Annotated in this window: 123 protein-coding genes, 7 tRNA genes and 3 pseudogenes (2 of these 133 running past the window's edge); 52 read left to right on the forward strand and 81 right to left on the reverse strand. The window is 32.9% G+C overall.

Annotation, left to right across the window (positions count from 1 at the left end):
- On the forward strand, positions 1–1,899 hold the 3' portion of the coding sequence (locus AB0A59_RS14560) for a valine--tRNA ligase (protein ID WP_458744934.1). The gene continues 474 nt to the left of window position 1, outside the view; the window shows 1,899 of its 2,373 coding nt (coding positions 475–2,373); its start codon lies beyond the left edge, outside the window; it ends in the stop codon at positions 1,897–1,899.
- A gap of 39 nt (positions 1,900–1,938) precedes the next feature.
- Here the strand turns inward: AB0A59_RS14560 and AB0A59_RS14565 are convergent, their stop codons facing one another.
- The gene (locus AB0A59_RS14565) at positions 1,939–2,307 is read right to left on the reverse strand and encodes a DUF6659 family protein (RefSeq protein WP_458744936.1); all 369 of its coding nucleotides are present in this window, start codon (positions 2,305–2,307) and stop codon (positions 1,939–1,941) included.
- Between the two features lie 261 nt (positions 2,308–2,568).
- A complete protein-coding gene (locus tag AB0A59_RS14570; protein WP_458744937.1) occupies positions 2,569–4,608 on the reverse strand; it encodes a discoidin domain-containing protein in 2,040 nt (679 codons plus the stop codon).
- A gap of 317 nt (positions 4,609–4,925) precedes the next feature.
- Here AB0A59_RS14570 and AB0A59_RS14575 point away from each other — a divergent pair, with 317 nt between their 5' ends.
- Positions 4,926–5,849, forward strand: coding sequence for a hypothetical protein (locus AB0A59_RS14575; RefSeq protein ID WP_458744938.1), 924 nt, complete (start codon positions 4,926–4,928; stop codon positions 5,847–5,849).
- Between the two features lie 52 nt (positions 5,850–5,901).
- On the opposite strand, the gene AB0A59_RS14580 is transcribed toward AB0A59_RS14575, so the two are convergent.
- Positions 5,902–6,372: a RidA family protein gene (locus AB0A59_RS14580; RefSeq protein ID WP_458744940.1), complete on the reverse strand. Its 471-nt coding sequence runs from the start codon at positions 6,370–6,372 to the stop codon at positions 5,902–5,904.
- Between the two features lie 85 nt (positions 6,373–6,457).
- On the opposite strand from AB0A59_RS14580, the gene AB0A59_RS14585 reads away from it, so the two are divergent.
- The 3 genes from AB0A59_RS14585 to AB0A59_RS14595 all read left to right on the forward strand — a co-directional run bounded on the left by AB0A59_RS14585 (position 6,458) and on the right by AB0A59_RS14595 (position 10,481).
- Positions 6,458–7,246 carry a plastocyanin/azurin family copper-binding protein gene (locus AB0A59_RS14585; protein ID WP_458744942.1) on the forward strand — a complete coding sequence of 263 codons (789 nt, stop codon included), beginning with the start codon at positions 6,458–6,460 and terminating at the stop codon, positions 7,244–7,246.
- Between the two features lie 331 nt (positions 7,247–7,577).
- On the forward strand, positions 7,578–9,689 hold the full coding sequence (locus AB0A59_RS14590) for a thioredoxin domain-containing protein (protein WP_458744944.1): 2,112 nt from the start codon (positions 7,578–7,580) through the stop codon (positions 9,687–9,689).
- 21 nt (positions 9,690–9,710) lie between these two features.
- Positions 9,711–10,481, forward strand: a complete 771-nt coding sequence (locus AB0A59_RS14595) for a hypothetical protein (protein ID WP_458744946.1) — start codon at positions 9,711–9,713, stop codon at positions 10,479–10,481.
- A 7-nt stretch (positions 10,482–10,488) separates the two neighbouring features.
- On the opposite strand, the gene AB0A59_RS14600 is transcribed toward AB0A59_RS14595, so the two are convergent.
- Positions 10,489–10,797, reverse strand: a complete 309-nt coding sequence (locus AB0A59_RS14600) for a hypothetical protein (protein WP_196817289.1) — start codon at positions 10,795–10,797, stop codon at positions 10,489–10,491.
- 119 nt (positions 10,798–10,916) lie between these two features.
- Here AB0A59_RS14600 and AB0A59_RS14605 point away from each other — a divergent pair, with 119 nt between their 5' ends.
- The gene (locus tag AB0A59_RS14605) at positions 10,917–11,291 is read left to right on the forward strand and encodes a DUF6659 family protein (RefSeq protein ID WP_458744948.1); all 375 of its coding nucleotides are present in this window, start codon (positions 10,917–10,919) and stop codon (positions 11,289–11,291) included.
- A gap of 65 nt (positions 11,292–11,356) precedes the next feature.
- Here AB0A59_RS14605 and AB0A59_RS14610 read toward each other — a convergent pair whose 3' ends face one another.
- From AB0A59_RS14610 to thpR, 4 genes are all read right to left on the reverse strand, one after another.
- Positions 11,357–11,803, reverse strand: coding sequence for a hypothetical protein (locus AB0A59_RS14610; protein WP_458744950.1), 447 nt, complete (start codon positions 11,801–11,803; stop codon positions 11,357–11,359).
- 57 nt (positions 11,804–11,860) lie between these two features.
- The gene (locus AB0A59_RS14615) at positions 11,861–12,523 is read right to left on the reverse strand and encodes a hypothetical protein (RefSeq protein ID WP_458744951.1); all 663 of its coding nucleotides are present in this window, start codon (positions 12,521–12,523) and stop codon (positions 11,861–11,863) included.
- Positions 12,524–12,602: 79 nt separating this feature from the next.
- Positions 12,603–14,003: a CCA tRNA nucleotidyltransferase gene (cca, locus tag AB0A59_RS14620; protein ID WP_458744953.1), complete on the reverse strand. Its 1,401-nt coding sequence runs from the start codon at positions 14,001–14,003 to the stop codon at positions 12,603–12,605.
- A gap of 5 nt (positions 14,004–14,008) precedes the next feature.
- On the reverse strand, positions 14,009–14,590 hold the full coding sequence (thpR, locus tag AB0A59_RS14625; RefSeq protein ID WP_458744955.1) for an RNA 2',3'-cyclic phosphodiesterase: 582 nt from the start codon (positions 14,588–14,590) through the stop codon (positions 14,009–14,011).
- Positions 14,591–14,684: 94 nt separating this feature from the next.
- Here thpR and AB0A59_RS14630 point away from each other — a divergent pair, with 94 nt between their 5' ends.
- Positions 14,685–15,284, forward strand: a complete 600-nt coding sequence (locus tag AB0A59_RS14630) for a nucleoside monophosphate kinase (protein WP_458744957.1) — start codon at positions 14,685–14,687, stop codon at positions 15,282–15,284.
- On the forward strand, positions 15,241–15,678 hold the full coding sequence (locus AB0A59_RS14635; RefSeq protein WP_458744958.1) for an RNA-binding domain-containing protein: 438 nt from the start codon (positions 15,241–15,243) through the stop codon (positions 15,676–15,678). Before AB0A59_RS14630 ends, AB0A59_RS14635 begins: the two co-directional genes overlap by 44 nt.
- 16 nt (positions 15,679–15,694) lie before the next feature.
- Here the strand turns inward: AB0A59_RS14635 and AB0A59_RS14640 are convergent, their stop codons facing one another.
- The gene (locus tag AB0A59_RS14640; protein WP_458744959.1) at positions 15,695–16,564 is read right to left on the reverse strand and encodes a sulfurtransferase; all 870 of its coding nucleotides are present in this window, start codon (positions 16,562–16,564) and stop codon (positions 15,695–15,697) included.
- Entirely contained in the window at positions 16,561–18,393 is a 1,833-nt protein-coding gene (locus tag AB0A59_RS14645; protein WP_458747622.1) for a nitrite/sulfite reductase, read from the reverse strand. The genes AB0A59_RS14640 and AB0A59_RS14645 overlap by 4 nt, the downstream gene beginning before the upstream one ends.
- 153 nt (positions 18,394–18,546) lie before the next feature.
- On the opposite strand from AB0A59_RS14645, the gene AB0A59_RS14650 reads away from it, so the two are divergent.
- Positions 18,547–18,673 (forward strand) — tRNA-Trp (locus AB0A59_RS14650).
- Positions 18,674–18,874: 201 nt separating this feature from the next.
- Here the strand turns inward: AB0A59_RS14650 and AB0A59_RS14655 are convergent.
- Both AB0A59_RS14655 and AB0A59_RS14660 read right to left on the reverse strand, forming a co-directional pair.
- Positions 18,875–19,162 (reverse strand): hypothetical protein, encoded by a 288-nt coding sequence (locus AB0A59_RS14655; RefSeq protein WP_458744961.1) that lies wholly within the window; start codon positions 19,160–19,162, stop codon positions 18,875–18,877.
- A gap of 373 nt (positions 19,163–19,535) precedes the next feature.
- Positions 19,536–20,135 (reverse strand): hypothetical protein, encoded by a 600-nt coding sequence (locus AB0A59_RS14660; RefSeq protein WP_458744963.1) that lies wholly within the window; start codon positions 20,133–20,135, stop codon positions 19,536–19,538.
- 109 nt (positions 20,136–20,244) lie between these two features.
- Here AB0A59_RS14660 and AB0A59_RS14665 point away from each other — a divergent pair, with 109 nt between their 5' ends.
- The gene (locus tag AB0A59_RS14665) at positions 20,245–20,652 is read left to right on the forward strand and encodes a VOC family protein (RefSeq protein ID WP_458744965.1); all 408 of its coding nucleotides are present in this window, start codon (positions 20,245–20,247) and stop codon (positions 20,650–20,652) included.
- Positions 20,653–20,768: 116 nt separating this feature from the next.
- On the opposite strand, the gene AB0A59_RS14670 is transcribed toward AB0A59_RS14665, so the two are convergent.
- From AB0A59_RS14670 to map, 4 genes are all read right to left on the reverse strand, one after another.
- Positions 20,769–20,972 carry an FAD-linked oxidase C-terminal domain-containing protein gene (locus AB0A59_RS14670; protein WP_458747623.1) on the reverse strand — a complete coding sequence of 68 codons (204 nt, stop codon included), beginning with the start codon at positions 20,970–20,972 and terminating at the stop codon, positions 20,769–20,771.
- Positions 20,906–21,088 (reverse strand): hypothetical protein, encoded by a 183-nt coding sequence (locus AB0A59_RS14675; protein WP_458744967.1) that lies wholly within the window; start codon positions 21,086–21,088, stop codon positions 20,906–20,908. The genes AB0A59_RS14670 and AB0A59_RS14675 overlap by 67 nt, the downstream gene beginning before the upstream one ends.
- Entirely contained in the window at positions 21,081–21,419 is a 339-nt protein-coding gene (locus AB0A59_RS14680; RefSeq protein ID WP_458744969.1) for an FAD-binding oxidoreductase, read from the reverse strand. Before AB0A59_RS14680 ends, AB0A59_RS14675 begins: the two co-directional genes overlap by 8 nt.
- Positions 21,420–21,491: 72 nt before the next feature.
- The gene (gene map, locus AB0A59_RS14685) at positions 21,492–22,415 is read right to left on the reverse strand and encodes a type II methionyl aminopeptidase (RefSeq protein WP_458744971.1); all 924 of its coding nucleotides are present in this window, start codon (positions 22,413–22,415) and stop codon (positions 21,492–21,494) included.
- Between the two features lie 103 nt (positions 22,416–22,518).
- Here map and AB0A59_RS14690 point away from each other — a divergent pair.
- A tRNA-Pro gene (locus AB0A59_RS14690) sits at positions 22,519–22,592 on the forward strand.
- Positions 22,593–22,627: 35 nt separating this feature from the next.
- Here AB0A59_RS14690 and AB0A59_RS14695 read toward each other — a convergent pair.
- The 6 genes from AB0A59_RS14695 to AB0A59_RS14720 form a co-directional block, all read right to left on the reverse strand.
- On the reverse strand, positions 22,628–23,032 hold the full coding sequence (locus tag AB0A59_RS14695; RefSeq protein WP_134483782.1) for a 30S ribosomal protein S11: 405 nt from the start codon (positions 23,030–23,032) through the stop codon (positions 22,628–22,630).
- Between the two features lie 39 nt (positions 23,033–23,071).
- Entirely contained in the window at positions 23,072–24,025 is a 954-nt protein-coding gene (gene thiL, locus AB0A59_RS14700; protein WP_458744973.1) for a thiamine-phosphate kinase, read from the reverse strand.
- A 49-nt stretch (positions 24,026–24,074) separates the two neighbouring features.
- The gene (locus AB0A59_RS14705) at positions 24,075–25,307 is read right to left on the reverse strand and encodes a phosphomannomutase (protein ID WP_458744975.1); all 1,233 of its coding nucleotides are present in this window, start codon (positions 25,305–25,307) and stop codon (positions 24,075–24,077) included.
- A 153-nt stretch (positions 25,308–25,460) separates the two neighbouring features.
- Positions 25,461–25,871, reverse strand: a complete 411-nt coding sequence (locus tag AB0A59_RS14710) for a transcriptional regulator (protein ID WP_458744977.1) — start codon at positions 25,869–25,871, stop codon at positions 25,461–25,463.
- A 75-nt stretch (positions 25,872–25,946) separates the two neighbouring features.
- A complete protein-coding gene (locus AB0A59_RS14715) occupies positions 25,947–26,240 on the reverse strand; it encodes a 4Fe-4S dicluster domain-containing protein (protein WP_144731125.1) in 294 nt (97 codons plus the stop codon).
- A gap of 101 nt (positions 26,241–26,341) precedes the next feature.
- On the reverse strand, positions 26,342–26,563 hold the full coding sequence (locus AB0A59_RS14720) for a hypothetical protein (protein WP_458744979.1): 222 nt from the start codon (positions 26,561–26,563) through the stop codon (positions 26,342–26,344).
- A gap of 128 nt (positions 26,564–26,691) precedes the next feature.
- Here AB0A59_RS14720 and AB0A59_RS14725 point away from each other — a divergent pair, with 128 nt between their 5' ends.
- From AB0A59_RS14725 to AB0A59_RS14740, 4 genes are all read left to right on the forward strand, one after another.
- Positions 26,692–27,519, forward strand: a complete 828-nt coding sequence (locus tag AB0A59_RS14725; protein ID WP_458744981.1) for a class I SAM-dependent methyltransferase — start codon at positions 26,692–26,694, stop codon at positions 27,517–27,519.
- Complete coding sequence (locus tag AB0A59_RS14730; protein ID WP_458744983.1) at positions 27,519–28,331, forward strand: class I SAM-dependent methyltransferase; 813 nt, start codon at positions 27,519–27,521, stop codon at positions 28,329–28,331. Before AB0A59_RS14725 ends, AB0A59_RS14730 begins: the two co-directional genes overlap by 1 nt.
- A gap of 44 nt (positions 28,332–28,375) precedes the next feature.
- Positions 28,376–29,638, forward strand: a complete 1,263-nt coding sequence (locus AB0A59_RS14735) for an MBL fold metallo-hydrolase (RefSeq protein ID WP_458744985.1) — start codon at positions 28,376–28,378, stop codon at positions 29,636–29,638.
- Between the two features lie 61 nt (positions 29,639–29,699).
- On the forward strand, positions 29,700–30,581 hold the full coding sequence (locus AB0A59_RS14740) for a DNA glycosylase (RefSeq protein ID WP_458744987.1): 882 nt from the start codon (positions 29,700–29,702) through the stop codon (positions 30,579–30,581).
- Positions 30,582–30,595: 14 nt separating this feature from the next.
- On the opposite strand, the gene AB0A59_RS14745 is transcribed toward AB0A59_RS14740, so the two are convergent.
- The 4 genes from AB0A59_RS14745 to hisI all read right to left on the reverse strand — a co-directional run bounded on the left by AB0A59_RS14745 (position 30,596) and on the right by hisI (position 34,432).
- Positions 30,596–31,336, reverse strand: coding sequence for a hypothetical protein (locus tag AB0A59_RS14745; RefSeq protein ID WP_458744989.1), 741 nt, complete (start codon positions 31,334–31,336; stop codon positions 30,596–30,598).
- Positions 31,337–31,413: 77 nt separating this feature from the next.
- The gene (locus AB0A59_RS14750) at positions 31,414–32,757 is read right to left on the reverse strand and encodes a ThiF family adenylyltransferase (RefSeq protein ID WP_458744990.1); all 1,344 of its coding nucleotides are present in this window, start codon (positions 32,755–32,757) and stop codon (positions 31,414–31,416) included.
- A 42-nt stretch (positions 32,758–32,799) separates the two neighbouring features.
- Positions 32,800–34,026 carry a threonine synthase gene (gene thrC, locus AB0A59_RS14755; RefSeq protein WP_458744992.1) on the reverse strand — a complete coding sequence of 409 codons (1,227 nt, stop codon included), beginning with the start codon at positions 34,024–34,026 and terminating at the stop codon, positions 32,800–32,802.
- A 79-nt stretch (positions 34,027–34,105) separates the two neighbouring features.
- Positions 34,106–34,432, reverse strand: a complete 327-nt coding sequence (gene hisI / locus AB0A59_RS14760) for a phosphoribosyl-AMP cyclohydrolase (RefSeq protein WP_458744994.1) — start codon at positions 34,430–34,432, stop codon at positions 34,106–34,108.
- A 125-nt stretch (positions 34,433–34,557) separates the two neighbouring features.
- On the opposite strand from hisI, the gene AB0A59_RS14765 reads away from it, so the two are divergent.
- Entirely contained in the window at positions 34,558–35,937 is a 1,380-nt protein-coding gene (locus AB0A59_RS14765; RefSeq protein WP_458744996.1) for a TiaS agmantine-binding domain-containing protein, read from the forward strand.
- Here AB0A59_RS14765 and AB0A59_RS14770 read toward each other — a convergent pair.
- The 11 genes from AB0A59_RS14770 to AB0A59_RS14820 form a co-directional block, all read right to left on the reverse strand.
- Positions 35,919–36,035, reverse strand: a tRNA-Met gene (locus AB0A59_RS14770). The two genes, AB0A59_RS14765 and AB0A59_RS14770, sit on opposite strands and share 19 nt — an antisense overlap.
- Before the next feature lie 429 nt (positions 36,036–36,464).
- Positions 36,465–36,583: transfer RNA gene (locus AB0A59_RS14775), tRNA-Leu, on the reverse strand.
- Positions 36,584–36,634: 51 nt separating this feature from the next.
- The gene (locus AB0A59_RS14780; RefSeq protein WP_458744998.1) at positions 36,635–37,561 is read right to left on the reverse strand and encodes an ABC transporter ATP-binding protein; all 927 of its coding nucleotides are present in this window, start codon (positions 37,559–37,561) and stop codon (positions 36,635–36,637) included.
- Positions 37,562–37,605: 44 nt separating this feature from the next.
- The gene (locus tag AB0A59_RS14785) at positions 37,606–37,878 is read right to left on the reverse strand and encodes a DnaJ C-terminal domain-containing protein (RefSeq protein ID WP_458745000.1); all 273 of its coding nucleotides are present in this window, start codon (positions 37,876–37,878) and stop codon (positions 37,606–37,608) included.
- 22 nt (positions 37,879–37,900) lie between these two features.
- The gene (locus AB0A59_RS14790; RefSeq protein WP_458745001.1) at positions 37,901–38,737 is read right to left on the reverse strand and encodes a DnaJ domain-containing protein; all 837 of its coding nucleotides are present in this window, start codon (positions 38,735–38,737) and stop codon (positions 37,901–37,903) included.
- A gap of 41 nt (positions 38,738–38,778) precedes the next feature.
- On the reverse strand, positions 38,779–40,680 hold the full coding sequence (gene dnaK / locus AB0A59_RS14795; RefSeq protein WP_458745003.1) for a molecular chaperone DnaK: 1,902 nt from the start codon (positions 40,678–40,680) through the stop codon (positions 38,779–38,781).
- Complete coding sequence (locus AB0A59_RS14800) at positions 40,681–41,334, reverse strand: nucleotide exchange factor GrpE (RefSeq protein WP_458745005.1); 654 nt, start codon at positions 41,332–41,334, stop codon at positions 40,681–40,683.
- A gap of 126 nt (positions 41,335–41,460) precedes the next feature.
- A complete protein-coding gene (locus AB0A59_RS14805; protein WP_144731169.1) occupies positions 41,461–41,892 on the reverse strand; it encodes a translation initiation factor IF-2 in 432 nt (143 codons plus the stop codon).
- An 80-nt stretch (positions 41,893–41,972) separates the two neighbouring features.
- On the reverse strand, positions 41,973–42,587 hold the full coding sequence (locus AB0A59_RS14810; RefSeq protein ID WP_458745007.1) for a hypothetical protein: 615 nt from the start codon (positions 42,585–42,587) through the stop codon (positions 41,973–41,975).
- A gap of 75 nt (positions 42,588–42,662) precedes the next feature.
- Positions 42,663–44,756 (reverse strand): minichromosome maintenance protein MCM, encoded by a 2,094-nt coding sequence (locus tag AB0A59_RS14815; RefSeq protein ID WP_458747624.1) that lies wholly within the window; start codon positions 44,754–44,756, stop codon positions 42,663–42,665.
- Positions 44,757–44,781: 25 nt separating this feature from the next.
- Positions 44,782–45,363 (reverse strand): hypothetical protein, encoded by a 582-nt coding sequence (locus AB0A59_RS14820; protein WP_458745009.1) that lies wholly within the window; start codon positions 45,361–45,363, stop codon positions 44,782–44,784.
- Positions 45,364–45,471: 108 nt separating this feature from the next.
- On the opposite strand from AB0A59_RS14820, the gene AB0A59_RS14825 reads away from it, so the two are divergent.
- The gene (locus AB0A59_RS14825) at positions 45,472–46,491 is read left to right on the forward strand and encodes a replication factor C small subunit (RefSeq protein WP_458745011.1); all 1,020 of its coding nucleotides are present in this window, start codon (positions 45,472–45,474) and stop codon (positions 46,489–46,491) included.
- On the opposite strand, the gene AB0A59_RS14830 is transcribed toward AB0A59_RS14825, so the two are convergent.
- From AB0A59_RS14830 to AB0A59_RS14855, 6 genes are all read right to left on the reverse strand, one after another.
- Entirely contained in the window at positions 46,488–46,760 is a 273-nt protein-coding gene (locus tag AB0A59_RS14830; protein ID WP_415310744.1) for a hypothetical protein, read from the reverse strand. The two genes, AB0A59_RS14825 and AB0A59_RS14830, sit on opposite strands and share 4 nt — an antisense overlap.
- Positions 46,761–46,849: 89 nt before the next feature.
- Positions 46,850–47,662, reverse strand: coding sequence for a 7-carboxy-7-deazaguanine synthase QueE (locus AB0A59_RS14835; protein ID WP_458745013.1), 813 nt, complete (start codon positions 47,660–47,662; stop codon positions 46,850–46,852).
- Positions 47,649–48,380 (reverse strand): 7-cyano-7-deazaguanine synthase, encoded by a 732-nt coding sequence (locus tag AB0A59_RS14840; protein ID WP_458745015.1) that lies wholly within the window; start codon positions 48,378–48,380, stop codon positions 47,649–47,651. The genes AB0A59_RS14835 and AB0A59_RS14840 overlap by 14 nt, the downstream gene beginning before the upstream one ends.
- Before the next feature lie 22 nt (positions 48,381–48,402).
- Positions 48,403–48,810 carry a hypothetical protein gene (locus AB0A59_RS14845; protein ID WP_458745016.1) on the reverse strand — a complete coding sequence of 136 codons (408 nt, stop codon included), beginning with the start codon at positions 48,808–48,810 and terminating at the stop codon, positions 48,403–48,405.
- Between the two features lie 389 nt (positions 48,811–49,199).
- Entirely contained in the window at positions 49,200–49,601 is a 402-nt protein-coding gene (locus AB0A59_RS14850) for a zinc ribbon domain-containing protein (RefSeq protein WP_458745018.1), read from the reverse strand.
- 29 nt (positions 49,602–49,630) lie between these two features.
- The gene (locus tag AB0A59_RS14855; protein WP_458745020.1) at positions 49,631–50,263 is read right to left on the reverse strand and encodes a hypothetical protein; all 633 of its coding nucleotides are present in this window, start codon (positions 50,261–50,263) and stop codon (positions 49,631–49,633) included.
- 125 nt (positions 50,264–50,388) lie between these two features.
- Between AB0A59_RS14855 and AB0A59_RS14860 the strand changes: the two genes are divergently transcribed.
- Both AB0A59_RS14860 and AB0A59_RS14865 read left to right on the forward strand, forming a co-directional pair.
- Positions 50,389–51,717 (forward strand): cytosine permease, encoded by a 1,329-nt coding sequence (locus tag AB0A59_RS14860; protein ID WP_458745022.1) that lies wholly within the window; start codon positions 50,389–50,391, stop codon positions 51,715–51,717.
- A 14-nt stretch (positions 51,718–51,731) separates the two neighbouring features.
- Positions 51,732–52,982 (forward strand): NAD(P)/FAD-dependent oxidoreductase, encoded by a 1,251-nt coding sequence (locus tag AB0A59_RS14865; RefSeq protein WP_458745024.1) that lies wholly within the window; start codon positions 51,732–51,734, stop codon positions 52,980–52,982.
- A gap of 105 nt (positions 52,983–53,087) precedes the next feature.
- Here the strand turns inward: AB0A59_RS14865 and AB0A59_RS14870 are convergent, their stop codons facing one another.
- The 16 genes and pseudogenes from AB0A59_RS14870 to AB0A59_RS14945 form a co-directional block, all read right to left on the reverse strand.
- Positions 53,088–53,987 (reverse strand): metal ABC transporter permease, encoded by a 900-nt coding sequence (locus AB0A59_RS14870; protein ID WP_458745026.1) that lies wholly within the window; start codon positions 53,985–53,987, stop codon positions 53,088–53,090.
- Positions 53,988–53,997: 10 nt separating this feature from the next.
- Positions 53,998–54,741: a metal ABC transporter ATP-binding protein gene (locus AB0A59_RS14875; RefSeq protein ID WP_458745028.1), complete on the reverse strand. Its 744-nt coding sequence runs from the start codon at positions 54,739–54,741 to the stop codon at positions 53,998–54,000.
- A gap of 45 nt (positions 54,742–54,786) precedes the next feature.
- Positions 54,787–55,815 (reverse strand): metal ABC transporter substrate-binding protein, encoded by a 1,029-nt coding sequence (locus AB0A59_RS14880; RefSeq protein WP_458745030.1) that lies wholly within the window; start codon positions 55,813–55,815, stop codon positions 54,787–54,789.
- A gap of 93 nt (positions 55,816–55,908) precedes the next feature.
- Positions 55,909–56,844 (reverse strand): urease accessory protein UreD, encoded by a 936-nt coding sequence (locus AB0A59_RS14885; protein WP_458745031.1) that lies wholly within the window; start codon positions 56,842–56,844, stop codon positions 55,909–55,911.
- A gap of 15 nt (positions 56,845–56,859) precedes the next feature.
- A complete protein-coding gene (gene ureG, locus AB0A59_RS14890) occupies positions 56,860–57,516 on the reverse strand; it encodes an urease accessory protein UreG (RefSeq protein ID WP_458745033.1) in 657 nt (218 codons plus the stop codon).
- Positions 57,517–57,535: 19 nt separating this feature from the next.
- Complete coding sequence (locus AB0A59_RS14895; RefSeq protein WP_458745035.1) at positions 57,536–58,258, reverse strand: urease accessory protein UreF; 723 nt, start codon at positions 58,256–58,258, stop codon at positions 57,536–57,538.
- Positions 58,248–58,799: an urease accessory protein UreE gene (locus tag AB0A59_RS14900; RefSeq protein WP_458745037.1), complete on the reverse strand. Its 552-nt coding sequence runs from the start codon at positions 58,797–58,799 to the stop codon at positions 58,248–58,250. Before AB0A59_RS14900 ends, AB0A59_RS14895 begins: the two co-directional genes overlap by 11 nt.
- A 120-nt stretch (positions 58,800–58,919) precedes the next feature.
- A complete protein-coding gene (locus AB0A59_RS14905) occupies positions 58,920–59,333 on the reverse strand; it encodes a hypothetical protein (protein WP_458745039.1) in 414 nt (137 codons plus the stop codon).
- 6 nt (positions 59,334–59,339) lie between these two features.
- On the reverse strand, positions 59,340–60,899 hold the full coding sequence (locus AB0A59_RS14910; protein WP_458745041.1) for a TCP-1/cpn60 chaperonin family protein: 1,560 nt from the start codon (positions 60,897–60,899) through the stop codon (positions 59,340–59,342).
- Between the two features lie 113 nt (positions 60,900–61,012).
- Positions 61,013–62,740, reverse strand: coding sequence for an urease subunit alpha (gene ureC / locus AB0A59_RS14915; RefSeq protein ID WP_458745043.1), 1,728 nt, complete (start codon positions 62,738–62,740; stop codon positions 61,013–61,015).
- A gap of 12 nt (positions 62,741–62,752) precedes the next feature.
- Positions 62,753–63,127 (reverse strand): urease subunit beta, encoded by a 375-nt coding sequence (locus AB0A59_RS14920; RefSeq protein ID WP_458745045.1) that lies wholly within the window; start codon positions 63,125–63,127, stop codon positions 62,753–62,755.
- Positions 63,128–63,191: 64 nt separating this feature from the next.
- Positions 63,192–63,494 carry an urease subunit gamma gene (locus AB0A59_RS14925; RefSeq protein ID WP_196817341.1) on the reverse strand — a complete coding sequence of 101 codons (303 nt, stop codon included), beginning with the start codon at positions 63,492–63,494 and terminating at the stop codon, positions 63,192–63,194.
- A gap of 114 nt (positions 63,495–63,608) precedes the next feature.
- A complete protein-coding gene (locus AB0A59_RS14930) occupies positions 63,609–64,211 on the reverse strand; it encodes a hypothetical protein (protein WP_458745047.1) in 603 nt (200 codons plus the stop codon).
- A 185-nt stretch (positions 64,212–64,396) separates the two neighbouring features.
- On the reverse strand, positions 64,397–64,630 hold the full coding sequence (locus AB0A59_RS14935) for an urea transporter (RefSeq protein ID WP_458745049.1): 234 nt from the start codon (positions 64,628–64,630) through the stop codon (positions 64,397–64,399).
- A gap of 223 nt (positions 64,631–64,853) precedes the next feature.
- Positions 64,854–65,534, reverse strand: a pseudogene (locus tag AB0A59_RS14940) (urea transporter); the annotation flags it as partial.
- A gap of 87 nt (positions 65,535–65,621) precedes the next feature.
- The gene (locus tag AB0A59_RS14945) at positions 65,622–67,901 is read right to left on the reverse strand and encodes a sodium:solute symporter family transporter (protein ID WP_458745051.1); all 2,280 of its coding nucleotides are present in this window, start codon (positions 67,899–67,901) and stop codon (positions 65,622–65,624) included.
- A 206-nt stretch (positions 67,902–68,107) separates the two neighbouring features.
- On the opposite strand from AB0A59_RS14945, the gene AB0A59_RS14950 reads away from it, so the two are divergent.
- Positions 68,108–68,647, forward strand: coding sequence for an Lrp/AsnC family transcriptional regulator (locus AB0A59_RS14950; protein WP_458745053.1), 540 nt, complete (start codon positions 68,108–68,110; stop codon positions 68,645–68,647).
- Between the two features lie 30 nt (positions 68,648–68,677).
- Here AB0A59_RS14950 and AB0A59_RS14955 read toward each other — a convergent pair whose 3' ends face one another.
- Positions 68,678–69,574, reverse strand: coding sequence for a ParB/RepB/Spo0J family partition protein (locus tag AB0A59_RS14955; protein ID WP_458745055.1), 897 nt, complete (start codon positions 69,572–69,574; stop codon positions 68,678–68,680).
- Positions 69,575–69,835: 261 nt separating this feature from the next.
- Between AB0A59_RS14955 and AB0A59_RS14960 the strand changes: the two genes are divergently transcribed.
- Positions 69,836–70,294, forward strand: coding sequence for a universal stress protein (locus AB0A59_RS14960; RefSeq protein WP_458745056.1), 459 nt, complete (start codon positions 69,836–69,838; stop codon positions 70,292–70,294).
- Between the two features lie 142 nt (positions 70,295–70,436).
- On the opposite strand, the gene AB0A59_RS14965 is transcribed toward AB0A59_RS14960, so the two are convergent.
- Together AB0A59_RS14965 and AB0A59_RS14970 are read right to left on the reverse strand one after the other, a co-directional pair.
- Positions 70,437–70,961, reverse strand: coding sequence for a hypothetical protein (locus tag AB0A59_RS14965; RefSeq protein WP_458745058.1), 525 nt, complete (start codon positions 70,959–70,961; stop codon positions 70,437–70,439).
- A gap of 254 nt (positions 70,962–71,215) precedes the next feature.
- Positions 71,216–71,374 (reverse strand): hypothetical protein, encoded by a 159-nt coding sequence (locus AB0A59_RS14970; RefSeq protein WP_458745060.1) that lies wholly within the window; start codon positions 71,372–71,374, stop codon positions 71,216–71,218.
- 304 nt (positions 71,375–71,678) lie between these two features.
- Between AB0A59_RS14970 and AB0A59_RS14975 the strand changes: the two are divergent.
- From AB0A59_RS14975 to AB0A59_RS14990, 4 genes and pseudogenes are all read left to right on the forward strand, one after another.
- Positions 71,679–71,888 (forward strand): annotated as a pseudogene (locus AB0A59_RS14975) (aquaporin); the annotation flags it as partial.
- A 340-nt stretch (positions 71,889–72,228) separates the two neighbouring features.
- Entirely contained in the window at positions 72,229–72,642 is a 414-nt protein-coding gene (locus tag AB0A59_RS14980; protein ID WP_458745062.1) for an ATP cone domain-containing protein, read from the forward strand.
- 110 nt (positions 72,643–72,752) lie between these two features.
- Positions 72,753–73,079: an antibiotic biosynthesis monooxygenase gene (locus AB0A59_RS14985; protein ID WP_458745064.1), complete on the forward strand. Its 327-nt coding sequence runs from the start codon at positions 72,753–72,755 to the stop codon at positions 73,077–73,079.
- 486 nt (positions 73,080–73,565) lie between these two features.
- Positions 73,566–74,624 (forward strand): LLM class flavin-dependent oxidoreductase, encoded by a 1,059-nt coding sequence (locus tag AB0A59_RS14990; RefSeq protein ID WP_458745066.1) that lies wholly within the window; start codon positions 73,566–73,568, stop codon positions 74,622–74,624.
- Positions 74,625–74,954: 330 nt separating this feature from the next.
- On the opposite strand, the gene AB0A59_RS14995 is transcribed toward AB0A59_RS14990, so the two are convergent.
- Positions 74,955–75,045 (reverse strand) — tRNA-Pro (locus tag AB0A59_RS14995).
- Positions 75,046–75,137: 92 nt separating this feature from the next.
- Between AB0A59_RS14995 and ahbA the strand changes: the two genes are divergently transcribed.
- Complete coding sequence (gene ahbA / locus AB0A59_RS15000) at positions 75,138–76,151, forward strand: siroheme decarboxylase subunit alpha (protein ID WP_458745068.1); 1,014 nt, start codon at positions 75,138–75,140, stop codon at positions 76,149–76,151.
- A gap of 32 nt (positions 76,152–76,183) precedes the next feature.
- Here ahbA and AB0A59_RS15005 read toward each other — a convergent pair whose 3' ends face one another.
- From AB0A59_RS15005 to AB0A59_RS15030, 6 genes are all read right to left on the reverse strand, one after another.
- Positions 76,184–77,176 (reverse strand): aldo/keto reductase, encoded by a 993-nt coding sequence (locus AB0A59_RS15005; RefSeq protein WP_458745070.1) that lies wholly within the window; start codon positions 77,174–77,176, stop codon positions 76,184–76,186.
- Positions 77,176–78,003 (reverse strand): DUF1802 family protein, encoded by an 828-nt coding sequence (locus AB0A59_RS15010; RefSeq protein WP_458745072.1) that lies wholly within the window; start codon positions 78,001–78,003, stop codon positions 77,176–77,178. The genes AB0A59_RS15005 and AB0A59_RS15010 overlap by 1 nt, the downstream gene beginning before the upstream one ends.
- A 79-nt stretch (positions 78,004–78,082) precedes the next feature.
- Positions 78,083–78,916 (reverse strand): chlorite dismutase family protein, encoded by an 834-nt coding sequence (locus AB0A59_RS15015; protein WP_458745074.1) that lies wholly within the window; start codon positions 78,914–78,916, stop codon positions 78,083–78,085.
- 1,061 nt (positions 78,917–79,977) lie between these two features.
- Positions 79,978–80,769, reverse strand: coding sequence for a Fe-S cluster assembly ATPase SufC (gene sufC, locus AB0A59_RS15020; RefSeq protein WP_458745076.1), 792 nt, complete (start codon positions 80,767–80,769; stop codon positions 79,978–79,980).
- 168 nt (positions 80,770–80,937) lie between these two features.
- The gene (locus AB0A59_RS15025; RefSeq protein ID WP_458745078.1) at positions 80,938–81,450 is read right to left on the reverse strand and encodes a cupredoxin domain-containing protein; all 513 of its coding nucleotides are present in this window, start codon (positions 81,448–81,450) and stop codon (positions 80,938–80,940) included.
- Between the two features lie 427 nt (positions 81,451–81,877).
- Positions 81,878–82,498, reverse strand: a complete 621-nt coding sequence (locus AB0A59_RS15030; RefSeq protein ID WP_458745079.1) for a DNA replication complex subunit Gins51 — start codon at positions 82,496–82,498, stop codon at positions 81,878–81,880.
- A 132-nt stretch (positions 82,499–82,630) separates the two neighbouring features.
- Between AB0A59_RS15030 and glnA the strand changes: the two are divergent.
- The 7 genes and pseudogenes from glnA (at position 82,631) to AB0A59_RS15065 (ending at position 86,625) form a co-directional block, all read left to right on the forward strand.
- Positions 82,631–84,038 (forward strand): annotated as a pseudogene (gene glnA, locus AB0A59_RS15035) (type I glutamate--ammonia ligase).
- 89 nt (positions 84,039–84,127) lie between these two features.
- A tRNA-Val gene (locus tag AB0A59_RS15040) sits at positions 84,128–84,202 on the forward strand.
- Between the two features lie 335 nt (positions 84,203–84,537).
- A complete protein-coding gene (locus AB0A59_RS15045; protein ID WP_458745081.1) occupies positions 84,538–84,813 on the forward strand; it encodes a hypothetical protein in 276 nt (91 codons plus the stop codon).
- 169 nt (positions 84,814–84,982) lie between these two features.
- A complete protein-coding gene (locus tag AB0A59_RS15050; protein WP_458745083.1) occupies positions 84,983–85,408 on the forward strand; it encodes a hypothetical protein in 426 nt (141 codons plus the stop codon).
- 326 nt (positions 85,409–85,734) lie between these two features.
- Positions 85,735–85,950 carry a fluoride efflux transporter FluC gene (locus tag AB0A59_RS15055; RefSeq protein WP_458745085.1) on the forward strand — a complete coding sequence of 72 codons (216 nt, stop codon included), beginning with the start codon at positions 85,735–85,737 and terminating at the stop codon, positions 85,948–85,950.
- Positions 85,951–85,978: 28 nt separating this feature from the next.
- A complete protein-coding gene (locus tag AB0A59_RS15060; RefSeq protein WP_458745087.1) occupies positions 85,979–86,278 on the forward strand; it encodes a DUF190 domain-containing protein in 300 nt (99 codons plus the stop codon).
- Between the two features lie 224 nt (positions 86,279–86,502).
- A complete protein-coding gene (locus AB0A59_RS15065) occupies positions 86,503–86,625 on the forward strand; it encodes a hypothetical protein (RefSeq protein WP_458745089.1) in 123 nt (40 codons plus the stop codon).
- Between the two features lie 49 nt (positions 86,626–86,674).
- Here AB0A59_RS15065 and AB0A59_RS15070 read toward each other — a convergent pair whose 3' ends face one another.
- On the reverse strand, positions 86,675–87,679 hold the full coding sequence (locus AB0A59_RS15070; protein ID WP_458745091.1) for an extracellular solute-binding protein: 1,005 nt from the start codon (positions 87,677–87,679) through the stop codon (positions 86,675–86,677).
- Between the two features lie 493 nt (positions 87,680–88,172).
- Here AB0A59_RS15070 and AB0A59_RS15075 point away from each other — a divergent pair, with 493 nt between their 5' ends.
- The 5 genes from AB0A59_RS15075 (at position 88,173) to AB0A59_RS15095 (ending at position 93,454) form a co-directional block, all read left to right on the forward strand.
- On the forward strand, positions 88,173–88,418 hold the full coding sequence (locus tag AB0A59_RS15075) for a winged helix-turn-helix transcriptional regulator (RefSeq protein ID WP_458745093.1): 246 nt from the start codon (positions 88,173–88,175) through the stop codon (positions 88,416–88,418).
- 349 nt (positions 88,419–88,767) lie between these two features.
- Entirely contained in the window at positions 88,768–90,426 is a 1,659-nt protein-coding gene (locus tag AB0A59_RS15080; protein WP_458745094.1) for a PQQ-dependent sugar dehydrogenase, read from the forward strand.
- Between the two features lie 212 nt (positions 90,427–90,638).
- The gene (locus tag AB0A59_RS15085; RefSeq protein ID WP_458745096.1) at positions 90,639–91,832 is read left to right on the forward strand and encodes a hypothetical protein; all 1,194 of its coding nucleotides are present in this window, start codon (positions 90,639–90,641) and stop codon (positions 91,830–91,832) included.
- Positions 91,833–92,140: 308 nt separating this feature from the next.
- A complete protein-coding gene (locus AB0A59_RS15090) occupies positions 92,141–92,428 on the forward strand; it encodes a hypothetical protein (RefSeq protein ID WP_458745098.1) in 288 nt (95 codons plus the stop codon).
- Positions 92,429–92,716: 288 nt separating this feature from the next.
- Positions 92,717–93,454: a VIT1/CCC1 transporter family protein gene (locus tag AB0A59_RS15095; RefSeq protein WP_458745099.1), complete on the forward strand. Its 738-nt coding sequence runs from the start codon at positions 92,717–92,719 to the stop codon at positions 93,452–93,454.
- 43 nt (positions 93,455–93,497) lie between these two features.
- On the opposite strand, the gene AB0A59_RS15100 is transcribed toward AB0A59_RS15095, so the two are convergent.
- A complete protein-coding gene (locus AB0A59_RS15100) occupies positions 93,498–95,636 on the reverse strand; it encodes a DEAD/DEAH box helicase (RefSeq protein ID WP_458745101.1) in 2,139 nt (712 codons plus the stop codon).
- A gap of 289 nt (positions 95,637–95,925) precedes the next feature.
- Between AB0A59_RS15100 and AB0A59_RS15105 the strand changes: the two genes are divergently transcribed.
- The 4 genes from AB0A59_RS15105 (at position 95,926) to AB0A59_RS15120 (ending at position 99,167) form a co-directional block, all read left to right on the forward strand.
- Positions 95,926–96,885, forward strand: a complete 960-nt coding sequence (locus AB0A59_RS15105) for a metal ABC transporter solute-binding protein, Zn/Mn family (RefSeq protein ID WP_458745102.1) — start codon at positions 95,926–95,928, stop codon at positions 96,883–96,885.
- Positions 96,886–96,927: 42 nt separating this feature from the next.
- Entirely contained in the window at positions 96,928–97,767 is an 840-nt protein-coding gene (locus AB0A59_RS15110; RefSeq protein WP_458745104.1) for a metal ABC transporter permease, read from the forward strand.
- Between the two features lie 71 nt (positions 97,768–97,838).
- Positions 97,839–98,705: a hypothetical protein gene (locus AB0A59_RS15115; protein WP_458745106.1), complete on the forward strand. Its 867-nt coding sequence runs from the start codon at positions 97,839–97,841 to the stop codon at positions 98,703–98,705.
- Between the two features lie 78 nt (positions 98,706–98,783).
- The gene (locus AB0A59_RS15120; protein WP_458745107.1) at positions 98,784–99,167 is read left to right on the forward strand and encodes a CopG family ribbon-helix-helix protein; all 384 of its coding nucleotides are present in this window, start codon (positions 98,784–98,786) and stop codon (positions 99,165–99,167) included.
- A 22-nt stretch (positions 99,168–99,189) separates the two neighbouring features.
- On the opposite strand, the gene AB0A59_RS15125 is transcribed toward AB0A59_RS15120, so the two are convergent.
- Positions 99,190–99,263, reverse strand: a tRNA-Thr gene (locus AB0A59_RS15125).
- An 84-nt stretch (positions 99,264–99,347) separates the two neighbouring features.
- Between AB0A59_RS15125 and AB0A59_RS15130 the strand changes: the two genes are divergently transcribed.
- Entirely contained in the window at positions 99,348–99,668 is a 321-nt protein-coding gene (locus AB0A59_RS15130; protein ID WP_458745109.1) for a hypothetical protein, read from the forward strand.
- 59 nt (positions 99,669–99,727) lie between these two features.
- Complete coding sequence (locus tag AB0A59_RS15135; RefSeq protein WP_458745111.1) at positions 99,728–99,955, forward strand: LSM domain-containing protein; 228 nt, start codon at positions 99,728–99,730, stop codon at positions 99,953–99,955.
- Between the two features lie 67 nt (positions 99,956–100,022).
- Here the strand turns inward: AB0A59_RS15135 and AB0A59_RS15140 are convergent, their stop codons facing one another.
- Positions 100,023–101,204 carry a hypothetical protein gene (locus tag AB0A59_RS15140; protein ID WP_458745113.1) on the reverse strand — a complete coding sequence of 394 codons (1,182 nt, stop codon included), beginning with the start codon at positions 101,202–101,204 and terminating at the stop codon, positions 100,023–100,025.
- A 293-nt stretch (positions 101,205–101,497) separates the two neighbouring features.
- Between AB0A59_RS15140 and AB0A59_RS15145 the strand changes: the two genes are divergently transcribed.
- The 3 genes from AB0A59_RS15145 (at position 101,498) to AB0A59_RS15155 (ending at position 104,244) form a co-directional block, all read left to right on the forward strand.
- Positions 101,498–102,508: an MraY family glycosyltransferase gene (locus AB0A59_RS15145; protein ID WP_458745115.1), complete on the forward strand. Its 1,011-nt coding sequence runs from the start codon at positions 101,498–101,500 to the stop codon at positions 102,506–102,508.
- Between the two features lie 16 nt (positions 102,509–102,524).
- Positions 102,525–102,779 (forward strand): hypothetical protein, encoded by a 255-nt coding sequence (locus AB0A59_RS15150; protein WP_458745116.1) that lies wholly within the window; start codon positions 102,525–102,527, stop codon positions 102,777–102,779.
- Between the two features lie 388 nt (positions 102,780–103,167).
- Positions 103,168–104,244 (forward strand): PhoU domain-containing protein, encoded by a 1,077-nt coding sequence (locus AB0A59_RS15155; RefSeq protein WP_458745118.1) that lies wholly within the window; start codon positions 103,168–103,170, stop codon positions 104,242–104,244.
- Between the two features lie 228 nt (positions 104,245–104,472).
- On the opposite strand, the gene AB0A59_RS15160 is transcribed toward AB0A59_RS15155, so the two are convergent.
- Positions 104,473–104,811, reverse strand: coding sequence for a P-II family nitrogen regulator (locus AB0A59_RS15160; RefSeq protein WP_458745120.1), 339 nt, complete (start codon positions 104,809–104,811; stop codon positions 104,473–104,475).
- A 268-nt stretch (positions 104,812–105,079) separates the two neighbouring features.
- Here AB0A59_RS15160 and AB0A59_RS15165 point away from each other — a divergent pair, with 268 nt between their 5' ends.
- A complete protein-coding gene (locus AB0A59_RS15165) occupies positions 105,080–105,343 on the forward strand; it encodes a winged helix-turn-helix domain-containing protein (protein WP_458745124.1) in 264 nt (87 codons plus the stop codon).
- A gap of 89 nt (positions 105,344–105,432) precedes the next feature.
- Here the strand turns inward: AB0A59_RS15165 and AB0A59_RS15170 are convergent, their stop codons facing one another.
- Positions 105,433–105,861: a universal stress protein gene (locus AB0A59_RS15170; protein ID WP_458745126.1), complete on the reverse strand. Its 429-nt coding sequence runs from the start codon at positions 105,859–105,861 to the stop codon at positions 105,433–105,435.
- Positions 105,862–105,979: 118 nt separating this feature from the next.
- A complete protein-coding gene (locus AB0A59_RS15175) occupies positions 105,980–106,255 on the reverse strand; it encodes a winged helix-turn-helix domain-containing protein (RefSeq protein WP_458745128.1) in 276 nt (91 codons plus the stop codon).
- A gap of 395 nt (positions 106,256–106,650) precedes the next feature.
- Here AB0A59_RS15175 and AB0A59_RS15180 point away from each other — a divergent pair, with 395 nt between their 5' ends.
- Complete coding sequence (locus AB0A59_RS15180) at positions 106,651–106,947, forward strand: hypothetical protein (RefSeq protein ID WP_458745129.1); 297 nt, start codon at positions 106,651–106,653, stop codon at positions 106,945–106,947.
- A gap of 5 nt (positions 106,948–106,952) precedes the next feature.
- Here the strand turns inward: AB0A59_RS15180 and AB0A59_RS15185 are convergent, their stop codons facing one another.
- A complete protein-coding gene (locus tag AB0A59_RS15185) occupies positions 106,953–107,207 on the reverse strand; it encodes a winged helix-turn-helix domain-containing protein (RefSeq protein ID WP_196817417.1) in 255 nt (84 codons plus the stop codon).
- 104 nt (positions 107,208–107,311) lie between these two features.
- On the reverse strand, positions 107,312–108,529 hold the full coding sequence (locus AB0A59_RS15190; protein ID WP_458745131.1) for a Cdc6/Cdc18 family protein: 1,218 nt from the start codon (positions 108,527–108,529) through the stop codon (positions 107,312–107,314).
- A 520-nt stretch (positions 108,530–109,049) separates the two neighbouring features.
- Here AB0A59_RS15190 and AB0A59_RS15195 point away from each other — a divergent pair.
- The gene (locus AB0A59_RS15195; protein ID WP_458745132.1) at positions 109,050–109,442 is read left to right on the forward strand and encodes a hypothetical protein; all 393 of its coding nucleotides are present in this window, start codon (positions 109,050–109,052) and stop codon (positions 109,440–109,442) included.
- 78 nt (positions 109,443–109,520) lie between these two features.
- Here AB0A59_RS15195 and AB0A59_RS15200 read toward each other — a convergent pair whose 3' ends face one another.
- Positions 109,521–110,243: a hypothetical protein gene (locus AB0A59_RS15200; RefSeq protein ID WP_458745133.1), complete on the reverse strand. Its 723-nt coding sequence runs from the start codon at positions 110,241–110,243 to the stop codon at positions 109,521–109,523.
- 80 nt (positions 110,244–110,323) lie between these two features.
- Positions 110,324–110,689 carry a hypothetical protein gene (locus AB0A59_RS15205; RefSeq protein WP_458745134.1) on the reverse strand — a complete coding sequence of 122 codons (366 nt, stop codon included), beginning with the start codon at positions 110,687–110,689 and terminating at the stop codon, positions 110,324–110,326.
- 89 nt (positions 110,690–110,778) lie between these two features.
- On the opposite strand from AB0A59_RS15205, the gene AB0A59_RS15210 reads away from it, so the two are divergent.
- Complete coding sequence (locus AB0A59_RS15210) at positions 110,779–111,522, forward strand: phosphoglycerol geranylgeranyltransferase (protein ID WP_458747625.1); 744 nt, start codon at positions 110,779–110,781, stop codon at positions 111,520–111,522.
- Positions 111,523–111,542: 20 nt separating this feature from the next.
- A complete protein-coding gene (polC, locus tag AB0A59_RS15215) occupies positions 111,543–115,160 on the forward strand; it encodes a DNA polymerase II large subunit (RefSeq protein ID WP_458745136.1) in 3,618 nt (1,205 codons plus the stop codon).
- A 22-nt stretch (positions 115,161–115,182) separates the two neighbouring features.
- Here polC and AB0A59_RS15220 read toward each other — a convergent pair whose 3' ends face one another.
- Positions 115,183–115,343, reverse strand: the end of a protein-coding gene (locus tag AB0A59_RS15220) for a DNA-directed DNA polymerase II small subunit (protein WP_458745138.1). 1,453 nt of this gene lie beyond the right edge of the window; only the last 161 of its 1,614 coding nucleotides appear in the window; its start codon lies beyond the right edge, outside the window; its stop codon occupies positions 115,183–115,185.

A 115,343-nucleotide genomic window follows, 5' to 3' on the forward strand; every position in this document is an offset into this window, starting at 1 on the left:
ACATTTATTGAAATGTGGAACAAAGGATTAGTATATCTTGGAAATAGACCAAACAACTACTGCATTGATTGTGGTACCACAATAGCAGATGCAGAAATCACATATGAGGATGTTGAGACTAAATTAGTTTACATAAAATTTTTCTTAGAGAATAATAACGAATTCATTGTAATTGCCACTACTAGACCAGAACTCCTCTTTGCATGTCAAGCGGTAATTGTGAATCCCGATGATGAGAGATACAAAGACATGCAAGGAAAAACTTTGAGAATTCCAATTTTTGATAGAGAAGTAAAAATAAAACCACATCGCTCTGCTAACAAAAGCTTTGGATCTGGAGCGGTTATGGTTTGCAGTTACGGTGACCTAAACGATGTTCAATTATTCAGAGAAATGGGTCTGACGGAAATTAAATCTATTGAATTGAATGGAAAAACAACAGAATTTGCCGGAATGTTTTCTAATTTACGCATAAAAGAAGCAAGAAGTAAAATAATAGATGAGCTAGAAAAGCAAGGGTTAGTAGAAAAGATTGAAATTATTTCCCATAGAACTCCCCTTTGTGAAAGAAGTAAAACCCCGATTGAAATTATTTCTTTGGAAGATTATTATCTAAAGCAAGTTGATTTTAAGTCAAATTTGTTAGAACGCTCTAAAGAAATAAAATTCTATCCAGAAATGCATAGACAAATCCTATTGAATTGGATAAATTCAATTGCGATAGACTGGCCTATCTCAAGGAGAAGATTTTATGGAACTGAAATTCCGATATGGTATTGTACAAAATGTAAAAAAGCAAACCTTCCTGAACCTGGAAAATACTATAGACCTTGGGATGAAACTCCACCATTTGATAAATGCAAATCGTGTAACAATGACAAGTTTGAAGGAGAAAAAAAGATTTTCGATACATGGATGGATTCGAGTATAACTCCTCTTTATATTACGAAATTCTATAAAAATAAAGAAATTTTTAATAAAATCTACCCTCTTTCTATTAGACCTCAAGGAAAAGACATTGTAAGGACATGGCTTTACTATACTCTTCTAAGATGCTTGTACCTTACGAGTCAAATTCCATGGCATAGTACTTGGATAATGGGATACGGAGTTGATGAAAAAGGGGAGAAAATGAGTAAAAGTAAGGGAAATGTAATTGATCCACTTCCCATTATTAAGAAGTATGGTGCTGATGCATTCAGATTTTGGTCTGCAAGTGAGACAAATGTTGGATATGATTTTAGATGTTCGGAGCAAAAAATACAAAGTGCACAAAAATTCTTATCGAAATTATGGAATATTGGTAGATTCATTTCTAATTTTGAAATAATTGATGAAAACAATAAACCTCGAGAACTAAAAGCGACTGATAAATGGATTTTATCAGAACTCTCAAGCATGACCAAAAAATGTCTTGAAGGTTATGAAGAATTAAATTTTTTCATCCCCGCTAATGCATTGAGAGAATTTACATGGAATATTTTTGCAGCCCATTATATTGAAATGATAAAAAGTAGAGCGTACAATAATGAAGCAGAGGATGAAAGAAAATCAGCTCTTTATACAATTCATAAATGTTTTAGAACTATATTGCTTTTATTAGAACCGATTTCTCCATTTATTACATATGAGTTGTGGAAGAAAATCTATGAGGACGGAGAGATAATTTCAGGTCAAAAAAATATTCCTATCGTAGAGAAAGAATACGATGTGTTTGTTTCATCGACACATCACATTATCAAGTTCAATTCAGAAATATGGAATAAGAAGAAGGAAACTCTTTCTAATATTACAAATAAGCCCCTTTCATTAAAAGATCCTATAAAAACAAAGGTACCCAGTGAACTAGAGTCATTTAAGGATGATTTAATAATGATGCATAATATTATGATAGAGTAAAAAATTCTGAAAGAAGAAGGTAAATAAGGTGAATGGGTATTAAGCCTTATTTCCACTAACTATATCTAGAATATCTTCTGCCAAATCAATTACGTTTTGAGACTCTAGATTAGGTTCTAAAGTAATCAACAACATTTTCTTATCTAAGTAAAATGTTAGCAGCGATAACTTCTCACGTTCTATATATGCAAAACGAGCTTTACCCATAGTATCGTCAAATCTTTCTCTCATAGACTTTCTAAGAGCAGTATGAGTCAAATACAATTCTTCGCTTGGTTGATCAACAATGGAATCAATTCCGTGACGCATTCCACCAGCTATCAAAGAGCCGGTTTCATCAATTAATCCAGCATATCGGATACCATCATTTAGCTCAAAAATAGTATCAATTATTTTTTGGTAGTCCATAAATAAATAGAACAGTCACTATTTATTGAATGTTAAGATTATCTTCAGGCATATTTCAATATAATCCAAAAAACATTTTTATTCGAATATATAAAAATAGCAAAAACTTTGTAATTATGAAGATCTTATTATAAGCAAATCTCCTTAATCTTATTAATCTATAACGAATGAAAGACACAACTTTGTAATTATTTTTTTCGTTAATTAAGGTATGAGTAAGAAAAGTATAGAAGAAAAGTATAGATGTCGAAGAATGATGGATTAGTTTGCAGCTATTTCCCTCACACTCAGATTCTTTATATCGACGTTTGAAGTGCCGTCCCATCGGAATGTAACAATGGGTCCTCCCCATGAAATTTGTTGGTCTGGACTTCCTCCACATCTATCGCCATCCTCACCGAATCCTCCGCTATCTGTATAACCAAACACCTTCTTCCATTGACCGTTATTGCTTTCATCTACCCAGTTTTCAAGTTTTACAGCAGGCTCGCCATTTACGACAGTGTTAAACATGACGGTTTTGAATCCTATCCATTTACCTTCGATGGAACCTATATTTTTCTGGGCGGGTGTAAATGAGTAACCCCCTGAATGCCATTGTTCTTTAGCAAATCGAGAACGTCCGTCTGTGAATAACCCCCCTTTATATGCGGTACCTTCACAAGGAACATCTGAGTTATGTTTTCCACCATGGGCATACAATGTCAAATCAAAGTCAGAATCTGAAGCTGAATTGATTTTAACATATTCTGTTATTTCCACATTCCTCCAATCATTCACGGCTTGCATATACCCTTTGGCTGACAGGGATTTTTGATCATAAGTATCAATATCACCTTGGTGATATCCAGTACTAGTAAATACATTCATCCTAACCTTATCAGATGTTACCTTATATGATCCATCAGCATTTTTCTTCAGAGTCAGTTTGGGATCAAATCTATTGTCAGAAGACGGATTAGCCATATTCATGAACCACTTTTCGCCATTTGGTTTGTCAGGATAAATTTTCTTTACACCAAAGACATCTGTTTCATTACTTGGATTGGGGGTTGGTGTTGGTGTTGGTGTTGGTGTTGGTGTTGGTGTTGGTGTTGGTGTTGGTGTTGGTGTTGGTGTTGGATCTGTTGATGCAGGTTTAGAAAATGCCCTGATCTCCGATATAGAAGCCCAGTCGTTTTCCGTATTCCCATTTACAGTAACTTTGATATATTGTGCTGTCAAATTAGAGTCTTGAATCAGATAACGTTCATGTGAGTTGGTTTCTCCACTGCTCTCGCCGTCATATAGAGTCGTAAAGGCAGTGCCATCAGTGGAGGTAGACAAGACAAAATCATTTGTCCTAACGTCTCCTCGGTGCCATGCAATATCTACAGCACAAAGTATACCTTTTTTCTCAAGCTCAATTTGAATATTAGAGCCTGAGCCGTAGTTTGACCATCGGGTGTTAAAGTTATTGTCAAGCACGTTTTGTGGTCGGTTACCATCATTACCATTAGCACCTATTCTAGTAACTTTATCTTGAATACATCCTGCAGGCAATTGACCGGGGTTGGGTTCTGGGCCTGGTCCTGGACCTGGACCTGGACCTGGGGATGCAGGTTTAGAAAATGCCCTGATCTCCGATATAGAAGCCCAGTCGTTTTCCGTATTCCCATTTACAGTAACTTTGATATATTGTGCTGTCAAATTGGGATCATTAACTACATAGGATTCATATGAATTAGTATCACCACTGGACTTGCCAGTAAAGAGAGGTGTAAAGGTAGTGCCATCAGTGGAAGTTGAAATCATAAAGTCATTTACCCTAACGTCTCCTCGGTGCCATGCAATCTCTACAGCACAAAGTTTATCCTTTTTCCCAAGATCAATTTGAATATTAGAGCCCTTTCCATAATCAGACCACCTAGTATTAAATTTATTGTCAAGCACGTTTTGTGGTATATTGTTACCATCTTGACCACTAGCACCTATTCTAGTAACTTTATCTTGAATACATCCTGCAGGCAATTGTTGACTAGGGCTGAGGCTTGGCGTAGGTGTAGCAGCGGGTGTAGCGGCAGCGGGTGTAGCGGCAGCGGGTGTAGCGGCAGCGGGAGCTGGATCAGGGCTTGACAAAGGCCAAGGCCAAGAATTTCCATCATTTCCTGGCGATGGTGGTGTTCCATCTAGATATCCACTTATTATATCATTGATATTCACACTAGCATGTGCATTGATGACAAGGCTGGATAATCCAGGTGTGGAAAAGATTAATGTTAATGCTAGAAAAACATATAAAAAGTTATTATATTTTTTCATTTATACACTTACTCCATTTAAAATTGTATTTCTTTGTAAACTCAAATCAATTTCGATAAGTAATAGTGCATTATGTATGCTCATTCCAAGAATTTAGGAGAATGTCATATTTATGGGACGCTTGTTTTTATTATCAAAGAAAAACAATGTAGTTAGTTATAAAACTATTATAATTAATAATTATTATCTAAATTATACTACCAGTATTTTACTATCTTATGAAACATAAGAAGAGACAATTAAATAAAATTATATGAATTTTTATTACAAATTAAAACATATTTCATAAATATTACCAACCGTAATATAAATTAGAATTGTTTCAATATATTAAGATTAAAAATGTTGTAATCATAAGTGCATTTATTGTCTTTATTATTGGTTCCACATCATTTGATTTAAATAACAAAGTAAATGCCGCACCAGTAGATTTACCAAAAGTAAGTCTAAATCATAATGGCGGTATTTCTGATATGACGCCGACGATAAATGTGAAAGATAAGATAATGAAAAAAGTCGGACAACCAGAGGACACGGAGACTTTAGAATATAAGTCTCTAATATACGCTATAAACAGAGGAGATCAGGTATCGTTTAACTTTGAAGATGAACCCTCTCAAGTTGATGCTTTTCTCGTAGACTATGAAACTGATTATAGTACATTATGGGCTTTGGAAAAAACTGAAACTGGAGAATACATAGCAAATGTTCCCTCACCTGGGCTCTACAATCTTGATGTACATGCTATATATCCAGACGGAGAATACGTGTCATACTCTAAGTTACTAAACGTTGTAGACAACAATCTAAATCTGCTAAGTTTAACTCCAGAAAATAATCAATGTGGCAATGAGATAACATTAGATAAGCTAACTGCAAGTGGCAATCCCGCTACAAGCATATTGAACAAGGTAATTAATCAGCCATTAATAAAAGAGCTGTCATTTGGTATTATTGACGAATTGAACGTTCAGTTGAACAATGTCAAGAATATCTGCGGAATTCAATTAGGGCTCAAAAATGCACAAAATGATATCAATTTCTTTGCAGTACAGGGTTCAAGTGACGGCTCACAGTATTCTGATCCAATAGTTTTTGCAAACACAGGATTCAGCGGTGAACTGCCAGAAATGTACATATATCCATCGTCCATAGAAGCCAAATTCTTAAAAATAGTGCCTCTTGGAAGTACATTAGAAAAGGGTTTAGGAATTACGGACTTTAAGTTATTTGGTCAGTAATGCCCATCGTTTGAAATATAAATGAAGAAATAAACTTCTTTTTTTTGATTTTCTATATTTGAATTATGAAATCAATTTCTACAGGAGAATTTAATGGTAAACTGTTTACTCCAACAGCTACTCTAGAGTGCCTTCCTAAATCTCCAAACACCTCAATAAGGAAATCTGAAGCTCCATTGATTACCTTTGGATGATCTGTAAAAGTATCATCACAGTTAACATAACCTGTTATTTTGACTATTCTCTTTACCTTATCTAAGTCGCCAATTAGGCTCTTAAGAATTGAGAAGGCGTTTAAACAACAAATTTTACAAGCTAGTTGAGCATCCTCGATTGAAATTTGTTTGCCTACTTTACCTTTAAAATTCAGATCGTTTGATGGAGAATTTATGTCAATTGGAAGTTGACCTGAAATAAAAACTAGATCGTTGATATTCACTATTGGAACATACGAACCTAAAGCTTTTGGTTTTCCAATTGGAATGACAAGATTCAAAGATTCTATTTTTTTTTCTGGTGTCATGTTTGAATATTCCATCATTAGAATTAAAAGGTTAACTTTTTTGTATTCAGTAACCTTTTTAATATCTTTGACTTTTGTTGTAATTATGTCAAAGGAGGGTGACCTTCCAAAACTTCCAATCAAAAACAAGAAAATAGGTACTATAGGTTTCTCTGTTATTGTGATAGGTTTATCATTGCTATCTATCTATATTTTATGGGCGTCCTTTGGCTATATTGGCCCTTCGTTCTCATCAGATGTTTTAAATACGCAACAATCAACTTTAAGAGCCCAATATCATTTACCGGAAGAGCCAATTATTACGGATCCTACGGTATTACAAACCCCACCTTCACTTCGCCAGTTTTTGACAGAAAATGCAACTAGTGGTTCGATCAATGCAACTAGTGGTTCGATCAATGCAACTAGTGGTTCGATCAATGCAACTAGTGGTTCGATCAATGCAACTAGTGGTTCGATCAATGCAACTAGTGGTTCGATCAATGCAACTAGTGGTTCGATCAATGCAACTAGTGGTTCGACCAATGCAACTAGTGGTTCGACCAATGCATCAGATCAAGCTTCAGGTAATGTTCAAGTATCAATTGTACCGGGTGCATCAACTTTGACTGATACGGCTTACAGTCCAAACCCTATCGAAATCACTGCTGGTCAAACCGTTGTATGGACAAACGATGATTCGGCATTTCATACTGTGACATCTGGAAGTGCCGGTGCACCGGACGTAGGGAAGGCATTTGATTCGGGTTTAGCTGGTCCCACAGCACTTACCAGCAAGGGAAAAACCTTTGAGCATAAATTTGATACAGCAGGGGAGTATCCGTATTTTTGTACCTTACATCCAGCGATGGTGGGTACTGTGATGGTAAACTAAAACAGAAAAATTCATTTTAATTTGTATTTGTTAATGAAATTAAAGACGCAGAGATTTCATCAGATTGTTAATTGTTCATAGTATTTGAAACAATTCATCTTTACTCACATACAGATAATGAATACCAAGATAATTGCTGCCGGAACAGAGTTCTCGATTTAATTAGAAAATGAGTAAAGGAAAGAATATTTGGACATGAATTCTAGTCCTGCGTTTCCTGCTAATCCATGCCTAAAGAGATATTTTTCTCATCTAATTGCGATACTCTCAGAATAGAGTAGTAAAAAAGCAAAGTAGTACATAATAAATACAATCATGTACCTTCAGAGTCATGGATAATCGTTTTGACAATGCAAAACCCAATTCGTTGATCAAAGAAAATAGTCCCTATCTATTGCAACATGCTTATAATCCAGTTAAATGGTTGGCTTGGAATGACGATTCTATCAATTTGGCAAAAAAAGAAGACAAACCAATCTTTCTGAGCATCGGATATAGTTCCTGTCATTGGTGTCATGTAATGGCACATGAGTCATTTGAAGATATCGAAGTTGCAAAAATCATGAATGAAAAATTTATTAATATAAAGGTCGATAGAGAGGAAAGACCAGATATAGATGACATCTATCAGAGAGCATGTCAACTTGTAAATGGTAATGGGGGCTGGCCATTATCGGTATTTTTGACTCCTGATCTTAAGCCATTTTATGTAGGTACATATTTTCCAAAAGATAGCAGATATGGTATGCCTGGTTTTACTGAAATTTTAAATCAACTTTCTCAGGCCTATTCCCATAAAAAAAGTGACATAAATCAGACCACCTCGGAATTTGTAGAAGCGCTGATAAACACATCAAAAGATATTTTGAACAACAAAAGTGTAGAACTTGACAAGACAGTTCTAGATGAATCTGCACTAAATTTATTGCAAATGGCAGACTTTATTCATGGAGGTTTTGGAATGTCCCCTAAATTTCCTAATGTATCTAACCTATTATTTTTGCTTCGTTACTACGATATATCACATATCGAAAAATTCAAGGACTTCGTAACTCTAACAAGTGAAAAAATGATCTTTGGAGGGATACACGATCATCTAGGAGGTGGATTCTCGAGATATTCGACCGATCAAAAATGGTTAGTGCCTCATTTTGAAAAAATGTTGTACGATAATGCATTATTGGTTATTTTGTTTTCTGAAATGTATCAAATCACTGGGGAGAAAATATTTAGAGATACTGTTGGAAAAACCTTGGATTATATTTTACGTGTGCTTACAAACAAGGAAGGGATTTTCTTTTCAGCTGAAGATGCAGATTCTGACGGAGAAGAGGGAAAATTTTATGTATGGTCTAAGAGAGAGGTCACCTCAATAATTCAAAATCCTTTGCACCAAAACATCTTCTGTGAATACTTTGATATAACAGAAGTAGGCAATTTTGAAGGGAAAAACATACTAAATATCAAAACCTCCGTCGAACACCTAGCGAAAAAGTATGGATTAGATGTAAAGGAGGTTAATAACCTTATATCTGTAAATTCTGCAAGGCTTTTTGATATCAGAGAGAAAAGGATAAAGCCTCAAAAAGATGATAAAACAATTTTATCATGGAATGCACTAGCTATATCTGCTTTTATCAAAGGTTATAAGATAACAAGTAAAGAAGACTATTTAAAAACGGCTTTAACTGCGGTGGATGTCATCGAAACAAAGTTAAAGTCTAACGAAGGATATTTATATAGAATTTATAAACAAGATAAAGCCAAGATACTCGCTTATTTGGATGACTATGCTTTTTATATAAATTCTCTTCTGGATTTATTTGAGATAAAGACAAATCCAAGGTTCATTGAACTAGCATCTTATTATACAGATGTTTTGATAAAACATTTTTGGGACGGAAAAGAAAATAATTTCTATTATTCTTCTGACATGCATGAATCTATTCTCACTAAAACCAAAGTCTTGTATGATTTGGCTTTGCCAAGCGGAAATTCGGTTTCAATTTCCAATTTAATCCGTCTTTATCATATAACAGGGCAAAACAATTACATAGACATGGCTGAGAAAATGATGAAAGGATCTGTATCATCCGCACTAGATAATCCATTTGGTTTTGGTTGGTTACTATCATCGACATATCTATATATTAAAAAACCAACCGAAATAACCATTTTTACAAAGGATAATAAATCAGACATGATTGATGAATTGAATAAAATGTATGTTCCAAATGGTATTTTTTCTATTGTACACGAGGACAGTATCTCAGAAAAGCTAGATAATTATAATTTATTCAAAAATAAGTCACTAATTAAAGAAAAACCTGCTAGTGATTTTGCTATAATATGTAAAGAATTTACTTGTTCTCCTCCATTAACTAGTGTGGAAAAAATAAGGGATATTTTATCTTCAAATTCATCAAAGGAAAGAATTAAATAATTTTTTTATAATCATATCACAGTGTCAATTCTTCCACAATTCAGGTTTTTTTTCATCACTGGATTAATTATTTTAAGTTTGGGTTCGGTTTCTAATATTGATGTTTTTGGTCAAATGGAACAAACATCCAATATTTTTGATAAAGCAAAGTCATCTAGTGATGAGGCGATTTCTTTAATTGATTCTTTGAAAGGATCATCCTTACTTGATTCAGTAGTTGAAAGTATGCAAAATTTTTCTTTTCCGATAGCAAACAGATCAGATAATAACGACACTGACAATGTAATTTCACAAACACTAGATAATGCCTCAAATTATCTCGGACCGAATAATACTACACTAAATATTACAACTGTTTCTCCTGATAAAGATAATATTACTAGTAATAATAACAGTAACAATAAATTAGAAAATATGCAGTCTATCATGATCCTGCCTTACCCTATGACTATTTCTTCAAAGGATTACATTCCGCTATATAGTTCAGCGCCATTGAAAATTTTGAATGGAAACATTCTTGCAAAACTTCCGTGTAATTCAACTCATCCATTATTGCAAATCGTAGGCACTTCTGCCGATAACAACGTGTTCCCAATTCAGATGAAAATGGTGTCCAACTTTTCAAAATTAGGGAGCATGTGTATGTATCAATCGCTGATTCCCAATGATTTGTCCAATCTTCTATATTCACATACGATAACCAATATTTATTTATACAATCCGCTTGACTTTTCACTCGAAGTTCCAACAACAACTTCCATTTTTATTGGAATACATAAATTGACAGAGTGATCTTTTTCTAGATTGAATACATTATTCCACCAGAGACTATAGGAATAGATTCTAAGTTAGATAGATCCTTTATACGAGCGATTATGGCATTGAACCAAAGACTATCGATTCCTTGACTCCAAATTGTTATCTTTTTATAGTCCCTTTCTTTCCCCTGATGGAAAAAACCTTTGCAATCTTCGACTGTCATGTTATTATATTTTTGACTAATTTCTTCAATAGCTAAATTTGCTTCTGATGGCAAATACAATATAGTTAGAGTAGGATATGGAATTGTATCCGCAGAAGTAGATGATGATGATGCATCGTTAGCCATGGTTATATTATGTTTTAGACTTATATGATGATTTCGTTGAAATATTTAAAATATGTTGAGACTATAAATTATTGAAAATTCATAAAAGGCTATATGTTTTATTATTTTAATATAACAACATGAAGGCGGATCAATTCACAAAAAGCATACTAGATTTAGATAATGATATTTTGTTTAGTGGGGTTATTGAAAAATCCGGACATTTAAATACCAGTAATCAAAGGGATTCTCTGGACAATCATCTAAAAGGAAGAAATACAGAACTTATTATTTCTGAATCTGCATACGCGGTGGATTTAAGGAAAGCGTTTACTACATCATTTGGAAGTTTAAACTCAATTTGTTATCAATATAGTTCACTCAGAATATTAATTATTCCAGTCAAAGAACATGTGTTATTCTTAGTGATAAACAAGAATGTTGAAGTAGACGATTTGACTCAGAAGGTTTATAATATAATTAATTCAACTAAAGAACTGGATTTATACTCTTAAAGAGGTCGTCTGTGATTGAATAAAAAATAGATTAATTTTGTTGGTAGTTATTTAAGAAAAATAAATTAATCCTTATAGTTCTTAGGCTGTGACCAAAAATCTAACAACCTAAAATAAGATGAAGTTGCTTCTTTCAAGGTATGAAGATATGCCTCCCGTAATTGTTCCCATATCATATAATAATTAAAATTATTTTCCAATGTTTTTACAATATTTCTTTGATTCCCATCGAGTCTGTTTGAATTCAGATTATTTGTAACCGAGGAATCTTTATGTGGTTCTTGTAGAATGGTCTTTTCTTCTGCTTCTCGTTTGGTCTTTTCTTCTGCTTCTCGTTTGGTCTTTTCTTCTGCTTCTCGTTTGGTCTTTTCTTCTGCTTCTCGTTTGGTCTTTTCTTCTGCTTCTCGTTTGGTCTTTTCTTCTGCTTCTCGTTTGGTCTTTTCTTCTGCTTCTCGTTTGGTCTTTTCTTCTGCTTCTTTATTGGGTATTACATAACCTTTTGGAAGTGTCATAATTAAAGTGACACAAAAGAAGATTAATGCTTTTCTAAGATTCTTAAAATGATTAATTCAGATTAGTGCGATTATAGAATCAAAATTTTTTTTTGACTTGTCCATTTTATATCTTGACAATAGATTTAAGAATTCGACTCTCTTTTTATCATAATTAACAAATTTGTTTATTTGATCTGATATAATACCCTTGAAAATTAACCCTTGAAAGGCGGATGTAACATTATTAACTTTTCTGATGCAGCTAGCACTTTCAAAATCTACTATAGTGCATTTTGAACCACAATGAGAAATTATTACATGATTATCTAACTTATTTAGTTGACCATGATCTATGTGTAGTTTATCTAGTGTATAACATTGAGTCAAAATATTAATTATGATTTTTCGTATCAAGTCTAAGTTCATGTCTGATTTTAAGAACCAGTTCCTTGCGGACAAACCTTCTAGGAACTCCATTAAAAGAGCATTTTTTGTATAAGAGAAAACCTTGGGTCCTAGATTAATCCTATTTATACTCTGGTAAAATTCAAATTCATTTTGCATATCGGTTCTACACGAATCAATTCTCTTAATTTTTAGTGCCAAAGTTTTACTATGCATATCTTGAACTTTTAGCACCAATCCTTCGCTTCCTTTCCCCAAAATTCTAATAGCATTTAAAAGGGTATTACCTTCTAGAATTACAAATTTTAGATTTAAGGATCTAAGTTCACTCAACCTAGAATGATAATCAGAGGCACTAAATCTGGGATAACATAATAAATCAATCAAATTAGCTGATGATAAAATAAACTTGTTAGAACACTCTTCCATCCGTATATAATAATTCAGAAACAGTATTTTTTATATGTTCATCCAAAGTAGGGTTTTGATCAAGAGTAGCTATTTTGAAGGATCGAAAAAAATCAACTTTCAACCCTCTAGGGATCCCTATCAGATCAGGCTTGTTCGCGAGAATAAATTCCAAATAATCTTTTGCATTAGTAAATTCCCTAAAAAGAAGGCATCTAGTTCGAGAGTCATTGTCTAACCATTTTAATGGAGAGCCATCATTAATCTCTATAAATTTTTCTAGGTCATGTAATCTAAATATTTCAGGACCTATTTTAAAAGATAATTTAGAAATTGTTAGAGACTCGTATAATAAAGCAATAACACAAACTTTTTCCTTTTCATGCACATTACATTTGTATTTCAATATTCTAAAACCATATGATTCGACAAATTTACATATGGACCTGGTCATTTTCTTAAGCTGTCCCCAGATTACATCAGACGGTCTATCACCATATTTGAATTCAATTACCATAATGAAAGAAGACAATAAAGCTTTGAGATCGTTGCTTGGGTTATATACCCGTTCCTCTCGAAAATAATTATTGCTAGGATTTGCTAAAACCTTTCTTGAACACTGGATTAGAGTCGCGACTGAATGAGATGAAATAGCACTACCTAAATTTCTATTTTCATCTATTGGATCCAATATTACTAAAAAACTATCAAAAATCCTCTTATGTTTTTCCCGTTCATGATCAGGTGTTGCGATGCTGATAACAGAGTTGTCACTAGAATATGTAGAAAAAAATTGGATGGTAGATAAAAAAGATCCAAATTTCAAAATCAGGACTTCACAAACATACCCACTAAATCCCTCTATAGAAATCTCAGCTCCATAAATTTTTAGTGATTTCAAAAACTTCTTAAGTAATCTCACTTGATTTTTCTTTTCCTGATTCAAATTACTGATTACATAAGAGGTATGGAAGGGGGAACGGTCAGCTGCACTTTTCCAATCCCCGAAGGAGACATCAAAGCATGGGACAATGTTAAATTTAACTCCGTCAACATAAGCTTCTACATAAGGATGATCTGCATATCTAAGATACGGAGAATATTCCTTTAGAGATTGCATTCCAATTAGCTTTCCATAAGCCTCAAAATGACCATAATCAACGTCTTTCTTAAATTTGATAAAAATATCAATATCGGCTTCATTCTTGAGCCAAGTTCCTTTAGCAAAAGATCCACCGAACACGATCTCATTTATCTTAGACCCAAGTTTATATTCCGTAACACAAGATTCAAGTTTATTCTTCACCATGTTAGCCATAGCATGAAGGTTAATTTCTTCTTCTGAAGTAGGAGTACATTTCTTTAAAATTCCTTCAATTAAATTATTGATATCAGGATTACTCATTTCTTTTATACTCGGGCATTAATGGTAAACAAATCAGAATATATAGGACCATCTGCTGTGAGCATGCTTTGTTTTAGTTTAATTTGGCTTATCTCATCTTTAAATAGATTAAATTGAAAAGTAGGATCCAAATATATACGACCCTTAAAATGCCGATTTATTCGAAAAAGTGTAAGATGAGGGACGTATACAGATTTTTCTTCACTAAAATCATGTTGTGATTCCTTACGGTAGCCAATATATTTATCAAGCAATTTTGAAATTGAATTAAAAAGGTCATTTAATTTTTTAGAACTTTGATTATCCAGTCCCAACCAAATAACCTTAGGATTAGAGTTTTTTGGAAAACATCCTATGTTAGCGAATTTAATTTCAAATGGATCAAAAGTTAAACTTTCTAAATTGGAGATAATTTCCCTTACTTCAAGATCGGTCTTTTCCCCCAAAAACATTATTGTCAAGTGAAGATTATACTTGTTGACGAGTCTGACATGATGCAGGTCAAATTCATAGTGTTTCAAAATTTGATTCTGAATATGGATAAGTTTCCCAACCTTTGGAATATCTATTGCAACAAATATACGCATGAATACAATCAAATGAAGTTCTAACTATATTAATTCTCAATAATCAAAGTAATCAATAAATAAATATTGATAGAATGTTCACAGAATAGAGAGGTTGTCGGTTCTAGACCAATTTATAATTTGCTTAACAGGAATGCCGGGTGCAGGAAAATCGACAGTTGCTACTTTTCTCCAAAGTAAAGGATTTCATCTAATAACTATGGGTGATGTAATAAGGGAAAAAGCGGTAGAAAACAACTTGCCAATGGATGATAAAAGTCTTGGCGATTTGATGAAAAATCTAAGGAAGCAGCACGGAAATGAAGTTGTCGCAAGGCTAGTGATGGAGAAGATTAAAGAATTGGAAAATGTCAATTTTATTGTAGTAGATGGAATTAGAAGTTATGAGGAGTATATGGTACTAAGAAATATAGGTTTCGTAAAGTTATTGGCTATTCATGCATCATTGAGTATTAGATATAACCATATAAAATTACGAGACAGATCTGATACACCATCAAATCATGAAAAGTTTTTACAAAGAGATGAACGAGAGATGAGCGTAGGCATAAGCAAAGCAATAGCTCTTGCGGACGAATCAATATCAAATAACGATCTATCCTTAATAGAGCTTAAAAATCACGTAGAAGTAATTATTAAAAAGTGGTCAGATGAGTATAATAAACGGAACCAAAAAAACATTCTTACCACTTAGAACAAAAATGGAACTTGAAAGTATAGAAGTTATTGTTATAACTCCAATTAATTTGACTGAAGATGTACAAAAAGTGGTTTTTGCTGTCAAAAACGTATTACCAAATACAGAACCAGTGATAAGTAAGAATAATTTGTATATCAAGATGAATAATTTTGATCGTTTGAGAAAAATAAAGGACAAGATTAGGTCAAAAAAAACATTAGCTGTTTTACAGAGAATTTTGTATAATAATTACAATATGCAAAGTACTTGGTTTTTACTAAATAAACAGGCTGCTTTTTCAGACGTGGTAGTATTAGTAGAAAACGAAAACGAATCCCCCTTGGGACCCATAAAAATAACTGTAAACGGCTGTGAATTAGAAAGAATTAATGAATGGTTTGAGAAATAGAGGAATAAATAAATACTCACTCTGCTGAAAGGTCCCAGTATGTAGCGTCTTTAAATTCGGTCTTGGGTTTTCCAAGAGACTTCCATTCCTTAAATGACTTAGGATATAGCTTCACGTTTGAAATTCCAGCTATCTTTAAGGCAAAAAAGGCCAATCCTGAGAGCGTTCCGACGCTTCCACAGTAAGTAATTATCTCATTGTTTAAGTCAATACCTCTATTTTCCATGAATCGTTTAAGTTCAGAAGGGTTTCTTAATATGGAATTTTCCGAGCGTAACATAGTGTATGGAATATTCTTTGAATTAGGAATATGTTCTGTTAAAAAATTCAATCTTTCTCGAGAATCAATTATGATCTTATTTTTATCATTTTGTGCATTTTCTATATATTCAGCATCTGCAAATATAGAATAATCGATATCGATAGAATGTGAAACTTTAGAATATTTATTAGACCTTCTTTCAATTTCTAAACCTAGTTTTTTCCAAGTATCATAGGTAACTTCTAATAAAGCAACATTTCTGTGTCCAACAAACTTAAATGACCACGCTACCCTTGATGCTAGTGCACCAAATGTATCATCATAAATGACTACTAAAGTATTATCCGATATACCGAGGTTATTTAAAATTTTAATTATAGTCTCTGGATCATCTTTGGATAATAATTCAGCTAGTGGTAAAGAAACTGCAGTCTTTATATGACCTTTCAGATATTCGTCTCTTTTTCTAACATCCACAACTCTAACTTTATTTTTTTTTATTAGAGTTCTTAGAGTATCAATATCACATACAAGATTCAAAGAAGGTGTTGATGGAGGTTTTGCTTTTACACGTTTGCTTACTACCGTTAGATCATTTTTTTTTCGATTTATGGGTTTGCTCAAGCAGCACATTCGCCTCTAGCAGTTTTTGCGACAAAATTAGAATCGGTTCCATAATCTTTGTAAAAATCAGGTGCGGTAGAAAACGCAGGTAATTCAATTATAGGTAAAAGTAGCTTCTTCATGTCATCTATATTCTTAATTTCGCCAGTTCCATTTCCATTTGAAATTTTGTAAATCCATTCATTTAATTTTTCATTCCCTTTTCTTTCTTTCTTGAAGTGTTCAAATATTTTGAGAACTACATCTAGCACCTTTTTAGCTGGAACACGCATTATTGCCTTGCCCAATTCACCATTTTCGCCAGTGCTACCCGCAAAAAGCATCGTATAGATGGGGACCATGGATGTCCCAATCCTGGTGGCACCGCCATAGAAACCAATAGTTGCAACTTCATGCTGTCCACAAGAATTAGGACATCCACTAATTTTGATAGTAGAATCAACAAAGTCTTTATCTAAATCAATATTCAGTTCTAAAAATTTACTTTGGATTTCCTTTGCAAGCCTATGAGAATTGGTAATAGCTAGATTGCATGATGTAGTTCCAGAACAACCTACGGTAGATACAATTGTATTTGCACCCGGATTTCCTAATCCATTGCCAGATAGTTTTTGGTAAACTTTTGGTAATTGATCTGCTTTTATGTAACGGATCAGAAAGTTTTGTTGAGGAGTATTTCGGGCTTTTTTTTCTAACGAAAATTCCCTGATACATTCTGCTAGAATTCGTAACTGACTAGAAGTGATATCGCCTGCACCCAAGGTTATATACACACTATAATAGCCGGACTGTTTCTGAGCAACAACATTGGTATTTAGCCATCGAGTGTATGGAGTGTCTGAAGAATTGGAATTTATTACAGGTAATTTAATTTTACTCTTAGTAGAGGTAGAGGAAATTGAAATATTATTCAGATCTCCATTCTTCAAAAAACCATCGTATGATTTTCTCGTTGGGATGGAAATTGTTGCTTCAACCAAAATTCGTTCCTTCAACAACAAGCCTTGAAATTTTTCCCATCCGATTTCGCTGACCAAATAACGCATTCTGTTTCTTGCAAGATTTTCTCTATTTCCAAGTCGGTCATAAAGTCGAATTGTGGCTATGGAAGTAGATAAAAGCCTAGATTCGGGAGTAAACTCCTCTAATAAATGACCTATAAATGAGGCAGCGCCTAAGCCACCTCCCAAATAGACTCGAAATCCCTTTACTCCATCACGGATTGTAGGAACGAGGCCTACATCGGCTATCCTTACATAACCATGTTCTGGACAGCAAGAAAAATTAAATTTAAATTTTCTGGGAAGATTCTGACAAATAGGATTTCTTAAGAAAAACCTCGCTATTGCTTTAGCGTAAGGAGTAGTATCAAATGGTTCATCAGGACATACTCCAGCAAAATGACTGCACATTACATTTCTAATGGTATTACCACAAGCTTCCCTAGAAGTAAGTCCTACTTCCGCTAAACCGCGAAATACTTCACTAACATCTTCTAATTGTACCCAGTGCAATTGTATATTTTGTCTGGTAGATACATGAGCAGATCCGATGGAGAATGATTCTGACAGACTAGCAATCTTTTCAAGCTGGGTAGGTGTGATATCACCACCTGGAACCTTTATTCTTATCATACTAAATTCACTATTTAATCTAGAGCCATAGGCACCGTTTTGAAGTCTAAAGCGCCTAAATTCATCTGCATTCAATTTATCTTGACGATATAATTTCACTTTATTAGCAAAATATTCGGATTCTTCTGCTAAACCCCATTTTTCATTAGTCTCAATTTCTTTATTTTTAGATGAAGAAAGAACATCATAATCAATAGATTTTGCCAATGTTAATTATAATGTGTTTAACAAACCTTATATTTTTTATGGAATATGCTTATTTAACACGTATTATGCAATTTTCGGAATCATTCACTAATTCAAATTTAGAAAAACTTATAGTTACAATTGAAAAAACTGTATTAAGGTGGGGTCGTAGCGAAGCCAGGCATCGCAACGGGCTCCAGATCAAATAATGGGCAATTATTGAAGAAACCCGTGGATCAGGGGTTCAAATAATATAAGTAATATATTAGAACAATTCCCTTCGGCCCCATCTTTCCTCAGTCACTCTTGAGTTTACGTAAAATAACAAATAAACTGGATATTTATGAATTAGAAGGGAATCAGAGATATATATTAAAAAATTAGCAATAATAAATTACTGCCCATCTATGCACTAAATGGAATCGATAGAAAGCCCTGTCTAATCAACATAAAGTGAAAAATATTGAATATTTGAAAAGATTTTGGAAAATTATTTGTTCTTCTTGAAGCTAAAATAACAAGAATGACATCGATCTTTACCATAAATAACGCCAGCGTTACCACATTCAGAGCATTTTTTCTCATTATCAACAGTAGAATCCAACGATTTTATCTTTTGAATACACTTGTCACACAATGGAGCATCCAAATTATGACTAGATATAAAGACATCTCCACATTGTGAACATCTGAAACTATAAATTTTTCCTCTAGGTTTCCATTTCTTGAATGGATTAGCGGTAAAAGTATATAATATTTTTCTAAATGGATTGGCCATAAAGTATATAATATTTATGTAATCAGACATTTTAGTTTAATGGCTTAGAATTCAAGAGGGGAAGTCATAAACAAAACAGAGAACTATAAGCTCCTATATAGTTGTCTATTCCCTATACGGATAAAAAAAACTCCTGAGGAAATCAATATCAAAGAAATAAATAAAAATAAAGGATTTATCATTTGTCTAAGATAGTCAGGTGCACTTGAAAGATAATTGCAATTCTCCTCACAAATCTTTGTAACAGGAAACAGTAGTAAAATCAATCCAAATAAAATCAACATAGCGACTCCAGCAGTAGAGATTAGAGCCCCTAGTTTTATTATATGACGATATCTCAATGAAGTATCCATCTAACAATCTTACCTAAATATTAATACTCAAGTTTGGATGAATCTATAGTAACGTATTTGTATTCACTATTTTTTGAAACTCTATTGAATTGTTTGTTATAATATAAAAAAGGAACATCATTTTGTATGTGAAGATCCCAAATTTTATGTACTTGATCGAAATACACTTTTCTCTTTTTTATTTTGCGTCTAATTAGCTCATGACATAATATATGAGATATTTTTGCACAATTATTATCAGCAAAGAACTTTACATTTTTGAAATCTGAAGAAAAGACTTTGGGTCTAAACCAAGTGGCTTGTCCAAAATTCTCCCCGTGATATCCCTCTATACGACAATCCGACCACCAAGACCTAAAATAAGTAAGATAGAAATGAAATATGGATGAACCCCTCTCCCGATGATCTCTTAATAGATATGCGAGATTGATCCTATCAAATAACCTTCCAGGAATTACAGGTAAGATATCTACTTCCACAGATAAATCTTCTTTAAACTCATGCTTAATCCACCACTGAAAAAAGCGCACCATCGATGAAACATACTCCCAATCTTCTTGATACCGTTTCTTCCACTCTTCATTTTTTGATACATAAATAAAAAAAAGCTTATCTTGCAACAACAACTACACATCATACATCAATAAAATTTTTGACACATCAAAAGTCTACATAAGAGATATTCTCATACAAAAAGTTCATAATTTAGAAGCAATATAGACAAATTAGATGTCATTTAGAAAATTAGGTGCTGTAATACTTTTAGTTTCAGATATGAATAAATCTATTCAATTCTATAGAGAAACTCTAAATTTGCCATTAAAAAAAGAATCTGATGAATGGACAGAATTTTTCAATAAAGAGACAGTATTGGCATTGCATCCGGTTAAACACAAAGAGAACCTGAAATCGGGCCAACACATTCTGATTGGTTTTTCTGCAAGTGATTTTGATAACACAGTAAATAAACTAAAAGAGAAAGGTGTAGTTTTTTTTAAAAATCCTAAGGAAGAAGGATTTGGAATGCATGCAATAATAGAAGATCCAGATGGTCATCTAATTTCAATTGTAAAATTAAAAGGAAACCAAAATGAAGAAGATGGATTTGATTTTTTGGGGTTAGTTGGTGCAGAATAGCTAATTATTCTCTTTTATAGAAAAAAGTAACGATATAAGTAACAACATGTGTATATATCAAAATTGTATTGAAATCATAATATTCGAAAAACCTCATATCTATAGTAATTAATGTATCAAATGATTTTAAAAAAGAAGCAGGTATTGACGGATCGGATTATGGGTTTTTTACCTAGATTTAGTAAATTTAGCGGATCAAGTAACTTTTTGAGATAACTAAAATAGGAATAAACGAAATTATTGTATATATTCTTTATAAAAGTAGTTCTAGATATTCCATTACCATGTTCTGCAGTGATAGTTCCACGATATTCAAATATTTTTTTTGAAAGTCTTGTAAGTAATTATTGGAAACCATCCCACTAACTGTACGATAATTACTACTTTCAGGATTAGTGAGTAGAAATATATCTTGTTTTTTTAGTTCTTTATCCAAACACACGTAACTGCACCAGGCTGAACGCATAAGGTACCAGACTGATATCCAAATCAAGAATCTTATTCATGTATTTAGTAAAATCTAAGATTAATCCATTGGAAAGGCTTTGACCAAGTAAACTTGTGCCTGCGCCGCAACAAGTAACAGACATGCCATTTTTTGTAGCATATTTCAAAGACGCTACTATATCCGCCTTATCTTTAGGGAAACATACTAATTCTGGGTAAATTTGATGATAGCTCGAATCTACAGAATAATAATCTCTAATTGAGGATTCATTAGAAATATTACCGCTGTAGGAAAGATTTAGTTCATCAAATACGTTCATTGATAACTCTATATATTAGCAAAGGATATAATATTTAACTATCAGGTTAAGAAAAGAGCAAAGATTGAAAAACTATTTTGTAATAATGTGACTCAGATTCTCCAATATAAAGACCGTATGTTCTGCCTGAGATACAACTTTGTTATTACCCTCAACAAGAATAGGATAAGATCTGATATTCTTCTTCTTAATAAGATATTCTAACATTTCACGAGCTTTAGATTCAGTGAAATCATTTACTAGCCAACGTAACGCAAATGGAAGCGTCTTAAATCGATTCCATAAATATATGATGAATTCATCTGTGTCCTTATTCTTTGTAGGTTTTCTTGATACTAATGAAAAAATATTCCTTATCTTACCCTCATAAACTATGCCTAGTCCATCTTTAGTTGTTACAAATGGTTCTATTGCGTAGGCCTGATTAGGCATTAGTGAAAATGAAGGTCCAAAAGTCTTAATGTTAGGAATAGATTTTCCGGCATGTATGACATACTGTTCTAAAGAATGTCCACTAAGATTTTGAATCGGCTTTAGACCATTATATGTTATTGTATTCTCAATTGTTTTTCCAATCTCACTTGATTTAGTTGCACACTTTGCAATCTTGGTAGCTTCATATAATGACAATTCTGCTATTTTTATTAATTGATCATATTTTGAATCATATGTAATAGTAACAGCGGTATCTGCAACATAACCATCTATATGTACACCTAGATCAATTTTAACAACGTCAGTATCTTTTATCACAATTTGATCATCTGGTTCAGCAGTATAATGAGCAGCTATCTCATTCAAACTAATATTAACAGGAAAAGCAGGTTGTCCACCCCGCTCATTTATCTCGCTCTCGATAGAATTACATATTTCATAAAGTGTCCTACCGACATGATTTTTTTTTCTAGCGTTTTCCCTAACTTTGGCAGCTATTTGACCTGCACGAGTATAATTATCCACTATTTGACCTGCACGAGTATAATTATCCAGAGACATGAATTAGTGATAATAACGTCCATAATATATAACAATAATGTAAATAATGATTTATATTAATTGAAATAAGATTAAAATTAGACAAAAAATTTCCCATTAGAAAGGGATCGTAGTCTAGCTTGGTAGGATGCCAGCCTTGGGCGCTGGAGGTCGTCGGTTCAAATCCGGCCGGTCCCATAATTAATAAATAGTCAAAAATAAAGAGAAAAAATTTATACTCTTCTACCTCTACGACCACCAGGTTTTCTAGTAGTATCATGAGGGACTGGTGTAACGTCATCAATTCTACCTATACGAAATCCAGCCCGAGCTAGTGCCCTTATGGCAGCCTGAGCACCGGGACCAGGAATTCTTGGTCCAACCCCACCGACAGCTCTTACGCGTATATGAAGTGCATTAATGCCCTTTGTTTTGGCAGCGTCAGCTGCAGAAACAGCAGATTTCATAGCTGCATATGGAGACGATTCGTAACGATCTGCCGTTACGTGACGTCCACCTGAACTAATGGAAATAGTTTCTGCACCGCTTATGTCAGTTATATGAACTAAAGTATTATTATAACTACTAAAAATATGGGCTACCCCCCATTTATACTGAGTAATTTCCTCTTGTGACATGAATGTAGAATTTTTTGAGTGTCACATTTAAAAACCTTCTTAAGCAAAATGTGTATATCCTTTGTTGTTAAGCAATTTCTTATTTCCATCAGAATTAAGAACAAATACTCTCCCATTTCCACTAACTACTTTGCCGATAATATACAATTTTAGGTGATGCATTTTCAATATCTTGGAAATTTCCAATAGGTTTTTTTTTGTTATTGTCCCTACTATATTGTATTCTTCACCTCCATAAAATATTAGGTCGTGAAAATCAAGATTATTTATTGATAAAAATTCTTTCAAATTCGGAGGAATAGGAATCTTGCCCTCTTCTATTAATAAATTCACCCCACTTTCCTTGGATATTTCATATAGTGAAGAGGCTAGGCCATCGCTAGAATCCATTGATGAAGAAAAATATTGGGCAATAAATACTCCGAATTCATAAGAAGGGCAAGGCTGTAAGACCGAATCAACGGATCTTTTTCTAAAGTAACTATTGGGGCTTGGTAGATTATTCATTAGAATTTTTAATCCTGAAGAACTGTATCCAAACTTACCAGAAACAACCACATAGTCATCAATACATGCACCGTTTCTTCGCGGTATGTTTGCTATCGAAGATAAAGATCCAATCATACAGCAATCAATTATGATTTCCTTAGATTCATTGATATCGCCACCTACAATATCTATTCCAAACTCTTTTGAAGCTAAAGACAAGCCATCAATTATTTTAGAAATCTCAGAATTTTTTAATGACTTGGGTAACCCTAATGATATTAAAGCGGCTTTTGGCATTATTCCTTTTGAAACCAGATCACTTACACTAGAAACTACAGCCTTTCGGGCTATTTGTTCAAATGTCATTTTGGGTGGGACATCAGTATGTTCAACTAACATATCACACGTGACGGCTAGAAATTTATTATTAATTTCATTAGATGAAGAATGTAATGAATTCAAGGGTATGATTGATATATCATCTTTACCTATACATGGTTCCATATTATTATTACCGAATTTGGATATAATTAAATTCAGTATTTGTTTCTCATTAAATTTTTTCATAAATTTCAATTATTTTATTATGAAATAGTTTGTACATAGAATCAACTTTTTCTCTAGTTGATTCCAATGATATTCTAAGTGCATGTTCAGTATTTGAGAAACGTATTAAAATCCAAGAACTATCATCTACAATAAATTTCAAACCATCAGTATAAATTACATCTGTTGAGTAGGATTTTAATGCAGATAATATTTTATCAAAGAGATATTTATTATCAATTTTAGGATCTATAGAATGCTTTGTTCGTATTTGTTTAAATTTTGAGGATAGAGTCATACATTCATTAATTGTATTCTGATCTAATGAGCTGATAAGTACGCTTGCCAATAATCCATCCCTACAAGAAGTAAAGCTTGGCATAATGAATCCCCCGCTACTACCTTCACCGCCTGATTGTGAATCGGTTTCAAACATCTTTTTTATCACGTTTGATTCTCCTACTTTAGAGACAAAGATTTGACCACAGTGATCATTAACATATTTTTCAATTGAGAGACTAGTGTCAAGACTAATGGTAAACCTTTTGAATCCATTATTGCTTATTACGCCGGCAATACATAACAACAAGGTTGAATCAGGATTAAGATTAATTCCTTCATTATTAACGATTACCAGTCGATCACCATCTACATCAAACGCAAAACCAAAATTCAACTTGTTTATTTTAACTAATTCGCATAATTCCACTAAAGGATCAGACGTCGGATCTGGACCACGAGAAGAGACCCCCATCTTGTCATTAATTCCAAGATATTTTATATGATAGGAATCTAGCAACTGATTAGCATAACCGCATGCTGCTCCTCCTCCAAAATCAATACCAACTTTGAAATCAGCATTAGATTGATTTGGTTGCGGAATATAGTTTACTATATCGTTAGAATAGCTGGCATTAATTTTGAAATAGTGGCCAATCTTATCATAATCTTGGATTTTCGTTTTTAATACCTGTTCTAAATCTTCCTCAAATAATCCTCGCCCCTTTATAAGCATCTTTAATCCATTCCAAGTTAGCGGATTATGTGATGCCGTAATCATCAAGGCAGCAGAATACTTTCGAGATTCTCTAAATAAAACCGGGGTAGGTGCAATATCTAAATCATAAACATTAATCCCTTGTTCTAATAGACATCCGGTTACAATGTCTGTAATTATTCCTCCTGATGGTCTACTGTCTCTTGCAATTACACAAGTCGGTATATCATAATTATTTTTCAAATAGATCCATAAACCCTAGAAAAACGGGCTATCTCTTGTATACTAAGGTCTTTGCCAAATATCCCTCTTATTCCTGAGATAGATATCTTCACGAAAATAATGAGATAGATGGAATAATTTATGTTAACTGGATTTAGGAAAAAAAATAAAAGATCAGGAGAAACGAGAGCCTGTTAACAGTACTTCGCATTGTTCACAGATTCTTTTATCTATATTTGATTCAATACTATGGTGGACATCACATATTATGAAAGTATATCGCATAAAATTACATAGTTGAATAAATTTTGTCATTGTACTTGGAGAATAAGCATTATTTATAGAAAGATCTTTGGATATATCGTTTATCATTTTCATAACTTCAAAATTATCCTCCAATTTAGCTACCAAAGAAAGATCACCCCGTGTTCCTCTAAGGTAATTACTAACTGCTGCCTGAGTAATCCCAAGAAGTTTTGCCACAGTTTCTTCTTTTAAATCATAATCTCGAATTAATTTTTTAGATAAAATAGCACGAATAGCAGGGATCAAGGACTTGGATTCAATTTCAGAGGGTAATAACATAATAATTCCTAAATTTCTAATTATATAAAGATTTTTTAAAATTAAATAAACAAAAAATAATTGGGTGATATGGATTTAGCCTTCTTCCCAGCCTTTACTAAACACACCGAATTTATGTAACGGAACTGGTTGGCCTGCAGTATATTCTAATGGTCTCATCCAGAATATAGCATGAGTTGGGCAAACACCTACACATGCACCGTCAGAAATACATCTCTCTGGATAAAAGACAAATGCTTTGCCTCTTTTCCAACCTTCAACAGGTTTAACACGAAGTACATCCGGACCTAATGCGGTACAAATTTCTACACAAAGTGCACACCCAATGCATCTTTGTTCATCAACATCTGGAAGTATAGCAATTGGCATCTAATAATTCACTACTCGTCTTGTAACGATAAAACTATTTAAACTATATGCCAATAGCAAAACAGTGTTATATAAAAGATAAAAAACTAGATATTGAATATCTATTTTTTAATTTGACGCATTACGTCTACTTGACCGCTATGAAGCCAGTCTTTTAATTCTTCATGTGACGGTTTTGTATCATGTTTACCCTGAAGATGAAGATGGAGTAATACATAATTTACCTGATTCAATAAAACCTTGTTGGCTTCATCGCCCTTGCGAGCTTTTGCTTTTAATTCCTCCGGAACGGTTCCCCACCATTCCTCAAATGATCTTACCATTAAAAAATCAGTGCTAAGTTACTTTATAAATATTTTGAAATATTAAATAATAGATATGGAAATTGGTAGGAAAATATCTTAAATTACGACCTTGAAAATACATATATCATATTATCAGTTTTTAAGGTATGCCATTTTTGATTGATGATATTAATTACGCACAAAAGGAGTTAAACACATTTAGATTAAGAACCTTCGGCATCAAAGATAGGTACATACATGAGAGATTCATTTTTCCTTTTCTTTGTGGTTCATATTTCACATACAGAAAGGTAGACGTAGAAAGAATAACATCAATAGCTAAAGCGATATCAAAAGATCCAACTTACTTAGATGTTGGATGTGGTTATGGCGATTTCTTGGAAAAAATTATTCAGTATTTACCTAACGCAGAAGGTATTGAAAAAAGCGCCGACATATTCTTCAAATTAGGAAGATACAAGCCAGACTATATAAAAATTGGTGATGCATATAATGGGATAGAAAAAAAGTATGATTTAATATTTGTCGGTTGGATGGAACCTGGAGTAGATTACAGGGATAAAATTGCTGCAAGTACAGATGTAATAATTACAACTTTTGATAAAGGTGGACAATGTGGAATGAATGGAGAATGCGAAATGGATGAATATGGGTTTGAAAAAATAGCAAGCTGGGTAACTCCATCCTGGATTGACGTTAACACCGAACTATTGAACAAGTATTATTCAAAAATATCAAATAAAACCATTGAATCTCTAAAACAGCTAAGGGGTGCACACAATTTGTGGTATGTTTATTCTAAACCAAAATATAAAGATATCATAAAAGAAACATTAATCAAATCTAATAAAAAAGATTACAATAAGGATGTTTATGAGCATGAAAAAATCTTGGATGAATGTGGGTTTAGTTATAATGAAGTGCTCCCTTCAAACCCGGATATTTGCTTATGGAAAATAAATTTTGAAGAATAATGCCTCCAGAAATAGATAATTTGTGTGTCGCATTAAATGCCTTAAAAGGGTTTAGAAAATACTCGATTTCAACGCATCATGAGAGATTCATTTTTCCTTTTCTTTGTGGTTCATATTTCACATACAGAAAGGTAGACGTAGAAAGAATAACATCAATAGCTAAAGCGATATCAAAAGATCCAACTTACTTAGATGTTGGATGTGGTTATGGCGATTTCTTGGAAAAAATTATTCAGTATTTACCTAACGCAGAAGGTATTGAAAAAAGCGCCGACATATTCTTCAAATTAGGAAGATACAAGCCAGACTATATAAAAATTGGTGATGCATATAATGGGATAGAAAAAAAGTATGATTTAATATTTGTCGGTTGGATGGAACCTGGAGTAGATTACAGGGATAAAATTGCTGCAAGTACAGATGTAATAATTACAACTTTGGATCAAGGTTTGAGCCTTGCAGTGGAGTTTGAGGAACAAGGGTTTGAAAAAATAGCAAGCTGGGTAACTCCATCCTGGGATGATATCAACACAGAAATAACTAACAAGTATTATTCAAAAATATCAAATAAAACCATTGAATCTCTAAAACAGCTAAGGGGTGCACACAATTTGTGGTATGTTTATTCTAAACCAAAATATAAAGATATCATAAAAGAAACATTAAGAAAATGTCTTAAAGATGAAGGGCAAAGAGAAATACACGCATATGAATTTGAGAAAGTTTTAGATGACGTAGGATATGGATATTTAGAGAGCATTAAAACTATTGATAAAGATTATCAGCTATGGAATATTGATTTTGGGTCGTAATAATGCAAAAAGACTAATATGATAAATAAATTAAGTAGTTTTCATTGAAAGTTACAACGTTAGGAGCTGCCAAGGAAGTTGGAAGATCCGCATTCTTGATTAATTCAAATAATACAAATATTCTATTAGATTACGGAGTTCTTCTGAAGAAGGAACCTCTTTTTCCAATTCAAGTGAACCCAAATGATATTGATGCAGTGGTAATAACCCATGCACATCTGGACCATTCAGGATGTGTTCCATCCCTTTTTCTTCAAGGAGATTCAAATCTAGAAGCATTAGCAACAATGCCTACATTTGAACTCTCCGAGTTGCTAATTCAAGATATGATAAAAATATCAGGCTTCTACCTTCCTTTTCAATATCATGATTTAGTAAACATGTTAAACCATGCAAGACATCTAGATTATAAGAGTAGTCACACCATAAGGGATACAAGCATTACTTTTCATGAATCAGGACATGTTATCGGTGGTGCAACAGTTTTAGTTGAATCAGATGGAAAAAAACTGTTTTACACTGGCGATATGAATACACGAGGTTCCAAGGTTCTAAGACCAGCCGACCTTGACGTGGGTGAAATCGATATGTTAATAATTGAGAGTACTTATTCCCAAGCTGAGCAGGTTCCCAGGGAACAATCTGAAATGGAATTGGTAAAATTTGCAAAGGAAGTAGTCGAGAGGAATGGTGTATTCTTTATACCGGCTTTTTCTGTGGAAAGAGCCCAAGAAATTGCTTGTGTACTTAAAACATATAATTTTCCATACAAAATTGCTATGGATGGAATGGCACTAAAAACTAATGATATAATGGTAAGATATCCAAAGTATCTTAGAGACCCTCAGATGTTTAAGAGTTCAATTGAAGATGTTGAAAGAATAACAAGTTGGCAAAGAAGGAAAAGAGTAGTTAAAGAACCCGGAGTAATAATTTCTCCAGCTGGCATGTTAGTTGGCGGTACAGCAGTTTTTTATATAGAAGAAATATGCAAGAGTCAATATAATGGAATTGCATTAGTTTCCTATCAAGGAGAGGGAACACCAGGAAAGTCTTTACTAGATAGGAGACAAGTAACTTATAATGGAAGAACAATAAAATGTTTGGCAGAAGTAAACAGATTTGACTTTTCAGGACATAATAGCAGGACAGAATTATTTGAAATTTTGAACAAGGTGAAAGGTGACCCTCAAGTATTAACTGTGCATGGGGATAACCTATCATGCACTAAATTTGCAGAAGAAATTGTTGATAAGTATGGGTACAAGGCTCATGCTCCAGATGCAGGTGAGACAACTACTGTTTAGCTAAGAAAGGAATACAACATTTTTGCATATAACAGCAATCTCTAATAAAATTTTCTAATAATTGAGCAACAAATATACTCTTAACGTTAATTCAACCATTAATAGTGGGCAATCTTTTCTTTGGGAAAAAAGAGATAATACATGGTATGGAATATATGAAGAATCGATATTAAAAATAACCGAATATGAAACCAAGGGTGAAAAAATATATGAATATGATTCTTTTCCTAAAATAGAGAACTGGCATCAACATGTTTTTAGACTAGACGATAAATATGAGTTGATTATGAATGAAATTTCTAAAAAGGATATAATAATAGACAATGTAACGAAAAAATATCCAGGATTACGGATCATGAGACAAAAACCCATTCAATGTATTATTTCATTCTTATGTTCCAGTAATAATAATATTCCAAGAATTCGGCTGATATTGAGAAATCTCTCCAAAAAATTTGGAAAAAAGGTAGAATGGGATGGTAATGAATTTTATACATTTCCAAATCTAAGAACGCTACACAATACTTCTGTACCAGATCTCTTACTTTGTGGATTAGGATATAGAGCAGAATTTGTAATAAAAACAGTAAAAGAAATAGTAAAACAGGAAACTGACATGATAAAATTAGCAGAAATGGATTACGATAATGCAAAACAAGAAATATTGAAATTAAATGGAGTTGGAGACAAAATAGCAGATTGTATATTATTATTTTCTTTAGATAAGTTAGAAGCATTTCCAATTGACACGTGGATCATAAAATTTTTTCAGAAAAAATGGGAACAAATCTTAGACGAAGATATGAAAATAAAGGAAAAGATTACACCCAACCAATATAGAGTGTTATCGAAAAAAATTAGGGAACACTATGGAAGATATTCTGGATATGCCCAACAATATCTGTACTATAGTATCAGAGAAGAATATGGTAGAAAATGGTAGCAGGCTTGATCTATCTATTTATTTCTCTTTTTTTTAGTATCGGCCGGTTTCTTTGAAGATTTATTAATTGATTTCTTAGAATTGGATGGGGTATTTTTTGCTGTTTTAGTAGAGGTTCTAGAATTGGATGGGGTATTTTTTGCTGTTTTGGTTGTAACATTTTTCTCTATTTTTAATATTCTTTTATCCATTTCCTTGAGTAAAGATTGAGTTTGTTTGATAGATATGGACTGCTTTTCAATAGAATTGAGACCTTTTTGTAATGGTTGAGTTACTTTTTGTATCTTTTGAATCTCTTTAAACAGTTTATCTACATTCTTATTAATGGTCTCCAAGCTTTTAGTTATAGGAGTTAAATCAATGTTCCTATGATCAGAACTGTTTTTTATTGTTTCCTTTCTATTCGTGCGATTCGATGTTCCCTCATCATCTTCATCATCTTCATCATCTTCATCATCTTCATCATCTTCATCATCCTCTTCATCCTCTTCTAATTCTAATTCTTCATCCTCTTCATCATCCTCTTCTAATTCTAATTCTTCATCCTCTTCATCATCCTCTTCTAATTCTTTTTCTAATTCCTTTACCTCTTCTTTTTCTAATTCCTTTACCTCTTCTTTTTCTTCTTGGTTATTATCTAAATTATCAGATTTTGAAGTGTCATCATCTAAAGATAGAACGCGATCATCATCAGTTGCTATTATTTTCTCTTTTTTGTTAATAACAATAGGAAAATATTGAATTTCTAAAGACATGTCTATACAGTGAAATAAAATACCAAATATTAAAACTGATCTCTATAAAATATTACAAAGTAATAAAAAAATACTAGCTAACTTATTGGTTTCAATTCCTCCGTAAAAGTATTGTAGATAGACAATGCTTCTTCTTCGCTTTTTGCTCCAACAATCGTAGCAGCTCCACTCGTAAGGAAGCTAATAAGTAGTTGATTTTGAAGGGACAAAGTTATACCCAAATTGCCTTTTGATTTCAATATATATCCATTAGATTCGGCGATTTTCAAAATGTTTGATAAATCAACTTCGTTTGTAATTTGGGCAGGGGTAACAGTGTACGTTCTCTTGCCTCGATCTCTACCGCACAATTCTTCTACCATAATAGACGGTATTTTGATATCTTTTTGTTCAACATGCAATCCGCAGGAGGGACATTCATCATGTTTATTCATTTGAATTTTATCAAAAACTAAATCATTTAGATCTACGTATAATAATTTATTGACTAATGATGGTTGCTGTCCAATTGCAATTTTTACTGCTTCAGATACCTGAATTCCTGAGACAAGATAAAGAATTGACGGATGTACTCCCTCAGTACTACAAGTTGGCATTTCATCCTCAGACAATTCAGGAAAGATGCATCTAAGACAAGCACTCTGATTTGGGAGAATAGTACAAACTGAACCAACCATTCCAAGAGCTCCAGCATAAATAAAGGGTATGCCCAGCCTTAAGCATGCATCGTTTAGAGCATATCTAGCATCAATACTATCCAAGGCATCAATAACTATGTCATATCCTTTAATTATTTTTTCAGCGTTAAATTTAGTAACAGAAATAGGAATAGCTTCTATTTTAACGCTGGGATTCATTTTCTGTAAACGTTCAAAGGCAGCTTCAACTTTTACCTTTCCTATATCCTCATCAGTGTACAAATGTTGTCTGTGAAGATTGGAGATCTCTATTACATCTCTGTCAACTATTCGAATCTCTCCTATTCCCATTCCCACTAATTGAGCTAAAACTGGGTTTCCTATTCCTCCTGCACCGACAACACATATTTTTGTATCTTTGAGTTTTTCCATCCCCACATAACCAATTTCCTCGAGCATAATTTGCCTCGAATATCTCAGCATATCTTGATTAGTTATTTCAGCTCCACCAGCAACTGCAGGTAGAATGTAAATAGAATCGCCTTCTTTCAAAACTGAACCCATTCCTGCAGTGTTAAAACGCATATTTTTTCCATTAATATAAATATTAATTAATGCTCTAGGCTTCCCATTAATGTCTATAACTCTACGTTTAAAATCATCACCCATAATACCTGATACAATGTTGAATGCTTCATCTAAGGTTGAAGCATCAATAGACATTTTTCTCTCTCCTGCGCCTTTGTTTAAGACGGACGGAACAACAAATTCTATAGTGGTCAATTTATAATTAACACCGTAATTTTTCGATTTATATCCGTTTGTTCAATGGATCATTGCAGAAACTAACCTGATATCAGGTTTTACTGAACTAGGAGTAGGAAGAAGATCAGCAATAGATTCGGTACTTTTAAGTCCGTTACCAGTAACGTAGCATACTATATTTTCGTCTCTATCGATTTTATTTTCCTCTATTAGTTTCTTTAAAACTCCTACAGCCACACCACCAGCAGGTTCGGTAAATATTCCTTCGGATTTTGCAAGTAATAAAATAGCATTTTTAATTTCAGAATCGGTAACTTTCTCTCCTATTCCATTAAATTGTCTTAGACGTTTTAGTACATATAGTCCGTCACCAGGATCCCCTATTGCTAAGCTTTTTGCAATAGTAGTAGGTTTTTCTACTGGTATAACTTCATTAGATCTATTCTTATAAGCATCAACAATAGGTGCACATCCATTGGGTTGGGCAGCAATTATCCTTAAATTAGAAATATCAGAAATTAATCCTAGATTCATTATTTCTTCAAATCCTTTACAAATGGAATTCAACATAGCCCCACTTCCTACTGGAATTACTAGTACATCAGGGACTGTCCAATTCAATTGTTCCAATACTTCAAACGCTAGTGTTTTAGAGCCTTCAACGTAGTAAGGTCGCATATTTATATTTACAATTCCATAACCATTAGAATCTCCAATTACTGAAGCAATCCTATTAGCATCGTCATAGGTACCATCTACAGCTACAAATTTGCCTCCGTATGACAAAGCTTGTGCGATTTTAATATCTTCTATGTCAGAGGGTGCGAAAATGTAGCAAGGTAAATTTGCTTTTGCTGCGTGAGCGGCAGTAGCAGATGCGAGATTTCCAGTAGATGCACAGCCCACGGCAGATAAATTCATCTCTCTAGCTTTTGATACTGCAACCCCTGCAGGTCTATCCTTAAAAGAAAAAGTTGGATTTACAGAATCGTTTTTAATGTATAAATTTTTAAATCCACCCAGACTATTACCCAAATTATCTGCTTTTTGCAACGGAGTGATCGAACCATTTAAACTAACTATATTTTTCTTGTCTTCTATCGGAAGAATTTCAAAATATCTCCAGTAGGTTAAATCTGAACGATTTTCAAATGTATGCCTGGTAATGGTAGTATCTATTTTATATTGGACATCTAATGGCCCAAAGCAATCCTCACAGATATATATAAACCTTGGGGAATACTCTTTATTGCATTCTCTACATTTTAGTGCACTTATAATTCCCATTATTTCTGAATAAAGAAGAACAATATGATAGATAAATCTCTCTAAATAATATTTAGTATTACTTAACTACGAGGATCAATCAGCTTAATTCATTGTGAAAACATGAACGATTTCCTGTATGACAGGCAGGTTTCATGGAATTAACGAGATACAATAATGCATCAGAATCACAATCAACTAATATTTTTTCTACTGGTTGAATATTCCCTGATTCTTCACCCTTCATCCACAATCTATTATGAGAAGTACTCCAAAAATGGGCATTTCCAGTTTCAACAGTTTTGGTTAAGGTGTACTTATTTGCATACCCAAGCATCAAAATATCTTTAGTCCTTATATCTTGAACCACTACAGGGATGATTCCATTTCGTTTTTCAAAATCGATTTTATCGATGGATTTTAACAACCTGAAATATTGGATCAAAAAGGTATAAGAATTTTCTATAATCCTAAAATTTATCCTTAAATCTTTGGGGTATTTTTATTAGACAGTATGGAATACTCAATACAATATAGACGTAATTGTTGCTAATGAATAATTGGAATAAACCTAGTGATGAGAAAGCTCTGCATATAGGATTTGATGATACTGACTCAATAAATGGAAGATGTACTACCCATCTATCTTATTTAATATCAAATATGTTAATAAAAAAATTTCATGTGGAATTTATTGATTTTCCACTCTTAATAAGGCTAAATCCCAATGTTCCTCTTAAAACTAGAGGAAACGGTGCAGTTTGTTTAAGAATAAGAGGAAGAAATTATGAAAAAATCAAAGAGGAGATCACTCATGCCGTAGAGAACTATTCCGAATTAGAAAACGGAGCCAATCCGGGTTTGGTTTTTTATGAAGGGAACGACATTAGTAAAGACTTGACATCGTTTAGTGAAAGTGCTATGGATACCATATTAAGTAAACAACTAGCCATAAAAATAGCTATGAAGAATAATATGCAATTCAGTATTTTTGGAAAAGGATATGGAATTGTAGGTGCGCTTGCAGCAACAGGTTGTCTTTTAGATTCGGATCATACATTTGAAACAATCGCATATAGAAGTAAAGAAAATATTGGAACTAATAGAAAAATGGATGACCTTAAAGTAAAAAAATTAAGCGAGGAATCATATCCATATACCTACAATAATTTCGACATTAAAAATAATAGAATACTAATTACTCCTCGTGGTCCTGACCCAGTGTTTTGCGGTATTAGAGGAGAAGACCCTTTAATAACCACATTATTTCTAAAAAACTTGTGTATAGAAGAAGAATTAGACGGTTATATGATATTCAGATCCAATCAAGGAACGAATTTACATCTAGTCAAAGAGAACAGTGGAAATAACATTAAACCATATACCGCAGGACGTATAACTTGTCAGGTTGTATCTACACCATCCGTAATTAATGGCGGACACGTAATATTTAAAATAAAGGATGGATTTGGTAACATATTACCCGTTGCGGTTTACCAACCTACAGGTCTGACAAAGATTGCAAGTATGTTAGTAATTGGAGATAGGATCGAGGTAGGATATGGTGCACATCTAAAATCAAATAATCAATTTACACTCAACTTAGAATACCTCATAATCAAAGAATTAGAAAGAGTGTATAACATTAGAAACCCCACTTGCGAGAAGTGTTCTAAGAATATGAAATCAGAGGGAAAGAATAAAGGATATCAATGTCACATTTGTAAAATAAGAAATAGAAATAGTGGAAAAATAAAGACGGAAAAAGATAGAAAAATAAAGACGGGTCTATATATTCCGGAACCTATTGCTCATCGACACCTCACTAAGCCATCATCCAGATATGGCATGGAGAAGCAATTTAATAGTATGGAAATAAGATATTTGCTAAGAAGTACAAAGTGGATAAAAGATAGCGGGGGGTTGATTTGAACTTACGGCTGGCTTTAAAGGCACAGAAACCGCTCTGCGGGTTATGAGCCCGCCGGGATAACCTAGCCCCTAAAAAGGTCTGGCTTCCCCACCCCGCTAAATAATATTGGTAATATAAGGAGTATATATACGGTATAGATGAGTGAATTGAATTGAGACCAAAGAAAGGCAAAGAAATTCAATTCCAGTCTTTATTTGCAGGATTATGTCTTTGTTAGTATATGAATAAGTGTATTAAAATATTTGATATCTGTATATTATTCTAATTACAAAATACGAATTTGAATAAATAACACTCATAGTTAAAATGTTTAGTGCACTACAGACTAACTGTCGTGTTGCTATTCTGGAATATCTATTGGACATGATATCACATTAAATTTAATTTATTATTGTAACCTTTTCATCTTTCATGATCTAATAATCACTATATATTAAGGGATTATAAGATCATTTAAGTCCAACATTCGTTATAGGCAATGGAGCAAACTCGCCTATTAATAAGAAAGAAACTTAAAAGTTTCTGATGCGGGAGATGGGATTTGAACCCACGGACCCCTAAGAGATGAGGTATCTCAATTATCCTGGTTTCTGAGCATCGTGTTTTAAATATCTCACGCCTTTGACCAGGCTTGGCAACTCCCGCATAAATTATTTTTGAAAAGCCCAACATATATTCTAATAAAAATTAAAGGATTTATTCCATATCAGATCCACCAACAAGATTTACAAAAATATCATCTAATGTTATAGGAGATACAGAAAATGACAAATTATTACGAACCAAAATATCAGATATTTCTCTTAGATTATTCTCATAAGTAAATAATCTTATAGAGTCAGAACTCATACTAATTGTTTTGCCAAAAGAATTGATGAAGTTCCTTAAATCATGAACATTATAATCCTTTGATATGTTGATGTCAATTCTTATTTTATAATTTAGAGTATTTCTTAAGTCGTTCATATTTCCTTTAGAAACGACTCTACCCTCGTCAATAATAAATATAGAATCAGACAACATTTCGGCTTCATCCATATAATGAGTAGTTAAAACAATGGTTATTCCCTTATTTTTCCAATCTTTTATGATGGACCATACCTGACGTCGTGATACTGGATCTAAACCTATAGTAGGTTCATCCAAAAATAGCAAAGGTGATTCAGTTGCCATGGCCATACCAACCAAAATCTTCTGTTTCATTCCTCCAGATAGATTCAATGCAGGAATATCTTTTGCTGAAAAAAGATCTAGTCTTTGTAATATGTCAGAGGTTTTCTGTGATGCGGACTCTTTCTTTTCGCCGCGTATCCTCAACCAATTATAAATATGATCCCACGGAGTTAATGCGCGTAAAGGTCTTCCTTCCTGTGGAACTATAGAAATTTTTGGGCGTATTTTTTCAGGAGACATGAGTATATCGTCACCGAATACTAATATCTTTCCTGATGTGGGTAACATTTGAGTAGAACAAATACGTATAAAGGTAGTTTTTCCGGCACCATTTCTTCCTAATAACGTAGATATTTTTCCTTCTTCGATTTGTAAAGAGATATCATCTAACGCCTTTTTATTGGAATTTTTGTATATTTTACTTACATTAAAAGATTCTATTGCTACCATATAATATAATATTGATCTAAATGTGTATGAAAAATAGTTTGTTTTTATTGTTCATTTTTTTTGAATTCCTTTGATAAATCTTTTAATAGATTTTTTTGGGTATCATTAATCTTATCAGGCAATTTTACTTCGATTTTTACGTATTGACTCCCTCTTCCAAATTTTCCGTATCTTGGCAAACCTTTTCCTTTGATTTTAAAAACAGCATTAGCCTTGGTACAAGCAGGGATTTTCAGTTTTTCAGTTCCATCTATGGTTGGAACCCTTGTTTCTGTTCCTAATATCAAGTCAATGAATGAAACATTGTAATTATACATCAAATCTCCATCATCAAGTACTTTAAAAATTTGATGCGGGAGTAACATGTACATGTACCAATAAATCGCCATTCATTCCACCTTGAATACTTTCTCCTTTCCCAGAAATTCTTAGTGTTACTCCGTCCTCAACACCAGAAGGTATATCGATCTTCAGGTTATTTGTTTTTCTAACTTTACCATTACCATGACAAGTATTACAAGGTTTTTCTAGTATTTTACCCTCTCCGTGACAAGTATTACATGTATCTAACGAAATAAAGGTAGAAAATTGATTTTGGTTATAGACTCTGCGGGTTTGACCCTGGCCGTTACATGTCGGACAAATTTTTGGTGAAGTTCCTGGGGAAGCACCTGTGCCGGAACAAACCGAACAGTCTTCGATTGTTGGAATTTGGATCTCTTCCTTCTTACCTTTAACTACTTCCTCTAAAGTCATGTTTACATCATATAGTAAATCTCTACCTCTTCTTCTTCTGTTTGAAGTTCTAGAGTTGAAGCTAAAGGGATCATTGTTAAAACCACCACCACTACCACCCATTCTACCAAAAATTTGTTCAAAAATATCGCCTACATTACCAAAGCCAATATCTTTAAAAATTTCTGCAAAATTGTCTTCAGATCCTCTAAATACTTCCTCATTACCTACATGGCCATACGTATCATATCGTTTACGTTTCTCCTGATCTGATAGTACAGCATATGCTTCAGAAATTTCTTTGAATTTTTCTTCTGCCTCTGGCGATTTATTACGATCGGGGTGATATTTTAATGCAAGTTTTCTATATGCAGATTTTAATTCATCCTTAGTAACAGTTTTTTGAACGCCAAGTACATCATAATAATCTCTTTTACTCATAACAAATCACAAAAATAATTAGTGTAGAATTATTCTCTTAATCAAGTATTATTTGATTTATTGGCTGCATCTTCCGCTGCAGACCTAGGATCGTTATTTTCCGGATTTTGATTAGAAGTACTATCACTGGGAGGTGGAGTATCAGATCCCACATCCCCTGCGCTTGAAGTGTTAGCAGCATTTTGTTGAACGGCCTGATATGCAGCTGTACTTATTTCAGCTAATGTGTTTTTTAGATCTGTTATTTTTGTTTTTATAGTATCCACATTATTGGCCGTTATCGATTCTTTTAATTCTTGGATTGATTTATTTACTTTATCCTTTTGTTCTGGAGTCACTTTATCTTTTAAGTCTTGATTAATCAATTTTTCTGCAGAATATAATAAATTGTCTGATTCATTCTTTAATTCTGCTTCCTCTCGTTTCTTTTTATCTACTTCAGCAAATGCATCGGAATCTTTCTTTAATTTTTCAATTTCTTCTTTAGATAATTTAGAGCTCGCCGATATAGTAATCTTTGATTCTTTGGATGTAGCAAGATCTTTGGCAGTTACGTTCAAAATTCCGTTGGTATCAATATCAAATGTAACCTCAATTTGTGGAACACTTCTAGGGGCAGGGGGTATACCAGCCAAATTAAACATGCCTAGTGAAACACAATCAGAAGCCATAGTTCTCTCACCCTGGACTACATGGATGGTTACTGCGGTCTGATAATCTGCAGCGGTAGTGAATACCTTACTTTTTTTGGTAGGAATAGTAGTATTTCGTTCAATTAAAGTTTCTTTAAGTCCTCCCATAACCTCAACCCCGAGAGTCAAAGGAGTAACGTCAACCAATAAAATATCAGTAGATACTTCACCTGAAATTATTGCACCTTGAATTGCAGCTCCCAACGCAACTGCTTCCATTGGATCAACTCCACGTTCAGGTTCCTTGTTCATGACAGATTTTACAAATTCTTTTACTATTGGCATTCGAGTAGGGCCCCCAACCAAAACTATTTTTTCAATATCGGAAGCTGACAATTTAGCATCCTTGATAGCTTGTAGCATTGGATTTCTACATCGTTCTACTACTGGGCGTAATAATTCCTCCAGTTTTGCTCTATTCAAAGGAATAGCAAAGTTCTTTGGACCAGTAGATTGATCGTATGCCAAAAATGGTAGGTTTATTTCCGTGGTGACTATGTTTGATAATTCGATTTTTGCCTTTTCTGCCGCTTCTCTGATCCTCATCATCGCTGCTTTATCATTTTTGATGTCTATTCCAGACTGGTTCTTGAATTCATTTACAAGATAATCTATCAAAATATTATCCATATCTGTACCACCAAGTTGAGTATCACCTGAAGTACTCTTGACCTCAAATACACCACCACCCATTTCCATAATGGTAACATCTAAGGTTCCTCCTCCAAAATCAAAGACCATAAGTTTGAGATCATGTTGGACTTTATCTAATCCAAATGCTAGTGAAGCAGCGGTAGGTTCATTAATTATCCTTACCACTTCTAGCCCGGCGATTTCTCCAGCATCTTTTGTAGCTTGTCTCTGATTGTCATTAAAATAAGCAGGAACAGTAATTACAGCTTTATCGACGGTATCGCCAAGAAATGCTTCAGCATCCTTCTTGATTTTTTGAAGAATAAATGCAGATATTTGTTGTGGAGTATATTCTTTCCCCAATACTTTAAACTTATAATCAGTGCCCATTTTCCTTTTAGCGGCAATAACAGTTCCTTCAGGATTTGAAAGCATTTGACGTCTAGCAGGTTCCCCGACCATTAATTGACCATCTTGCGAAAATGCAACTACGGATGGAAAGGATTTCCCTCCTATTGAGGCGCCTTCAGCAGCTTGTATTATAACTGGCTTTCCACCGATCAAAGAAGCAGCGGCAGAATTACTAGTTCCTAAATCAATTCCTATTATTTTTCCCATTTAAACTTCATCTCCTTTTGTATCCTCTTTATTATCATTATCGATATTTTTAATTATCTTTTTGGAAACTTCTACTAAACTGGGACGAAGAACACGATCATTCAATAAATAGCCCTTCCTAATCTCCTTAGTAATAATGTTTTCTTCCGTATCATCTTCAACATAAGAAAATCCTATAATTTCATGAAAGTTAGGATCAAAAACACTATTCAATGCTTTTATTTCTATAACATTCTCTTTTTCTAAAAAGAGATCAATATTTTTTAGTATATTCGTCAATCCTTCGAGAATTGAAATATCGACTTTGTGGTGTTTTAGCGTATCTAAAGCACGTATAAAATCTTCGCGTAAATTAACCACAGTTGATAAAATATCGGCCTTCACTGAAAGTATCCTCAAGGCGTTTTGTTTTTCAATATTTTTTCTATAATTATCGAAATCTGCTAAACTATATTTTAATTTGTTAAATGTGTCGTCATACAATTTTCGATAGTGTTCCAAATCGTCTCTTGTGTCCTTTAATTCGGCAGCCATATCTTCAACGGATAATTCAGTTTTTAAATTTTGATTAGATTCATCAGCGTTATCATCTAATAACAGATAATCATTATCTTGATCATTTTTTACTTGATCTTTGTTTTTAGTTTTATCCATAATAATAATTATTTTGGTTAAATCTAATAATTACATATCGATTATAGCGAAACCCGGAAGCAAAGAAAATATGATAAGAGAATATTGCATACAGTCGATATGGTGATTATCAATCAATTAAGCCAATCAAGCATAATTACTTTTTATAGAAGATCTTGCACCACAAGCTTCACATATCATAAAGCCTAGCTTTTTAATTTTTTCTGTCCTAGTATCTGGGCTACCGCAAACAGGACAAATAACATAGTCCTTTACATATCGATCTATTAAACCTCCAAATGAGGATATAGGTTTTCTGCCCAAAAAAATAACCCGTTCACCAGTAATATACCCTGCAGATGCTAACTCCTTATTTAGATATAGTAATAATTTTTCAGGATCACGTCTTAATGCCTTCGGAAAATCCATGAAATTTCTAAAAATTGTTCGTTGTCCAACCCATATTACTCTTGGAACAGGAACTTCAAGTCTGGCAACTTCTTTCTTTACCACATTTCCTAGTTTATTTTGTAATCTATCTAACAAGGACATATAACCAGATTCATCTTGGATTGACATGTTATAGATTACAATAGACCAATTAATGTACGTTGTGAATAATAATTAATTTAATAATTAAGAAGTAATAAGAATCAGAATCAGAATACTGATCTAAATCCGGATGTATTATTTTGAATTATCCAATCAATAAATGGATTCAAAGTATCATAAGGCAAATCAGCAGGTTTTTCTACATTATAGCTTAACATAACCATTCGATTTAACAAGAAACTATGTAATTTTTTATCTAATTGATCTCTTTTAAAAGGATCATAAATTTTAAAAAAACATTTTTGTCTGTAGTATGAAATATGGTGAGCATAACAGTACATAAGCAAAGTAGGGTCTCGGCTAATCCTTTTATTTATTTCCCTTTCTTCAAATGGAGGGCTATTTTGCATTTCAACATAAATTTGAAGAACCCTTCTTTGATAATTTTCTTTAATCAATTTAATATTCGAAGGAGCTATGTTTTTTGATAGAAAAATTTCACGCTTTAGTTGATCAATAGTTTTTCGTGTGATATCTTTTGCAGATAATACATCTAAATCGTTTTTGACTCCAAAATCTTTTCCGAAGAGAAAAAAAATTCCCAAAATTTCATGTTGATCGACGAATGGAAAGTCCGAATCGCCATCAAGAAATTTTGATAATCTTTCGTAAATGTTACTAGGCAAAAAGAATCCCATATAGGAATCAGAAACTATAGTCAAGGCAATTGAAGAGGCATGGGTATATAATAAATATTTTTTCGTATGATGTATTGGTTGTTTGGTTGTTTAAAGTCCTTAGGCTTTAGAATAGAATCCAGCTTTTCTTTCATAAATTTGACCATCGTTCATCGCCTTTTTTATGTGCGATTTAGCATCTGAATCACTAAATTTACCGGTTTTTACTAATTCTCCAATGAACACATTCTCTTCAACGTCATTCTTTTCTTCTCCGGAAAGACTGGAAAATATCTCCATGAAAAGTTTTAGTTTTGATATTTCACTAAAAGGTTTTCCATGTAATACACCCAGGTCAACTTTACCAGTATTAACATCAACGCCTGCGGTTTCCAACATTCTTTGAACTAGAAACAACGATCTCTCGGCATCCTCTTTTCCGACTTTATCTTTTAACAGCAATCTTGCGCGAGCAGTAGCAAGTCTCACCAGACCTTCTAATTGCCTGGGTGTAACGGTAATCATACTATCTGAATCAACATTTCTCATCTTCATATAATAATCACGGATAATATTTATCGCCTCTCGAGTTAGCTCGGGTTCAACAATTTGTTTAGCAAATGCCAAATATTTACTGAATAAATCTATATTAATAGCGGCTTGAGATGATTTTTGGACATCCTTATGAATTTCTAAAATATGGCCGGCGATTTTACTATCTTTTTCTTTTTCTGGAAGGTCGCGTATAACATAAACAAGATCAAACCTTGTAAGTAGAGGAATTGGGAGATTTACATTTTCAGTGATATTTTTATAAGGATCGTATTTGCCATACATTGGATTCGCAGCGGACAGGATAGAGGTTCTCGCATTTAATGTTGCTACAATACCACCTTTAGCAACTGAACAAGTTTGCTGTTCCATAACTTCGTGAAGCGCTGAACGATCCTCGGCTTTTATCTTATCGAATTCATCAATACAAACCAACCCTTGATCTCCAAGTACTACAGCCCCTGCTTCAAGCATCATTATTCCAGATTTATCTCTCACCACAGCAGCTGTTAGTCCCGCTGCAGTGGAACCTCTTCCAGATGTATATAATCCCCTAGGAGCTATTTTTGCAGCAAATTTAAGCATTTCAGACTTGGCTGTTCCCGGATCGCCAACCAATAGAACGTTGATATCTCCCCTTCTTGTTGACCCGTCATCTAACTTTTTGGTAATTGACCCTACGATTAAGAGCAAAATAGATTCTTTTATGACTTCGTGTCCATAGATATGTGGAGCAAATGATGATACTAGTTTATCATAGATATCAGGTTTTTTTGACAAAACTAGTATTTGTCGTTCGTCTTCTGCACTAATTGAAATTCGCTCTATTGATCGAGTTTTCTTATCTCCAGCTCTACCTCCAAGATATTCTATATTATTACCCTCCATTCGCAATCTAAACAGAGAAGTCCTTTGAGTGGTGGAATTCCCCGAAACAAAAGATGCTTCTTGATCTATTCTAATAATTCCGGTCAACATAATCCTATCCCCTGGTCTGCACTGGTCAACCAAATCACCAAGAATTGTTACCTCTATATAGTGAGGGAGTTGTCCTGCAGGAAGATCCTCAGGCAACTCTTGTAATCTAACTAACTGAAAATCAATAAAGAGACTGCTTTCTACATCCATCTCCATTTCTTTTTCTGAGCAATTAAGGCATCTTTGTGGTTTTTTTAAAGATAATCCCTTTAATTGCGAAAAACTAATTTGATTGCAATTGAGACATCTATAGGCAATTCTTTTTCCTAGTGGTTTAACTTCTGAGGAACGTACTACCATTCCGGAAACACCCAGTAACTTGTTAATAACATCGGCATTTATGTCACGCAGTCCTTTTTGAACAGCATAATTTCCTATTCTTACTCGAATATGCTCTCTAATCTCATTTGTATAATCTGGATGAATTTCCAATAGAATTGAAATAACGGCCTCATTAAAAGCTGAAAGCATTTCATCTGGATTGTGAGTGATATCCTTTGCAAGTAGTGGACTGAAACTATCAAAATCAATATAGTCAATAGTAATAGAAGTTGAAGATGTCGCCATCATATTATTAATTTTATCAAAATACTTGTAATTACCATCACGATCCTTAAATGAACGTAAAAAAACCTCCAATTCATTTGATAATGCAGATATGGTTTGTTGTTCTTGTTCCTGCATATTTGATGGATTCTGAGGATCAGTATTACTCAATTTTTAACACCAATTTTTTGAAATTAGACGTCATATTGTGAAAATTCTCATAGAGAAGTCTTTCTTCTAATGATAGTTTTTCTTCAAGCTCCGGCACCAAGGGAGAGGAGGCAGAAAGTTTGACTATCTTTTGTAATCTAGATGCTATGAATGGGTTCAAAGATACTATTAATGATTCTCTATCTTTATCTTCGGTTGTACGAAGATAATTATTTACGCGTGCATAAAAATCTGGTTCTATTGTAGATACCTCATGGCTAGGTGATATTCTTTCTCTATTCAATGCCCTTTTAATATATGATAATTGATCATCGTCATGAATTTCTACTAGACCTTGTTCTCTCAAAATAACAGAGATCCATCTTGGAACTGAAGTCATATCTCCTTCTTTAGCGCTAATAAAAATAAGTGGTTTTATCGATATTTCAATATCCTTTAAATATATTACTCGTACATCCTTTAGAAGATATTCTAGAGTAGAAAAAGTATAGAGGATTGAAATATCATCTACACCTAAAATTAAGTTATTTGCAATATAATCAACATCATTATTGGACGGCAGCAATGAATTCACATATGTAATTATCATCCTTAGTTAATAAAATTTCAATGTCTGGATAATGGTATCCTCTACAGAGTATTGAATAATTTTAAATTAGAAAAAGATTGACATTATATCACGATGGAAAAAAGGCAGCAAGAGCAGAAGCCTGAGGTTATTTCTGATATCATGTGGGTCGAAAAATATAGACCAAAACATCTAACTCAGATAATTAATCAAAAAGAAATTGTAAAAGGCTTAGAAAATTTAATGAAGAAACCTAACGAATTACCACATTTATTGTTTACAGGATCTGCAGGGATAGGTAAAACTACCACAGCTTTATGCCTTGCAAAACAAATGCTAGGAGATAATTGGAAAAGAGATACTTTAGAGCTTAATGCATCAGATGAAAGAGGAATAAAAATGGTTCGTGAAAGAGTAAAAGAATTTGCATCGATAATGAAGATTTCTATAAATCAGGAAAAAAATGAAAAGCCGTTTAAGATCATTATTTTAGATGAAGCAGATGAAATGACCACAGAGGCTCAAACAGCTTTGAGAAGAATTATAGAAGATAGTGCCAGAACTACTAGGTTTATTTTTATTTGTAACTATCTTTCACATATCATTGAACCAATACAAAGTAGATGCGTAATTTTTCGATTTTCAAAGGTTTCTGAGGAAGAAGTAATTGAATATTTGAAGGATATTTGTAAAAGTGAGGGAGTAAAAGTCGAAGAGAAAGCACTTCGTAAAATATATGAACATACAAATGGTGATTTAAGACATTCAATCAACATATTGCAAGCTGCCTCAGTAAATGGAAATATAAGCATCCAGCAGGTTCAAAATGCAATAGGTATATCTGGAAAAAGTATAATAGCTGAAATAATAAAATTAGCCATTGATTCAAAATTTAATGAGTCTAGAATAAAATTATTAGAATTACTATATGTTTATGGAGTTTCAGAAACAGATTTTCTAAAATATGCCAATGAAGAGATTTATAAGCTTGATTTAAAAGATCCCTATGAAATTTCATCTATAATTGCAGAATACGATTACAGACTCGCAAATGGTGCGCACCCTGAAATACAACTAGCAGCCTTTTTAGCACAATTAGGCAAAATAAATTTGAAAAACGACAAATCTAATTAAAAATCATCCTCGAACTCATCGCCACCATCCTCTTCTGTTACATCATCGAAATCTTCTTCGAATTCTTCACGCTCTTCCGCGGTTTTATATGGAATATCTGCTTCTCCTAAGTTTCCACAAACTGGACACTTAAATTCGATTGTTTGACCTTCAAGGTCTAGTAGAAATTCTTTGGTGAAGACCTCATCACAGTTGGAACAAACAAGAGTAGTTTGTATATTTTCTTGAGTGAATTTATGCGACTGTACCCGAAAGATTGTGTTCACCATACTTATTTTACCTATAAAGATTCGGTCTTTATTATAACCTTATCTTTTTATAAATCTAAGGTTTGTAGCAAAATAACCATCTAAAAATATTAACTCATACCCAATAATTTATGCATTTGTGGAATCACTCTTACATCTTTATAAAAACTACAAACTTCATCATATATTTTCAATATTTGCTTAGTAGATGGAGAGTCATATTGATAGCTAGGCTGTAGTGTTATACCACTCAAATTACTAATATTTGGACGCTCAAAAACTCTAGAAAGTAAGTCTCTAACTTCATCTAATGTTGTGGAATTTGTAAATACAATTTTTATAAATGAAATTTTATCGGTCCTATTTAATGAAATATCTAAACATCTTAGTTCATTTTGTAAAAGATTTTCATAGTATTTAGATTCGACTACTTTTGAATCAGATGTTTTAAATTCAACTTTACAAATATCAAAATAAGGCAAAACCAATTCAAACCTTTTCCAGTCAAAACAGGATGATTCTAAATATGTTTTAATCTTTAATTCAGTTTTAACAAAATCTGCCAGAGCAATCAATGATTGAGTTTGTAATAAAGGTTCTCCTCCTGTAAAATTGACTTTATATAGGTTAGGTTGAAGATGTTGAAGGATAAGATATTTAGCTTCATTTATGGTATAACTTTTGCCGCTTTTAGGAGACAGAGAATATTTTGTATCACACCAATGACATTTGAGATGACAGCCTGAAAAACGGATAAATAAAGTCTTTGTTCCTGCAAGAATGCCCTCGCCTTCAATGCTTACAAATATTTCATTTAATTGAACCTTGTTATTTCTATTTGTAATAGAAAGACCGCCATTATAGCCATTATGGTCCTCATAATTTTCAGTACCATTATTGATTTTCGGGTTAATGACTGACATAATTTGTTTTATCCTCCAAACCAGCATTCAAAATTGCTTGTTTTCGATTCATGCAAGACTCACAAATCCCACAATGTTTTGAAAGATTAGTTTTTTTATCGGTAGATCCTAAATAACAGCTCCAAGATTGAAAAATTTTGTCACCCAATATTTTATAGCCTATCAAAAGCAATTCAGATTTACTTAAGTTGTCAATAGCAGGGGACCAAATATGAAGCTTTTTTCTTATCCCCTTTTTAATTCCATCAATTTCAGACATATAAAGTACTTTTTCTAGAGAACGTGTAAAAGACGGACGACAATCAGGATATTGAATATCTCCCGAATGAGCACCATATATCACCAGAGGAATATTTAAAGAAGTCGCCCATACAGAAGCAAGAGTTAAAAAAACAGTATTTCTTAAAGGTACGACCATGCTATAGTCAAAAGTTGATGGAATTTTGGATCTAGATCCGGTCAAAATATTTGTTTTCCCAAGCAAGGTTTTTAGAAACGATATATTAATTATTTCGTGTTTTTTACTCTTCAATAATTTTGAAAAGCGCTTTGCAATGAGCAATTCATTGGATGCACGTTGTCCGTAATCAAAAGAAATTAAATACAATTCTAATCCCATTTTTTTCAAATACGCAGCTGCGCTGATAGAATCCAAACCACCACTAAATATGCAAACAGCCTCAGAAAAATTATTAATGGAACTAGATTTTTCTTTCAATAATGATCTTTACCCTCATTCACTAATGTAAACTTGACGATGATACTGCGGTGGCATTATCATCAGTGTTCTTAAAATAACCCACTAGTCCTCCTATTCCGTATGAAACTGAAATCATGACTCTAGTAAAAAAAAGTATAATTTCATAATGATCTGTGAAATTATAATAAATTGTAACAATTAATAAGGATGAAAGGAGCAACGCACCAGTTATTAATTGTTCGATACTGAATATTTTAGAATATTTCTTTAAAAATATAAAAGTTGAAATGTTACCCAAGGACAAACCAGTAAGCAACAAAAATGGATAATACTTTGGGAAAAAGGGAATCAAAAGAAATGGTAGAGCCCAGGTTAAGCCATTTATCAATTTTATAAGAAATGGCCAAGAAATACTTGTTGAGACTCTGTTTCGAAATACTTGACGCATTGATACTATAGGTTTCAAAAAAAGTAATAAGGAAACAACAAAGCAACCTATCCATATAATGTAGTAATAGAAATAATTGAGATTATGAACAAATACTATATATGATAAAATCGAAGATAATCCAAACCATACAGATATAAAAAAAAATATGAATGAGAATACTCTGGTCATTCAGTTTAAAAAACTTCACAGAGTATATAATTTAATAAGGTAATCCTAAAAATATGTAACCTGTCAGAAAAAACATGAAGGCCTGTAAATTATGCAATAAGGTAAAATTTTATTCTATTAATTATTTATTTTCTGACACTTTGTGCAATGAGTGTTATATAATCCTGAAGGAAAAATCAGTCAAGGAAAGAAAAAATCAGTCCATTTCCTAAGACTAGTTACTCCTGAACATATCCACACTTATTACAAAATTTAGAAGAATATTTGATCGTACCACCGCAATTAATACAGTATTTTTTTTCAATATCTCCAGATTGTTTAGTGTTTGAAGTATTTTCATGCTGTGTGGAGTAAAAATCTGCGATAGCACCCGTGGGTTTAAACGTCTCATCTACGTCCGGAAGGTAACTAGAAGGAGAAAATGACATCCCGGTCTTTGATTCGGATTTATCTTCTAAGTATAAAAGTAGACGAGGAGTAGGTGTATCTGTTTTGGAATCTTTGATTTGTTCACCCAACCAAAGCGCAAATTTTTTTAGTGTCATTTCAGGTGTGGAAAAGGTTAGGGAATGGGTGGACATGTAATCTTCAGTAGCCAATCGCCCATTAAAGATTTTCATTACATATACTAAAAAATTGTGTTTATTAATTATTGTGAATTGCCGCATTTATTACAAAATTTTGCTTGTTTTGGAATTGACGCAGCACAAACAATACAGTTTTTTTTTAACCCTTCTGAGTTAGGCAAGTCTTGTTTAGTAATTATGATATCTACTGGTTTGTAGGTAGGAACTTCTTGTGGCAAAGGAAGATCGTATTCTTCACTAGTAGGAGGTGGGGCTGAGGGATAAATAGAATTAGAGGGGGAGGAAGGGGAGGAGGACCCCACATTACCGCCAGCAGATATAAAACCATCTACTCCAAAACCACCACCAGCACCAGCACTACCGCCATCTATATTACCACTATTTCCTGATCCTGATGGATAGGAGGAAGGAATGGTAGAAGGTGAAGTACCAGACCGTTCACCTTTGCCTTTTGCAGAACCAGTTTTATCGAGTGCTGTTTTAAGTTCAAGAATTACACGACAAGCTAAAAAATTTAAGGCTGAAGAGGATACAAGGAATTCACCCATTCTTGAAAAATATTCATTACTTTCCATTTTTCCTTGTTTAAATAACTGAGTTGAATCAAAAAAAGATTCATAATTATCTTGAGTATCATTAACTAATTGTTTTAGTTTTTCGATTAAGAGACCCAGTGTATCTACTCCAAAGGACATTACTTGAAAATGAATAAGAACAAATTTAAATTTATGTAATTACTGCAAGTATAGATAGCAATCTATGATAAAATTATATTCGACAATATTATCATCTTATAAAAATAATTCTAGGTGAAATAGTTGTGAAATTTTTAGAAGACAATTCTGATTTTGGGATAAATCCAATAGATAAGAAATACCAGACATTATCAGGAAAAAATTTTTTTGTATTATGGTCTAGTTTAGGCATCGGACTACTGGTAATTTCTGCAGGTTCATTTATTTCTTCTTCAAATTTAGGAGAAGCAATTATTGCAATAGTTGTAGGATCGATTGTAGGTTCTGTTTTATTAGCCCTAGCAGGCAAAATAGGTAGCGACCATTCAATTCCTTCAATAGTAAGCATGAGACCAGCCTTTGGTCTGCATGGGTCGTATTTTCTTACAATCTTAAATATCTTTCAATTAATAGGCTGGTCGACTTTTGAAATAACAATATTATCAAAAGCTGCAAATATTTTTAGTAATGGATATATTGATTTTTATGTTTGGTCGATCGTTTTTGGAATAGTAATCATTCTCTTCTGCATTTTGGGACCCTTGAAAATAGTTAAACAATGGCTCACCAAGTTTGCGGTCTGGGTTGTATACGGTTCAACAATCATCATGCTTATAAATATAATATTAGGAGCCAATAATGTAGATACAGCCAGCATAATAAATTCAGGTTCTAGCGGTTTTAGTTTTTTTAATTCTCTGGATTTAGTAATTGCAATGCCGTTATCATGGCTACCTCTGGTTGCAGATTACAATAGGTTTGCTAAAAAAAGCAAAAACGCTTTTTTTGGAACATTTATTGGATTTTCAATTACAAACTGTCTTTTTTATGTAATTGGGCTCTTATTAGGCATTAGTGACATATTTGCAATACTACTTGCAATTCAAACCTTCTTTTATGGATTTATCCTTCTGGTACTAATCGTCGACGAAGTAGATAACGTTTTTGCAAATATTTTTTCATCTGCAATGTCATTTAAGAACATATGGAACAAAATAAATTACAAATATCTTGTTGTTTTTTTCACAATAGTAGGAGTAATACTGTCCAATCTAATTCCAATTTATCAGTATGAAAACTTTTTGTTGATAATAGGAGCACTATTTGCCCCGCTATTTGCAATTGTTTTGACGGATTATTACATTCTAAGAAAAGGACGAGTATCTATCGAAAAATTCTATGAAAAAAACAACAAGTTCAAAATATCATCTTTTTTTTCATTTTTCGTTGGAAGTATTACCTACTTTGTTCTCTCCCCCATTTCGCCACTCCATGTTGAAGATTTTGCACTAAACATAGGTTCAACAATTCCAAGCATAGCAGTGTCGATTGTAGTCTTCTTAGTAATAGAACTTTTAATAAAAAAAGTTAAATTGAAAAATAAAGAATATTCCACAGATAAGAAAATTGAGTAAAAAGATGATGTAAAATGTCGACAACAAAAAAGAGAATAGTAATCCTGGGTGCAGGCTATGCGGGAATTTTTCTGAGTACTAACCTTTCATCAAAACTAGACAAGCATTCAAATGAGATAATACTGATTGATAGGAACAATTATCATCAGCTGATGCAAGAAATACACCTAGTAGCATCCGGTTTTAGAACCGCCGAGCAATTGAAAATTCCAATTTCATCCCTAATTCAAGGCAAAAATGTACGTTTTATTCAAGACGATATAAAGAGAATAGTTCCTGACAAGAATCTTATATCTTTGAATTCAGGAGATATCAGATATGATGAATTGGTAGTTTGTTTGGGGTCTTCCACAAAATACTTCAATATACCGGGTGCTGATAAATATACCCTACCTATTAGATCAATATATGACGCCTCAATTATTCATGATCATATTTCAAAAATAATTAGTGAAGAAAATATAAAACACAATATAGTAATAGTAGGAGCCGGGGCCACAGGTGTAAGTCTTGGCAGCGCCTTGGCAGAGACAATAAATGCTTCACCAAATAAAAGCAATATTAAAGTAAACATAATCGAGGCCACTTCAACTATCCTACCTGGATGGGATATCAGAGTCAAAAATAAAACTGAAGAGATTCTAAAAGACAAAGGTATAAGGATTTTCCATAACTCACTTGTGGAAAGAGTTGAAGAACGTACTCTATTTCTTAAGGATGGTCTTGAGATTAATTCTTCCTTAATAATATGGACAGCAGGAGTAAGGGGATATAGTATAGACATAGAGCCTACAATCGACAAGACTAATGATGGCAGGATAATAGTTAATGAGTATTGCCAAACTAATCAGTATAAAAACATCTATTCGATTGGTGATTTGGCAGCAATGAAAAACTCTAAAGGGATATTATATCCTCCATTAGCACAAATCGCGGTAAGACAAGCACGTTATTTGGCAGACAATATCGCAGAATATTATATCGAAGGAAATAATCCAAAAGAAAAATTTGACTATGAAATAAAAGCTCAAATAATTTCTGTAGGTAGTGATGAATACGTTGGCTTGCTAAATAATTATGTAGTGAGTGGAGATCTTGCAAAGATGATTGATGAATTTACCAAACAAACTTACATGAAATCGTTGAAGACTGGAGGAAAAAACATATCGGTCAATTTATATGAAAATGACTTTTTTTCGCAAGTAATGGCAGGCATAACCTTTGCTGGATTTACATTCTTTAAAGGTTTAGAAAAATTGGCATAATACTTAAAGAAAAGAAGAGAAGAGAAAAGGTAATCTAATTTTTCTTTTGCAGTAATCACGCGTCATCTTAAAAACCAGCTCAAAAAAAATTGAGGCATTGGACCTTTAGGGATGTTTATGTTCATGTCGATGTTCATCGGTATGTAAATGTGGATGTGAGTGAGACACACCACCATGACTATGAGAATGATATATTTTCTTAAAGACTGCATATAAAGCCGTTATCCCAAAGCCCAAAGTAACAAACATGACGATGGTAGGACCAGATGAAGAATCCAAAAAGAAACTAACATACATGCCAGAAAAAGATGCAACCGATCCTATGACAATTGAAAGAAATACAACATTTGAAAAATTATTTGATAACATCCTGGCAGAAATGGCTGGACCTACTATTACTGATGCGAGTAATGTTACTCCAATGGACGACATCGAAACAATAATTATGGTAGCCAGAACAAATGAAAAAAGTAGTTCGATATATGAAGTCTTGATCCCACTTATTTTGGCACTTTCGTTATCAAAAAAGGAAAAAACCAAGCGCTTATGGAGTAAAAAAAAGAAGGCACTTGAAAGTATTGTTACCGAAACAATAATATAAAGATCTTGTTCGGTAATAGCCAAAATATTTCCAAATAAAAGAGATTCGAAATTCCTTGTATATCTATTTGTCATACTTACTAGTAACACTCCAAATGCAAAAATAGCAGTGGTAACTAGCCCTATTGCAGCATCAGGTTTAATTTTATTTCTTTTACTTATTTCAAAGATTACAAAAGAAGCCAAGTAGCTCCAAATAATTGCTCCAACATAGTAGTTCAAACCTGCAATATTTCCCACTATTGCTCCTCCAAAAGCAGCATGTGAAAGTCCATGACCAACATAACTTAGTCCTCTTAAAACAATATATACTCCGGCTAAGCCACAAATACCCCCAAGTAAAACTGAAACTATAATTCCCTTTATAAAAAATTCATATTGAAATGGTAACAGAAGATCAATCAAATGATCTTCACTATTTTATTTTGTAATCTGAAAGTCCGTATGTTTTTAGAAGGTTATCGTCTTTAAGAACATCTTGAGGTTGACCTTCAGCGATCACATATTTATTAAAGCAAATAACCCAAGGAGAACGATTAGCAATATGAGTTATATCATGGGTAGATAAAATTATAGTCATTCCATTGTTATTGAGTGTTTTTAATATATCAAATATTTTTTCTCTTGAAACATAATCCAGCCCCGTTGTTGGCTCATCCAAAATAAGAATATCAGGGTTTCTAATCAATGCCCTACCCAAAAATACACGTTGTTGCTCTCCTCCAGAAAGTGCACGTATGTGTCGTTTTTCATAGCCACTCAATCCCAATATTTTCAATGTATCTTTAATCTGGTTTTTCAATTTTTTATCTATCCACGGAAGATAACTTTTGTAGTTCCATGATCCCATTGCTATGACCTCTTGCACAGAAACTGGAAAATTCCAGTCAATAGTTTCTATCTGTGGAACATATCCAACAGAAGGATAATAGAAAATGGAATCGCAGTCATTCTTACAAATGTACTCAACATCCCCATTCCAAGGATCATAAATTCCACACATTAGTTTTAATAAAGTAGTTTTTCCAGATCCACTAGGACCTACTATAGAAACAAATCGACCTTTTGGTATAGACAAATCAACTCCCTCTACAACAAAATCATGATAAGTAAATCCATACGATACACCAGATAATTTTAGATAGTCGAAGGAGCCCATTCTAATGATATAATTTGAGATGTTTATTAATATTTAATATAAAATTTATTGTGTGTATGTATTCTCAGGATTAATGTTAGTCAAACTACTAGTATTCCCACCTAACGGGATTATCATTTTCTCCATGTTATCAAGCATCATTCCCACATACGTATGATTGGGACTTGTTAAATTACCAGGAAGTGAATCGTCTCTTAAGGTATGTACTATATCTACACCAGCTTCTCTAGCTATTTGATCAGTAATTCTGTTTGAAAAGACCTCTGATGCAAAGAGAGCCGGTACCTTTTCAGCCTTTATTTGATCAATTAATTTGGCTATATCAAGAGGTGATGGTTCTGAAAAATCTGATGGTTGCACAGCGCCCATCACGGTCATGTTATACCTTGGTGCAAAATATGCCCAAGAATCATGATAGGTTATCAATTTTCTATTTTCTGGAGGTACAGTTTGTACGGCTGCTTTTATGCCTTTATCTAGCTGTTTTAGTAAAGCAATGTACTTTTCAGTGTTCTCCGTATAATGAGCAGTATTATTGGGATCCATCTCGATTAATTTATTTTTTGTTAAATTAGCAAACTTCATAGCATTTACCGGATTTAACCACAAATGAGGATTTGGATGACCCTGTTCTTTGGGAAAACTAAAATCAAAGATCCAGCCTGTCGAATCAATAGTGGTATCTGCAAGTTTTAACAATTGAATGTCTGGTTTGTTCTTAAGGGACTCATTTACAACTTTTTCCATATTGTCCTCTAGAAACAACCCGTTAATGATAACAAGATCTGCATTGCTTAATTTTATTATATCAGATGGGACTGGTTCAAAGGTATGGGAATTTACACCTTCTGGGACCAAACCAGTCAGATTTATTTTGTCTCCTGCTATATTTTTGACAATATTAGTTATTGGAGATATAGATGTAACGACGTTTAATGTTTTGTTAGCAGTAGCATAAACCGAATTTAGATTATTATCAATGTTTGTGGAGACTATCACCGAGAGTAAAGACAAAAGCGCTGTAAAGGTAGCTACAAATATTATTTTGGTGTTATTAAAAAAATTTTCGGGCATCCTAAATTCTTGTGAACGATTTTATTAATTTTTTTAAAGGCGAGTTATTGGCTTTGAGACAAAAAATACATTTATAGTAGTATAGAGGCCTACTTAGGCCTTTCTGATTCCACTAAAGGAAACATTTAGAACATTTCTTCTTACTATTCTAACTATAGAATAAATTATGTCACGGATATCATAAACAAATGAGCCTAACAACCGGATTAATAAACCATTTTCGTCTGGCAATTTTGTACATCCGCCAATAGCTTTTTTTGTCCCAGACAAAGTTTCTAGTATTTCATTTTGTATAGGGTTTACTTTATCCTTAGGGGTTAGAATATAAATATTCCCCAGTATTTCATAATTATTTAATATTCCAAAAGATCGTATATTTTCTATCTTGGGTTCTATTTTTGCCACATCAATTAGTCTCAATTTATCCTCTTGATTTACTGACTTGACTTTCATATAGCAAATATCATATTCAAAAGATTCATTGCTAGCAACCCTGCCAGGAGATAAAATTTCAGAATAAATGCAGGTAGCTTCATCATGAACCTTAATATTTGTAACCTGATAGAATCTAGAATCTCTAAATGGTATTATTTGATCAGGGATATATTCTAAGTAACAATCTTTATCAACGTTCAAATTTATTATTTGAGATCCAAAATTCTTATTCATCCTGTATATTCTAGTGGCACTTTGAGTAGTAACGTGTGATTTAGCTGAATTGGTAAGTGTAATGTCAATTCGATATCTATCACCTTGTAAAATGCCTCCAGATGGAGAAATAATATAAACATAAGCCATCTCGGGAAAGGTTTCTTCAAGGTAAAGAGCACGCTTTATGCATAAGGGAACTTTGTAATATTGGTGTTTTATAGATGTTTTATGACTATCTGGATCATTTTCTAGACCCAGCTGTAAAACACCTAATTTACCGGACTGTCCAACAGCCAATTGTTCCAACGTATTATCATAATTTAGAATTTCATCAGGAATATTTTCAGGAGTACAATAAGAAAGATTATACAAACTCATTGAAAATCATTAAGATTAATTGATAGTCACAGATTTAGGAGGCGCATCAAATAATACATCCTTTACGATTTGTTCTGCCACGGTTTTAACACCCTGACCTGTTTTGCTGTTAACAAAAACATATGGCTTATCATTTCGAACAATCTTGGCATCTCGCTCCATGATGCTTAGGTCGGCACCTATGAAGGAAGCAATATCTATCTTGTTGATTACCAATAAATCAGATGTTTCAATACCAAGTCCACGCTTTCTTGGATATTTATCCCCTCCAGAAACATCAATAATATAAATAAAATAGTCGGCCAACGCAGGACTGAAGGTGGTTGTAATGTTATCGCCCCCACTTTCAATAATTATTAAGTCAAGAGTTGGGTGTTTAGATTCCATCTCCTCTACAACAGATATATTAATTGAAGGATCTTCTCTGACTGCAGTATGAGGGCAACCTCCGGTAGCAATTCCTATTACTAGATCCGCGGGCATTAGTCCTTTTTCGGTGGCAAGGTTTTTTCTCATTCTATCGGCGTCTTCTCTAGAAACAACATCGTTAGAAATAATTCCAACATTATATCCATCATTCTTTAAAATAGGAACTAATTGTTCGATTAACATGGTTTTTCCTGATCCAACAGGTCCTCCTATGCCTATGCGTGGAATTCTTAAAAGTGCCACAAAAAAATAAAGGAAAAAATCAAGTTATAAACATTTTTGAATCCATTTGTTCATGATGCATTTGAATTATATCAAGTTGAGGAATAAATTGCCACATACTATTAAGAGGTCTATTGATATTTTTTTTCACCGTTGATAAAATCACTGGTTTCATCTCATCTATAAGCATCTGCCCTTCAATATGCTGCAGAATACCCAATCTAAGAGTAGCTCCAATTACACTAACAACAAATCCATATAGCAACATCAAACCAGATCGCTCCTTAGTTATTTTCATAGAATTACATCCTAAGGCGAATGATATAGGATAAACACCCTTTGCATTACCGCTTTTAATATTTTTTGAATAGAAATCCAAATATTCATCGTTATGAATAAATGCAGAAACACATCTTAGGAACTGGATTCCTGATCTTGTTGAAGCTGAACGAGTTTCATCTACTAGCCTCATAAAATAATATGTAGTATCCAATTCTAACAACGATTTAAAGTCTTTCTTTAGAATACTATCATACACATTACCTATAACACAGCAATCAGTGGGTCCAATTTGCTGTACAAGGTAAGCTTTGATAAAATCCAAAATCTCGCCGTATGTTAGCTTTCTGTTTTTATCATAGAATAATAATTCCAGGCCATTTGAAGTGGTATACAAACCGGTAGGAAAAAAAGAATCAGATAATTGTAAGAAACTTAAATCCGCAATGGACAGTGTGGATTTATTAGTCTTTTCAGTGGGCATGAATATCAAAACCTTGATCAGGCTCGAAAATGAGGTGCTCGGAGCGAATTTCTATATAGTCTCTTAAATCTGACAACATTCTTAAGAATAGATTTATTTCATCTGGACTTTGAATAGGAAAAATGATATCACGATTTTCGATTTTTAATGGCCTATGTAAGTTTCCAATAGTATGTCCTACTTTTATTGCCACATTAGTAAGTTCATCCTCGTTAGATTGCTTATGTTCATGATCATGTTTATGATTATGTGTATGGTTTTTAATATTCAAGATAGCCACAAGCTCGGGAGATAATTTTATGACAATCATTTTAGTTTCATCAAGAAAAACTACATCACCATCTTTAAGATGGGTTCTAGAGGGCAAAATAAATCCGATATCAGTTTCTTTGTCTGAAACCTTTCTCATTCTAACCTTCTCGGTTTCAGATCTCGCAATTACTACATTCTCGACGGTATTTTTTTTTATCGACTCTTCATATTTTTGATGTAATTGTGGATCTTTCTTTATATTTCCTATAACAGTTGTAATGGTTAACATCAGATACCATATAGAGGTTAATCTTATCCATAAAAACAATTTCAAAATTCTTTAATCCTAATTTGAGTCAATATATGTATCAAAATTATTTTCTGAGCGTGAACAAAAATAACTAGAAATTTAGGTTTTATTATCTATATTGACGTTGTTATCATGAAATTCTAGATTATTGGTATTGTTATTTAGATCTGGATTTGTATTCCTTATTTTGTTCACAGCCGTTATCATATTTTGTAAATTTTGAGTATAATCATACTTTCCGTAGTGTTTATAGTTGCTAGGATTTAATTCTGCAAATACTAGTCCTCCGTCAGATATTTCAACCTTTGAACCAACCTCAAATTTTTGAGCTACCACACATTGTCTTACCAAGTGATAGGGATAATCAAGATTGAGGTGAGATTTGGGATCTATTAAACCTGAAATCGAAGACAATTTTCCAAATTTGACAATTACATGTCTAATTTGCAAAGGGTCGATGATTAACATGGAATCATCAATATTAGATTTTTCAGTACAATGCCTAATTTGCAACAGTAATCACCTTTTTGAATCAGCAAGTGCTTGAGGATTCAGGTCGTCTGCAGCTAAATTCTTATCAATCCTCAAAACAGATTTGGCCATTTCGCCTGATGCTTCCAATGCCATTGTTTTTACTAAAACTGGATCTAAAACACCTTTAGAAACCATATTTACAATTTCACCACTGTCGATATCCACTCCATAACCATCGGGGGAAGCTTTAGCATTCATTACTTTTTCTAAACCGTTAAATCCGGCATTTGTTAATATTTGTCTCATAATACTTTCTAGTGCAGATGTTACTACTTCTAGGCCTACTTGCTCCAATCCACTGAGTTTAAGTTTTTTAATTTTTTCAATTATATGCAATTCGGCAGCACCACCACCTGGAACAATTCCGTAATTTAATGCAGCTTCTGCGGCATTAATTCCATCAATTGTTGATCTCCATCTCTCTAACGATGTTTCCTTTGTAGAACCAGATATCAGGATAGTGATGATCTTCTTTCCACTGCCGTTTTCCAAATATATTATACCATTATTCTCATCCTCGTAGATTTTCTCAGAAACACCAAGGATATCGGTATTCTTTAAATCATCTAGTGTTCGAACTGGTTTTGCGCCTGTGTACCTTGACAAATATTCTATTTCTTCGTTTGAAATGTGAACCGCAAATAATCCCTTTGATACAAACAGATCTTCAACTATTTGATCCACTTCAGGTGAAGCTATAAAAAGAGTATTTGCGCCCGTTTCAACTATGGCATCAACAATTTTTTTTGATTTTTCCAAACGATCTTTTTCCATAGTAAGAATATCTTGATATTTGCTATTTTCTTTGATCCATGACTCTTTTACTGGTTTTAAATCCAATCTCACAATTAGAATTTTTGAATTTTCAACTTTGCTGGGAAGTTCGGGATCGATTCTTTTTCTTTCCAAAACAATGCCATTAAAAATTTTATCCTCAACATCTACTCTTCTTATTACCTGTACTGCCTTATCAAAATCATACAATCCGTTATAAATTGCATCTTTTCCTACAGTACGCAACGCATTAACTACCAACGTATGCAATACTCGACCATCCAATTTTGATGACAAGCTCGTTTTTACGATTTGATCGAGTTCAGCAGCATCAAGACTGATCTTTATGGCACTTTTTTTTAGCAATTCACAAGAATGTTTTATGCCACTTTCAATGCCTTCAACGACTTTAGTTGGATGCACTGCAAGCTCTCGAATTAATCTTTTACCTTCTTTGATCATCTCAGCTGCCAAAATGACAGCCGTTGTTGTTCCATCACCTACTTTTTGCTCTTGCCTTTCTGCAATTTCTACTATCATTCTCGCGACAGGATGAATTGCTCTCAGTGAAAGTAATATGGTAACACCATCATTAGATACATGTCTATTCATTGACTGATCGATCAAAAGTTTATCCAGGCCTTTTGGCCCTAGGGTGGTTCTCACCGTTTCAGCTACGGCCATTACGGCGTTTGAATTAGACTCTAAAGCATTGAATTCAATATTTTCAGCAATGGGCTTCCAAACTCCAAAATTTTGTGGTGAAGACATAATTTTTAACATTAAAGACCAAGAGATAAATGTATCAGAAATAATACTGAATAGAAATTAAAGGAAGAAGATTTTAATAAGAAAAAAAGATAGTTGGGAGGGGTAGAGGAACCTTATGCCATAAAGTATCTCTGTGCTAATGTTAGTTCCTTTGCCGGATCAACGGTAGCAATCTGCCCGTCAATCTTTACTTCATATGTTTCAGGATCAACAGTGATTTCGGGTGTTTTATCGTTCCACATCATGTCTTTCTTTCCTATACTTCTACAATTGCTTACAGGCAATACAGTTTTTTCTAATCCCAATTTCTGAGGAACACCTAATTCTATTGCTTTTTTTGACATAAAAGTAAAAGAAGTCTTCTGTACAGCCCTACCCATGGCACCAAACATTGGCCTATAATAGACGGGTTCTGGTGTTGGCAAAGAAGCATTTGGATCTCCCATTATAGACCAAGCAATAAATCCTCCTTTAAAGACCATCTTAGGCTTTGCAGCAAAGAAAGCAGTATTATACATGACTATATCAGCATACTTTCCTGCTTCTAGGGAGCCAAGGTGATCAGAAACACCATGAGTGATTGCGCAATTAATTGTAGTTTTTGCAATATAGCGTTTTGCTCTTAAATTGTCGTTGTCGCCTTCCTCATCTTTTAGTTTTCCTTTCATTTTTTTCATTTTGTCGGCCGTTTGCCATGCACGAATTACAACCTCTCCAATTCTACCCATAGCTTGACTGTCTGATGAATACATACTAAGAATGCCCTCATCATGCATTACATCCTCGGCTGCGATAGTTTCAGCTCTAATTCTAGAGTCCGCAAAAGCCACATCTTCTGGAACAGCAGGGTTAAGGTGATGACAAAACATGAGCATATCAAGGTGTTCATCAACAGTATTGACAGTGAATGGCCTAGTAGGATTGGTTGAAGAAGGTAAAACATTTTGTTGGGATGCTATAGCAATTATATCCGGTGCGTGACCACCACCTGCTCCTTCTGTATGGTAACTATGAACAACTCTTCCATCTATAGCATTAATAGTATCTTCCAAATAGGCACATTCATTTATTGAATCAGTATGGATTGCAACCTGAACATCGGTTAAATCTGCAGCACGAAGTGATGCATCCAAAACGGTTGCTGTCGTTCCCCAGTCCTCATGATCTTTTAGTCCACAAGCACCGGCTTCGATTTGCTCCATTTGGGTGGCAAGGGAAGGATGGGAATCGTTACCTTTTCCTAAAAAGCCCCAGTTCATTGGAGTATCTTCTACAGCCTCAAGCATTCTGCTTATGTTAAATGACCCTGGAGTACAAGTAGTTGCATTTGTACCATCTGCAGGACCAGTACCTCCGCCTATCATGTTACATATACCATTGCTGATTCCATCTATATACTGCTGAGGAGAAATCATGTGAATGTGTGTATCAAAATGTCCGGGAGTACAGATTGTATGCTCACCTGCAGTTGCCTCAGTACATGCAGATACAAGTAGATTTCTATCCACGCCATCCATTACTAATGGATTTCCGGCTTTTCCAATACCTGCAATTTTACCATCTTTAATACCTATATCACCTTTGACGATCCCTAGAACAGGATCAATCACTACGGCATTCGTGATAACAAAGTCCAAAGCGCCTCCTGCATTAGTAACACCGGGTGTTTGAGCTTGACCATCTCGGAGTGTCTTGCCTCCTCCAAATACACATTCATCTCCATGATATAAGAAATCCTTTTCAATCTCAACGAAGAGATCTGTATCGCCTAAACGAATCTTGTCGCCTTTGGTTGCGCCAAATAAGTCAGTATATTGTTTTTTTGTTAATTTTAAGACCAATAATATCCTCTCCTAATTACCCATTCCTTTAAAACCAAAGAACTTGGCTTTTTCAATTGCAGATTTTTTTATATTTGTTGAATGCATACTTCCCATTGTTAAACCATTATATCCAAAACTAACTTTTGAACCCCCTAATTCACACAATTCAACTTCCTTTGTGTCACCTGGTTCAAATCTTACGGACGTGCCAGCTGGTATATTTAATCGATAACCATATGCTTGCTCTCTTGGAAAATCAAGGACTTTATTGATTTCAAAGAAGTGTGTATGAGATCCTATTTGACATGGCCTGTCACCGGTATGTTTTACAGTAATCTTTATGGTTTTCCTGTTTTCGTTGCAAAGTACATCGTCTTCAGATAAAACATATTCTCCTGGAATCATTATAAATCAATACCTCCGTCTAAATTCAATTTAGATATAATTTTAGTTGTCATTTATAATTCACCTATTGAACTGGATCATGAACGGTAACTAATTTTGTCCCGTCTGGAAATGTAACTTCCACCTGTACTGTATGTATCATCTCAGGCACTCCTTCCATAACATCCGCTCGTTTTAAAATATTTCTTGCAGACGTCATTAACTCTGCGACTGATTTTCCTTCTCGTGCTCCTTCTACAACAAAATTAGCTATATAAGCAATCGATTCAGGATAATTTAGTTTTACTCCCTTCTGTTTTCTTCCCTCGGCAATTTGGGCTGCCGTCCATATCATCATTTTTTCAATCTCTCTTGGGGCTAACATCATTTTTAATTCACATATAACAATCCTAGTGAGTTATTTTAAAATTCAAAATAATAATCAATATATATGAACTATTACCATTATCAGCTATTTAGTCGATGTCGACTAAATTGGATGTCATTTGTCAGAAATTTTAACTGGTAAACACGTCTTTAACCAATATAATGTTTTGTTGTAGGGACCATTTTTTCCAGTTGGGAGCTTGAATTCATATTTTTCTTTTACTGTATGAATGATAAGTACATTTTCCTTTACAGCAGTGCCAAGCATATTAGAAACCAAAGTTTTGGTATCAGAGTAAAATACTATTTTTTTTATGTCCTGGTATTTGATGCAAACTTCTTGAGGCATGTCTCCTGTTGCTGTTGCTGCCTCTGCTGAATCTTGTTCTTTAGAAATAAATGAATCCTTTATCTTAATGTCCGAATATTCTATTTTTTCAGACAGAATATAATAAAGATATGGCCCGATTCCAGCAACAAAACCCGGGTCTGTCAGTTTTCGTAACTTGTTTTTTTTAACCATGATAATTCTAGTCGGAGTAAATGTAAGAAGATAGTCAATCTTCATGGGTTTGCTTTTGATATAACCCGAAAGCCTTAACACAATAGGTTCTATATTTTGAACACCCATTAAATCATAGAACATTTTAATTTTTTGACTATCTGACATTTTAGAATCAGATTTAATTTTTCTCAGATTTATCTCAAGCTCGGACAATACAGTAGTAGGATACAAGATGTAAAATATTACTTTAATTGAACGATTTTAGATGATACATTAGGCAAGGTAAAGGCTGAAAAGTTCAAGAGTACATAAAAAGAAAAATGAAAAATGAAAAAATAGTAAAGCCTATTGGTTGGTGGGTTGGTTAAGTTAATCCTGGATAGATATATCCCTCGGAACTAGCCTTCGGGCCTAGACCAACCTATCCCTGCGGGTATGTTTGAGAATCCGAAAATAGCAATTAGCCAAACCCAAGCAGTAAATACAAATGGCCCAGTAAGTGCAGGTAATCCCCATTGACCAAAGAACCTTTGGAGTGCAGGCATTACTATCACCGAACAAGCTACTGTTGCAAGCACAGCCAGCAAGAATGACTGCGGTGTAAGAGGCACAAAGCTTGTTAATGCAATCATAACTAATACCCTGATTAAAGCCGTGCAAACCTATTCTTGTTTCTTGAGTAGGTAACTTCATCAATATAGATAAAGCAGCACCAATTGCTGATCCTATAAAGGCCATAACTCCAGCAAGATATAACGGCGAATATTCATTCCATTGTGCTGTATACCCATTTGTAAACCATGGTCTATCTTGAACACCAGCTATTAGAGGTGCCAATTCAAATGTCAAAGTCAGGCCTACGACCCAGAAAACACCAGTCTTCCAATTCTCAACAAAGGTAACCTGAGACACTCCTTTGAAGGTAGCAATGATAAATTCTTTGGCTGTCCATTTGAAGTTTTCAGGTTTTACTTGTAGAGGATTATCGCTCCCGGGAATTTTATCTTCTTTAGCAGACTGAGGAACTTCTGGCCAAACATCATGTCCATACCGCTTACTTGCATACATCATCGCCCAAGTGGTGAAGATAAATGATGATGTAAATCCGGGTATTGCAACAGAATTAGCAATACCGCCTTTATCATCTGGACTAAATATATCTCCCATAAAATGTGCAAACGCCATCCAAGCTACTGCAGTTATGATTGCTCCAAATATTGAGATCGTCAATGTCACCCTGTTGGCTTTTACAAAGGGTCCAGACCAGAATGCCATCCCAGTTAATATAGAATTGTATCCGAACAAGCCAAAAGTGACTAGCCCGTAATCGGCACCCAGTAGTAACGCAGTTCCTGCACCAATTAATCCTGCAGCTACCATCATGATACCTGCTTTGCGCGAAGCTATTAGGACACCAGCAAGAATAAAAATACCAGTTACTGGTGAACTAAGTAAAGGAACTTCTGAGATGCCATTAAACAGTATATAGAAGAAATCTAGAAGGGGGTCTCCCGACGAATATGTTGGTATTCCCATACAAGGATTTTGTACAGGTATAGTTTAACAATTTGTATTAAATATCAGTTTATTAATAAATAAAAAATATCTATTAATCTCATAGAATTAGTTTAGCAATAATACGGGTTTGTTAGATTCAGAAAGAATTTTACTTGTCACACGTCCACACAGATCATTAGAATTTCCTAACCCTTTTGTTCCAAGAACTATGATGTCTACATTTAAGTCATTGGCAGTTTTAATAATTTTGTTAGCGGGATCCCCTATTTTGACAACTCTTTCACATCTTTTAGAATTCTTAATAAGGATACTAGACAACACTAGCCGTCCTTCTTTCTCGACTCTTTTCATCAGCTCGGCATCGTACTCGGTATTTTGTTCATAATCATCGGGCCATTCAATTATATGTACTACATAAATTATAGAGTCAGCTTGGAAGACATGGCTAGCATAATCTAATGCCCTTATTGAAGACATGGAACCATCAACAGCAACTAGAATTCGCTTGAAATTTGTATTAGTAGGATTTTCAGAGGTATTGTTTTTGGATAGAGAAAATTTATTGTCGTAATTTCTAACTTGAAACTTTGATCTTATGATAAATAGTAGATTTGATAAAACGATTGAAATTTCTCGTTTTGATTCAATAATCGGTTTTACTATAAGAAAACAAGCTGCACATATCGTCCAGACAATACTTAGTAAAATCCAAAACAAGAAAAACTCGTAGGAAAATATATACCCAGAAAAAAATAAAGGTAATGGCCAGATCACAACCAAAATGAGGGTAAAAAAGATTCCATACTTGTACCCAAATACAGTTCTATTCTTTAATAACGATTCATCATTATCTTCTTTTATCAAAGATCTGATTCTTTCCTCTGCAATTACGATCCGCTGCTTGGTAATATTGAAATTAAAGTTGTCGGGTTTAATTAGACTCCCTAGGATAACAAGAACAAATCCAGATGTAAAGGATGTTAAATTGCCTAACAGGAGAGGAATATCATGACTGGTAGAAGCTACTGAGATATCCCCATATATAGAAAAAGCTGAAAAAAGCCATACAAAAACACCCAGCAAAAGGCCACATAATGCTGAAATAGAAGCAGAGATTTTGTTGGTTTTTTTCCATATCAAGGACAAAGATATGGGCCCTACGGCGGAGCCGATAAGAATACCCATTGATAAATAAATATACTGCAAGTTCAATCCTATATGGAACAAAGATAAAGATAGTACGCCTATGCCGAATCCAAATATCAAAACAGAATGTTTTGAAATACGCATTAATTGCCTACCAGACGCAGATGGTTTGAAATAGGTTCTATAAACATCAAATGTAAATAGAGAAGAGAACGCCACAAGTTCTGCTGATCCTGCACATGTTACCGCAGTAAATAACATAGTCAATATTAGAATACCGCCTACTTCTCCCAAAAGAGTGGAGATAGTAATAGGTGCAACTAATCCATGACTAACTTCCAAAGGAGAGAGATCTAAATGCATTGCAATTCCTGCAAGTCCTAAAGAAGTGGCAAGGGCAAACGGAATAGCAAACCAGGCCAGTCCACCTATAAAAAATCCTTTTATTAGAGATTTAGGTCGTGCTGCAATAGCCCTTTGCCAAAAGGCTTGATTTACAAAAACTGTTCCAAAGTTTCCGATTATATTGATAATACCAAAAATAAGGGCGCCAATTGAAGCTAAAGTTAAGAATGAACCGCCCGAGTTTCCTTCTACAGGATTAAGAGCACTTGCCGATTGCAGGCCTTCAAATAATCCTGTTATCCCCCCTATGTGTGGATTGAAGAAATAAATACCCACTACTAGAATTAGTATCACTATAAAAATAAATGAAGTATTTAGATAGTCTGCAAAGAAAGTAGCCTTTAAGCCTCCAAAATAAGTATACATCATTATGCTCAAAGGTATTATAAAACAAGCTATTGTAATGTCAATTCCCGTTAGGGCATTCAAGGCTACGGCCCCGCCTAACACAAGCATTGCCATAACGATAGAATTGGCTAGTAAAGCAAAAAGCAAGAATACCTTATGGCCAAACTTTCCTAATCTAAGATACAGAAATTCTGTAAAAGTATGAGAAGAGGGAGCTCGCTTTTTCAACTCAAGAGCAATCACTGCAAAAAGAATGATTTGTATACTTGCCCCTGCAGCGTACCAAAATGGGCCACTTATGCCATATTTATATGCGACAGTGGATGATTCTAAAAGAGTTGCAGCCCAAATCCAAGCAGATATTACAGATGATGCCAAAAGGCCACTTTTAATACTCCTTCCCGCTGTAGAAAACCACTCAAATGTTTTTCTTGTTCCGAGCCATTTGGTATCCACAAAAATGAGTAATAATACAATAACAGTCATTATAAGACCACCCCCAATGAAGATCAAATAACCTATTTCTTCAGAGAGAATGAATGACAATTAATTCTTAAAATTGAAATGATTTATTTAAATTAATATTAAATACGTGCTTTTTATGGTCTTTTACCCATCAAGTTTAGAATTACCTCGAAATTAAAGTTCTAAACTATAAATAATCTGATCAATTATTTTTTAATATTAAATCAATGATAGATTCCATAGACGAGTTAATTCTTTCTGCTTTGAGTAAGGATGCCAAGCAAGATTTAAATGAAATTTGGGATTTTTTAAGAAATTATGGACATAATTTAAGTTTGGATGAGATAGATTCGCGTATTAAAACTCTTGAGGATGAAAAAATAATTTCAAGATATACAATTTCTATTGACACTAAAAAGGTACCACATAGAATAATTAGAGTAGTTTTAGTTACTTTTAGACCATCACAGCACTTGGCGAGTCGAATAGAAGGATTAAAAAAGTACCTCCAAGATGCTCCCTTTGTCTTATTTTCAGGAAGAACAAGAGGTGGATATGACTGGATCACCATTCAAGTATTTTCATCTCCCGAAGTTGCCGACGAGGAAAGCGATATTTATAGAAACCTGTTTGGAGACATAATCCAAACTTACGAAGTGTACGATTTTTCGCCTCTAAAGGAACCTACATTTAATGCGTTTACCTATACAGAAAAAGAATATAAAAAATTCTTGAATGAATGGATGCCTCCTTTTCTTGGAAGATAGAAAATGGAAAATTCAAATAATTATTTCGAATTATTTTAGATATCTTGCAGTTTTAGTTATTTTTATGTTTTTAAATCTAATAGTATCATCAATTAAAGAGTGAATTTTAAGACGCAAGTCCATTAAAAAGCTTATGATATCTGTACTTTGACCTGGTTCAAAATTTAGCTGAACTTCTTCTATTATACTATCTAGTCTAGCAAGAGTAATTTTTAATGCAAGGGAAGTTTTCTTGGTTACTTTAAGCGTTTTTATATTCTTAAAATTAATATTTTCGTTTGCAATTAATTCCAAGTCATCACCTGAAATACCTTCTTTGGAAAATACAGATTTTACCTCTCTAATTTGTCGAATAGTTAATTCATTTTCTATAATATGATCGGTAAAATGAATAATATTGCTTGGTGAAACAGTGGTCAATTCCAAAGCCTGACTTACACTCAATTTATTTAGCATTATTTTTTCTTTGACATCTTGTGGAAGTTTTAAAAGCTGAATCCTGTGCGATACATATTCCTCACTTTTACCTATTTTTTTAGCCAATTCAGTAACACCGCCCCACCCCAAGTCCTGGACATATTTTCTAAATGCCTCTGCTTCTTCGAGCGCGCTCATTGATTTTCTCTGAATGTTTTCAGTTAATTGAATTTCAAACGCTTGTTTGTCATTCATTTCCCTTATTTTGCATGGAATATGACGCCACCGAAGGGACTTGCATGCATAAAAGCGTCGATGGCCAGCAACTATTTCAAAGTTATTCTGATATGGACGTATTAAAATAGGCTGTAGTAAACCGTGCTCCTTGATACTTGAAACGAGTGATTCTACTTCCTGATAATCATTAAATTTATCTCTAATGGAAAACTGTGATGGTCGAATCATTTTAATTTCTATGTGTTCCACTATACTGGTATCGAACGCATGCATATAATAAATAAAATAAGCTAGTACTTATATATTTTTATTTTCAGATATTTTATCCAAGAATCTATAAAATTTTTATGAAAATTATAAAATTTACAAGATTCAAAATCTTTTCATAAGTTTTGTATATCAAACAATATTGTTAAAATATATTTCGTTTGTCTAAGCCTTTTAAATATAAAATAGATATTTCAAGTCGCATCAATCTATTAGATTTTTAAGATAAGATACTTTTATAATAATGATAAATTCTAGTAGAAAAATATGACGTTTTCTAAAATTTTAGTTGGAATAGATGGATCAGAATATTCTAGAAATGCTGTCAAATATGCTTTAGATCTTGCTGTAAAATATGATTCAGAATTACTTCTATTAGCTATTGTTCCTTCTAAAGTTCATCATGGTGACTCATCCGGAGTATTTGGTATGGTAGCTCCATCTTATTTTAATGAATATAAGAAGGAAGCTGATAAATGGTTTGAAGAAATAATAAATCATATAAACAAGGAAACTACCATAGATAGCACTACTAGAGTCAAATCAGAGGTAATTACCACCCCATTTTCCACTCCAGCTTCAATTCTAAATTATGCAGAGGAAAGAGACGTCAACTTGATAGTAATAGGCACTAGAGGAAACTCAGGTCTTAAAAAAATGTTACTTGGTAGCGTAGCTGCAGATGTTGTTACTTATTCTTATTGCCCTGTTTTGGTAGTTAAATAAGATCTGTTTTACTTTACCCCTTGTAGGAATCATATAAGCAATAGCACAAACAAGATTAATAGTATCTGTTGATATCAAAATCAATGTTGATATCAAAATCAAAATACTTTATTGGGAACGGTACATGAAAAGGATTTATGTATCAAATCAGTTCATCCTGGTGTAATTTATCCAATAATGGTCTCAAATTAATGCCAATTTCTTTTTCCCCTAAAGTTATGTTGGAACCAATGCCCAAAACTATTGATAGCATATTTCTATCTTCCCTAGCAGTGTAAATTGAACTTCCAAATATTTTGAACTCAAGATGATTGTCATGTACCCATTGTTTCCATTTTCTTGTTCTTTGGGCATTTTCCTCTAAAGAGTTTATCACATAATCTAAATCAATTCCTTCTGCATTATCAAGTAATTGAAGTTTCACCATAGGGAGCATGACATTTCCACCTTTCACTGATTGTTTTTCTTTATTCATTTGTTCTATGATTTTGTCTTCAACTTCATGATCGTCTTGAAATTTATCCTTATCCTTATGATCTTCTATATCAATGTCGTAATTTGGAAAAAAATAGCCTGTTAAATTTTTATCCCAGTCATATATTTTATAAACAGTATCAATATATTCTAATTTCCATAGTTGATTATCTTTATTTCCCCTTCCAAACATAATAAAATTAAGTGTTAGTTGGTATTTTTAAGTTGATAAATTGTAAAATGACATTTCCATAAGATTTTTGATATGAAAATGAAGATAAATGACCCATACTTCTTGTATGGAAAAATCTTACAAATAGGAAAATTTAGGGTGATATTTAAACAGCAGATAACATGTGATGTGATTTGACTTCTAGCTAATTGTAACTGTCTGATCCTTAAAAATTCTATATAATAAAAAAATTAGTTTAGCGAATGGATAATTCCTTAATCTAACGCGTCTCTTATCTTTACCTTAGCCTTATTCAATGTTTCAGAACTGGGCTTTCCTTCAGCGTTATCTTTGGCTGTTTCTGCCTCTGCTTCAGCGTCCTGAGATGAGTTTTTAATTTTCTTTGCAACATCATCAATAACATTATCTGTCATTAACTATGGATAGTCATAATTCTTTAAATAACTAATAATATCTTTTATTAGACATTAGATCAACAATTTAGAAGAAACTATGTGATTAATCTGATAACAATCAAGAAAAATATGTTAAATGAAATTTACAGGATTCTGAAATCATAAGGAAAAGAAAAAGGAAAAATGGTTATATCCGATTTAGTTACATCTGGAGAAATAGCTGCAAATTCTATTAGTACAGACAGTTGGTGCAGTTGTATCGATGGTACATTAACAAAAGAACGCTTCATTGATAGTATTAAAAAAGCAGGATTTACCAAATGTTGTTTATACAAAAGGTTTGAAAGGATTCAGTGGTATCGTTGGACTAGATATTTGTTTTTTGGCTTTTATATTTGGATCATCAATGAATCCTGCTAGCTCATTAGCTCCAGCATTGTTATCTGGAGTATGGACCGATCTATGGTTGTACTGGAGAACAACATTTGTGGGTACCTCTGTGATTGCGTTAGTATATAGAAAAAAGGATTGAATGAATAACAAATATTGATCTACTATTGGTAACATCCGGTAACTGATGCCATTTGATTTGACCTGTTATTTCGCATAGACAATATTTGATGTACATATAACAATACAAATAATAAATATTAGAGTTTATTAAGACAATTCTGCAACATCTTTGTGATATGTTGTTTCTAAATTACCTATCTTAAAATTTTGATTTTCTTGTTCTAATGAATGAATTTGTATCACTAAATGGAATTAAGAGTAGATTAATTGAATAAAACTAACTAATTGAATTGGTAAGCCGGATAAAGTTCGACATTCTAATGATCTAGTCTTTTATAGAATTAAAGCAATATTATATAATGAGTAAGAATCCGCAAGAAAAAGCACCTTTATCCGAATTAATGGTAGAAAAAAGGAGTGGAAATTCTGAAAAATTTGATGAAGAAAAGCTTGTGAGAGGGATTAGTAGAGCTGGTACACCGTTCCTACTTGCCAAAGATATTTCAAAATCAATCACTAGTAAGCTTGCACAAAATCCTCCATTAGACAACTTCATTTATTCAAGTAAAATCAGAGAATATATCACAGAAGAATTAAAGCAGAGAAACCATGATTCAATAGCCGAGTCATTCTCAGGGTACAGCAAAAATAATGTAACCCCTATTAATGAAGAACACCTAAAAAATAATAAATATGATTCAAAAGTATCTCCTTCAGTAAATACTCATTCTAAACAGTATGTAAAAGACAAAGATAGTACGACGGGTTGGTAACTAAGTATCTTTATGAGGAACAAAGTTCGAAATGAAACACGGAAATTGAGATCATATCATTACACTGGCCAACCTTTATTTGATAAATCATTTAAATATTAACTATAACGATGACCATAATACAAAAAAACGGAAATATTATAACTTCAATAGACATTTTCACAGTAGAGGATTCATCAAAACAACAAAGACTGCTTGATATGCTTAAAGATGCAATTAAACAAATAATTAATAAACATCAAGGATTCATTTCTGCAACTGTTCACAAGAGTTTGGATGGAACAAAAGTAATAAACTACATTCAATGGCAAAATAAAGATGCAATAGAAAAAATGTTTAACGATCCCAAAGTGTTGATACATATTAATGACGTTGATCAAATTGCTAAAGCTGATAGAAATTTATATGAAATTGATTTTGTAGACGAAATTGGCTAATTTGCTGCATTTCATTACTTTTACATTCCATGATAATCTTTAAACGTTCTCGTAATTATCATTAATTTTTAATACTACTGAATTATTTGTAAATGATTGGTATTTCTAAATTAAAGGACTAGATAATTCTTTTTCTTGTTGGCTTTAATTATATTGTCAAATAATTACCTGTGCTCTTCTCCGGTATGTTTTATCTAGTTCCTCTTGGCTGTTGAAGAGCATGAAATCAAATACTAAAACTTTGTAGTCTTTTGCTTCTTCTTTGAACTTTTCCTTGTCGTATTATGTACCATATCCCTATCGGGGTCTTTTATTTTATTTCCCATTGCCTTTGCACCGGATCTAATTTTATCTACTGTTCATCTATGCTGCTCTTTATTTATCAGCTATGTTTCAGACAACTTATTAACGTCTATGACATTATGTATTGAGATAAACTAAGAATTTCATGCTTGATAAATACTATATTAATAATGCTATTATTGTATGAAATTTGTAGGTTATTGGGCATCGCAGGAACAATATTCTTTACATGATTTGATAAGTTTTGTAAAAGAAGCAGAAACGGGTGGATTTACGGCCACCATGACAAGTGATCACTTTCATCCTTGGTGGAACGATGGTGGATTTGGTAATTTCACTTGGGTTTGGTTAACTGCCGCAGCAGAAAGGACTAAAAAAATGAAGTTTGTAACGGGCGTTACTTCTCCTGTTTATAGATATAATCCTGCAATAATTGCACAGGCATTTGCGTCATTGGATGTATTGTACCCTGGTCGAATAGCTCTTGGTATTGGAACAGGCGAAGCCATGAATGAGGTTTCTGTAGGTTTTAATTGGCCCTCTGCAGAAATTAGGCTAGCCAGAACGATAGAAGCAATACAGATAATAAATAACTTATGGAATAAGAAAAAAGAAGAGCCTCAAACCAATAATGATTCCACAGTTGATTTAAAAAGTGAAAAAATTGATGATGAGGGCTTTTTAACATATGAAGGTCAATATTATAAGACAAAATCAGCTAAATTATATACATCTGCTTCCACTAATATACCTCTATACATGGCCGCTTCCGGAACAGAGGCAACTCACACAGCTGCCAAGTATACTGATGGCTTGATAACAATTACAAAACCGGATAAGTCAAAAGAGCTATTTGATGAATTTAGTAATGCTGCACTAAAAGTTGGTAAAGATCCACAAAAACTTGAAAAAATAGGAAAACCAAAAATATCGTTTTCGGAGGATTATGATGAAGCTTTTAAATCTGCAGGCTTTTGGCGAGCCGGAGAGATTAAGGACGTATTTAATACATCCATAAATGATCCAAGACAATTGCAACAAAAAGCAATGGAAGAGGTTTCAGATGATATGCTTAAAGAATCTACATTGATAGTGACATCTGTAGAAGAATTGATCAAGCCACTAGAAGAATATTTTAAAGCGGGATTTACACAAATCTATTTGCATAGTACTAGCCCGAATGAAATAGAATTTGTACAACAGTTTTGTAAAAAGGTATTACCTCATTTCGCAGAGGGTTAAATAATCTAGGAGACATTCGCAATCACTAAATTATTAAATAAATTAAAGATTGAGAGTGTTATTTAACTTGATTCAAATGAATAATGAATTATGACTAATGAAAATTCTGTAATGTAATGTTAAGAAATGATTGAACAAAGCTTAAGCGTTAGTTAATGTCACTAAACTATTCGAGGTCGAGGTTAAGAATCAATGAACCAAGGATTAGACTAAAGTCCTCTCATAAGAACAGGCAATGAGATTTGTTTATATGTCAGGTAGTCATGAGTTTGAACTATTTAGAAGAACCCAGATAATCTCTACACTACCATTACTCTAATGAATGATCAATGGGGCCAGAGGGACTCGAACCCTCGACCGCCAGCGCCCCGGGCTTATACCCAACATTGGATGGTATCCTGCCAAGCTAGACGATAGCCCCCTTGTTTATTAAAAATAAACCTCTTATTTTTAAACCTAAGTATAGAATTAATTGCAGGGAAATTCTAAGGATACATTTTAATAATTAGTTAAATGCTTTATAGCATATCATTTATGCTGGTTAATGAACTAGATGCCATAGACAAAGAAATACTTAATGATATTCAATGGTCTTTTCCTTTGGTCAAAAGACCGTTCTTAGAAATGGCAAATAAATACCAATTAAAGGAAGAAGAAGTTCTCAATAGGACTCAAAGATTAAAAGATATTGGAATTATTAGACAGATAAGTGCAATTTTTGATACTCGTAAGTTAGGATACAAGAGTGCATTAGTAGCTTTTTCAGTGGATAAAAATAAGATAGATTATGTCGCTAATGAAATAAACAAACATCCAGGTGTAAGTCACAATTACGAAAGAAATCATGAATACAATATTTGGTTTACATTGGCTGTATCTCCGGATGCAGATATGAAAGCCGATTTAGATAAAATGGCCTCCCTAGATGGAGTTTTAAAATATAGAGTATTACCAACGCTAAAAATGTATAAAATAGGCGTGAAATTGGACATGGTAAATGATGATCCTGAAAAACCCAGTCCCACCGACGATGTAAAAAAAATGGAGACAAAAGTAGAAAAAATTTCAGAAGTGGACAAAGAATACATTAGACAATTGCAAAAAGATATCGAGATAATTAGAGAACCATTCAAAACAATCACGGATAATTTGGGAATAAATCTGGAAGAGCTCTTCAACAAGGTTAAGGAATATCAAAACATAGGCATCATGAGAAGATTTGCAGCAATTCTCAGGCACAGGCAAGCAGGTTTTACCGCAAATGGAATGATAGTGTGGAATGTGCCGGAGGAAAAAATAGATCAAATAGGATCAAAAATTGCATCTTTTCCGCAAGTAAGTCATTGTTATAGACGTCCTATATACCCAGACTGGGAATTCAATCTTTTTAGTATGATTCATGCAAGAACAATTGATGCCGCTGAAAAAATAGCAAAGGAAATATCTGCAATAATTAAAATTGATAGATACAGAATATTGTTTAGCTCTAGGGAATTTAAAAAAGAAAGAGTAAAATATTTTGAGTAAATTACAAGGTTTTGTTAATTAAAAATTTTTAATTATGCCAATAATTTAGGCATATCAAAGTTTTTTTCATACATTTGCTCAATTTGGAGTTTCTCATCTTCATTCAAATAATTGCCATCAGAAATTTGAGCAAACAAATCTATTTCTTCAATGCTTGTAACAGTTGGTAAAAGAACTGAGATTTGTTTCTGTGATAGAATATACTTCATAGAAATTTCAGTAATATCCCATCCATGAGAATTAGCAATGGGTTTGAGTTTTTCTATTTTTTGCATCGCTTGTATAATCCATTCCTTTTTTCTATTATTTCTATGGTCATTCTTATCAAATACTGTATGTTCATTTACTTTACCAGTTAAAACCCCCGATGCATCGGGTACTCTAACCATTATTCCTACCGAATTATTTCTTTTATTCACAGCATTAAAAAATATCCTGCCAGGATCCTGCTCTAATATATTATACACAGTTTGTAAACAAGATATATTCCTGTTTTCTATAGCATGAATTCCTTCCTTTTCCCATCCTATTGCGGGTCCCAAAGCAACGCCATGACTCTTAATTTTTCCAGAACTTACCAATTCATCTAGTTTATGAAACAATCCATCGTTTTCTATGGCATCCATCTTGGGATTATGCAAACTATAAACATCAATAAAATCAGTTTCTAATCTTTTCATGCTTTCTGACAATGCATAATCTAAGAATTCCGGAGTGTGCTTTTGAGGAATCTCTCCATGTCCTACTTGATTTGCATTATACATATCATACCCCCATTTAGTGGAATAAATTACCTCATTGCGCATATCTTTAAAGGCCTTTGCTAACAACTTTTCACTCTTGCCCTTTCCATACATATCAGCAGTTTCATAAAAGTTAATTCCTAAATCATAAGCATGTTTTAGCATCTTTATAGATTCATCTTCTTCAAGTTTTTTTCCCCACCAGTCTAAACCTAAAGTCCATGTTCCAAATCCAATTTCACTAACTTTAATTCCGGTATTTCCTAAGTTACGATATTTCATTAAATTATACTCCTCACTTTTTCAGATAGTTTATTGAAATTATTGTCATCTATACAAGGCTTACTAATTGACTTTAGATATTCAAATGGCTTTTCGGGCATATGATTTTCAAAATATGGGATCAATTCTTGATCATTGGAGTCAATTTGAATCCAAGACTTACAGCCTACCCATCCGGGTTTATTGGTGATTTGTAATGGATTATTTAATTTGTATACCCGTAATAACAATAAATAAAGTGGTTTTTTCGGATTATAATCAAATCGAGTTTTAAGATAATCATCAGTCCATATATGGAAATTCTCTAATTTTTTTAATGTAGTTAAATCTGAAACTTCACTAAAATGAGTAATCTCAACAAATGATGTAATTTCACTTTTATTATTTGAATCAGGAAGAGTTTTGGTATTGTCCAATCCATTATTTCTGTTTAACTCATCCAGGGCAGCATGATATTCCACGCGGATTGATTCTTTAGCTTGATGTTCAAAGGTTGGGAATAAGAAAAAATTCTTGAACTTTAGTTCAAACCCGTTTCGAAATTCCATAATGCCGCCCTTTCTGAACAATAAAATTTGATTACCAGATTCTAAAGCTCTACAAACTATGGCCCATTCTTTTAATGCCCCAAGAAAATTTGTGTGAGATTTTGATTCGTCATTAAAATTTTCATGACTATTATTGACTTGGGTTGCCGGCACAGTATCTGAAGAAATCGTGGAATATGGTCCTTTAGAATCAAGACCAAATCTTTTCAATGGGCCGGTTCTAGAATTGAAACCTGTAATATCATTAAAACCATTATCTAAAAAAGAATTAGAAATCATATAAACACCAGTATTTACAATTGTATCGTTATTATAAATAAATATTATTAACCACTGATTTTTGAACAATAGGATGCTTTTAACCCAGGCTCTTAATTATCTCCTCTATATTTTTTAGGACACATGGGATCATCGGCGTATCTTTAATAATATATTTGCTAACTTGAGTTTCACGTAGGTCAATGATTAGACTCTGGAATTTTGAAAGATTGTCAGTTTCAAAAGCCAACATAAAATCCTGATCATCAATGCCGAATGAATAGGTAGTATTAAGTCGGATATCAGGATATTTTCTTCCAACTCTTATATGTTCTTCCATCATCTCTTTTCTTTTCTCAAAAGGCAAAAGATACCATTCCCGAGATTTAATAAATGGATACACTACCGCATATTGCAATGGCTCCTCTTCAGTTTCAAACCCAAGTTTAACCTGATTTGAATAAAATGATTTTCTGGTTAAAGATAGATAAGTGGATGTAGGTTCTATATATTTTCCCAGTATAGTAGTATAAATTTTTGAAGCCAATACCTGAATATTTTCTAGTGATGACGACATAGTCCAAATCATAAATTCACTATCGTGTCTTAAACCAATAGTAGAATAAGTTCTAATTTCCATCCTCTTGCGTGCAGCATTTAATAACTCAAGAAACTCGCGTGAAGCTTCGTCTTTGCCCATCTCATTCAGCCAACGCCACTTGGGATCGACTTTATAAAATGTAAAGGTAAAGAATTTTTCACTGTCATTTTTGTTATCGGATTCATTGGTCTTGGCACCCGATAATTCAGGAGCTTTGGTAGTTGTACCGCTCACAACATCATCTTTTATTGGAATATTTAAATTATCAATTTTATTTTTTTTTATACTAGATAAATTATCAACTTCTGAAGGGCTTTTATTCTTGTTTCTCATTATTTGTATGCTGTTCTAAATTAATAAATAGTTTAATAATTCACTCCGCGCTGATGACCCTGTCACCTCAACGATAGATCTTTATCTTACGGTCGTTCAAATATGATCGAACAAGCATAATCATATTCAAAGAGCATGCGTGGATTTACATAACACATCCAGGGTGCCAGCATATTACGATCATGAACCTCTGCCTTTTAATGGTTTATTGATATATTAGTAGAGAGTTATATCGTCATTTACTATATGTTTAAATAAAAGACACTAGAAGACACCAAAGCGTAATGAATTATCCTAATATATATGTATATAGCAAGACCAACTTATATAACGTTAGTTATTAGTCATCTAGCCACGTAAATTAATATGAAAATGAACAAATAAACATTGATTGTCATTAATGTTAGTAGGGTTTTGCATAATAGAGACTAGCATAGATATTCTGAAAAAGATATATTAAAGACAGGATTTACATCTTTTTATCTATATGTTACTACAAATTATAAAAAATACTGCAATTTTGACTAGTTTCAAGTCAAACTAGAGCCAATAACACCAAATTCAGACCTGGTGAGTGAATTCACCTCTAATCAGATTATTAAATTGATATGTCTTTCCATATTCATATCACAAAAAATAGTCGTGTTGAATTTAGCTCTACGAACGAGCGCTTTTATTCTAAATGAAGTAATTGTTGGATGTTCCAGACGACAGATTATACTGGTTTTTGCCTTTTGCTTGCAAAAGGACTTGAGACGTCTTGGTTGCAATCAGTAAAACCGGGAGAGAATAATAAACTTATTTTAAAATAAATGGAAAATATAATTAAGATTATGAGTGTGTAGAACTTATCTAGAGGGTCGATATTTTTGTATATCTGTCTCATTCATAAAATAATATCATAACTATGGTACACCACTGATAACACGGTCTGTCAGTATCCAGATATATTAAATATTGGAAATGACTAAGATAATCTCATATTGCCTCCTTATTAATCTAGTTAATTTAAGGAGTGTGATGAGAAAGATCTGTTTAGTTAACTTGGCTCTAGATGTCTTTTAAACAGTACCTACTGCTTCATCAGATAGTCCAAGCCAAGCATATCCTTTTGACTCTAATTCCTCCGATAACTCCCTTCCTGCTGTTTTTATTATTTTACCTTTTGACATCACATGTACCTTATCTAGTTTATTCAAAAAACGCAAAATCCTCGCATAGTGCGTAATAACGATTACTCCTGCACCCGTTTCAATTAATTTATTTATGGCCTCAGCAACAGACTTTACAGCGTCAATATCCAATCCAGAATCAGGTTCGTCAAGAATTGCAAGATTGGGTCTCAAAACAAGCATTTGCATTACTTCAGACCTCTTTTTTTCTCCTCCAGAAAAACCTTCATTAAGATATCTACTTAAAAAGCTTGGATCTAAACCTACATTATCAAGATTTCTCTTTAGATATTCGTGGAATTCCTTTACGGTTATGAAAACTTCTCGATCCTTTTGTTCGGCTGTCAAAGATTTACTTAACAAATTATAGGCATTGCGTAAGAAATGACTATATCCTACCCCAGACACTTCAGTAGGATATTGAAATCCTAAAAATAATCCCTTCCTTGCTCTTTCATCTGTTTTTAAATCAATAATGCTCTCATTATTAACTAAAATATCACCCGAAGTTATAGAATAACGCGGATGACCCAACAAAACGTTGGCTAACGTACTTTTACCCGAGCCATTTAATCCCATGATGGCGTGAACTTCGCCTTTATTGACATCCAAGTTAACACCGTTAAGTATTTTTTTATCTTCAATATTTACATTTAGATCTTTGATGGTTAAGAACGACATAAAATTTTATGTATCAATACATAATATAAATATTCGTCAAAATAACGGTGTTATAATTATAAAATTTATATATTCTATTTAAATTTGATTAATTAATTTATTAAAATATAATATTTTATAATAATTTTTAAAAAAGAATACAAAGAAAATAAATTTTTGTTAAAAAATTTAGGTTATAGTTATTTTTCCTTTCATGAATGGATGAACAGTACAGTAGTAATCATGTTCACCTGGACCCATTTTTTCTGCCGGTACGCTGGCTTTAGCAGCGGGCATTATGATACTGGTATCGAAAAGTTTGGCGGTTTCTGGGTCTTCAGGTCCGGTTCCGCTAGTAGCGGTGTGTGGAACAGTATCTTCGTTAACCCATGTCACTAATGCATCACTCGTGGCACTAGCAGGATCAGGCCCATAGGCAGGATTTCCTTGGGTGGCAGAACCCTGTAATATTTTCACTTCAACTTTATTGGCAAATGCAGATTCATCTACAACTTCCGATGACTCCTCTGCTGCATCGGTAGCAGTAGCTACAGGAGCCGGTGGAAGTTCTTGTCTGTAAATAGAATCAACTATACCCGGTTTTGGAATAGCTGCAGTAAACAGATAATAAGCAATTATTCCTACTATAACCGCCATCACCATAAGCGTAGAAAAAGCTCTTTTGTCAGTCTTATCAGCCATATTGACAACAAATTGTATAAAACGCCCTTATTAATTTCTTTTATGATTTTATTTAATCAATTAAATGTAATTTCAAATTTATCTGTTATTAATGGAAAAGAATTTGCTCAATTTACGAATCCAAATGATATAACTTTTATTTCTGATTTCTGACATTTTTATTGCAACGAAAGAATGCTAAAGGGGAGGGAAAGAATCAACTGCAGTATATGTAATAATAGAATTGGTGATTTTAAATATGAGGCAATGCCACAATGGAATATTTCAGGATTCTTATGTAGTAAATGCTATTCAAAGAAGATATCCGAACACTATATAAAACAAAACCCAGACGAAAAAAAATTAAAGTAAAATGCACTAAACTGGCCTTGGGTTAGGCTAGATCTGGGCTAAAACCAAAACTTAGAGTAATTCATGAAATTATTAATTAATCGATTTTACGAATCTCGACAGCTCTATTGTTTTCTATTATAGATCTGGCATTCTCAAAAGGTATAATTGCCACATCATCTTTCCGATATGGACCATATTTATTCATATTAACCCCTACAAATTGCTCCATCGAATCGAAAAATCTTAGAATTACAAAATTCTGATTTATTGAAGATACAATCTTTTCTAAAGTTTTCGATTTTCCTTCAAGCAGCATATTTAGTATTATATTAATTCTTTGTTCTCTTTCTCTATTTCCGAAAAACACATATTTTTCTTCATTTGTAAGGTTAGAATATTCAAATATACTTTGTGATTTTGAATTATTGAAAATTTTTTTGCATCTTAGTATGAATATTAAAGTCGTTAATTTAGCAACCAGGTTTACTAAATTGGAATTAATTTGCTGGGAAATTTTCTCAGTCCCCTCATTTTCTTTTTGTAATTCTGGATACTCTTTTTCATTTTGTTCTTTTAATAAAGAAATAAGATTTGCAATATTTTGGTAAAAATTGTGAGGGACAGGCTGAGGTCCACTATTAAGATGAATTTCTCCTTTTAGAATATTAAAAATTTCTTCAATTTTTATTAAATTTGTTGACTTTCTATGATCCATCAGCTCTTACACAATTTGTATACATGATAAGCTTAATTAGAGGTTTTTATTTTACTATATCGAACATTTCATTTGCCTTATAAAGTTATAGATGGAAAAATTGAATCTTTGAATTTTACTGCAGAACAAATAATGAAGAAATTAAAGGATGAAGAAATTAAATTTCTAGATTTACAGTTTACAGGTTTAACTGGTAGATTCCATCATACTACAATGGCATCCAATATGTTCAAAAAGGAAGATTTTGAATACGGATTGCCAAAATTAGATGGTTCTTCAATTAGAGGTTTTACTGAGATCCATGAATCTGATTTGATAATAAGACCAGATCCTTCTACATATGCAATTATACCATGGATAAAAGAAGACAAGACAGCCAGACTAATCTGTGATATATTATCAGGAGGAGAAAATAGAAAGCAATTCAAAAAAGAATCCTCGAGGAATTGCAAGAAAGGCAGAAGAGTATGTTAGACATAAAGGATATTATAATTCATTTTGGGGACCTGAAGTAGAATTCTTTGTTTTTGATAAACTAGAAGTAAATACAATGACCCCTTATAGATCTCAAAGTTATAATATTATATCAAAAGAAGCACCATGGTCAACAGAAGGTGTAGGGTATGCACTCAGATTAAAAGAAGGATATCTCCCCAGTGCTCCAGGCGACACATTAATGCAATATCGTAATGAATGCGTTGATGTTTTGAGTAATAATTTTGGTATTATTTGCGACGCACATCATCATGAAGTTGCAACAGCGGGGCAATGCGAAATCGATATAAGATTTGATACATTAGTTAATGCTGCAGATTCTGTTCAAAGTTATAAATACATTGTTAAAAATATAGCCAAGAAACAGGGCATGATTGCAACTATGATGCCTAAACCTATCGCACTCGATAACGGTTCAGGGATGCATGTTAATGTGAGTTTGTGGGATAAAGAAAAAAATCTATTCTTTGATATCAATGATTCATATGCAGAAATGTCACAACTAGCCAGATATTTCGCAGCAGGAGTATTAAACCATGCTCCTGCATTGGCTGCAATAGTTGCACCTACAACTAATTCTTATCGAAGACTAGTACCTGGATACGAAGCACCAGTGTATATTGCGTGGAGTACTGGTAATAGATCTGCGATAATTAGAAATCCGGCTCATTATAAAGGTGAGAGGTTTGCACACATGAAAAGGATAGAATTCAGAGCTCCTGATCCGTCATGCAATCCATATTTAGCATTTTCAGCAGTAATATCGGCTGGCTTAGACGGCATAAAGAAAAAAACATCTATACCCGATCCAATAGACGAAGATATTTTCAAAATGTCACCGCAGCGCAGACGTGAATTAGGAATTAGACAATTACCACCATCACTTAGAGAAGCGTACGAGGAATTAAATATTGACAGAGAATTTTTGAAACCGATATTTGACGATGAAATTATAGATTCAATAATCTTACAGGAAGCTAAGGATCATCAAGAGGTTACTATAAGACCTCATCCACATGAATTCTCACTCTATGCAGACGTATGAAATATGATTGAAATGACAGATAAAATCAAAAGCAGAGATAAAACAAAGGTTAATAGCACTGGATTAATACAGTTCTAAATAATTTTTTTGGAGGGGTTGTCTAGACTGGTTAGGATACCTGCCTTACACGCAGGTGGTCATGGGTTCAAATCCCATTCCCTCCATTGCATTCATTGCATTCATGGGTTTATAGAGAATGTTTTTATCTATAAAACTCAAAGTATTTGTTAGTCCTTTCAAGAATGTCGATAGAATAAAAATATAACCCAAAAAGAATTAGCAAGTTTTAAATATATTTAGATTCATTAAAAGATAGAATAATTTTGTTTAATTTCCTTCCTTGAATTTTTTAGCTTAGTATTTTTCTTGTTAGGTAGTTGTGTTGTTATTACTTGTTACTCCTTTTAGCAAGTATAATATTTTCAATCCAATTGCCTAATACAACTAACTAAAGAATTCAAAGAAATTCAATAAAATATGTTCGGTAAGATGAAAACAAATGAAAAAGAAATCAAAAATTAGAGTATTAAAAGATAATCAAAATGATGATAGCTATACTTTCGTAATGGATTTAGACTTGTCTTCGAACCATAATTTACAAGGACCTCTAAACAGTAAAGAATCAGAAGAAAATACAGGAGCTACAGATGTAGATAATTTGAATAAAATATACAAAAAGAAAAAGGTATTAACAAATGAGGACCTTAGAAAGGCTTCTAAAGGTCTAAAATTCAGCAATCCGTCGCAAAGGAATCACTCTTCTATATATGAATAACCGATTAGTAGTTCCTTCTTTTAATATTAATATAGCACTTCTACGTATAATACCTATTAAACAAATTATGAACATGAAATTGAAAGATTTTATGTGCTTTTTACATGATAATAAACTCATTGATCTACATAGCCTTCTTAAAAAAGATGAAATGGGATGCATTAACCGTTTGAAGTTGCAAAAATATGTATACTTAGCTCAAACGTGTCTAAATAATGATTTTGGCTGTGAATACAGCGTATATAATAATGGCCCATATTCACCAGAACTAGCAAATTATTATTATGAAAAAATAGATCCTAATAAGATGTCTACGGAAGTAAATACTAGGAATTGGAATCATGATAATGGTTTTACCAAAAAATTTTTGTCTTTATTTAAAGACAAGGAACCCGAGTGGTTGGTAATAGCTTCTACTCTAGTAGATAGTAAGAACTATTTTGAAGATGAGCAAGAAATTTTGAATAAAGTTTATGCAATGAAATCAGATTATGGTAGAGGCTATATAGATGATGTTTGGATTGAATTAAAAAATAAAAGATTAGTGGAATATGAATCAGGTCTAAAGATAAATAATATTTTGTCAGTATTCTAGATTTGACTTTTGTTTGAATTGCACCTATACCATAAAGTTTGAGAATTTGTCAAATTTTTTTAAGAAGACTGGTTGATAATGACTTTGATTTCTCAGAATCATTGTTATACTTCTTGATTCTCGATATAAGAAAAGATAAAAGTACAATACGAAATCTATTAACAGTCGTGAAAGGAATAGAGTTTATTTTGTTAGCGGTAGGAGCCATTTTAGGAGCTTATATTCGATACAAATTCTTCCTTTCCTTTAATTCTAGGAATAGTTGGGTCAAATGTCTTGTTTGTAAATATAATAGGTAATCTTATCCTGGGTATTTTTTCTGTTTTATGGTTAACTGGAACCTAGATCAAAGGTATTCTTTTTTAATCGCTATTGGATTCTGTGGGTCCTTAACTACAATTTCTTCTTTTGCTCTAGAAAATATAGTAATGATAGAAAACAACCAAATACTAAGTATGATGATTAATACAATAGCCAATGTGGGCTTATCCTTTTTGGCGTTATATGGTGGCAGAATCTTAATAATTCAATTATTACAATAATAATTTTAGAATAATGATCCTAAAACAAATGATCTGCTTAAACATCCGTATAAAGAAAAATGACAATGTAAATAGAAAAAGACTGGAGAAAACTATTATTGAATTTTTGATGAAGGCAAACGTTTTAGGAGCTATAGTTTGGCTAGGTGTTGACGGATTTGGTAGGAGAGGCAAGTCAACAGTTCATTTGGAGGGTTTAATGATAAATCAACCTATGATGATAGAAACAATAGATGAGGAAGAAAAGATACAACCATTGTTATTACCGTTAAAACAAATGATAGGTGATAACGGCTTTATTACTATTCATAGAGTACAGGTTGTCTAAGAGTTATTCTTTGTGGTAAAAATTGGAGGCAAATGCTAAACTATAAAACTAATAAAAACACTTCAATTTGATAAACCTACAAAGAACAATAGAGTAGCCCAATCAACTTCATGCAAGATTTTTTCTAAAGAAACCCTGCTTATAATTAATAATACTGCAGCTCCTCCAATTGGAATCATGGATACTTCTACATGAGTAATTGTCTGTAAGGAGTCTGAACAGAAATGGTATCAAGAGGTGAAGTAGGATTAATTGTTGCTGGAGTTGATGTAACATCAGGAGTGCTTTCTACAGACATTTATACCTCTATAATCCGACGTTACAGTATTGATGATTCATATAGATAAAAAATATAGTAGAAAAAATACTGTTCAACCATTCTACAATTAAGTGGTGTTACTTTGTGATCTCATCCCTTATGGACAACGGAATACTGGTAAGGTCCCCATAATGGGTAGCATTGATGGGGCGAAGTCCCTGATGATCTAATAGCTGCAAACCATTTTTGGAAAGTATGAAGTTTACAAAAGATATTGCACCGTCTAAATTCTTAGCAGTATTTGGTATGGTGACTGAAAAGAAAACGGGTTCTCCATAAATTATTTTTTGAGTAGATCCCAAAGTATAATTGGCCTGCTTATAAAAATCAGAATATACACGATCATTAAGACTTATCTCTTCCGGGAGAATGATGTATGGAAGTGCTCTTGAAATAGCTTCGTGTTTGTATGCAACTACAGCATCCAACTGACCTAATTCTAATGTGGATTTTAATGTTTCTTCAGGAAAGATCTGTTTCGGATTTCTATCTTCTCCAAATATCTTATCTTTAATTGAGGAATTATTATAATAGGTATTTGCTAATTTAGCGGTTATGATTCCATAATATCCTTTTGGATCCAATTCAGGATCGGTTCGTCCTAATTTGAAACCATCCTGAGAAACAGTATTATACCATGGTATTTCACCTTTTCTTGCTTTTTCTAAAGTATCAAAATAAGGACTAGTTGTAGAATAAGATATTACAATTTCAGCGGATCCGAATTCCACAAGCCATTCTGCGATAGGAGGAGTGTTTTTCATCAACATTAAAACTGGAATAGTTCCAGCACTTACGAATACATCTGGTGTCCTAAATCCGTCCTTAATCAAATTTGCAACTTGAACTGACCTTTTACCTTCTCCTATGTATGTGTATTCAGATTCGTACTGAAATTCAGGTCCAATTACATTCTCGAATATATTTGCAAGGGATCCGGCGTACATTACAAAGACTCCATCAGATCCATCGTCTGAAATTCCACTTACAATGGAAACATCGCTTATAGCTATTAAAGAAAATATCCAAAATGCAATAAATAATATTAGAAAAAGGGTATTTGTATTGTTCTTCTTAGGCAATAACACATAGCAAAGTATCGTATTCTATTTTAATATAAAAATAAGGCTAATAGCTTCTTCGGAAGTAAATTTATTATCAAGTTATATCATAGTTCAAGGGGTGAGATAATAGTATAGCAATGATAGAATTACTAATTCAACAACCATGCAACATCAATCAACTAGCTGATGTGATCAAAATTGAAATAATGCAGTACTGTGGCATATCATATATTAGAAAAGAACAATTTACTTTGCTTTTATCTTGCTGCAGCTGATGTATTTTTTCCATCATATTATGTACTTATCTTATATTAACTTTAGTAGCAATTTTTTACTTAGTTAGTTATTAGCATTGAACTCGAAAAAGGTAATATTATTTTGTTGTTACCCATAGCTAAAGCCACAGTCCAAAAGATCAAGAACCTGAATTAATGTATTTGATACCTTAATATCAATAGAAATTAAAATTTTAATACCTGACGAAGTCCTATAATTTGGACAAGAAGTTCTTATGAAAGAAGAGAAATGCGATGTAGTAGGCTTATGGGAAATATTAGGAAAAAGATGGTCACTACACATTCTAAAGAATTTGAGTACCAATAGAACAGTAAGGTTCAATGAACTTAAAAGGTTGATACCAGAAATTAGTAGTACTGTGTTATCTCAAAGGCTACTGGAGCTAGAAAGGGAAGGGCTAATATCAAAAAAAATTTATTCAGAAATTCCCGTTAGGGTGGAGTATAGTTTAACACTTTGAACCAAAGAATTGGAGGCCATTTTACAACAATTAAGAGTTTGGATAAGTAAATGGAAAGTGTATGAGAAAAGAAAAGAAATCAAGAGTATGACGACAACCATAGCAAAATCTCCCCCTACATCATAATGATTAGAAAAAGTCGATCAACACGGAACTAGCAATGCTGTGATTGTTCACTTTAATTTTTTTTGAAATTCTTTATTAGGGTAATTTAAAATCTTTTCATTATTACTTTATAAAATAGATCTTTGTACCATATTTTTTACTCATTATAACAGTCATATCGTTGTTAAGATTCATTCATAAACTTAATTAGTTTACAAAATCGATGATATTTACCGACAAAATCATGTATAATCGTAAAGTATTGACTTTTTGTACTTTTATGTTAATAATTCTTTCTTCAACCTTTTCATCGTATATCCAGTTTTCTTATGGGGCTTATGCTAAAGCACCACTGTCTCCATATGGGCCAACCGTCAATGACGATAACCTTATAGTCGAAAAGATAGCGGAAGGTCTTGATTTTCCTACGAGTATGTCTTTTCTTGGAAATAACGATATTTTAGTTACAGAAAAGAATACCGGTATAGTCAAGAGGGTACTAAATAGCCAAGTACAAGACACACCTGTACTCGACGTGTCTGTAGCCAATAGCATAGAGCGCGGGCTTTTAGGAATCGCAATATCTAAGCAACCGGACGGGAAAACGTTTGTGTTCTTATCTTATACAGAATCCGGTGATGATTCAGACGGTAGTGATTTTGAAAATAATGTGGACCCGTTAGGCAACAGACTATATCGCTATGAATATGTCAATGGTGAGTTGATAAATCCTGTTCTTTTATTTGATCTGACTGCTATTCCCCCAAATGAAAGAGGAGAGCATAACGGTGGTAAAATTCTGATTGGGCCCGATAATAATGTATACTTTATAGTTGGAGAAGTAGGAGGTCATAGGACCCAAGCTCAAAATATTGGTGATGGTCCCGAGCCCAATGGTCTCGGAGGTATTCTTAGGATCTCTCAGGATGGTGGAATAGTGGACCCAGATAATCCTATTTTTGGAAATGGCTTGCCGTTGAGTGTATACTATGCTATGGGTATTCGAAACAGTTTCGGTTTTGACTTTGATCCTCTAACGGGTAACTTATGGGATACAGAAAATGGACCCACTGTAGCAGATGAAATCAATCTTATATTGCCAGGCTTTAATGGTGGGTGGTCCCAGGTTCAAGGCTATTTGTACCAGGATTTATTAGGACGAGGAATAACATCTGAAGACGAGCTTGTAACTATTGGCAACAGTAAATATACTGATCCAAAATTTGTATGGGTTACCACAATTGGACCAACAGCATTAAAATTTTTGAATTCAGAGAAATTAGGTAAAGAATATGCAAATGATATGTTTACAGGGGACATTAACAATGGTTTATTATACCGATTTACTCTGAATGAAGCACGCGACAATATACTCATAAATGATACTTCTCTAGGTAATGTGGCGGCACTTTCTGACAATCAGGTCGATGAGACCACCGAAAATCAACCTTTAATATTTGGTCAAGGTTTCGGCGGAATTACCGATATTCAGGTAGGACCAGACGGATACCTGTATGTATTGAGTTATACAGGCGTATTGTATAGAATAGTACCTATATCTGAAAGTACAGTACCAAATAATCAACAGGCTTTAGCCGATCAAAGCGAAACACAAAGTGCCGGTGCTATACCTGTAGTTATTGCTGGATTAAAAGGCGATCAGTCATATTCACCGAATCCAATTAGGATTGAATCTGGCCAAACTATAACATGGTATAATGGTGATTCCATATCTCATACTGTAACCTCAGGACAGGATAATGACGAGGATGAGGGTGCTTTATTTGATTCTAATGCAATCATACCTAATCAATCATACAGTCTGACATTTGATAACTCTGGGGAATTCAAATATTACTGCATATATCACCCTTCAATGGTTGGCGATGTAATAGTAGAATAAGATAACCATCTTTTTCTAAAAACAGTATTAATACATTGGGCTTATTTAACCCCCTACGAGGATCATATACAATAACTCTAATTCATCTGATATCAAATTTGAGTGTGGAAATCGCAAAGAAATCCATGTTTGTAATAATTATTTGTTTAGAATATCAAAATTAATCGATTTTAAATTTATCGTATATATATAATATTTAAGTAAGTAGAAATGTGAAAATCTCTTTATCGTTGATTTCAAAGTCACTTGTGCTCATTTTCACTATTTATATATTTCTGTCCTTAGTCATAGAGTACGAAGTACGAGAAGTTTCTAGCACAATCATCAACGAATCTTCATTTACTTCGATAAATCCATCTATTTTGATTAATACGACAAAGGTATCTAACTGCATACCGCAAGATATCACCGATAACAATGGTAGCAATAATTCAACCGCATTGTCTAAGGCCGAATCCAACAAAACAAATGAAGCGAGTACTAATAAGGAGAACCCAGGTATCTGTAAAATTCTACGGGTATCAGATTCGATCTCCTGCACCGAATATAATGGTAATCAATCCGAAATATCCTGTGAATCAAACGATTCTGATGAAAATAATCTTAAAGTAGATAACTTTGGCGATAATGGTCATCTGTTAGCCGACACAAAATTTGATCAACAATATTCATTTGAATTAAATGATCCATTGGGCCTAGACAAAAAATTCAGAGTAACCATGGATTTTGATAAACATACACAAAGCAATAATAATGATATAAATTCCCCTCGAATAGAAATAGTAAGAGAAAATTCAGAAGGAATACCAGATATGTCTGCTGCAAAGAATCAGGAAATAATTTGGCACGGAAACATACACGAGTATTTCAAGGAACCCAAAGACAAATTTGAAAATGAAACATATGTAGCCCTTCAATTTAATACGGGACGTCACGGAAGCAATGAACCCGATGAAGAGCGTGGCTTTGGAGTATTGTTTGATGTTTCTAGTAGTAGTAACCCAAATCTATTAGAATATCGTGATGATGGTAACTACGTAAAATACGATTTTAATACTACTAAGGAACTAGCACAGAACACTTTTATTTTTCATCAACTAGATAAAAAAGGTAATCCTATATTTAACAACAATCTGACAAACAAAGAAAATATAGAACTTAAAGTAAGAACATTTTTGACAGATAAAGATACTAGAACGATCGAAACATTTATTGATAATGGCTCGGGTACGGCAATTCCATATTGGACCTTAAATAATCTCTCAAAGTTAAAGGAACAAGATGGTATTGATAACCAAAGCGGATTCATGGAGACTATAAATCAAGGATCTGGATATGTTATTGCACGTACTGATAACATAGATACCAGGCCTTCGTCCTTTAAATCATTTTCTTTTGACCTATAGTAATCTGATACATCTTAATTTGATCTTTATTTTTGAATTGGATATAAAAATAAGTCACAAGTAGTCAAACCATAGGTTTTTTGCTACAGAATGTGTTAATCAGTTATTAACCGGAATGGTATAATACAGTCTAATAGTTCTAAATTTAATATTCACATTTAAATAAAAAATAGGGATATATCTTGATTATTCAAAATCAAATATCTCATTAGGAGGGTCATTAGTTGTTAGGTTTTAACAATATTGATGGCCATAGTATAACCGATGGCAATCAATAATCTTATTTACTATAGAGATAAATTTAATAAATGAGCGAATCTACGAAATTTAATTATTCGATAATGAGAGAAAATTCAATTAATAATTTCATTAAGGATCTGCTAGAGGACAGGATTGAATTTGATTATTCAAAGAGTATTAAAGAAGACAAAAATGAAGTTTTTAATGCGGCTATGGATTTAAAGGCAAAAATAATTCCATATCTAACTGTTGAAAAGGACTACACTAATAAAGAATACCATAAGCTTCAAGAAAATATATTTTCTTGTTATCTAAGCCTAAAAATTTATGGAGTAATACGTCCAAAATCAAATTAGGCTTATCTTTATGTGATTTATAAAAGAGAATCACAAACATGATCAACTTACAGAGACAATTTGTTTGATAGTGATCATCCTTACACCTTGCTGATCAAAATTAAATAGTAATGCGCATTTTTTACTCTGATTAATATCCTTTAAAAGACGCACAGTCCAATTAGCCAGTAAAGTAAAATCAAAACCAACTAAATGAATTTTATTGTTTATTAGTATAACCAATAAATAAATTGAAATTAACTTGATGAATTTATAAAATATTAAAACAACAACTAGGTAGAAGATATATTGGAAAGGGTACAAAGCGATCACGTTGAACCGCACATAAAAGAAAGTAATTACATTAGAGATGTTGTTTTTGGTTTTGGTGATGGAGTTAATACTTCTCTAGGTATAGTAGCCGGCATAGGTGGTGCCACTGTGGGGGTAGACATAGTCATCTTAGCAGCAATAATAGGAATGTTTACAGGTGCTAAAGCCATGGCTGTACAAAATTATCTTGCGGTTAAATCCCAAATAGAGATTTTACAATCTGAAATCAAAAGAGAAGAATATGAGATTGAAAATACTCCTGAGAAAGAAAGAGAAGAGATAGTAGAAATCTACAAGGCCAAAGGGTTTGCCGGTGAAGAATTGAATATGGTTGTAAATAAGATTACATCAAATAAGGGAGTGTGGTTGAAGACAATGTTAACAGAGGAGCTAGGTCTAAATCTAGAAATCCTAGGCAGTCCCATAAAAGGTGCCATTGTTATGTTCATATCATTTTTAGTAGGAGGCATCTTACCTATACTACCATACTTTATAGTCAAAACGGGTTTAATCAACAATTTTACGGCATTACTAATAGCCATTTCTATTAGTTTAACGTCCTCTTTTGTGATCGGTGCAATTAAAGGTAGATTAGCTAAAAAAAGCTGGATAAAGGGAGGATTAGAAATGTCCCTATTAGGAACAGGTATTGCGTTACTTGGTTATGGAATCGGATCTGAAATGAATAACCTAGGAGTGGTTAACTTTGAATAACTAATATATCTGTCGTATTATAGATATGCAGATAGGAAACAATTTAAGAATATTTTTTTTTTAATTTCTTAGCTAGTTTTGGACCTATTTTTGGGATCGTAGATAGTTTTGATTCTGAAATTAATAGGAGATCGTTAGGTATGGTGATTCCAGCCCCATGAAGAGATCTCGCCCTGGCCCTGCCTATATCTTTAATCTGTACTAATGGAACAAGCTCTGCCTTTACTCCATGCTTAATTCGACTCTCGAGGGAAAAAAGAACGGGTAAAAGATCTTTTCTGTTTAACAATTTACATATTTCGAATATTGAAGAGATTAACCAATTAGATACTTCGACAATTCTATGTATATCGCCTGGCTCCACACCAATTCTCTCATTCATCCTTTTTTCTGTAGACTCATTGATCCATTCATATAGAGTCCATAGACTTCTTGAACAATCCATTATGTCTACGTCTGAAAAAAATTCATCATAATTGTTATAAAACAGATAACTGAACTCTTCGATGTCTTGTTTTCTAAATGAAAGTTTTGGATAAAAATCTGGGCAAGTAGAAATCATATAAAGGAAACCAAATACATTGTTGATTTTTACAGACTGTGGTTTTATATCATTGATGGTCTTCCTAAACGTAACAGCAGTTTCAGGATTAAGATATAGATTTGAAACTAATTTTCCAAATCCAGTCACATTATACATATTGTTTTGTAAGCGAATTAGATCTTCTTCTAAAAAATAATCTAAAGATGAATCTATTTTATCAAATAGGGAAGTATTGTTACTATCTTGAAATGAATAAAATGTCTTTGAGAATAAGTCATAGATATCATCTAGACTAATTCCGTTAAATGAAGCAATTACCCCCAGTAAATGAATTTTAATCGCTATTATATTCCCAAGGTTTGAATTTAGAGGTTCAGGAATCCCCAATATATAATGATCATACAATTCTTCATAAGATGTTCTTGAATCTGAAATAATTATAGATTCTCCAAAAGTATCATACTGAGGTCGTCCAGCTCTACCACAAAGTTGTTTATATTCAAGCACACTAATAGGAACTGAAGCACCATATACGAAGTCATATCGGGTAACATTTGTTATTATTACTCTACGTGCAGGGAGATTGACACCAGCAGCTAGTGTAGGTGTTGCAAACAGGGATTTTATGATTCCACTTTTAAATGCTTCTTCAACAATCCCTCTACTTGAAAGACTTAATCCTGCATGATGAAACCCTATACCAGCAGATATCAAATTTGACAAATTTTTAGTTAAATCCGTGTCATCACCCTCCTCCAAAATTTGTTTAGAAACCTTTAAGGTATTTTTCTTTTCTTCGGGTGATAGGGTCTTGGATACAACCTCTGAAACCTTCTTAGCTAAGGATACTGCCCGTTTTCTTGTTTCGACAAAAATAAGATTTTGTCCATTACTATTTAGAGAATCCATGATTAAATCGATAGCCATAGAAGCAGTATCCTTACCTGACTCAGAAACTTTAATTCTGGAATCGTTATTAAAATATATCATTCCATCAGAATATACCCCCTCTATCAGTTTTGTTGGTCTCCAAGTGCTTTCTATTAATCTTGATCCTAACCATCCCGCAATTTCGGAGGCATTAGTGATTGTAGCGCTTAGGCCAAGAATCTGAGATAATGAATAGTACTTTTTTATTTTGGTTAGGACCATTTCTAAAACCGGTCCCCTATCTTGATCTCCGATTAAATGAATTTCGTCTGAAATAAACAGTCCAACATTTGATAACCACGAAGCGTTATGTCTAAGAATCGAGTCAATTTTTTCGTTTGTCATAATAATTATGTCGGCCGAACTTAAATCAGCGTTTGAAGTATTAAAATCGCTAGTGCTAATCTTTATTCTTATTTTTCTGGAAAATATACCGGATTTATCAACAGAAGTAAATTCCAAATATTTTTCAAAAGCTAAAGCTCTTAATGGTGTAAGATACACTACCTTTTTATTTTTTTCTAAGGATTTAATGGCAGCCAGTATGGCAATTAATGTTTTCCCGCTTGCGGTAGGAGTAGTAATTAATATATTAGAATCTTCTAACAAGCCTTTTTCTATAGCCAATTGTTGTGGTGGATATAGAGAGGTATAACCTAAAAATGAAAGATAAGAAGAAATCCTATCATCACTTAACTTCAATTGCATGTATAAATTACTATTATTAAGAAATCGTATTACATATTAAATTATTTTCATTGATATACTAGTTATTGTTATTGAGGATAGGAAAGAATTTTATTGATAAATTTTTTGCTTACTTCGTGGGTGCATTGGAATCTCGTTCGCCTTTAATTAATTAACTTAATTAAACTGAAGAATACTTATGATCCATGATATTTGATATAATTTCAGTCTATTGATTATTATAATGCTACCAATAAGTTAATAATAATTAATAAGTAAACTTTATATTATTAATAATCATACTATTTTCATGCGGGAGAATTATAAGGCTTGGATCTCTTTTTGCCTTATTGTTTTAACTATAGCATTATTTTCTTCAGTTATATCAAAGTCTATTGCTACCACTAATTTATCACAAAATAGTAATAATAGAACTAATGAATCAGATGGTCAAAGACAAATTTCATCAAATAATACAAATCTAAAAATTTTCTCATCCTTTTATCCGATTTATGATTTTGTCAAGAAAATAGGCAAAGACAGAGCGGATGTTTCAACCATAGTACCGGCCGGTATAGAACCTCATGATTTTGAACCTACAGCAAAGCAAATAATTGAACTACAAAAAGCTGATGTAATTTTTATTAATGGAGCCGGATTTGAATCCTGGATTAATAAAATGGGAAATGCAACTGTAGTTGACTTGAGCAAAGATCTGCCGGCTGAAAGTTTAGGATCTACGCCAGATCCTCATATCTGGCTTGATCCAATTTTGGTTAAAATATATTCAAAAACCATATTTGAGAAATTAATATCTTTAGATCCTCAAAATACAAATTACTATACAAATAATTTTAATGAATTTAATAATAAACTAGAGCTATTAAATTTAGATATTAGTAAGAACTTGACTAATTGTGATCTGAATGATTTTATCGCATTTCATGATGCTTTTGGCTATTTTGTAAAAAGATACGGGTTAACTCAGCATTCAATTAGTGGTTCGTCACCTGAAGCAGACATTAATCCTCAAAGAATTGCAGAAGCAATAAAGTTAGCTGAACAACTAGGTGTAAGCATTATTTTTTCAGAAGATAATATTGAGCCTAGACTTTCAAACACGATAGCAAATGAAGTAGGAGGGAAAGTACTAATATTGAGTCCTATAGAGATGATTACACAGGAGGAACAAGCTTTAAATAAAGACTATTTCTCAAAAATGTACGAGAATTTGGATAATTTGAAAATAGCGCTCAGATGTGAAAATTAATTATTTGAATTATATAGAATATGAAAAAAGAATTGAATAGTAATGATTGAAATTCTCCAGTATGAGTTCATGCAACGTGCCCTTATTGCTGGAATAGCAATTTCTATAAGTTGTTCGCTGATTGGATTGTTTCTTATATTAAAAAGATTTTCTTTGTTTGGTGATGCAATGTCGCATGTAGCTTTTGGAGGGATCGCATTAGGATTGTTTCTGAAATCTAATCCTATTTGGGTATCACTAATTGTTTCAATAATTGGAGCATTAGCAATCATAAAATTGAATTCAAGCAAAAGAATCTATTCAGATTCGTCTATCTCTGTTCTATTATCTCTAGGGCTAGCGATGGGATTGGTATTAATCAGCTTATCAGGAGGATTTTCTATAGATATAACAAGTTACCTTTTTGGAAGCATATTATTAGTTAATATCGAAGAAACATTAAGTACCATACTTTTAAGCGTCATAGTTATTGCATTTGTTATCCTATTTTATAAAAAATTAGTATATCTTGTATTTAATGAGGAACAAGCATTAGTAAATGGCATCAATACAGTTGTATTAAATATTTTATTCATTACTTTGGCAACTATTGCAATTGTAATGTCCATTAGATTGATAGGAGTACTTATGGTTTCATCTCTCTTAATAATTCCTAATGTTTCTTCGTTGCTACTAGGATATGGATTCAAGAAAACTATATTATTATCAATTTGTTTTTCTTTGACATCTGTAATTTTAGGTATAATACTAGCATATGAATGGAATATCACACCTAGTGGAATGATAGTAATAACAGCCGCGGGAATATTCTTTGGAGTAAATGTATTAAAGTTATTTTCTTCAAAAATAAAAAGCAAGTCTAATACGAAAATAACATCTTGATAATTAATAGTTTTTATCATCTATTGCCCGATATTATTATGTACTTGTTTAACCAGTATGTTTTTAAAGAAATGAATTTTCGTATAAGATTTGTATTTGTCTTTCTTTTTGCTTCATCACTTTTGTTTTTTACTTGTTTATTTATTTTTGACATTATCACGGTCTTTGCTCAACAGGAAAATACCACAATAAATGCAAATGATCAATTTGGTATTGAAAAAATATATCCTACCAAATCCGAAGGCAGAGAATGGTATGTTAATATGTCTAATCCCAAAAATGATCCAAATGTAACTTTTACTTTTAATCCTAGAATAGCCAAACAGGATGATGGATCTTGGAAAATAAGGGATGACAAAATTCGAATTAATGTAGACACATTAAATGGGACAGAGGAATGGAAAAATGTTGAAATTACTGGATATGTGAAAATAGACTCAATAATCAATCCGCGTAAAAGTGTTATAACAGATATAGACTGGGTAGCAAGAACTGATCAACATAATGAAGATTTTCCTTGTCACGGCCTATCCCTTCACGGGGGAATTTATCCGGATGGTTCAGCAGCCTGGAAAAAAGAAATATGGTTTACCGGAGGATACACTAAAGAAAAATCTGTACCTAAAATAACAGACTCGTTGATGAACAGATGGATAGGTTGGAAAACTGTGATCTATAATACAAATAACGATTCTGCGGTAAAAATGGAATCATATTTAGATAACTCCAATTCTAATCATTGGGTCAAAGTTTTTGAAATTACGGATAATGGAGGCTGGTATGCAAGTAGTTCGGATAAAGTATTCTACAGTGCAAATTGTGGTAGATCCAAGGATCATATGGTTTTGAATTCAGGACCTATTGTTACTTTTCGCGCAGATAATGTAGTTTTGAACTTCAAAGATTTGAGCATAAGAGAAATAGAACCACCAAAGTAGGATGATACTGATTTATCTATTGGAAATTATTCATAAATGGAAAAAACAAATATTATGAAATGATCATAATAAAAAACATTGCCAATCATAAGCATTTCACTAAATGAACACATAATTCAAGAACTAGACAAACTGCAAAAGTTTTTGGGTTTTTCAGGCAGATCAGAAATTGTAAGAGCTAGTGTCAGAAACTTACTTCTAGAAGAGAAAAGAATAGATGAATTGTCAGGAGTTCTACATTCAGTTCTTTTAGTAATACATGATGAAAAATCTGATCAAGAAATTAGTGAAATTCGACATGGATTTGATAAAATAATTAATACCCACATTCACAATAAGATAGACAAAGACAGGTGTCTTGAAATTTTTGTGCTTTATGGTGATGCAAGAGAAATTAAAAATATTACTAAGAGATTTCAAGGGAACAGAAAAATGGATCAAGTTAGGTTAGTGGTAACATAATAATTCAATATATTAATTTGAAAGCCATAAGTGGGATTTGAACCCACGGCCTAAGGTTTACGAAACCTTCGCTCTGCCAGGCTGAGCTACTATGGCGGCAGCATTAGAACCAGTATACAAATAATTTCCAAGTATTAGAAGTATGAAAAAGTTAAATAATAATGTATTTTTTTCTATGATGTGACAAAATGCAACATACATGAATTTTTTTTTGACTGGAATTGTAATGTTTGCAAAGAAGAATATAAGGATTTGAAGGGAACTAATAAGATTGATGAAGAGTCACACGAGAAAGTAGAACCCATCAAGACTAAGAAAATAAAGAAGATGAATGATTACAAAGAATTTAACGAAGAAAAAGCTAAGAAACTCTACGAAGAAATTTTTTTGCAGTATTTAAAAAAGGATAAAATAACCGAAGCAGAAGCTATTGAGCGCTCAAAGAGAATAATAAGAAAACAATGTTTAATGCGCAACATGGAGCCTTGGTCGTGGGTTTAATCCAGACGCATAATTAAATAAGTTAAACCTAAATAACAAAAAAAAGTTATTTAACTTTATTGTCATCATCGAACAATCAATCTAATATCTTACAAGGAAGTGTAAATAAAGACATCCTTCTAAAATTGAAAGGAAAGAGAACTATAAAGGGAAAGCTGAAAAGTTTTGATCAATACATGAACCTAACACTAGAAAATGCTACCGAAGTTTTAGAAGGAGATAGAGTTCAACAAATGGGAGAAATCTTCATCAAAGGCGAAAACATTGTTATTATAGCAACAGACTGATTATAGGAATAATTAGTGATTCTTGATAATAAATTATAACCAAGTTTTTTCAAAAAAATAAGATAGATTATTTAAAACTATCTCGATCTTTGGCACATTCAATGATTTCCGAGTCAGATAGATAGTTATCTATGCTAAATGCTCTATCAAAACATGCAGAGATTTCCTTTGAATGTTTGTTATCAGTCTTACCATCATTGTCGTCATCATTATTCTTTATGTTGTCGCTTAAAGCATAATTATGAAGGCTATTTTGAGAATAACTATCTCGATCTTTGGCACATTCAATGATTTCCGAGTCAGATAGATAGTTATCTATGCTAAATGCTCTATCAAAACATGCAGAGATTTCCTTTGAATGTTTATTTTTGCCATCTAGAGACTCCCCTAATTCGCTATTAGTTGGATTAGTATAGATATTTTTGTTGATTGATGTATGGAACGACTGGAACGAATAAGGGTTGGATATTGGTCGATTCATATTTTGCTGTTGTAACTCCGAGAAGGTTGAAGGGTTGTCTTGAGGTGGAGATTTGATGAAGGTTGAAGGGTTGTCTTGAGGTGGAGATTTGATGAAGGTTGAAGGGTTGTCTTGAGGTGGAGACTGGAAAGTGTCCATATAATTTCCATTAGCCGTATTTGATGAATCAGAAGTAAAAGTGGGAGTGCTAACGTCACCGTCAACAGTATTTTTGCTCTGAAATTCATGATAAAACGGATTATTCTTACTTAAATTGTATGGATTGCTATTAGAGTGGGAAGATACAGAAGTACTACTATCAGGAGCTTTGTCTGAAGAAGAAGAAGATACAGAAGTACTACTATCAGGAGCTTTGTCTGAAGAAGAAGAAGATACAGAAGTACTACTATCAGGAGCTTTGTCTGAAGAAGAAGAAGATACAGAAGTACTACTATCAGGAGCTTTGTCTGAAGAAGAAGAAGATACAGAAGTACTACTATCAGGAGCTTTGTCTGAAGAAGAAGAAGATACAGAAGTACTACTATCAGGAGCTTTGTCTGGATATGTAGAATTTATTTTATTCAAGTTGTCAGTACAATCAGAATTTATACCAATAAGCGCACCAGTCATCATGCTTGTAATACAATCAGTAGTTTGGGCAATCAATGAATTATCAGGAACCAAACTGATTTGACCGTACGAAGAAGTAAATTTTGAACCAGATATAGTTGAAAATGATATTAATAAAAACACCATCAAAATGGGACTGATTTTATTTGCTATGTGCACGAAAAAATAAAACAATCATACTTTATAATGAGCACTTTAGATTGCTAGTATTAACTTAACAATATATCTATTACACAAAAATAAGATAGATTTATTTTACAAATTAAAAGATTGATTTTAGTATGCATAAAATGTGTCTTAGCCTGTCCAGTGCTTGTTTTATGTGTTAGATGTCAGGTATGGGTAATACCTCGATAGAATCAATCAATTTTATATTATCATTAAAAACAAAATTGTAGTTTTTTGGTTAAATCGACCCATATTATATATATAGATAATCTATAATAAAATAGTTGTTTTTGCCTAATTTTGAAGTGTTAGTAATAGGCACCATTATTGCATCTATTATCGCTTTTCTAATAAATCTAATTTTAATGCCAAGTTTTATTAAATTTCTAAAACTCAAAGGAATGGTTGTAAACGATAATCATAAACCCAATAAACCAAAGGTTTCTAGACCTGCGGGACCGATATTATTATTAAGCATTGTCATAGGAGAACTAATTTTATTTTTTATTACCTGGGATCTTGAGATAATAAGCATTTTACTTACAACGACTATTGCCTTCATAATAGGAATTGTTGACGATTTTAGAATAATGCCAGGATGGTTTAAACCAGGGGCATTGATTTTAGCCTCAATACCTCTCATTATTTTTCATATATATGACAATGAATTAAACGTGATTTTTGGAAGTGTGTTTATCCCAATACTATATATCCCATTAATATTAATTTCAATACCACTAGCAGGAAATACTGTAAACTCAATTGACGTGTTCAACGGAGTAGCCACAGGATTCATGATTATAACGATGTTTCCAATAATAATTAGTACTTTTTTGTTTGGAGATCTGGAAATTCTTATGATCGAAATACCATTTTTAGCTGCTTTATTAGGATTTTATATATTTCACAAATATCCGAGTAAAATATTCCCAGGAGATTCAGGTACGCTATTGATGGGAGCAATGTATGGAGCATTAGCAATTGCATCTAAATCAGAAATAATTGCGATTATAGCATTATTACCAGCAATAATGAATTCATTTTTGTTTTTGAGTAGTGTAAGAAAGATTGTTGAACACCGAGAATTGAAATCTAGGCCAACTATACTAAATGAAGATTATACATTACAAGCTTCAAAGGATAAGAATGCACCAATCACTCTAGTTAGATTAATTTTATTAGATGGAAAACTTTCTGAAAGAGAAATAGTAATGAAAATCTATAAATTGGCTACCTTTTCATCGTCACTTGCACTAATAACAATATTATTGCAATTTATTATATCCAGTGGATAGAGAAGGAGGAGAAGAAATGAATTTTCTAGATCTCAAAATCTTTATCTTATTTATGTGGATACTAGTCATGATAGCATGTATTTTTATTATTTTTGTTATAGCTCCAATCAGCAAATTTCAAATAGATCAAAATGATTCTCTATCTTTTCTAAAGACTTCATTTATTCAAGCAACATTGGCAGTTATTATAGTTGGAATTTTAATAGTTGTACTGAATAAATTTAAGAAAGTATATTTGTTAAAAAAACTTTCGGCTAGGAAAAAAAGTTAGTCTAATTCTGCATTATAAACTTGGATTAAGTTAGAGAATCCTTTTTTCTCTACAAAATTCCAAATCTTTCCACAAATTGAACATGTTATAATATTGTCTTTAGACGAATACTCCAAGCTATAATGACTACAACGAATTTGATATTCATATTTAAGTGACTCTAATTCTTTAATCGTGTCTATATGTCTGACAGAATTTTCTGTCAATATTATTATTTAGATTTAACATAATATAATCTATTAATTATAGAAATAAATATAGTTACAAAAAATATATGTGATTTATTGACTTATTCATATAGATATAAAAACTGCTAATGAATAATAATATAATAACCATAATTATTGAGAATCTATATATATATATCAATAATAGATTAACAATAATATTGAATAAATTGAATTCCGACATTAGAAAAATTCAATTTACGGGTAGATCTACCTATATTTTGTCGTTACCCAAAAAATGGATTGAAGAAATGAATCTAAAAGCAGGTGATCATGTTTCTATCTCAAGGAGTTCAAATAATTCATTATGTATTACCCCAGAACAAGAGAAGAGACTACAAGATTCTACAAATGAAGTTAGTACTCAGGTGTTGATTGATGAAGGCCCTAACACCCTAAAGAGAAAGATTGTTTCTATGTATTTGTCAGGATATAACCTGATAAATCTAAAAGCGAAATCTGCAAGGATTCAACCAATACAAAGGGAGGCGGTTAGAGAAGTAGTAAGAAGAAGTTTGATAGGAACAGAAATTATTGCTGATTCCTCTGATATAATTACGATTCAAGTATTACTAACATTACCGGAATTATCAGTTAACACGGCTGTACGGAGGATGTTTTTGATTGCTTCATCAATGCACAGGGATGCTTTGGTTGCAGTAAAAGAAAAAAATCATGATATAGCGATGGGAGTAATACGATCGGATGATGAAGTAGATAGATTTAGTCTTTACATACTAAGAAATTTAGTCATGGCTACTAACAATGAAAGAGTATTGCAGGAAATAGGGTTAAAAAATGCTTCTGATTGTCTTAGCTATAGAGTTACCGTAAAAAGTATCGAAAGAGTAGCCGACCATGCATCCAGAATTGCTTCAAAATCCATGGAAATTCAAAGTTTAATCCCTTCTTTGATAACCGAAAAATTAGAGAAATTAAGTAATTCTGCTTTAGAGGTTTTGACATCTGCAGTTGAGGCATTCTTAAGAAGAGACTATAATTTGGCCGATAAAATTGCAGATAAATCAGATAACGTTCTTTGTATAGAAAGAGAGATCATGTTGTTCTTAGATTCATTAGAAAATAAGGATATTGATAGTCACAATATCAATGCAGGAGTAAAATTAATACTTGAAGATATACGCAGAACTGTCGAACATGCAAGTGATATCGCAGAGTCAGCCATGAATCAAACTGTAGGAGAGATAATTAAAGTAGAGAAAAAGATAGAGAATTGAAATTAGATATTGTTTTGTAGTAATATTTGATTTATCTTAAAACAAAGACTACAGTGTATATTACAATTATCATGGATGCAAATGGATTTTAACGAATTACATACAAAACACCAAACTTGTTTATTCATGTAGTTAAGAAAATAATAATTATTATAAATATTATGAATAAATAATAATATTAATTAGATAATGGATTTGAATCAAAATGCTATTAAAATATTAAAAATATTAAATGGCAGATTCGCCTCTAGCCTTTGTTCTTATGCTTATTGCCTCCTGCACTTCTAATATGAAAATTTTACCACCTATTTTATCATCAAGTGTATCCAATAAGTTATTGACTAGTTTATCCACCACATCATCTCTTACAACTATTTCAACTTTGGTTCTAGGAATAAATTCAGGCGTGTATTGCATAGTACCTCTCCCAATTGAAACAGGTTGCGCTTTACCCTTACCTTTTCCCTCTATACGATAGTAGCTCATACCTCCGATGTCATTATCCTTTAAAATGGCACCAACAGTTTGTAGTTCTCTGTCTGGAATTATTATTTCAATCTTTTTCACTATTATTGATCAACCATCCTATTTTTTATATAACATATTTAAAACATCAATGTGTTCACTGCATTGCAGTGAAATAGTATCATAAAATAATTAAAAAAAATAATATTTATAAAATCTATTAACTATATTATGTACATATTGCTATATAAATTTTAAAAGTATATTCTAAAGTAGTAAAGCGAAGTAGATCGAATGTTCTGATCGAAAGACATGATCGAATGGACAGCTTTTAATAAATACTTGATCAACAATGTTCTATTTGATAATAATGAAATATAGAAGTAGAACAGAAATAACTGTCTTAATACTAGAAGCAGCAAACGGTGGGGCTACAAAGACGAAAATCATGTACAAATCATTCCTTTCATACGCACAGTTAAAAGAATACTTTACAATGTTAATTGAGAATGGCTCATTGGAATATGAAGGTGGATTGTTAAATATCTATAGAACAACAGAAAAAGGCTTACGACTATTAAAGATATATAATCAGATAGAAGAAATAATACCGCAAGTTCATGTAAATTATTGATATTCATTTATTATCATGCAGTCAAAAACTAGAACTACTAGGTTTGGATAAATAATATTCTCACTAAATCATTGTTATAATTATAATATCTATTTAACCACCAGTACCGGAATTTTACTATGATGTAACACTCTATGAGAAACACTGCCTAGTATAGCGTGTTTAAATTTTCCTCTACCTCGACTTCCTATAGTGATGTAATCAAAATTGTTTTTCTCGATATAATCAATTATTATAGATCCAACATTTTGTCCTTCCAAAAAGATAGTTTCTGGTTCTAAATTATAGTTTCTGGTTCTATTAACAGCATTTTCAAGGACGGTTTTGGCTTCTTTTTCTAGCTCCGCCATTATAGAGTTCACTAGTTTTTGTGATTGAATATAGACGAAAGGAGGGATTTCAAGTACATATAGAATTGTTAATTTTGAGTCTAGCCTAGAACTCAAGAATGAAGCATGATCTAAGGATCTCATTGAATTGTCAGAACCATCCACAGGAGCAAGTATTCTGGAATTCATTAGATTATATGAGTAAATCCAATGATATAAATCTAATATTTAAAGCATGTTCTCATATAGAGTAAAATATTTGAGAAAAAATTTTATATCGTAGGTAGAAAAATTTAAGGAAGTATTATTAAAAAGTGTCTTTATTGGAAGTGTTTATTGTGCTTGGGATTAATTCTTCTATCTGATTATATATCTTTAATAGTCGTAAGCCTTTTTCTGTTGTTCTATACTTTTGAGTTCCATCTTCATATTCTAGCAAAGCATTCTCAATTAACATTGTAAAGTATTCTTTTAACTGTGCGTATGAAAGGAATGATTTGTACATGATTTTCGTCTTTGTAGCCCCACCGTTTGCTGCTTCTAGTATTAAGACAGTTATTTCTGTTCTACTTCTATATTTCATTATTATCAAATAGAACATTGTTGATCAAGTATTTATTAAAAGCTGTCCATTCGATCATGTCTTTCGATCAGAACATTCGATCACCTGACTAACATATTAATCTATTTCATAATAAATATACATTTACTAGTTTTAAGTCCTCTGAATATATAAAAGTAAAACCTCGATGAATCAATAGGGAACAATATATATTAAACAGGGTGGTTATTTAGTTAGAATTTTATTTTATCAAATTTTAGGCTATTTGTATCCAAATAAGCAATTAAATATGTTGAAATTAATAAGATACATTTTAATAAATTTGTCTTTTCCAAAACAAAAATATAGATTTAGAATTCTAGAATCCAGATTACGATAATTATTTAAATTACATTCAGATAATAATCTCATGTCTTATGGGTCTAGTACCTCCGTCTGAGCCTTCAACGAAGAAACTGGTCTTAATTTTTGGTATTATTGCTATAGGTGCATTTATCATTCTAAGTATTTTTGTATTTCCTATTAAAAATTTAATCAGAGATGAAATTACCGCCGAGGTTAAAATAGTAAGTAAAAATGATGGAATTTGTGTTGTTGATATGGCTGATCATCCTAGAGGAATTAATGAATGTCCCTACAAGGCTGGAGATACGGTGCTTGTAAAATACAAAGAGGGAACTTCAGATATAATCGGTCATGAATTAAAACCCTAAAAAAATTATTTTATTGTGCTTGGGATTAATTCTTCTATCTGATTATATATCTTTAATAGTCGTAAGCCTTTTTCTGTTGTTCTATACTTTTGAGTTCCATCTTCATATTCTAGCAAAGCATTCTCAATTAACATTGTAAAGTATTCTTTTAACTGTGCGTATGAAAGGAATGATTTGTACATGATTTTCGTCTTTGTAGCCCCACCGTTTGCTGCTTCTAGTATTAAGACAGTTATTTCTGTTCTACTTCTATATTTCATTATTATCAAATAGAACATTGTTGATCAAGTATTTATTAAAAGCTGTCCATTCGATCATGTCTTTCGATCAGAACATTCGATCACATAAAATTAGTAAAAATACATCACAACAACATGGATAAAAAATTATCATCCTTTAGTGCTTTGGATACAGTATCAGAAGAAACAGCCATTTTTATTATTTGAGAACGGCCATACCTACCATGGCTAACGACATTTGATGTGATTAATCCTAGTTGATCTAATTCACTTATTATTTGAGTAACTCTTCTTTGGGTCAGAGAATCATGTTCAATCTGTTTGCATAATGAAACATAGATATCATAAACATCTCCTGTCATACCAGTTTGAGACTTCATGATGGAAAGAACAATCAATTTTGTATGTGTTGTGGAATTTTTAATGACTTCATAATTAGTGTCTTTTTCAATCTTTTCTTGTGCATCTCGTATATGATTTTCAGTAACCATATCTGCCCGTTCTCTTTCTGCTATTTCAGCGGCTACTCTTAATAGATCAATTGCTTTCCTCGCATCGCCATTTTCTTTCCCGGCCACTGCTGCACATAAATTAATCGCAGCCTGACCAATAGATCCCTCATTAAATGCAAGTTTAGAACGGTCATTCAAAATCTCTTTTAATTGAACTATTGTATATGGATTAAATATTATTTCTTCCTCACTCAAACTGCTTCTTACTCTTGGATCCAGTTTGTCTTTAAAGGTAAGACTATTGGATATTCCTATTAAGGAAACAAACCCGTCTCCCAACATGCGTTCATTTGCTCTAGTAAAGTTATATAAAACATCATCCCCGTTCCTATCGACCAAGGAATCAATCTCATCTATAATTAGTACTACATGAAGGTTATTCTTTTTCAAATATTCAAGAATCCTATCAGTGGCTTCACCCATAGATAAACCAGTAAAATGCACTCTTAATTTCTTGTCAAAGCGATTAAGCCCAATATCTTCTGCAATATCATATAATACCTTGTATGAAGTATTTGAAGTCTTTGCGTTAATAATAGTAACGGTAATCTCTATTCCATGCTCTATTGATTTTTTTTCTAATCGAGTAATTACATTTTTAACAACGGCCGTTTTTCCTGTTCCCGGTTTTCCAAAAACTAAGAGATTAGAAGGTCTGCCATTTTTTAATACAACTGATAGTACTTGTGCGATAGTTTTAGATTCTTCGTCTCTAAATGGTAATTTTTCAGGAACGTAATCGATTGTTAATGTTTTTCTATTTTTAATTAAATTGGCTCCAATAACCGCCTTATCAAATATATTATCTAAATAATCTGAATCCATCATCATTTCTTTCCGTTAATGGTATTGATAAATCAACTCAGACACACCCCTATTTTTCTATTCGAATGATAAAAAGATAATGTCATGTTAATATGCTAACTGTTATTAACATTTAATTTTAAACAGGTTAATCAATTACTTTATACATATTAATCAAATAAATTAATATTAATCTATTATCAAAATTAATACTCATTGCATAAGAAATAGAGGGGCCTGGGGCTATCTCATCAAATTAACAATCACATTAACAGTTAAAAATCGTTTGATAATAAACGTGATTTGACCCCTTTATTTCCACTGGAGGGGTGTTAAATCTATTCACAATGATAATAAACGTGATTTGACCCCTTTATTTCCACTGGAACTATAAAAATCTATAAAAGAAATAACAATATTAACATAAGAATCTAAACATCAAAAATTATGTGCTTATTTTAGTTAACAAAAATTAATCTTTTAGTTATCAATTTTTATTCCATATTGTTAAGTTAACATATGCTATCAAATTCACAGAGACGATAAATTGTCCACTGGAAAAAAACGAATAAAAATTGAATTGGAGGATGCTGAAGGTGGAAAATATAATTTATCTCTAGAAGGCAATTTATCAAAAGACAAAATTCAAAAAGTTCTTCAACTAGTAGAAAACCTAAACATCTCAAAGGATGATTTAGATAACAATCTCAAACTTCCTATGGAACAAAATAATAGTTTACAAAAATATGATTTAGGATCTAATCTATCTAGTAACTCAATTGGATCAAAGATATGGTCATTAATTGAAAACAACTTTGCATATACTCTTTTACATCGTCAAATGTTGCCGAATCCTATGAAGAATCATACGGTGAGCAGTTACAACTTAGTCTTATATCGACTTATTTATCAAGATATTTTGAAAAGCAAAAATTGGTAAGGAGTAAAAGAGGGAAAGAGTGGATATATAAGTTAATAAGAGTTCAAAAAGACGTTATTTCATCAGTTGGAAGACCGACTACTTCTCAATCACCTCGTTTATTGGATTCACATTATCCTGAAGATCAGGCTGAAAATGACTTTTTGAAGCAGAATGCTTTGACAACAGTTTACGACCTTCGACTGTGATAGTATACCTAAAGGGCTTTGTACTGACATCTCTATATACTAATTTCTCTTCAAATAATTTTTTCATTAATCTAGAAGTATGTTCCCTAGTCCTACCAATAACTCTCTGAACTTCTCTTGTAGTTAGAGAATTATCTTCTAATTTTCTGAGAATATATTCTATTGTACTATTCTGACGTTCTTCTTCCTGCTCGACCAATTTGAAAGAATCTTGTGATATTGTGTCATGACCCGTTAGTGATGATCTTAGATTCGGGTTGCTTACGTAGTTTTGCAATGGTGATATTACAGAATCTTGTGACTTAGTCTTGTAGTTAGAGATTATATTTTCTTCTAATAATTTTATTAACCCTTGTATATCAGTTAATTTTTCATTAGTCTTTTTAGTCCTATCATATACAACCCGAAGTTGCTCAGAAACGAAATCACTCTTATTAATTTGATCTTTTATTTGACTTTCAAGGTGAGAGATTTTTGTTTCAATATTATATCTCTTAAAATTATTGTTTTTTAACTTGTTGTAAATTTTCAAAGCAAGAAATGATAATACCAAAGCTGAGCCAAATGGAATTAAGGCGTAATTTAGAATCAGTGATGCAATATCTATGCTCACATATTATTTAGCAATACAGTGTGATATAACTTTATTGTATGTGATTATTTTACAATAAATATTATATAAATAGTGATATTTTAGATATTGATTATTTTGCTGATTACATCTTCTATCACATTTATCACGCGATTTATTTCTTTATCGTGATATTTAATGTGATTATCCTCAAGAATTCTAAGCTTATTTAACAGAGAGTTTAAGGCGATCAATTGATCATTATTGATTGCATTTATTAGATTAAGTAGTAAAATAGAATAAATTAGTTTACGTAGTTTTATCTTTGATTGCCTGACTTCTCTATAATATGCGCCTGAGCTAATTTCCTTTAGTCTTTTCTCTTTATTCTTAAAATTATAAATTATTTGTATTTGTCTAGGAGTAAATAAAGATTTTTCAACTAATTTGGATAAAAATATATTATTTATATCTTCTTTGTTTTCCATTAGCTATACAATATTGTATAGCTGATTCCCCTTTTTAAACAGCTAATTAACACAATCATTAAATTTAATTCTACTAATATACGTGTAGTATTATATTGAGTCGGGTAGAGAACTATATTAATGAGGAATTGAAAAAGCATAAAAAAATATGTTTTGCTTTATTAGATTCGGAGAATTTTAAAGACATTGCTGGTGTTGCGAAAAAAGTTGAATCACTCGGTGCCTCAGCCATTTTAGTAGGAGGCTCTTCTGCTATAGATCAATTGGATTTAGACAAATTAGTAATATCGATAAAGTCAATAATATCTATTCCTGTCATTTTATTCCCCGGAAATGTTACGGGTGTATCTCCAAATGCCGACGCAATTTTGTTTACATCATTACTAAATTCTGAGGATCCATATTTTATTTCGGGAGCTCAAGCATTAGCGGCATTATTGGTAAAAAAGTATAATATTGAACCATTGCCAACGGGATATATAATAATTGGCGATAATACTACAGCATGGTTTATTGGAAGAGCAAAGGGCATACCTTTTGAAAAATTCAATATCGCTGTTATGTATTCATTGGCCGCGCAGTATTTGGGTATGAGGTTTGTTTACCTGGAGGCTGGGTCGGGTGCAAAAAAGAATGTATCTGCAGAAATGATTTCAAATGTTAGAAAGTATTATGATGGCTTGTTAATAGTTGGAGGGGGTATTAAGAATTCAGCAATTGCTAAAGAATTGGCGGAAGCCGGGGCAGATATCTTAGTTATAGGAACATTATTAGAACGGGATCCCGATTGGGAGAATAAATTTAACGACATTATTACTGCCATACGTTCCTAAAATGGTGCGATTGAATAATTATGAATTTAATTGATGAGGCTAAAATAAGATTAAATAATATTTCAATACCAAGCTACTATTTAGAGTATCAAATTAGCCTCCTGGAACAGGTAAATAAGCTTCATATGGTAGCCGAAAAAGCAAGAAAAAAAGGTTTGGATGTTACGACTTATGTGGAACCAAAAATTGCCTATGACTTATCGGACAGAGTTGCAAAAATGCATAATATAGACATTTCAGACAGATTAAGGGCATTACTAAACTACACTACAAAAGAGAAAGCCGCTCTTAAAATAGCGGAAGAAATTGCGAAGGGGGAATATGGATCCGGAGATCTTAGAACAAGATTAGAAAATGCGGTTAGGGTAAGTCTAGCTGTGGTAACGGAGGGAGTCACTGTAGCTCCATTACAGGGCATATCTGATGTACAACTGAAAAATAATAAAGATGGTTCACAATATCTCTCCATTTCTTTCGCTGGCCCCATAAGATCTGCTGGAGGGACTGAAGCAGCACTTACCATGCTTATAGCTGATCACGTAAGGAGGGTATCTGGACTTGCTAGATATCAAACAAATTCTTTTGATGATGAAACTGGCAGATTTATAGAAGAATTAAGATTATACGAGAGGGAAGTAGGAAACTTTCAATTTAAAGTATTAGATAAAGACGTTGATTTTTGTATTTCTAATTTGCCTGTCGAGATCGATGGAGTAGATACAGATCCGGTTGAATTAGTAATTCACCGGGAGATGAAGAGGATAAAAACAGATAGAGTCAGAGGAGGAGCACTCAGAGTTATGAACGATGGTTTGATAGGTAGATGTAGAAAACTTACAAAATTGGTTGAAACACTTGAGCTAGAAGGTTGGGACTGGCTTGCAAATATGAATGGTGCAATCCAAACAGGCGATGATGATACAGTGAGTCATAGAATGTCCGAAGTAATTACAGGAAGGCCCGTGTTATCTATGAACAAGAAAATTGGTGGATTTAGGTTACGATATGGAAGGTGTTTTAATACTGGGTTTGCCACGATAGGAATACATAACACAATACCTATACTATTGAATTCTGCCGTAGTGGTTGGAACACAAATTAAAATGGATGTCCCAGGAAAAGCTTCAACAATTGCCCTTGTAGACAGCATCGAACCACCAATAGTAAAATTAGATGACGGAACGGTTTTGCAGATTAATACCGTAGAACAAGCTCTAAATTTAAGATCACGAGTAGTCAAAATATTATACTTAGGAGATATCCTGATTAGTTATGGCGATTTTCTTGAGAATAATGCACAATTATTACCTGCAAGTTATGTGGAAGAAATATGGATCCAGGAATTATTTGAAAAATTGAGCCACATCAATGAAGTCAAAAAGGACTGTGTTGTTGGATATGACAAGTTAGTTAAATTGAGTTCTAATCCCTCTGCAATACCACTATTTAGAGAAGCATTGAAAATTTCAATCCAATTTGACATTCCACTACATCCTAAATATTCCTTCTACTGGGAAGCTATATCAATAAAAGATTTTCTATTAATTAGAAACGCTTTGATATCTTTTATTTCACTATTTAGTAGTGATAAAAAGATTGAATCAACTACAGAGGAAATTAGGCTATCATACGACCACAAACTAAAAAGTATTCTAGAAAAACTTGGCGTGTTCCATCGTCTAGATACATCTAGTAATACTATAGTATTGTTGGATGAATCTCAAATTTTCGCGTTAGTGTGTTTATGTATTCCTGAATTCCAATCTATACTCTCATTGTTATATGAGACTCGCAATAAGATCCATTTTTCAACATTTTCTAATTATATATCAAAGGATGGATTTATCAAAAATGTAGATGAAATTGTTGAAAGTTTACAATCGGAGAAAGGCGAAGGTAAAACAAATGTCATCAAGCTAATAAATTCAATTTCATCTATTAAAATCCGTTCTAAATTTTCTTCTTCAATATCTGTAAGAGTTGGTAGACCAGAAAAGGCCTCAGAGCGTAAGATGAAACCCCCAATTCATGTTTTGTTTCCAGTAGGTAACAAAGGTGGTCCCATGAGAGACCTCCTAAAGGCTTCAAATGCCGATTCCTTTTATTCAGAAAAATCAAATCGATACTGTTATAATTGTAATATTCCATCGTTAGGTACTAACTGTAACTATTGCAACCAAGCGACTCCTATAAAATTTATTTGCAATGTTTGTAAAGTTGAATCTCTAGATTTATCGTTTGATCCTGTTGATAATATAAAAAAAAGGAATAAATGTTTAAAGTGTGGTAACGAATATAAAACATTTTCTCCAATAAAATTTCCTTTAAAGACCTTGATAGAGAAGGCAGAAACAAGGCTGAACTTTAGAGTAACTTCTCCATTAAAAGGAGTGAAGGCATTAATGGGGAAAGACAAGGAAGCTGAACAAATCGAGAAGGGTATTCTTAGAAAAAAATGTGGTTTATCTGTGTTTAAGGACGGTACCATAAGATTTGATGCAACGAATGAGCCTCTTACTCATTTTCTGCCATGTTTTATCGATACATCCATTTCAAAATTAAGAGAATTAGGGTATAAATTTGATTATCGACAGAATGAACTTAATACTGAAAGACAAATCGTAGAGTTGCTGATCCAGGATGTTATAATTCCATTAGATTCTGCAAAATATCTCTTAAAAACAGCTAAATTCATAGATGAGGAATTAGTTGCCTTATATGATTTACCACCTATCTATAATGCCTATACCGAAAATGATCTGATCGGACATTTAATAGTGGGATTGGCTCCTCATACTTCAGTCGGTATTATAGGACGTATAATAGGTTTTACAGAATCACAAGTTTGTTTGGGTTCTCCAATATGGCATTCCGCAAAAAGAAGAGATTGTGACGGCGATGCTGATTCGATTATCCTATTATTTGATGCATTCTTAAACTTTTCATATTCATTCTTACCCGATAAAATAGGTGGATTAATGGATGCTCCATTACTAATACAACCTATTGTATTACCCCATGAGGTTCAACGACAAGCTCATAATATTGACATTGTGGAAAAATATCCACTAGACTTTTATAAAAATACTTGGTTAGGTGTTAAAGCAGCAGATATTTCTGATACAATTGAAATACTAAAAAATCGAATAGGGAGTGATAAACAATTTTATGATTATGGGTTTACGCATACTAGTGGCACTTTAATATCTGACATAAATCGAAGTGCATATTCTACATTAAATACAATGAGCGAAAAATTAGAAATGCAAATATCCACAGCAAATCTTATTAATTCTGTAGACACAAACGAAGTAATCTCTATGGTCCTAACGACGCATATTATTCCTGATATAATGGGCAATATGCGTTCTTATTGTTCGCAGTCGTTTAGGTGCAATAAATGCGGTGATAAGTATAGGCGAATTCCTTTGTATGGTAAATGTCTTACTTGTAATAATACTTTATTACAGACGGTTACCCGAGGTTCGGTAGAAAAATATGTTCTTTTAGCAGAAAACTTGAGTAACAGCTTTAAAGTCACAAGTTACCTAAAGAGCAGAGTAGAATCACTTATCGTTGAACGAAATTTTATTTTTCAATCAAAGAAAGAACAACCTACAATACTTGATTATTTATAATACCATTGTAATTTTTGATTTATTAGCTTGCAAAATTTATTTGATATGGTCTTAAAGTGGCCAAATCAACTACAATTGCTATTCCAGGGGTAGGAGTGATTCCCATGGCGCGTTGAAAAGGTGTTTGGGTTTGCCACGCGCCAGAATTCACTACCAAAGTTCCCTTATAGCTATCCACGTCTA

The sequence above is a fragment of the Candidatus Nitrosocosmicus sp. T genome (assembly GCF_054408485.1).

Coding starts and splice junctions, on each gene's coding strand:
- AB0A59_RS14565 (WP_458744936.1), bottom strand. CDS start 2,307: ATGGACTACCAAAAAATAATTGATACTATTTTTGAGCTAAATGATGGT.
- AB0A59_RS14570 (WP_458744937.1), bottom strand. CDS start 4,608: ATGAAAAAATATAATAACTTTTTATATGTTTTTCTAGCATTAACATTA.
- AB0A59_RS14580 (WP_458744940.1), bottom strand. CDS start 6,372: ATGACACCAGAAAAAAAAATAGAATCTTTGAATCTTGTCATTCCAATT.
- AB0A59_RS14585 (WP_458744942.1), top strand. CDS start 6,458: ATGTCAAAGGAGGGTGACCTTCCAAAACTTCCAATCAAAAACAAGAAA.
- AB0A59_RS14590 (WP_458744944.1), top strand. CDS start 7,578: ATGGATAATCGTTTTGACAATGCAAAACCCAATTCGTTGATCAAAGAA.
- AB0A59_RS14600 (WP_196817289.1), bottom strand. CDS start 10,797: ATGGCTAACGATGCATCATCATCATCTACTTCTGCGGATACAATTCCA.
- AB0A59_RS14605 (WP_458744948.1), top strand. CDS start 10,917: ATGAAGGCGGATCAATTCACAAAAAGCATACTAGATTTAGATAATGAT.
- AB0A59_RS14610 (WP_458744950.1), bottom strand. CDS start 11,803: ATGACACTTCCAAAAGGTTATGTAATACCCAATAAAGAAGCAGAAGAA.
- cca (WP_458744953.1), bottom strand. CDS start 14,003: ATGAGTAATCCTGATATCAATAATTTAATTGAAGGAATTTTAAAGAAA.
- thpR (WP_458744955.1), bottom strand. CDS start 14,590: ATGCGTATATTTGTTGCAATAGATATTCCAAAGGTTGGGAAACTTATC.
- AB0A59_RS14635 (WP_458744958.1), top strand. CDS start 15,241: ATGAGTATAATAAACGGAACCAAAAAAACATTCTTACCACTTAGAACA.
- AB0A59_RS14655 (WP_458744961.1), bottom strand. CDS start 19,162: ATGGCCAATCCATTTAGAAAAATATTATATACTTTTACCGCTAATCCA.
- AB0A59_RS14665 (WP_458744965.1), top strand. CDS start 20,245: ATGTCATTTAGAAAATTAGGTGCTGTAATACTTTTAGTTTCAGATATG.
- AB0A59_RS14680 (WP_458744969.1), bottom strand. CDS start 21,419: ATGAACGTATTTGATGAACTAAATCTTTCCTACAGCGGTAATATTTCT.
- map (WP_458744971.1), bottom strand. CDS start 22,415: ATGTCTCTGGATAATTATACTCGTGCAGGTCAAATAGTGGATAATTAT.
- AB0A59_RS14695 (WP_134483782.1), bottom strand. CDS start 23,032: ATGTCACAAGAGGAAATTACTCAGTATAAATGGGGGGTAGCCCATATT.
- thiL (WP_458744973.1), bottom strand. CDS start 24,025: ATGGAACCATGTATAGGTAAAGATGATATATCAATCATACCCTTGAAT.
- AB0A59_RS14710 (WP_458744977.1), bottom strand. CDS start 25,871: ATGTTATTACCCTCTGAAATTGAATCCAAGTCCTTGATCCCTGCTATT.
- AB0A59_RS14715 (WP_144731125.1), bottom strand. CDS start 26,240: ATGCCAATTGCTATACTTCCAGATGTTGATGAACAAAGATGCATTGGG.
- AB0A59_RS14720 (WP_458744979.1), bottom strand. CDS start 26,563: ATGGTAAGATCATTTGAGGAATGGTGGGGAACCGTTCCGGAGGAATTA.
- AB0A59_RS14725 (WP_458744981.1), top strand. CDS start 26,692: ATGCCATTTTTGATTGATGATATTAATTACGCACAAAAGGAGTTAAAC.
- AB0A59_RS14730 (WP_458744983.1), top strand. CDS start 27,519: ATGCCTCCAGAAATAGATAATTTGTGTGTCGCATTAAATGCCTTAAAA.
- AB0A59_RS14745 (WP_458744989.1), bottom strand. CDS start 31,336: ATGTCTTTAGAAATTCAATATTTTCCTATTGTTATTAACAAAAAAGAG.
- thrC (WP_458744992.1), bottom strand. CDS start 34,026: ATGGGAATTATAAGTGCACTAAAATGTAGAGAATGCAATAAAGAGTAT.
- AB0A59_RS14765 (WP_458744996.1), top strand. CDS start 34,558: ATGAATAATTGGAATAAACCTAGTGATGAGAAAGCTCTGCATATAGGA.
- AB0A59_RS14780 (WP_458744998.1), bottom strand. CDS start 37,561: ATGGTAGCAATAGAATCTTTTAATGTAAGTAAAATATACAAAAATTCC.
- AB0A59_RS14785 (WP_458745000.1), bottom strand. CDS start 37,878: ATGTATAATTACAATGTTTCATTCATTGACTTGATATTAGGAACAGAA.
- AB0A59_RS14790 (WP_458745001.1), bottom strand. CDS start 38,737: ATGAGTAAAAGAGATTATTATGATGTACTTGGCGTTCAAAAAACTGTT.
- dnaK (WP_458745003.1), bottom strand. CDS start 40,680: ATGGGAAAAATAATAGGAATTGATTTAGGAACTAGTAATTCTGCCGCT.
- AB0A59_RS14800 (WP_458745005.1), bottom strand. CDS start 41,334: ATGGATAAAACTAAAAACAAAGATCAAGTAAAAAATGATCAAGATAAT.
- AB0A59_RS14805 (WP_144731169.1), bottom strand. CDS start 41,892: ATGTCAATCCAAGATGAATCTGGTTATATGTCCTTGTTAGATAGATTA.
- AB0A59_RS14815 (WP_458747624.1), bottom strand. CDS start 44,756: ATGCAGGAACAAGAACAACAAACCATATCTGCATTATCAAATGAATTG.
- AB0A59_RS14825 (WP_458745011.1), top strand. CDS start 45,472: ATGGAAAAAAGGCAGCAAGAGCAGAAGCCTGAGGTTATTTCTGATATC.
- AB0A59_RS14830 (WP_415310744.1), bottom strand. CDS start 46,760: ATGGTGAACACAATCTTTCGGGTACAGTCGCATAAATTCACTCAAGAA.
- AB0A59_RS14835 (WP_458745013.1), bottom strand. CDS start 47,662: ATGTCAGTCATTAACCCGAAAATCAATAATGGTACTGAAAATTATGAG.
- AB0A59_RS14845 (WP_458745016.1), bottom strand. CDS start 48,810: ATGCGTCAAGTATTTCGAAACAGAGTCTCAACAAGTATTTCTTGGCCA.
- AB0A59_RS14850 (WP_458745018.1), bottom strand. CDS start 49,601: ATGAAAATCTTTAATGGGCGATTGGCTACTGAAGATTACATGTCCACC.
- AB0A59_RS14855 (WP_458745020.1), bottom strand. CDS start 50,263: ATGTCCTTTGGAGTAGATACACTGGGTCTCTTAATCGAAAAACTAAAA.
- AB0A59_RS14865 (WP_458745024.1), top strand. CDS start 51,732: ATGTCGACAACAAAAAAGAGAATAGTAATCCTGGGTGCAGGCTATGCG.
- AB0A59_RS14875 (WP_458745028.1), bottom strand. CDS start 54,741: ATGGGCTCCTTCGACTATCTAAAATTATCTGGTGTATCGTATGGATTT.
- AB0A59_RS14880 (WP_458745030.1), bottom strand. CDS start 55,815: ATGCCCGAAAATTTTTTTAATAACACCAAAATAATATTTGTAGCTACC.
- AB0A59_RS14885 (WP_458745031.1), bottom strand. CDS start 56,844: ATGAGTTTGTATAATCTTTCTTATTGTACTCCTGAAAATATTCCTGAT.
- AB0A59_RS14895 (WP_458745035.1), bottom strand. CDS start 58,258: ATGCCCACTGAAAAGACTAATAAATCCACACTGTCCATTGCGGATTTA.
- AB0A59_RS14900 (WP_458745037.1), bottom strand. CDS start 58,799: ATGTTAACCATTACAACTGTTATAGGAAATATAAAGAAAGATCCACAA.
- AB0A59_RS14910 (WP_458745041.1), bottom strand. CDS start 60,899: ATGTCTTCACCACAAAATTTTGGAGTTTGGAAGCCCATTGCTGAAAAT.
- AB0A59_RS14920 (WP_458745045.1), bottom strand. CDS start 63,127: ATGATTCCAGGAGAATATGTTTTATCTGAAGACGATGTACTTTGCAAC.
- AB0A59_RS14925 (WP_196817341.1), bottom strand. CDS start 63,494: ATGATGTTAGCCCCAAGAGAGATTGAAAAAATGATGATATGGACGGCA.
- AB0A59_RS14935 (WP_458745049.1), bottom strand. CDS start 64,630: ATGATTGCATTAACAAGCTTTGTGCCTCTTACACCGCAGTCATTCTTG.
- AB0A59_RS14945 (WP_458745051.1), bottom strand. CDS start 67,901: ATGACTGTTATTGTATTATTACTCATTTTTGTGGATACCAAATGGCTC.
- AB0A59_RS14950 (WP_458745053.1), top strand. CDS start 68,108: ATGATAGATTCCATAGACGAGTTAATTCTTTCTGCTTTGAGTAAGGAT.
- AB0A59_RS14955 (WP_458745055.1), bottom strand. CDS start 69,574: ATGCATGCGTTCGATACCAGTATAGTGGAACACATAGAAATTAAAATG.
- AB0A59_RS14960 (WP_458745056.1), top strand. CDS start 69,836: ATGACGTTTTCTAAAATTTTAGTTGGAATAGATGGATCAGAATATTCT.
- AB0A59_RS14965 (WP_458745058.1), bottom strand. CDS start 70,961: ATGTTTGGAAGGGGAAATAAAGATAATCAACTATGGAAATTAGAATAT.
- AB0A59_RS14970 (WP_458745060.1), bottom strand. CDS start 71,374: ATGACAGATAATGTTATTGATGATGTTGCAAAGAAAATTAAAAACTCA.
- AB0A59_RS14980 (WP_458745062.1), top strand. CDS start 72,229: ATGAGTAAGAATCCGCAAGAAAAAGCACCTTTATCCGAATTAATGGTA.
- AB0A59_RS14985 (WP_458745064.1), top strand. CDS start 72,753: ATGACCATAATACAAAAAAACGGAAATATTATAACTTCAATAGACATT.
- AB0A59_RS14990 (WP_458745066.1), top strand. CDS start 73,566: ATGAAATTTGTAGGTTATTGGGCATCGCAGGAACAATATTCTTTACAT.
- ahbA (WP_458745068.1), top strand. CDS start 75,138: ATGCTTTATAGCATATCATTTATGCTGGTTAATGAACTAGATGCCATA.
- AB0A59_RS15005 (WP_458745070.1), bottom strand. CDS start 77,176: ATGAAATATCGTAACTTAGGAAATACCGGAATTAAAGTTAGTGAAATT.
- AB0A59_RS15010 (WP_458745072.1), bottom strand. CDS start 78,003: ATGATTTCTAATTCTTTTTTAGATAATGGTTTTAATGATATTACAGGT.
- AB0A59_RS15015 (WP_458745074.1), bottom strand. CDS start 78,916: ATGAGAAACAAGAATAAAAGCCCTTCAGAAGTTGATAATTTATCTAGT.
- sufC (WP_458745076.1), bottom strand. CDS start 80,769: ATGTCGTTCTTAACCATCAAAGATCTAAATGTAAATATTGAAGATAAA.
- AB0A59_RS15025 (WP_458745078.1), bottom strand. CDS start 81,450: ATGGCTGATAAGACTGACAAAAGAGCTTTTTCTACGCTTATGGTGATG.
- AB0A59_RS15030 (WP_458745079.1), bottom strand. CDS start 82,498: ATGGATCATAGAAAGTCAACAAATTTAATAAAAATTGAAGAAATTTTT.
- AB0A59_RS15045 (WP_458745081.1), top strand. CDS start 84,538: ATGAAAAAGAAATCAAAAATTAGAGTATTAAAAGATAATCAAAATGAT.
- AB0A59_RS15055 (WP_458745085.1), top strand. CDS start 85,735: ATGGTTAACTGGAACCTAGATCAAAGGTATTCTTTTTTAATCGCTATT.
- AB0A59_RS15060 (WP_458745087.1), top strand. CDS start 85,979: ATGATCTGCTTAAACATCCGTATAAAGAAAAATGACAATGTAAATAGA.
- AB0A59_RS15065 (WP_458745089.1), top strand. CDS start 86,503: ATGGTATCAAGAGGTGAAGTAGGATTAATTGTTGCTGGAGTTGATGTA.
- AB0A59_RS15075 (WP_458745093.1), top strand. CDS start 88,173: ATGAAAGAAGAGAAATGCGATGTAGTAGGCTTATGGGAAATATTAGGA.
- AB0A59_RS15080 (WP_458745094.1), top strand. CDS start 88,768: ATGTATAATCGTAAAGTATTGACTTTTTGTACTTTTATGTTAATAATT.
- AB0A59_RS15090 (WP_458745098.1), top strand. CDS start 92,141: ATGAGCGAATCTACGAAATTTAATTATTCGATAATGAGAGAAAATTCA.
- AB0A59_RS15100 (WP_458745101.1), bottom strand. CDS start 95,636: ATGCAATTGAAGTTAAGTGATGATAGGATTTCTTCTTATCTTTCATTT.
- AB0A59_RS15105 (WP_458745102.1), top strand. CDS start 95,926: ATGCGGGAGAATTATAAGGCTTGGATCTCTTTTTGCCTTATTGTTTTA.
- AB0A59_RS15110 (WP_458745104.1), top strand. CDS start 96,928: ATGATTGAAATTCTCCAGTATGAGTTCATGCAACGTGCCCTTATTGCT.
- AB0A59_RS15115 (WP_458745106.1), top strand. CDS start 97,839: ATGAATTTTCGTATAAGATTTGTATTTGTCTTTCTTTTTGCTTCATCA.
- AB0A59_RS15150 (WP_458745116.1), top strand. CDS start 102,525: ATGAATTTTCTAGATCTCAAAATCTTTATCTTATTTATGTGGATACTA.
- AB0A59_RS15165 (WP_458745124.1), top strand. CDS start 105,080: ATGAAATATAGAAGTAGAACAGAAATAACTGTCTTAATACTAGAAGCA.
- AB0A59_RS15170 (WP_458745126.1), bottom strand. CDS start 105,861: ATGAATTCCAGAATACTTGCTCCTGTGGATGGTTCTGACAATTCAATG.
- AB0A59_RS15175 (WP_458745128.1), bottom strand. CDS start 106,255: ATGAAATATAGAAGTAGAACAGAAATAACTGTCTTAATACTAGAAGCA.
- AB0A59_RS15180 (WP_458745129.1), top strand. CDS start 106,651: ATGGGTCTAGTACCTCCGTCTGAGCCTTCAACGAAGAAACTGGTCTTA.
- AB0A59_RS15185 (WP_196817417.1), bottom strand. CDS start 107,207: ATGAAATATAGAAGTAGAACAGAAATAACTGTCTTAATACTAGAAGCA.
- AB0A59_RS15190 (WP_458745131.1), bottom strand. CDS start 108,529: ATGATGATGGATTCAGATTATTTAGATAATATATTTGATAAGGCGGTT.
- AB0A59_RS15205 (WP_458745134.1), bottom strand. CDS start 110,689: ATGGAAAACAAAGAAGATATAAATAATATATTTTTATCCAAATTAGTT.
- polC (WP_458745136.1), top strand. CDS start 111,543: ATGAATTTAATTGATGAGGCTAAAATAAGATTAAATAATATTTCAATA.